The sequence below is a fragment of the Streptomyces sp. NPDC050121 genome (genome assembly GCF_044460385.1).
GTDB lineage: Bacteria > Actinomycetota > Actinomycetes > Streptomycetales > Streptomycetaceae > Streptomyces > Streptomyces soliscabiei.
The window spans coordinates 1-90,737 of record NZ_JBITJV010000041.1 but is presented as its reverse complement, the minus strand read 5'-3'; the positions used below and the strand labels follow the sequence as shown (position 1 = coordinate 90,737).

Annotated in this window: 71 protein-coding genes and 13 pseudogenes; 48 read left to right on the top strand and 36 right to left on the bottom strand. The window is 70.0% G+C overall.

All coding sequences use genetic code 11. The features are described from left to right. A partial coding sequence (locus ACIBTS_RS40565) for a transposase (RefSeq protein ID WP_399325767.1) occupies positions 1-392 on the top strand: 392 nt, incomplete at its 5' end. On the opposite strand, the gene ACIBTS_RS40560 is transcribed toward ACIBTS_RS40565, so the two are convergent. After that, positions 376-1,785 (bottom strand): non-reducing end alpha-L-arabinofuranosidase family hydrolase, encoded by a 1,410-nt coding sequence (locus tag ACIBTS_RS40560; protein WP_399325765.1) that lies wholly within the window; start codon positions 1,783-1,785, stop codon positions 376-378. The two genes, ACIBTS_RS40565 and ACIBTS_RS40560, sit on opposite strands and share 17 nt — an antisense overlap. A 194-nt stretch (positions 1,786-1,979) precedes the next feature. Next, positions 1,980-2,348: pseudogene (locus ACIBTS_RS40555) on the bottom strand (beta-L-arabinofuranosidase domain-containing protein); the annotation flags it as partial. A gap of 617 nt (positions 2,349-2,965) precedes the next feature. Here ACIBTS_RS40555 and ACIBTS_RS40550 point away from each other — a divergent pair. Further along, a pseudogene (locus ACIBTS_RS40550) lies at positions 2,966-3,218 on the top strand (plasmid stabilization protein); the annotation flags it as partial. A 40-nt stretch (positions 3,219-3,258) separates the two neighbouring features. Here ACIBTS_RS40550 and ACIBTS_RS40545 read toward each other — a convergent pair. After that, positions 3,259-3,426 (bottom strand): annotated as a pseudogene (locus ACIBTS_RS40545) (M20/M25/M40 family metallo-hydrolase); the annotation flags it as partial. A 542-nt stretch (positions 3,427-3,968) separates the two neighbouring features. Between ACIBTS_RS40545 and ACIBTS_RS40540 the strand changes: the two are divergent. Further along, positions 3,969-4,430: a hypothetical protein gene (locus ACIBTS_RS40540; RefSeq protein WP_399325763.1), complete on the top strand. Its 462-nt coding sequence runs from the start codon at positions 3,969-3,971 to the stop codon at positions 4,428-4,430. On the opposite strand, the gene ACIBTS_RS40535 is transcribed toward ACIBTS_RS40540, so the two are convergent. After that, on the bottom strand, positions 4,421-4,987 hold the full coding sequence (locus ACIBTS_RS40535) for a VOC family protein (RefSeq protein ID WP_399325761.1): 567 nt from the start codon (positions 4,985-4,987) through the stop codon (positions 4,421-4,423). The genes ACIBTS_RS40540 and ACIBTS_RS40535 overlap by 10 nt on opposite strands. A gap of 314 nt (positions 4,988-5,301) precedes the next feature. On the opposite strand from ACIBTS_RS40535, the gene ACIBTS_RS40530 reads away from it, so the two are divergent. The 4 genes from ACIBTS_RS40530 to ACIBTS_RS40515 all read left to right on the top strand — a co-directional run bounded on the left by ACIBTS_RS40530 (position 5,302) and on the right by ACIBTS_RS40515 (position 8,968). Continuing rightward, positions 5,302-6,021, top strand: a complete 720-nt coding sequence (locus tag ACIBTS_RS40530) for an IclR family transcriptional regulator C-terminal domain-containing protein (protein ID WP_399325760.1) — start codon at positions 5,302-5,304, stop codon at positions 6,019-6,021. A gap of 229 nt (positions 6,022-6,250) precedes the next feature. Beyond that, the gene (locus ACIBTS_RS40525) at positions 6,251-7,462 is read left to right on the top strand and encodes a CaiB/BaiF CoA transferase family protein (RefSeq protein WP_399325758.1); all 1,212 of its coding nucleotides are present in this window, start codon (positions 6,251-6,253) and stop codon (positions 7,460-7,462) included. After that, a complete protein-coding gene (locus ACIBTS_RS40520) occupies positions 7,455-8,270 on the top strand; it encodes a citryl-CoA lyase (RefSeq protein WP_319671009.1) in 816 nt (271 codons plus the stop codon). The genes ACIBTS_RS40525 and ACIBTS_RS40520 overlap by 8 nt, the downstream gene beginning before the upstream one ends. Then, positions 8,267-8,968: an alpha/beta fold hydrolase gene (locus tag ACIBTS_RS40515; protein ID WP_399325755.1), complete on the top strand. Its 702-nt coding sequence runs from the start codon at positions 8,267-8,269 to the stop codon at positions 8,966-8,968. The genes ACIBTS_RS40520 and ACIBTS_RS40515 overlap by 4 nt, the downstream gene beginning before the upstream one ends. 238 nt (positions 8,969-9,206) lie before the next feature. Here ACIBTS_RS40515 and ACIBTS_RS40510 read toward each other — a convergent pair whose 3' ends face one another. The 11 genes from ACIBTS_RS40510 to ACIBTS_RS40460 all read right to left on the bottom strand — a co-directional run bounded on the left by ACIBTS_RS40510 (position 9,207) and on the right by ACIBTS_RS40460 (position 21,306). Beyond that, positions 9,207-10,319: an ABC transporter ATP-binding protein gene (locus ACIBTS_RS40510; protein WP_399325753.1), complete on the bottom strand. Its 1,113-nt coding sequence runs from the start codon at positions 10,317-10,319 to the stop codon at positions 9,207-9,209. After that, the gene (modB, locus tag ACIBTS_RS40505; protein WP_079658994.1) at positions 10,316-11,194 is read right to left on the bottom strand and encodes a molybdate ABC transporter permease subunit; all 879 of its coding nucleotides are present in this window, start codon (positions 11,192-11,194) and stop codon (positions 10,316-10,318) included. Before modB ends, ACIBTS_RS40510 begins: the two co-directional genes overlap by 4 nt. Further along, complete coding sequence (modA, locus tag ACIBTS_RS40500) at positions 11,191-12,018, bottom strand: molybdate ABC transporter substrate-binding protein (RefSeq protein WP_399325751.1); 828 nt, start codon at positions 12,016-12,018, stop codon at positions 11,191-11,193. The genes modB and modA overlap by 4 nt, the downstream gene beginning before the upstream one ends. A gap of 316 nt (positions 12,019-12,334) precedes the next feature. Continuing rightward, positions 12,335-12,508, bottom strand: a complete 174-nt coding sequence (locus ACIBTS_RS40495) for a hypothetical protein (protein WP_399325749.1) — start codon at positions 12,506-12,508, stop codon at positions 12,335-12,337. A gap of 83 nt (positions 12,509-12,591) precedes the next feature. Next, entirely contained in the window at positions 12,592-12,921 is a 330-nt protein-coding gene (locus tag ACIBTS_RS40490; RefSeq protein ID WP_399325748.1) for a hypothetical protein, read from the bottom strand. A 191-nt stretch (positions 12,922-13,112) separates the two neighbouring features. Beyond that, positions 13,113-13,568, bottom strand: coding sequence for a hypothetical protein (locus ACIBTS_RS40485; protein WP_399325746.1), 456 nt, complete (start codon positions 13,566-13,568; stop codon positions 13,113-13,115). A 41-nt stretch (positions 13,569-13,609) separates the two neighbouring features. Beyond that, entirely contained in the window at positions 13,610-14,446 is an 837-nt protein-coding gene (locus ACIBTS_RS40480; RefSeq protein WP_399325744.1) for a class I SAM-dependent methyltransferase, read from the bottom strand. Positions 14,447-14,498: 52 nt separating this feature from the next. Further along, positions 14,499-19,220, bottom strand: a complete 4,722-nt coding sequence (locus ACIBTS_RS40475) for a putative T7SS-secreted protein (RefSeq protein WP_399325742.1) — start codon at positions 19,218-19,220, stop codon at positions 14,499-14,501. A gap of 2 nt (positions 19,221-19,222) precedes the next feature. Then, positions 19,223-19,879: a hypothetical protein gene (locus ACIBTS_RS40470; protein ID WP_399325740.1), complete on the bottom strand. Its 657-nt coding sequence runs from the start codon at positions 19,877-19,879 to the stop codon at positions 19,223-19,225. After that, positions 19,876-20,292, bottom strand: a complete 417-nt coding sequence (locus ACIBTS_RS40465; RefSeq protein WP_334576472.1) for a hypothetical protein — start codon at positions 20,290-20,292, stop codon at positions 19,876-19,878. The genes ACIBTS_RS40470 and ACIBTS_RS40465 overlap by 4 nt, the downstream gene beginning before the upstream one ends. 444 nt (positions 20,293-20,736) lie before the next feature. After that, entirely contained in the window at positions 20,737-21,306 is a 570-nt protein-coding gene (locus tag ACIBTS_RS40460) for a MarR family winged helix-turn-helix transcriptional regulator (RefSeq protein WP_399325738.1), read from the bottom strand. A gap of 114 nt (positions 21,307-21,420) precedes the next feature. On the opposite strand from ACIBTS_RS40460, the gene ACIBTS_RS40455 reads away from it, so the two are divergent. The 10 genes from ACIBTS_RS40455 (at position 21,421) to ACIBTS_RS40410 (ending at position 32,193) form a co-directional block, all read left to right on the top strand. Then, entirely contained in the window at positions 21,421-21,936 is a 516-nt protein-coding gene (locus ACIBTS_RS40455; RefSeq protein ID WP_399325736.1) for a YceI family protein, read from the top strand. Between the two features lie 190 nt (positions 21,937-22,126). Further along, complete coding sequence (locus ACIBTS_RS40450) at positions 22,127-22,252, top strand: hypothetical protein (RefSeq protein WP_399325734.1); 126 nt, start codon at positions 22,127-22,129, stop codon at positions 22,250-22,252. 351 nt (positions 22,253-22,603) lie between these two features. Continuing rightward, a complete protein-coding gene (locus ACIBTS_RS40445; protein WP_079658989.1) occupies positions 22,604-22,999 on the top strand; it encodes a cell division protein SepF in 396 nt (131 codons plus the stop codon). 222 nt (positions 23,000-23,221) lie between these two features. After that, positions 23,222-24,520: an ATP-binding protein gene (locus ACIBTS_RS40440; protein ID WP_399325732.1), complete on the top strand. Its 1,299-nt coding sequence runs from the start codon at positions 23,222-23,224 to the stop codon at positions 24,518-24,520. Further along, positions 24,517-24,846, top strand: a complete 330-nt coding sequence (locus ACIBTS_RS40435; protein WP_334576460.1) for a nucleotide pyrophosphohydrolase — start codon at positions 24,517-24,519, stop codon at positions 24,844-24,846. Before ACIBTS_RS40440 ends, ACIBTS_RS40435 begins: the two co-directional genes overlap by 4 nt. 201 nt (positions 24,847-25,047) lie before the next feature. Beyond that, on the top strand, positions 25,048-25,545 hold the full coding sequence (locus tag ACIBTS_RS40430) for a DUF6099 family protein (protein WP_399325775.1): 498 nt from the start codon (positions 25,048-25,050) through the stop codon (positions 25,543-25,545). A gap of 484 nt (positions 25,546-26,029) precedes the next feature. After that, a complete protein-coding gene (locus ACIBTS_RS40425; protein ID WP_079658985.1) occupies positions 26,030-26,953 on the top strand; it encodes an LLM class F420-dependent oxidoreductase in 924 nt (307 codons plus the stop codon). A 122-nt stretch (positions 26,954-27,075) separates the two neighbouring features. Further along, on the top strand, positions 27,076-28,038 hold the full coding sequence (locus ACIBTS_RS40420; RefSeq protein WP_399325730.1) for a DUF4232 domain-containing protein: 963 nt from the start codon (positions 27,076-27,078) through the stop codon (positions 28,036-28,038). A 109-nt stretch (positions 28,039-28,147) separates the two neighbouring features. Then, complete coding sequence (locus ACIBTS_RS40415) at positions 28,148-29,638, top strand: 3' terminal RNA ribose 2'-O-methyltransferase Hen1 (RefSeq protein WP_399325728.1); 1,491 nt, start codon at positions 28,148-28,150, stop codon at positions 29,636-29,638. Next, on the top strand, positions 29,635-32,193 hold the full coding sequence (locus ACIBTS_RS40410) for a polynucleotide kinase-phosphatase (RefSeq protein WP_399325726.1): 2,559 nt from the start codon (positions 29,635-29,637) through the stop codon (positions 32,191-32,193). Before ACIBTS_RS40415 ends, ACIBTS_RS40410 begins: the two co-directional genes overlap by 4 nt. A gap of 9 nt (positions 32,194-32,202) precedes the next feature. Here the strand turns inward: ACIBTS_RS40410 and ACIBTS_RS40405 are convergent, their stop codons facing one another. Then, a complete protein-coding gene (locus tag ACIBTS_RS40405; RefSeq protein WP_399325724.1) occupies positions 32,203-33,108 on the bottom strand; it encodes a hypothetical protein in 906 nt (301 codons plus the stop codon). Next, positions 33,105-34,274: an SPFH domain-containing protein gene (locus tag ACIBTS_RS40400; protein WP_399325722.1), complete on the bottom strand. Its 1,170-nt coding sequence runs from the start codon at positions 34,272-34,274 to the stop codon at positions 33,105-33,107. The genes ACIBTS_RS40405 and ACIBTS_RS40400 overlap by 4 nt, the downstream gene beginning before the upstream one ends. A gap of 154 nt (positions 34,275-34,428) precedes the next feature. Between ACIBTS_RS40400 and ACIBTS_RS40395 the strand changes: the two genes are divergently transcribed. Both ACIBTS_RS40395 and argF read left to right on the top strand, forming a co-directional pair. Continuing rightward, complete coding sequence (locus ACIBTS_RS40395; protein WP_319343287.1) at positions 34,429-35,652, top strand: arginine deiminase; 1,224 nt, start codon at positions 34,429-34,431, stop codon at positions 35,650-35,652. Positions 35,653-35,730: 78 nt separating this feature from the next. Continuing rightward, complete coding sequence (argF, locus tag ACIBTS_RS40390) at positions 35,731-36,738, top strand: ornithine carbamoyltransferase (protein WP_399325720.1); 1,008 nt, start codon at positions 35,731-35,733, stop codon at positions 36,736-36,738. 30 nt (positions 36,739-36,768) lie between these two features. Here argF and ACIBTS_RS40385 read toward each other — a convergent pair whose 3' ends face one another. Continuing rightward, a complete protein-coding gene (locus ACIBTS_RS40385; RefSeq protein ID WP_399325773.1) occupies positions 36,769-37,230 on the bottom strand; it encodes an ATP-binding protein in 462 nt (153 codons plus the stop codon). A gap of 319 nt (positions 37,231-37,549) precedes the next feature. Between ACIBTS_RS40385 and ACIBTS_RS40380 the strand changes: the two genes are divergently transcribed. Then, complete coding sequence (locus ACIBTS_RS40380) at positions 37,550-38,377, top strand: enoyl-CoA hydratase family protein (protein WP_399325718.1); 828 nt, start codon at positions 37,550-37,552, stop codon at positions 38,375-38,377. Between the two features lie 2 nt (positions 38,378-38,379). Then, positions 38,380-40,770 (top strand): bifunctional salicylyl-CoA 5-hydroxylase/oxidoreductase, encoded by a 2,391-nt coding sequence (locus ACIBTS_RS40375; protein ID WP_399325716.1) that lies wholly within the window; start codon positions 38,380-38,382, stop codon positions 40,768-40,770. Here the strand turns inward: ACIBTS_RS40375 and ACIBTS_RS40370 are convergent. Together ACIBTS_RS40370 and ACIBTS_RS40365 are read right to left on the bottom strand one after the other, a co-directional pair. After that, complete coding sequence (locus ACIBTS_RS40370; protein WP_399325714.1) at positions 40,760-41,620, bottom strand: PaaX family transcriptional regulator C-terminal domain-containing protein; 861 nt, start codon at positions 41,618-41,620, stop codon at positions 40,760-40,762. The two genes, ACIBTS_RS40375 and ACIBTS_RS40370, sit on opposite strands and share 11 nt — an antisense overlap. Positions 41,621-41,635: 15 nt before the next feature. Then, the gene (locus tag ACIBTS_RS40365; protein WP_399325712.1) at positions 41,636-43,252 is read right to left on the bottom strand and encodes an AMP-binding protein; all 1,617 of its coding nucleotides are present in this window, start codon (positions 43,250-43,252) and stop codon (positions 41,636-41,638) included. Positions 43,253-43,453: 201 nt separating this feature from the next. Between ACIBTS_RS40365 and ACIBTS_RS40360 the strand changes: the two genes are divergently transcribed. Further along, positions 43,454-44,608 carry an acyl-CoA dehydrogenase family protein gene (locus ACIBTS_RS40360; RefSeq protein WP_399325710.1) on the top strand — a complete coding sequence of 385 codons (1,155 nt, stop codon included), beginning with the start codon at positions 43,454-43,456 and terminating at the stop codon, positions 44,606-44,608. Next, positions 44,605-45,006 carry a RidA family protein gene (locus ACIBTS_RS40355; RefSeq protein WP_399325708.1) on the top strand — a complete coding sequence of 134 codons (402 nt, stop codon included), beginning with the start codon at positions 44,605-44,607 and terminating at the stop codon, positions 45,004-45,006. Before ACIBTS_RS40360 ends, ACIBTS_RS40355 begins: the two co-directional genes overlap by 4 nt. Before the next feature lie 44 nt (positions 45,007-45,050). Here ACIBTS_RS40355 and ACIBTS_RS40350 read toward each other — a convergent pair whose 3' ends face one another. After that, entirely contained in the window at positions 45,051-45,263 is a 213-nt protein-coding gene (locus ACIBTS_RS40350; RefSeq protein WP_319670973.1) for a DUF5999 family protein, read from the bottom strand. A 230-nt stretch (positions 45,264-45,493) separates the two neighbouring features. Between ACIBTS_RS40350 and ACIBTS_RS40345 the strand changes: the two genes are divergently transcribed. Continuing rightward, entirely contained in the window at positions 45,494-45,946 is a 453-nt protein-coding gene (locus ACIBTS_RS40345; RefSeq protein WP_399325706.1) for a DUF6299 family protein, read from the top strand. Here the strand turns inward: ACIBTS_RS40345 and ACIBTS_RS40340 are convergent. Then, positions 45,927-46,910, bottom strand: coding sequence for an NAD(P)-dependent oxidoreductase (locus tag ACIBTS_RS40340; RefSeq protein WP_399325704.1), 984 nt, complete (start codon positions 46,908-46,910; stop codon positions 45,927-45,929). The genes ACIBTS_RS40345 and ACIBTS_RS40340 overlap by 20 nt on opposite strands. Before the next feature lie 142 nt (positions 46,911-47,052). Here ACIBTS_RS40340 and ACIBTS_RS40335 point away from each other — a divergent pair, with 142 nt between their 5' ends. From ACIBTS_RS40335 to ACIBTS_RS40325, 3 genes and pseudogenes are all read left to right on the top strand, one after another. Then, a complete protein-coding gene (locus ACIBTS_RS40335) occupies positions 47,053-47,649 on the top strand; it encodes a TetR/AcrR family transcriptional regulator (RefSeq protein WP_399325702.1) in 597 nt (198 codons plus the stop codon). A gap of 37 nt (positions 47,650-47,686) precedes the next feature. Beyond that, entirely contained in the window at positions 47,687-48,871 is a 1,185-nt protein-coding gene (locus ACIBTS_RS40330; protein ID WP_399325700.1) for a nuclear transport factor 2 family protein, read from the top strand. Positions 48,872-49,007: 136 nt separating this feature from the next. Beyond that, positions 49,008-49,840 (top strand): annotated as a pseudogene (locus tag ACIBTS_RS40325) (RHS repeat-associated core domain-containing protein); the annotation flags it as partial. A 121-nt stretch (positions 49,841-49,961) separates the two neighbouring features. Here the strand turns inward: ACIBTS_RS40325 and ACIBTS_RS40320 are convergent. The 4 genes and pseudogenes from ACIBTS_RS40320 to ACIBTS_RS40305 all read right to left on the bottom strand — a co-directional run bounded on the left by ACIBTS_RS40320 (position 49,962) and on the right by ACIBTS_RS40305 (position 52,948). Then, positions 49,962-50,382, bottom strand: a pseudogene (locus ACIBTS_RS40320) (PIN domain-containing protein). Beyond that, positions 50,379-50,594 (bottom strand): annotated as a pseudogene (locus ACIBTS_RS40315) (CopG family transcriptional regulator); the annotation flags it as partial. The pseudogenes ACIBTS_RS40315 and ACIBTS_RS40320, both read right to left, overlap by 4 nt. 220 nt (positions 50,595-50,814) lie before the next feature. Then, positions 50,815-51,540 carry a dienelactone hydrolase family protein gene (locus ACIBTS_RS40310; RefSeq protein ID WP_399325698.1) on the bottom strand — a complete coding sequence of 242 codons (726 nt, stop codon included), beginning with the start codon at positions 51,538-51,540 and terminating at the stop codon, positions 50,815-50,817. A gap of 214 nt (positions 51,541-51,754) precedes the next feature. Beyond that, positions 51,755-52,948, bottom strand: a complete 1,194-nt coding sequence (locus tag ACIBTS_RS40305; protein WP_399325771.1) for a cytochrome P450 — start codon at positions 52,946-52,948, stop codon at positions 51,755-51,757. Positions 52,949-53,930: 982 nt separating this feature from the next. Here ACIBTS_RS40305 and ACIBTS_RS40300 point away from each other — a divergent pair. The 7 genes from ACIBTS_RS40300 (at position 53,931) to ACIBTS_RS40270 (ending at position 67,388) form a co-directional block, all read left to right on the top strand. Further along, entirely contained in the window at positions 53,931-54,983 is a 1,053-nt protein-coding gene (locus ACIBTS_RS40300; RefSeq protein ID WP_399325696.1) for a methyltransferase, read from the top strand. 375 nt (positions 54,984-55,358) lie between these two features. After that, positions 55,359-56,105: an SDR family NAD(P)-dependent oxidoreductase gene (locus ACIBTS_RS40295; protein ID WP_399325694.1), complete on the top strand. Its 747-nt coding sequence runs from the start codon at positions 55,359-55,361 to the stop codon at positions 56,103-56,105. 84 nt (positions 56,106-56,189) lie between these two features. Beyond that, positions 56,190-57,290 carry an SIS domain-containing protein gene (locus tag ACIBTS_RS40290; protein WP_399325692.1) on the top strand — a complete coding sequence of 367 codons (1,101 nt, stop codon included), beginning with the start codon at positions 56,190-56,192 and terminating at the stop codon, positions 57,288-57,290. A 100-nt stretch (positions 57,291-57,390) separates the two neighbouring features. Continuing rightward, on the top strand, positions 57,391-64,623 hold the full coding sequence (locus ACIBTS_RS40285) for an amino acid adenylation domain-containing protein (RefSeq protein WP_399325690.1): 7,233 nt from the start codon (positions 57,391-57,393) through the stop codon (positions 64,621-64,623). Next, the gene (locus tag ACIBTS_RS40280) at positions 64,620-65,795 is read left to right on the top strand and encodes an FAD-dependent monooxygenase (protein ID WP_399325688.1); all 1,176 of its coding nucleotides are present in this window, start codon (positions 64,620-64,622) and stop codon (positions 65,793-65,795) included. Before ACIBTS_RS40285 ends, ACIBTS_RS40280 begins: the two co-directional genes overlap by 4 nt. 81 nt (positions 65,796-65,876) lie before the next feature. Then, positions 65,877-66,134: a hypothetical protein gene (locus ACIBTS_RS40275; protein ID WP_399325686.1), complete on the top strand. Its 258-nt coding sequence runs from the start codon at positions 65,877-65,879 to the stop codon at positions 66,132-66,134. 87 nt (positions 66,135-66,221) lie between these two features. Next, on the top strand, positions 66,222-67,388 hold the full coding sequence (locus ACIBTS_RS40270) for an acyl-CoA dehydrogenase family protein (protein ID WP_399325769.1): 1,167 nt from the start codon (positions 66,222-66,224) through the stop codon (positions 67,386-67,388). A gap of 102 nt (positions 67,389-67,490) precedes the next feature. On the opposite strand, the gene ACIBTS_RS40265 is transcribed toward ACIBTS_RS40270, so the two are convergent. The 3 genes and pseudogenes from ACIBTS_RS40265 to ACIBTS_RS40255 all read right to left on the bottom strand — a co-directional run. Continuing rightward, positions 67,491-67,652 carry a hypothetical protein gene (locus ACIBTS_RS40265; RefSeq protein WP_399325779.1) on the bottom strand — a complete coding sequence of 54 codons (162 nt, stop codon included), beginning with the start codon at positions 67,650-67,652 and terminating at the stop codon, positions 67,491-67,493. Positions 67,653-67,714: 62 nt separating this feature from the next. Next, a pseudogene (locus ACIBTS_RS40260) lies at positions 67,715-67,924 on the bottom strand (AMP-binding protein); the annotation flags it as partial. A 62-nt stretch (positions 67,925-67,986) separates the two neighbouring features. Then, a pseudogene (locus ACIBTS_RS40255) lies at positions 67,987-68,232 on the bottom strand (condensation domain-containing protein); the annotation flags it as partial. 209 nt (positions 68,233-68,441) lie between these two features. Between ACIBTS_RS40255 and ACIBTS_RS40250 the strand changes: the two are divergent. The 3 genes and pseudogenes from ACIBTS_RS40250 (at position 68,442) to ACIBTS_RS40240 (ending at position 70,979) form a co-directional block, all read left to right on the top strand. After that, positions 68,442-69,368: pseudogene (locus tag ACIBTS_RS40250) on the top strand (hypothetical protein). Between the two features lie 226 nt (positions 69,369-69,594). After that, positions 69,595-70,200 carry an ATP-dependent Clp protease proteolytic subunit gene (locus ACIBTS_RS40245; protein WP_319670107.1) on the top strand — a complete coding sequence of 202 codons (606 nt, stop codon included), beginning with the start codon at positions 69,595-69,597 and terminating at the stop codon, positions 70,198-70,200. Between the two features lie 104 nt (positions 70,201-70,304). Continuing rightward, a complete protein-coding gene (locus tag ACIBTS_RS40240; protein WP_399325684.1) occupies positions 70,305-70,979 on the top strand; it encodes an ATP-dependent Clp protease proteolytic subunit in 675 nt (224 codons plus the stop codon). 24 nt (positions 70,980-71,003) lie between these two features. Here ACIBTS_RS40240 and ACIBTS_RS40235 read toward each other — a convergent pair whose 3' ends face one another. Both ACIBTS_RS40235 and ACIBTS_RS40230 read right to left on the bottom strand, forming a co-directional pair. Next, the gene (locus ACIBTS_RS40235) at positions 71,004-71,390 is read right to left on the bottom strand and encodes an ATP-binding protein (protein WP_399325682.1); all 387 of its coding nucleotides are present in this window, start codon (positions 71,388-71,390) and stop codon (positions 71,004-71,006) included. Positions 71,391-71,596: 206 nt separating this feature from the next. Next, positions 71,597-73,126 carry a UDP-N-acetylglucosamine 1-carboxyvinyltransferase gene (locus ACIBTS_RS40230; protein WP_319670096.1) on the bottom strand — a complete coding sequence of 510 codons (1,530 nt, stop codon included), beginning with the start codon at positions 73,124-73,126 and terminating at the stop codon, positions 71,597-71,599. A 344-nt stretch (positions 73,127-73,470) separates the two neighbouring features. Between ACIBTS_RS40230 and ACIBTS_RS40225 the strand changes: the two genes are divergently transcribed. After that, complete coding sequence (locus ACIBTS_RS40225; RefSeq protein WP_399325680.1) at positions 73,471-73,947, top strand: hypothetical protein; 477 nt, start codon at positions 73,471-73,473, stop codon at positions 73,945-73,947. Between the two features lie 39 nt (positions 73,948-73,986). Here the strand turns inward: ACIBTS_RS40225 and ACIBTS_RS40220 are convergent, their stop codons facing one another. Continuing rightward, complete coding sequence (locus ACIBTS_RS40220) at positions 73,987-74,832, bottom strand: class I SAM-dependent methyltransferase (RefSeq protein WP_399325678.1); 846 nt, start codon at positions 74,830-74,832, stop codon at positions 73,987-73,989. 279 nt (positions 74,833-75,111) lie between these two features. On the opposite strand from ACIBTS_RS40220, the gene acnA reads away from it, so the two are divergent. Continuing rightward, complete coding sequence (acnA, locus tag ACIBTS_RS40215) at positions 75,112-77,829, top strand: aconitate hydratase AcnA (protein WP_399325676.1); 2,718 nt, start codon at positions 75,112-75,114, stop codon at positions 77,827-77,829. A gap of 201 nt (positions 77,830-78,030) precedes the next feature. Here the strand turns inward: acnA and ACIBTS_RS40210 are convergent, their stop codons facing one another. Beyond that, positions 78,031-78,384 carry a hypothetical protein gene (locus tag ACIBTS_RS40210; protein WP_399325777.1) on the bottom strand — a complete coding sequence of 118 codons (354 nt, stop codon included), beginning with the start codon at positions 78,382-78,384 and terminating at the stop codon, positions 78,031-78,033. On the opposite strand from ACIBTS_RS40210, the pseudogene ACIBTS_RS40205 reads away from it, so the two are divergent. The 6 genes and pseudogenes from ACIBTS_RS40205 to ACIBTS_RS40180 all read left to right on the top strand — a co-directional run bounded on the left by ACIBTS_RS40205 (position 78,343) and on the right by ACIBTS_RS40180 (position 85,471). Then, a pseudogene (locus ACIBTS_RS40205) lies at positions 78,343-79,219 on the top strand (helix-turn-helix domain-containing protein). The gene ACIBTS_RS40210 and the pseudogene ACIBTS_RS40205 overlap by 42 nt on opposite strands. Before the next feature lie 33 nt (positions 79,220-79,252). Then, positions 79,253-79,567 (top strand): annotated as a pseudogene (locus ACIBTS_RS40200) (hypothetical protein); the annotation flags it as partial. 43 nt (positions 79,568-79,610) lie between these two features. Continuing rightward, positions 79,611-80,102, top strand: a pseudogene (locus ACIBTS_RS40195) (helix-turn-helix domain-containing protein); the annotation flags it as partial. A gap of 205 nt (positions 80,103-80,307) precedes the next feature. Further along, entirely contained in the window at positions 80,308-80,859 is a 552-nt protein-coding gene (locus ACIBTS_RS40190; protein WP_399325674.1) for a DUF3320 domain-containing protein, read from the top strand. Positions 80,860-81,269: 410 nt separating this feature from the next. Further along, positions 81,270-83,156 (top strand): DNA/RNA helicase domain-containing protein, encoded by a 1,887-nt coding sequence (locus ACIBTS_RS40185; protein WP_399325673.1) that lies wholly within the window; start codon positions 81,270-81,272, stop codon positions 83,154-83,156. Positions 83,157-83,524: 368 nt separating this feature from the next. Further along, positions 83,525-85,471 (top strand): DUF2075 domain-containing protein, encoded by a 1,947-nt coding sequence (locus ACIBTS_RS40180; RefSeq protein WP_399325671.1) that lies wholly within the window; start codon positions 83,525-83,527, stop codon positions 85,469-85,471. 55 nt (positions 85,472-85,526) lie between these two features. On the opposite strand, the gene ACIBTS_RS40175 is transcribed toward ACIBTS_RS40180, so the two are convergent. Then, complete coding sequence (locus ACIBTS_RS40175) at positions 85,527-85,655, bottom strand: DUF6408 family protein (protein WP_266585070.1); 129 nt, start codon at positions 85,653-85,655, stop codon at positions 85,527-85,529. A 1,431-nt stretch (positions 85,656-87,086) separates the two neighbouring features. On the opposite strand from ACIBTS_RS40175, the gene ACIBTS_RS40170 reads away from it, so the two are divergent. Beyond that, positions 87,087-87,431, top strand: a complete 345-nt coding sequence (locus ACIBTS_RS40170) for a hypothetical protein (RefSeq protein ID WP_399325669.1) — start codon at positions 87,087-87,089, stop codon at positions 87,429-87,431. Positions 87,432-87,908: 477 nt separating this feature from the next. Here the strand turns inward: ACIBTS_RS40170 and ACIBTS_RS40165 are convergent, their stop codons facing one another. Together ACIBTS_RS40165 and ACIBTS_RS40160 are read right to left on the bottom strand one after the other, a co-directional pair. Further along, the gene (locus tag ACIBTS_RS40165; RefSeq protein ID WP_399325667.1) at positions 87,909-88,076 is read right to left on the bottom strand and encodes a DUF4291 family protein; all 168 of its coding nucleotides are present in this window, start codon (positions 88,074-88,076) and stop codon (positions 87,909-87,911) included. A gap of 41 nt (positions 88,077-88,117) precedes the next feature. After that, positions 88,118-88,929, bottom strand: a pseudogene (locus ACIBTS_RS40160) (IS5 family transposase). Between the two features lie 375 nt (positions 88,930-89,304). On the opposite strand from ACIBTS_RS40160, the gene ACIBTS_RS40155 reads away from it, so the two are divergent. Together ACIBTS_RS40155 and ACIBTS_RS40150 are read left to right on the top strand one after the other, a co-directional pair. Next, positions 89,305-89,742: an OsmC family protein gene (locus tag ACIBTS_RS40155; protein WP_399325665.1), complete on the top strand. Its 438-nt coding sequence runs from the start codon at positions 89,305-89,307 to the stop codon at positions 89,740-89,742. Positions 89,743-89,899: 157 nt separating this feature from the next. Beyond that, positions 89,900-90,646 carry an SDR family oxidoreductase gene (locus tag ACIBTS_RS40150; protein WP_399325663.1) on the top strand — a complete coding sequence of 249 codons (747 nt, stop codon included), beginning with the start codon at positions 89,900-89,902 and terminating at the stop codon, positions 90,644-90,646. Positions 90,647-90,737 lie beyond the last annotated feature (91 nt).

The following is a 90,737-nucleotide window of genomic DNA, read 5'->3' as shown; positions in this document are numbered from 1 at the left end:
CGAACCGGAGTGGATCGCACCCGACCTTCAACACCCTTCGCCCCCGCCCAGTTGACAACCGCGGATCCGCTCTAACTCCGTGGTCTTGGAAGTACTCGTTGGAGTTGCGTGAGCGTGCGGTGCGGATGTACCGGACCTCCGACCCCAAGCCGCAGATCAAGAAGCTGGCTGTCGATCTCGGTGTGCATCCCGAGGCCCTGCGAGGCTGGATCCGGCAGGCCGAGGCGGACGCCGGCGAACGCGACGACCGGCTCACCAGGGACGAGCGGGCCGAGCTGGTGGCCCTGCGCAAGGTTCCTTCCTGGCCCGCACAGCGGAAGCCGCTGTGCGGGCCTTGGGTACACGGTCATGAGCGTGTGATCAGATGTGCGCGGGTCAGCGCTTCAGGGTGAGCAGGCCCGGCCGGTACGGCAGGTTCACGTAGTCGGTGCCCGGCGGGATGTTGGGGGACAGGCCCTGGTAGAGGAACTGCAGGTTGCAGGGGTCGATGGTCATGGTCTCGTCGGGGTTGTTGCGGACCAGGTCACCGTGGCTGATGCTGTTGGTCCAGGTGGCGCCGCTGTTGGCCTTGCCCGCGAAGGGGTTGGACTCGGTGGCGGCCTGCGGGGTCCACGGACCGTTCAGGCTGGAGGCCGTGAACGAACGGAAGAAGCGGTCCTCATTCACACCGCGAGCCTCGACGATCATGAGGTACTGGTTCTGGCCCTGGACCTTGTAGACCTCCGGCGCCTCGAACAGGTTCTTCTCCGTGTCGCTCATGACCGTCGTGTACGACGAGCCGAAGCTGCTCGGGAAGTTCCCGATCGGCATGGTCGACTTGAAGATGCCGCCCTTGTCATTGGCGAAGAACAGGTACATGTTCTGGTCGTCGGCGATCATGGTCGGGTCGATCGGGCCGCCTACGGGGAGGCTGCCGGTGAACAGCGGCTGCGCGTCGGACCAGCCGTTGGGGTTGGTGGGATCGCTCGATGTGCGGTAGACGAAGGGCCAGGCGGTACCCCACCCGTTGGAGGCCAGAACCCAGATGTTCTTGCGTGCGAAGTAGAACAGTTTGGGCGCCACCGCCGACTGGCTCATCGCGGTCTGGCCGGCCGAGCCCATGTCCGACCAGTTCGTGAAGGGGCTGAAGCCCATCGAGTGCCAGTTGCCGTCGGAGTACGTCGCGTAGACCAGGTGCTTGCCGTTGTACGTCACGGTGGTGAAGTCCTTCAGCGAGGCCCACCCGTTCGCCGGCTGCGTCAACGCGTTGGTCGACGTCCACTGGTATGTCGACGGCAGAGCGCACGAGTTGGACGCCCCGGACAGGCCGGACCACTTCTGGTTGGCGCCGCCGGTGCAGTTCCACAGCTGCACCGCCGTGCCGTTGGCCGTGGCGCCGCCGCTGACGTCCAGGCACAGCCCGGATTCCACGGCGACGACCGTGCCGTCGGGGTTCACCCGCCACTGCTGGTTCGTACCGCCGTTGCAGGACCAGATCACCGGCCGGGTGCCGGCCGTGGTGGCGTGGCCCGGGACGTCCAGGCACTTGTTTCCGAACACGGTCAGCTGGTTGTTGTCCGTCAGCGTCCACTGCTGGTTGGTCCCGCCGTGGCAGTCCCAGATCTGCAGGTTCGTGCCGTCGGTCTGGTTGGCGCCCGGCACATCGAGACACCGGCCGGAACCGGCGCCGCGCAAGGCGCCGGTGGTGGCCGCCTGAGCCGGGTGGGCAACGATCGTCGCCGCCGAAGCGACGAGGGTCGCGAGTGCCACGGACAGATGCCTGCGGCTGAAACCACGTCTGCGCATGGGGGTCTCATTCCTTGAGTGAGCGGTTCCGGTTGGCCCCGTCGGAGGCTGTCCGGACTGTCGATGCGCTACGACCCGACCTTGGTGTTCGCCATGCCGAACGATGATGTTCGTCATTCCGAACAGTGGTCGAAGTGTCGCGCAAGGGAGTGGGGAGAGTGATCACAATCCGCTTCCGACGGGCGTCAGTTCCGCTGAGCCCACGCCGTGAGGCAGTGACCTTGGGCGTGGGTGCGGAAGGGGAACGTCGGCGCGTCCCAACCACCGTTCGCAGTCGCGCTGTTGGTGGACAGGTGGTGGTTGGCGCGGAAGTCGTACGGCAGCCGGTCGACATCGACGAACCGCAGGTAGTTCCGCGTACGGTCCTGGTTGTCCAGCCGGCGGCTCGCGGTGAGCCGAACCTGGCCGAGCGCCAAGGGATGCGGGGACACCCCGATGTCGGCCCTTGCGGGAGGGGCGGCCGCTCGGGCGGGCGATGCGCCGATGAAGGAACCGGTGGCAGGGGCGGCGGCCGTGGTCCCGGCTACTTGCGGGAGACGCCGTCTGCTGACGGAGGAAGACATCTCGCATCTTTCGGTGGGGGGAAGGCGACTGCTTGGTCTTCGGTGTGTTCGCTCACCGGTCGGGCGGTCGGGCGTGACGCGTCACGTGCTCATCCGTTGCGGGCTCGGTTCGATCAACCCTCTCGAGTGATACATGGGATGAATTAACGGATACGGACGTTGCTCCTGTCTAGTCTCGCGACACGGAAGACTTGGCTACTTGCGGGTTTTCGTCTGGCTCACGTTTCTGACGTCGAGTCAGCTATGGGAGTACCGGGCCGACCAGGGCGCGTAGCACCGGCCACAACTCGGCATGGGCGCAGGGTGTTGTGGGCTGGAGGGCGTGCCTCCATTCTGGGTCGCCCTACGGTTATGCGGCACGCCGAGGATTTCGCGGGGCTGTACAACTCAGTTCAGCTACGCCGGGGCAACTCGCAGAGCACCGGGCCAGATTTCGATCATCGAGACCCGGTGCACCTCGTCGTGAAGTCGTCCACCGAGGACCGGGGCTTCAGCGTGGTGTGCATCCATGGGGGCCGGGTGTCCCACAGCCCGGCCCCCCACGCTTCGGGCGGGACACCCGGGGAACTCGTCGAACCCGACGACCGCGCGGTTCGCGCGAGACAGGGAGAAGCATCATGCCGGCCGGATCGAGCTCCAAGCGCGAGCGCCAGTACGAACACATCAAGAAGAGTTGCCGAGGACCGTGGCGAGTCGTCGAAGCGCTCCAAGGAGATCGCGGCACGGACGGTCAACAAGGAGCGGGCCAGGTCGGGCGAGTCGCGGGCCGCCGGGCCGCCCGGCCCCGGAAGCCGACCCAGTACTGCTCCTGCGCGGTCAGCGGCGCCCGCACCCAGTCGTACACACCGGGGTGGAACATCAGGGCGGCGTCGACGTCGTCGAAGACCCCGGCCCGCACCTGAAGGGTCTTGCCGCCGCCCTCCTCGGCCGGCGTGCCCACCGCCAGCACCGTTCCCTCGGCGTCGTGCCGTACGGCGTCCACGACCAGCGCGGCGCCGAGGCCGGCGGCGGCGATCAGGTTGTGCCCGCAGGCGTGTCCGAGTCCGGGCAGGGCGTCGTACTCCAGGAGGAGCGCCACGGTGGGCCGCCCCTGGCCCGAGGCCGCCGTGAACGCCGTCGGCAGGTCCGCGACGTTCCTGCGGACCTCGAACCCCGCGCGTTCCAGCTCGCCGGTGAGCAGCGCCGCCGCCCGGTGCTCGGTGAAGGCGGTCTCGGGATCCGCGTGCAGCGCGCACGCCACGGCCCACAGGTCTTCCGCGCGCCGGGCGACCTCGGCGCGGACCCGGCAGTACCGCGGCTGTGGACTGGACACCTCGGACCTCCTACCGGGGTCGGCGAGCGGCTGCCATGCCGGACCCGGGTTCCACCCGCACCGATTCCGAACCCGGCGACGCGGATACGCGCGACCGCGGTCCGCCTCCTCAGCCCGGCCGGCGCATCGCGTACGCCTGCCGGGCGGCAAGCGCACGCTCGCCGCGCCGCGGCGGGTCGACGCGTACGGTGACCGCGCCGCGCCGAAGACTCCCTCCGCGATGCGCGCGGCCGACGCAGCGACGGCCACGCTCCCGGTCCAGCGCCTCGTCCCTCGTCTACGCGACACTCGACGGCTGGCACCGGCAGATGGTGGAGCACGGGCATGATCTGCTGGACGCCGCGCTGCACCGTGCGGAACGGATCCGCACGGCTGCCGCCGAGCTGCCCGGCCTGCGTCCGATGGGCCGGGAGGTCGTCGAGGAGGGACTCGCCGCCTCCTTCGACCCCCTGAAGATCGTGATCGACGTCCGTCTGCTCGGCATCAGCGGCATGCAGGCGACCGAGTGGCTCAGGGCCCACCGGCACGTGGACGTCGGCGGCTCCGACACCTGCCGCATCAGCGCTTCGATCACCTGTGCCGACAACGACGAGACCGACAAGATCCTGCTGGACGCCCTGCGTGCCCTCGTCGAAGGCGCCGACTTCACACTCGGACCGTGCTGCAGTCGCGAATCAAGCCGGACCGACATGTCTCGGCGCCTCGCCTGTCTCCACCTGAACACCCAAGATCGGCCGGAACCGCGCAATGTCGAGGCCGGTCAGCGGTAGGTGTTGTTGCTGGTGTGCTCGCCCGCGAGCCAGGAGGCGAGCTCGGCGTGGGCGGTGCGCCGGCGTTCGGCGTCGCTCGCGTCGATGCCGGGCGCGTCCAGGGTGAACTCGAGGAGCAGGCCGTTGGGGTCGCTGGTGTAGAGGGAACGGCAATAGCCGTGCTCCAGCACATACGTCTCGTCGGGCCGCCAGCCGGCCTTCTCCAGCCGTTCGGCGATCGCGTTCTGCACCTCCTCGGTGACCTTGAGCGCGATGTGCTGGAACGGTGAGTGCGGCATCTCGGGGCCGAACTGCTTCTGGTCCTCGGGGTCGGCGAACTGGAAGAAGGCGAGGGCGCTGCCGTCGCCGAGGCCGTAGAAGGTGTGGCAGTACGTGCGGACCGCGCCGAAGAGTTCGTCGGACTCCTTCCAGGTGGCGACGAGGGGCAGGCCGATGAGGTCCTCGTAGAAGGCCCGGGTCGCCTCCTGGTCGCGGGTGACGTAGGCGTTGTGGTGCAGCCGTGACGGCAGGGCCGCAGTGCTGGACGCGACGGAGGGCGCGGGGGAAGCCTGGGTCATCGTCGACTCTCCTTTGAGGTTCCTTGACCAGCCCGACGACAGAGCGACGGACATCTGTCCGTCAGGCGGGCACTGCTCGCTACCTTCATGCGCCCCGCCTTCGGCGTCAAGAGTGCTGGGGGACCGATGTGCCCAAGGCGGCTTCCTCCGCGGGCGGTGGACGGCATGCGGACAGGCGGCAGTAACCTGGAACGTCCAGTCGAGCCACTTGTGAGGGGCCGCAGATGCCGCGTACGGGTACCGGGCCCGATTTCATCGAAGCGTTGGCCCGGGGGCTTGACGTGATCACCGCCTTCGCTCCACATCAGTCGGTGATGTCGCTCTCGGAGATGGCGGCGGCGACCGGTCTGGCCCGGCCGACGGTGCGGCGGATCCTGCTGACCCTCGAAGAACTCGGTTACGTACGCGCCTTGGACAAGGGCTTCACGCTCACCCCGCGCGTCCTCGACCTGGGTGCGGCGTACGTCGGTTCGCTGGGGTTGTGGGACGTCGCCCGTCCGCACATGGAACGGTTGGTGGACCGGACGCGCGAGTCCTGCTCGATCGCGCAGCTCGACGGTAGTGACATCGTGTACGTCGCGAGGGTCGCCGTTCCGAAGATCGTGACGCTCTCCGTCCAGATCGGTACGCGGTTCCCCGCGCTGCAGACCTCCCTGGGCAAGGTGCTGCTGGCGGCGCTGGAGCCGGAACAGCTGGAGAAGACACTGGCGGAGCCGACCCGCTCCGGGCTCACCCCTCTGTGGCGGCCCGTCCGGGAGGAGCGGGACGAGGCCCTGCGCGAGGTGCGGGCCCGTGGCTGGGCCCTGGCCGACGAGGACCTGGCGTTGGGCATCCGCTCGGTCGCGGTGCCCCTGCGTGACGGCCGGGGCCGGGTGATCGCGGCCATCAACGTCAACGCCCACGCCGCCGAGACTTCGGTGCGCAAGCTGCGGGAGGAGCATCTGCCGCTCCTGCTGGAGACGGCGGGTGACATCAGCTGCGACTTCTCCAGGCTCGCCTCCCTCCCGCAGTCGGTGGTCGCTCTCCAACCCTGACCCACTCCCCGACGGCCCGCGCCCACCTCGTACCGCTCGCCGCCGGCCTCGGCATTCGCGTCGGCACTGCGGGCCGGCCCCCTCGGCTCCTTCCGTACCGGCGGTCGGCACGCGACTGCTCTCGCTCCGGCCCGGCGCATTGCTCTCGGCTCCTCGCGGCGCCACGGTCCGGCGTGTCACAATCCGATCGACGGACGAATGTCCGCTGTGCGGTCGGAGGGATGGTTTCATGGAGATGCCCACAGAGTCGGCAGCACCGGGCAGGGGTGGCGGGCCGCTGTCCGGGCTGCTGGTCGCCGACTTCTCCCGGGTGCTGGCGGGCCCGTACGCGACGATGCTGCTGGCGGATCTCGGGGCCGAGGTGGTCAAGGTCGAATCCCCCGGCGGTGACGAGACCCGGACGTGGATGCCGCCCACCCGCGGTGAGACGTCCACGTACTACCTGGGAGTCAACCGCAACAAGCGCTCCATCGCCCTTGACCTGCGCGCTGAGGACGATGCCCTCGCGGCGCGTGAACTGGCGCACCGGGCGGACGTCGTGATCGAGAACTTCAAGCCGGGCGCGCTCGCCAAGTACGGCCTGGACTACCGCAGCGTCGCGGCCGGGAACCCCGGCGTGGTCTATGCCTCGATCAGCGGATTCGGGCCCGGCGCGGGTCGTCACGTACCCGGTTACGACCTGATGGTGCAGGCGATCTCCGGTCTGATGAGCCTCACCGGCGACCCGGAGGGCGAGCCCTACCGGGCCGGCATCTCCGTCTTCGACGTGATGGCGGGCAACCACGCGACCATCGGCATCCTCGCCGCGCTCCGGCATCGCGACGCGACCGGCGAGGGCCAGCACGTCGAGGTGAATCTGCTGTCCTCGGCTCTGTCCGGCCTGGTCAACCACAGCTCCGCCTATGTGGCCGGCGGCACCGTGCCCTACCGGATGGGCAATGCCCACCCGAGCGTCTTCCCCTACGAGCCGTTCTCCACCGCCGACCGCGACCTGATCGTCGCCGCCGCCAACGACGGCCAGTTCCGACGGCTGTGCGAGGTCCTCGGCATACCCGACACGGCCGACGACCCGCGGTTCGCGCGCAACCAGGACCGCACCGCCCGCCGCGCGGAACTCCGGCCGCTGCTGGTGGAGCGGCTGGCCACCCAGGGCGCGGCCGAGTGGTTCGACGCCCTGGTCGCCGCCGGGGTACCGGCCGCCCCCATCAACACCATCGACGGAGGCTTCGCCATGGCCGAGCGCTTCGGACTCGACCCGGTCGTCGAGGTGGGCGAGGGGGAAAGGGCCGTTCCGATGGCACGTCACCCGATCACGTTCTCCGCGACACCGGCCCTCTACGAGCTGCCGCCCCCCGAACTCGACGAGCACGGCCCCGAACTCCGCAAGTGGCTCACGGCCCCGCGAGCCCCGCGCACGACCGAGGAGGACACCCGTGACTGACCGGCCCGCGTCCTACCCGACGGCGCTGGGGGCCTCCTCCCGCACCTCGATCACTCTTCTCGGCGAGGACCTCGCCCGTGACGTGATGGGCCAGGTCGGCTTCGGTGAACTCGCCTACTGGCTTGCCACCCAGCGCCGCCCGACCCCCGGTCAGGTCCGGGTCTTCGAGGCCGTCCTCGCGGCGCTGGCCGACCACGGCTTCACCCCGACCGCGATCGTCACCCGCCTGACCTATCTGTCGGCGCCGGACTCGGTGCAGGGCGCGCTCGCGGCCGGGCTGCTGGGCGGTGGCTCCCGCTTCCTCGGGGTCACCGAGGACACCGGGACCTTTCTGCACGAGATCATCGAACGCCATCCCGGTACGGTGCCGGACGACGACGCGGGATGGGACGTCCTCGCCCTGGAAACCGTACGCGCGCGGCGGGCGGCCGGGCGGTTCGTGCCCGGTCTCGGCCATCACGTCCACAAGGACGGCGACCCGCGCACCCCCCGGCTCATGGAGATCGCCGCCGAGGAGGAGCAGTTCGGTCCCCACCTGTCACTGTTCGCCGCGATCGGCCGGACCCACCCGCAGGTCCTGGGCAAGACCCTGCCGCTGAACGGCGCCGGGGTGTGTGGAGCCGCCCTGGCCGACCTCGGCCTGCCCATCCCGCTGCTGCGCGGCTTCGCGCTGCTGGCCCGTACCGCGGGGCTGATCGGGCAGCTCGCCGAGGAGATGCGGCATCCGGTCGCAAACGACGTCTTCCTCTCCGTCGACCTCAACAACCGGCCCGTCGCCCCTGACCCGTACCCCGGAGACCTGCCATGAGCCGGTCACCGGAGCGCGAGCCCTCCATCCTGCTCGTGCACGGCGCCCACCACGGCTCCTGGTGCTGGGAGGAGGTGACGGAACGGCTGTGCGCGGCCGGCGTCCGCAGCCACGCCGTCGACCTCCCTTTCACCTCCTTCACCGACGACACCGAGGCGGTCCGAGCCGCCCTACGCGGGGCGGCACGACACGGCCCCGTGCTGCTGGTCGCGCACAGCTACGGCGGCCTGCCGATCTCGGCCGGCGGGCACGCGGCGGCACGCCTGGTCTACATCGCCGCACGGATGCCGCTGCCCGGCGAGTCCCCGGCACAGCTGACGCCCACCTGGAACGACCCCGCCTTCCACCGTTGCGTACGGACGGCCCCCGACGGCACGGTGACCCTGCTGCCCACCGCCCGCGAGGCGCTCTACTCCGCCACACCTGCGCGACACGCCGAGCGCGCGGCCGCCCTCTGGCGGCCGATGCGCAGCCGGGTGCCGCGAACGCCCCTCGACGACCCGGCGTGGCTGACGGTCCCCAGCGCCTACGTCGTGTGCGCAGCGGACCGGACCGTACGCCCCGAGGCACAGCACGCCTGTGCCGCACGTGCCGCCACTTACGTCGAACTCGACTGCGATCACTCGCCGTTCTACTCCGCGCCCGACCCAATGGCCCGATTCCTTGCCGAGCAGGCCGCTCTCCTCATGCTCCCGTGACGAGCTTGTTCCTCGGCGGGACAGCCCAGTGGTCTTTCCCGGGGAGATCCATGTGCCGGTGCCCGTGAAGCCGCGGCCCGAGGCCGACTGGCTCAGTGGCCCGCGACGGATCCAGCATGTAGCGGAGGCATCGGCGAGATCGTCGAGCACGGAGAGGCCCCCGCGATGGGCGTGCGATGCCTCGCAGATCCCGGGCGTCCGGTCCGGGGCCCCGTGCTCCGCCCGTCTCCGCAGGCCGTCAAGCAGGGTAGGCGTGTGTCTGGGCCGCCTTGACCGTCGCCCACACCGCGGCACCCGGATACAGGTCGAGCTCCGCCGCCGCCACCGTCGTGAGGTCGGCGGCGAGGGGAAGTTCGCCGGTGAGGGCGGCGCGGATCTGGTCGCCGTGGGTCTCCAGGCCGGCGACCTCGCACCGCCAGAGGTTGCGGGCGCTGGAGCCGGTGGGGCGGTCCCGGTACAGGGTGACCGCGCTGGGCGGGAAGGCGACGAAGACCGGGCCGGTGAGGTCCTCGGTGGTCGTGATCCCGGGCCCGCCGTCGACGTGGACCGTGTGTCCATCGGCCGCGCCCTGGTAGAGGTTGAGGCCGACGAGGTGGGCGATGTAGTCGCTGCGCGGGTGGCGGGCGATGTCGGCCGGGCTGCCCTGCTGGACGATGTGGCCGTCCTCGATGACGACGAGGTGGTCGGCCAGGACCATCGCGTCCAGCGGATCGTGCGTGACGAGCACGGCGACCGCTTCGAACTCGGCCAGGTGGTGCCGGAGTTGGGCGCGCACGTCGAGGCGGGTGCGGGCGTCGAGGGCGGCGAGTGGCTCGTCGAGGAGCAGCAGACGCGGGTGGGTGGCCAGGGCGCGGGCGAGGGCGACGCGCTGCGCCTGGCCGCCGGACAGCTTGCGGGGCTTGCTCCCGCCGTGGTCGGCGAGGCCCATGCGCTCCAGCCACTCGGCGGCCCGGGCACGTGCCTCCGCCCTGGTCGCTCCGTGGCAGCGCGGCCCGAAGGCCACGTTGTCCAGCGCGGTCAGGTGGGGGAAGAGCAGGTAGTCCTGGAAGACGACGCCGACCGGGCGGGACTCCGGCGGCGTGCGGTGCAACTCGGCGCCGTCCAGACGGAGGTGGCCGCCGGTGAGCGGGACGAGGCCGGCGAGGGCGCGCAGGGCGGTCGTCTTGCCGGCGCCGTTGGGACCGAGGAGCGCGACGACGTCACCCGGCGCCGCGGTCAGCGCCACATCGAGGCGGAAGGAGCCACGCTCGACCAGCAGCCGGGCGTCGAGCCCCTCTCCGGCCGCGGCGGGCGCGCCGAGCCGGTCCCGCGTGTTCCGCGCGTTGCGTGCGGTCTTCTCGGCGTTGCTCATGAGGCGGTCATCCAACGCTCACGCAGCCCGGCCAGCACCGCGATCGAGACGGCCAGCAGGACCAGGCTCAGGGCGATCGCAGCCTCCGGGTCGCTCTGCAACGCCAGGTACACGGCGAGCGGCATGGTCTGCGTACGGCCCGGGAAGTTGCCGGCGAAGGTGATCGTCGCGCCGAACTCGCCGAGCGCCCGGGCCCACGCCAGCACGGCGCCGGCCGCGATGCCGGGAGCGATGAGCGGCAGCGTGACCCGGCGGAAGGCGGTGAAGCGGGACGCGCCGAGCGTCGTGGCCGCCTCCTCGTAGCGCGGGTCGGCGGCCCGCAGTGTGCCCTCGACGCTGATGACGAGGAACGGCATCGCCACGAACGCCTCGGCGACCACGACCCCAGCGGTGGTGAACGGCAGGGTGATGCCGAACCAGGAGTCCAGCCACCGGCCCATGACGCCGTTGCGGCCGAGCGCCATCAGCAGGGCGACGCCGCCCACCACCGGCGGCAGCACCAGCGGAAGGGTGACCATCGCCCGGAGAAGGCCGCGCCCCGGGAACTCGACCCGTGCCAGCAGCCAGGCCAGCGGCACCCCGAGCACCAGGCTCACCAACGTGGCCGCCGTCGCACAGACCAGCGACAACTGGAGCGCCTGCCACACCTCGGTGCTGGTCAGCAGCTCGGGCATGCTGCGCCAGGGGGCCCGGATCAGCAGGGCGACGAGGGGGAGGACCAGGAACGCCAGCCCGATCAGCGCGGGCAGGAGAAGGGGCAGCGGGGCGCCCCTGCGGACGCCGGAGCCCCCCGGGGCCCCGCGGACACGGCGCCGCCGCGGGCCACCGGTCAGAGTGTCCGCGGCGCCGGCCTGGTCCAAGGACGGGGAGGTCATGGCTGGAGGAACCCGGCCTCGGTCAGGACCTTCTGGCCGTCGGCGGACTGCACCAGCGCGATGAACGCCTTGGCGGTCTCGGCGTTCTTCGAGTCCTTGAGCAGGGTGATCGGGTACTCGTTGACGGCCTGGGCCGACTCGGGGAAGTCCACGCCCTCCACCTTGTCACCCGCCGCCTTCACATCGGTCTTGTAGACCACCGCGGCGTCGGCCTCCTTCAGGACCACCTTGTTCAGGGCCGACTTGACGTCCTCCTCGTAGGAGACCGGCGTGAGCTTCAGCTTGCTGGCGTCCAGGGCCTTCTGGGCGGCGGCGCCGCACGGCACCGTCTTGTCGCACAGTACGACCTTCAGCGAGGACTTCGTGAGGTCCTTCAGGGACGCGACCTTGTCCGGGTTGCCGGGCAGCGTGGCGATCTCCAGCTGGTTGCGGACGAACGTGGCGGGCGTGCCCTCCGCGTCGCCCTTGTCCGTGACGATCGCCATCGTCCTGGGGCTGGCCGAGGCGAACACGTCGGCGGGGGCGCCGGCGGTGATGCTCGCGGCGAGGGAGTCGCTGCCGCCGAAGCCGAAGGTGACCTTCGTGCCCGGGTGGGCCTTCTCGAACTCCTTGCCCAGCGTCGTGAAGCTCTCCTTCAACGAGGCGGCGGCGAAGACCGTCACCGCGCCGGACAACTCGTCCGGCGCGGAGGCCGGCGCGGAGGAGCCCGACTTCGCGGACGAGTCGGAGTCGGACGACGAGCAGGCGCTCAGGGCCAGCAGGGCGGCGGCGCCTGCGCCGGTCACCTGCAGCATCCGGCGGCTCCGGCGCGCGGAACGGGTCATCACGGGTGAACTCCCTCTGGTCCTGACGGACACATCTACGGTCTCTCGACGACCACGTTGGTCGACTTGATCACGGCAACCGCCGGAACACCGGGCTCCAGCTCCGACTCCTCAGCCGACTCACGGCTGACCATCGCCACAGGCCGCAAGGGCCGGCCCCGGGATGATCCGACGGCCCAAGGCGGCCGCGTCCCCGATCCGGTAGGTGTGCATGCGCCGATCATACTGCCGCAGATGCAAGGCGGAAATCGCCTGTCGCTTTGCATGAGCAGGATTATGGATCTTCTGGCATGGCATGTGCGTTTGTAGGTGGGGCTCAGAGCAGTGCCACCACTCCCGTCACGGCCGTCGCCGCGAGCGCGACGATCACCAGGACGTTGAACACCACGCCCTGACCCTCCGAGCGCTGCTCGGCCGTGCGGTCCAATGTGAACTCGGCCGGGTCGGCGGGCGTGTCGTGCGTGGCCGGTGCGCCCGCGGTGATCGTCATGCGGCCGATTGTGCACGCCATGGATGACGGCCGACAGACCGCGCTCACGCCTGCCAGTGAGGCGTTCCGGGGAGACCCCGGGTCTACTCCAGTTCCGCCGCGCGATTCTTGAGGTCTTCGGCGAAGGCGTCCCAGTCGGGGCCGAAGGACAGCAGGTCCGCGGCTGCTTCGCGCAGGAGCCGGGGGTCGTCGGGGCGTTGCAGACAGGCCAGGCGGTAGGCGAGGTTGCGGGCCCAGGGCGGCAGGGCCATCCAGTCCTCGGCGAGGACGTCCCGGAGCATGGCGAGGATCTCGTCGGCCGTCGCGAAGGTGAGTTTCTCGATGAAGTCACGGGTCGCTTCGTTGACGGCGCGGCTGTCGGCGGCGTCGATCGCCTGGCCGAGGCTCCTGGCGGCGGGGGTCGGGTCGGGCATCTCTCGCTTCTCCTGGGGATGGGGGAATCGGCGGGTCGTGTCTGCCACTCGCGTTCAGCGAGACGACCGCGGCAGGCGCCGGAACGGCCACCCGCTCGACCGCACCCGCGTCGGCCCCGTGCCCGCCCGTCTCTCCCGCATGGTCGAACAGACCGGCAGTGATCGTCACCTGCCGCACCTGACGGTATCCCCTACGACGTGCCGGGCGGTACGTGTCGGCTGAGCGGGACGTACGCCGACGGCTGCCACGGAACTGTCGGCGTGCCGCCCGGGTCCAGGCCGTCCGGCCACAGCCTGTTGAGCATCGCAGGCATCCCGACCAGGCGGGCCAGGGTGTTGTCGGTGCTGCCCTGCTCGCCGGCCTGTCGGGCCAGGGCTTCGGCGCCCTCCCGGTCCGCGGCCCTCTCCCGCATCTCGGCGAGGCGGGCCAGGGCGTAGGTGTCGCCATGGGAGGCGGCCTGTCGGGCCAGGGCTTCGGCGCCCTCCCGGTCCGCGGCCCTCTCCCGCATCTCGGCGAGGCGGGCCAGGGCGTAGGTGTCGCCATGGGAGGCGGCCTGTCGAGCCAGGGTCGCGGCGCCCTCCCGGTCCCCGGCCCTACTCTCGCCGCCGCCGTGACGGTCGCCGTCGTCGCCCTCCTCACCTGACACCGGCCCACGCCCCCCGTCGAGCGCCGGCCACCGGCGCGACCTCAACAGGGAACGCCGGGACGGTCCTTGACGTCGACGGCCCTGCGGCCGCTCACCGCCCACGCTCGGGCCGTGAGTGCGATGGAACCGTCCGGCTTCCTGGGGACAGCCGCGCTGAGCGCCTCACGCACCCGCTCCCGGTCGGCCGGTGCGAGGGCGGCCACGTAGCCCGGTGCGGGGCCCTGCCCCGCCAGGAAGGGGTCCCACAGGTCGGCGAAGTCGGTGAACACAGTGGCCACCTCGATCGAAACGGTCGACACATCGACCAGCCCCGCATCCGCCCACAGCGCACGCAACCGCTCCGGACGGCATACGGGGAACCGGCGGCCCTCGTCCAGCGCGGCCGCGGCCGGATCCACCTCGACGGCGGCGTCCCAGAAGCGACGAAGGAGCCCCATGCCGTCGGCGTAGTCCCACACATATGCCGCGATCAAGCCGCCCGGCCGGACCACCCGGGCCATTTCCGCCACCGCCGCGGTCGGTACGGGAAGGAAGTTCAGGGCGAGGCCGCTGACGGCCACATCGCATACGCCGTCACGCACGGGAAGCGACAGCGCGTCTCCCACGATGAAGCACGTCGACGCCGACACCGCAGCTGTGGTCCGGGCCGAGTTCACGAACCCCTCGGACCGGTCGACTCCCACCGTCGATCGCGGCCGGCACCGGGCCGTCACCGCGGCCGTCAGCACACCGGTACCGCATCCCACGTCCACCCACCGCAGCCCGTCCTCGCAGCTGAGCCACGCCGCGAACTCCTCCGCGACGAGCCGGCTCCACCGACCCATGTACCGCTCGTACGCGGCCCCGACCGCCCATACGTCACACCGCTGTTCCTTCATGGCACCACGATCCCCGCCCCCATGCCTCATCCGCCGCAGCCACGGCCCCAGCTCAGGGATTGAGCCAGTACGTGGAGAGTTGGTAGGCGCCGTCGGGGCGTTGCACGACCCGGTAGCCGATGTCGTGGCCGTCCATCTGGATCGATCGGTCGAGCGGGCCGGCGAAGCCGGGGCTGCCGGCGCGGGGGACGACTCCGCCGTCCTTCATGTAGCCGTACACGTCAGAGACGATCGCCTGTTCGATCTGGTCGGGCTTCAGGTCCGTGGTGCGCAGGTCGTTCGTGGTTCCACCCGGACCGGTGTGGGCCCGGTCGTAGCCGTGGCCGGTGTTGAAGTGCCACTGGTCGTCGCCCACCATGGCGGAGCGTTTGAGGTCCTGCCCCTCGCCCTTGGACGTGTACTCGCCGATGGTCGGGCCCTCGCCGTTCTTGTACGGCGAGAGGCCGAAGGGGTCGCAGAGGGTGTGCGGGTTGGGCACGTAGGCGACCGGGTTCGGCGCCGGCGAGAGCCCCAGCGGGTCCGGGGAGGCGTACCGGCCGGTCCGCGGGTCGTAGTGGCGGAAGAGGTTGTAGTGGAGGCCGGTCTCCGGGTCGTAGTACTGGCCGGGGAAGCGCAGCGGGGTGTAGGCCGTGCTGGAGCGGGACCAGGCGGTGGTGCCCCACAGCGTGCTGCGGGTGCGCCAGGCGATCTCGCCGGACTCGTCGATCAGTTCGGTGGGGGTGCCGATGAGGTCCGTCGCGATGGCGAAGAAGCGGCGGTCGGTCTCCTGCTGACGGGCGTCGGCGGTGAGGATGCGTTCGGTCTGCGCGAGGGGCACGAGACCGCGGTGCTCCCAGGTGAGCGCCACCGGACGGGGCAGGTCGCCGGAGACTGTGGTCTGTTCGCAGAGCGTCAGGCCGTCCCAGGTGAACCGGACCTCCTCCGTCACGGTCTCGCCGTCCGCCGCGAGGCGCTGCTTGGCGGTGCGCCGGCCCAGGGGGTCGTAGCGGTAGCGCCAGCGGGTGCCGTCGGGGGTGACGACGCAGGTGAGGCGGTCCTCGGCGTCCCATGTGTAGCGCCAGGTGTCCGGTTTGCGGGAGAGGCGGGTCCTCTGGCGCAGGGTGACACGGCCGAGGGCGTCGTGCTCGAAGCGGACGTCACCCGCCCGCGTGACGGTGGTGCCGGTGTACGTGCGCGGGCCGGTGGCCTCGTGGCCGGGGTGCGAGTCGGGCCAGTCCGCCGAGGTCTGGTTGCCGCTCGCGTCGTAGGCGTACCGCTCGCTCCAGCCGTGTGCGTGGACGGCGGTGACCCGGCCCGCCGGGTCCAGGTCGAAGGTGCGCGCCCCCGACAGCCGGTCGGCGGTCGCGGTGAGACGGCCGTCGGCGCGGTAGCCGTACGTGCGCTCGTTGAGGGTGCGGGAACCGGCGGTGAGGTGCTGCGCGGACAGCCGGCCGGCCTCGTCCCACGCGCAGGCCTGGGTGACGATGCCGGCGAAGACGCGTTCCACTTCGCGTCCGGCCGCGTCGTGCGCGAAGGCGATGTCGTGGCCGCCCGAGGTCAGCCGGGTGGGACGGCCCGCGGCGTCGTAGGCGTAGCTCGTGACCAGTCCGGTGGGGGTGGTGCGACCGACGCGGCGGCCGGCGGCGTCGTAGGCGTGCTCCAGGGCGCGGCCGTCGACGAGTTCGGTCTTGAGCCGGCCGCACCGGTCGTAGCGGCGCACCAGTTCGCCGTCCGGACCCGACGCCTGGACCAGGCGTCCGGCGCGGTCGTAGGCGTGGACGGTGACCCGGCCCGCGACCTCCTTGCGCAGCACCCGGCCGAGCTCGTCGTAGGTGTAGGCGGCCACCCCGCCGAGGTGATCGGTCCGGGTGGTGAGCTGTCCGGCGGCGTCGAGGCCGTAGGCGACGGAGCGGCCGTCGAAGTCGGTCTCGGAGACCAGCCGGCCCGCGAGGTCGTAGCCGTACGTCCAGACGAGTCCCTGCGGGTCGGTGACCCGGGTGAGGCGCAGGCCGGCGTCGTGCTCGAACTCGTACCGGGCGCCGTCGGGGAGGGTGCGGGCGGCGAGCAGGTCGAAGTGGGTGTACTCGAAGCGGGACACTCCGCCCGCCGCGTCGGTGTGGGTGAGGCAGTTGCCCTCGCCGTCGTAGGTCCATGACTCGGTGGCGCCGTCGGGGCCGGTACGCCGGGCGAGCCGGCCGTCGACGTGCCACTGAAGGCGCGTGACGGCGCCCACCGGGTCGGTGATGCGGACCGGACGGCCGAACGCGTCGCGTTCCAGGAGGGTGGTGCCGCCGACCGGGTCGGTCACGGCCACCGGCCGGCCGGCCCCGTCGCAGCGCACGACGGTCGTGGCCCCGAGGGCGTCCGTGACGGACGTCAGCAGCCCGGACCCGTCGTAGGTGTAGCGGGTGGTGCGGCCGGCCGGGTCGGTGACCGCCGTGCGGTTCCCCCGCTCGTCGAACTCCTGGAGCCACCGCCCGCCGTCCGGGTCGTGGCGCTCCGTGGGCAGGCCCGACGGGCCGCGTACGACACGGAGTTCGGTGCCGTCGGGACGGGTGACCGCGACGAGCCGGCCCTCCTCGTCGTAGGAGAACGCGGTGGTGCGGCCGAGCGGGTCCGTGCGGGTCAGGAGGTTGCCGCGCGGGTCGTAGGCGAACCGCGTGGTGTGGCCGAGGGGATCCGTGGTGGCGAGGACGCGGCAGCCGGGGCCGATGAGATGGCGGGTGGTCCCGCCGTCGGGGGTGGTCAGGACCGTCGTGCGGTGGCCGGTCCCGGCGTCCGGTTCGGTGTAGGCCAGGCTGATCTGGACGTGCCCGGCCTCGCCGCCCTCGGCGACGACGCGGTCGCGGTCGTCGTACACGTAGTCGTAGCGGCGCCCGCCCGAGTCGATCCAGGCGATGACGCGGCGGCGTTCGTCGTAGCGGAACGTGGTGACGGCGCCGGACGGCCTGGTGACCGTGGTGAGGTTGCCGTCCTCGTAGCCGTAGCCCAGCACCGGCAGGTCCGTGCCGTTCTCGCCCGCGCCGGCCAGGGACAGGGCGGTGACCCGGCCGTCGGCGACGGACAGCCGCACCCGGTGGCCCGCCGAGTGGACGAGGGCCAGCGGCAGCCCGTCCTCGGCGCGGTCGACCGTGATCATGTGGCCGTTGCGTTCGGCGACGGCCGACAGCCAGGCCGTACCGTCGCCGCCCGGCTCGCCGCCGGGCGGGGCGGTGAAGCGGCGGGTCAGGCCGGTGTCGGGGTCGGTGACCGTGTAGTCGCCGTCGGCGTGCCGGGCCAGCAGCGCGCGGGAGCGGCCCGGCCGCGGCCGGGTGGGCGCGCCGGGCACGGGGTGCGGGTACGGGACGAGCAGCCCGTCGGCGGTGACGTGGACGACACCGATCGCGTCGATCTGCAGGCGCTCGTCGACGGTGGACGACCAGGCGGCCCCCAGGAAGCGGCCGGTCGCGGTGCCGGACTCGGTGCGGCGGGTGAAGAGCAGCGGCAGGATGCCGGGGATCTCCAGATCGGTCTGGGGCAGGAACATCCGGCCCGAGGCCAGGTCCACCGGGTCGGTGCCGTCGGTGGTGCGCTCGACGTCCGGACGGCGGTGGGTCCCCTCGGGGGCGTCGTCGAGCAGCCGGCGCAGCCGCGCCGCGTCGGCGGCGTCCTCGGCGATGCGCACGCCCTTGACCGCGGCTCCGCCGCCACCGGTGGCCACGGTCAGCGCCACGTCGGGCAGCAGCCGGCCGAAGCCCTCGGCCGGGTCCTTCATGAAGTCGCCGATCATCTGCTTGCCGGTGCCGACCGGGTCGTTGGCGGCGACCACCAGACCGGCGGCCAGACTGTTGAGGGACGTGGCGTACTCGGCGGGGTGCGTGATGTTGTACGGGTCCATCGGGTTGACGCTGCGGACGAAGTTGAGCAGCCCCGCCGTGCCCTTGATGAGACCGCCGCCGACGTGGTCGCCCATCAGCTGCAGTTCCTGGACGCCGTCGCCCAGCTGCTCGGCGTAGGACGGCTTCTCAGGGGCCATGTCGCGGGCGGCGCGGACCGCCGTGCGGGCGGTCTCCGCCGCCGAGTTGCGCTGTGTGCGGGCGTCGGCGAGAAGGTCCTGCGCCTCCTTCATCAGCTTCTTGCCTGGGTCGTCGAACGTCGCCGCGGGCCTGGGCGGGAGCGAGGCCGGGTCGCGTTTGTCGGCGGGCTGGGCGTTGTAGCGGTCGACGGCGCCGTTGTAGTCGTCGACCTTCTTGCGGTGGGCGTCGGCGGCGTCCTCGGAAGCCTTCACGCCCTCCTTCCACTTGTCGATCGCCAGCTGCGCCTGTCCCTGCGCCCAGGTGACGGTGTCGGCGAACGCCTCCAGCGCGTCGACCGCCTTCGTACAGGCGTCGGCGGCCGCGTACCACTTGGGCGGCTGGGTGCTGACCGCGGTGCGCAGCGCGTCGGCCGTCTCACCTTTCAGCCGGGACGAGTCGAGGCCCCTGAGACCGTCGCCCGCGCTGTCGAAGGACGACTGGAAGGCGCGCAGCTTCGCGGCGGTGGAGGTGATCTTGCCGGGGCTGCCGTAGATCAGCTTGGTCTTGTCCTCGGTCTGCCCGAGGTCCATCTCGTCGACCTCGGCGCCGAGCCGGTTGGCGACCGAACGGGACTGCTCGCGCACCCAGTCCGCGCCGGACTCCCAGCCGACGTCGTCCAGCCGGTCGGCGGTCCAGTTGCCCGCGTCCTCGACCCGGTTGCCGACCCATTCGACGCCGTCCTCGACCGCGTCCTCGACCGCGTCGGGCGTGATGTCACTGATGAAGTCGCCGATGCCCACCGTCAGTTCCCCCCGGACCCGCCCTGCTGCCGTTCCTGCTCGGTGCGTTGCTCCGGCGACGGGCCGAAGGTGTCGTCCAGCGCCTGGTTCCACTGGTCGTCGGAGACGCCGAGCGCGTCGTTGAGGATCTGCGACCGCATACCGCCCTCGCCTTCGGTGAGAACGGTGCGGCCGGTGTCCTTCCAGGTCTGCGCCATGTCCTGACCGGCCTTGTCGAACGACTCCCCGCTCCAGTCCGGGTTCAGGTAGTCCGGCGTGAAGACGTCGCCCCAGTCCTGCCGGGCGATCTCCTCCTCACTGGCGTGCGGGTTCCCGCCGAACACGGAGTTGACGCCCACCTTGAGCGCCCCCGCGATGTACTGGTCGTGTTCCCACTGGGTGCCCGCCGCCAGGCCGAGACGGTTCGCGAGCTCGCTCGCGTCGTGCACCAGGGCGCGCACCCCCCACTCCCAGCGCTCGCAGAAGTCCTCGAAGTCGACCGAGAGGCCGTGGTGCCCGGCCTCCATCCCCGTCATCGCCAGCTCCGAGAAGCCCTTCCCCATCACCGAGCCCGTCGGCCCGCCGAGTTCGCCGAGCTGGTCGATGGTCGCGCCCACCCCCTGGGTGAACTTGGCGACGGACGCCTTGTCGAGCTTCAGGTCCGGTCCGTCACCGCTCATGACCGCGGCCCCTCTCCCGGCTCGCCGGCGTCGACGGCGACCGCGTCCGGCACGATGCCGACGACCGGCGGGAAGAACATCGACCCGTCCTCGGTGGCGATGTCGACGGCGAGACCGGCGGGCTCGCCCAGCGTGGGCACGATCTCGTCGACGATGCGCGCGCCCAGCAGCGCCGCGTACTCCAGGGGCTGGTCGGCGGGCCCGTGGCGGAGGGCGAACCGGGCCAGCGCGGCCTCGTCGGTGAACCCGCAGATCCACCGCACCCCGCCCGAACGCACCGACCACAGACCTCCGTCGGCCACCGGCACCAGAAGGACCGAGCGTCTCATCTCGCCGACCAGCGCACGGGGGTCGTCGCCTCCGTTTCTCCGCTCGGCGATCCGCTCGGCGAGTGCCGCCCTCGGCTGCTGCACGGTTCCTCCCCGGTCGTCGGTGACTTCTGGCACCGTAGAGCAGGACGCGCGCGAAGGAACGGGTGGTTCTCTTGAAGACCGGGCTCGGGCCGGACGGCAGCCGCCCCCCTGGGGCACCGGGGCTCGGCGCTCGCGCCCACCGGCCTCGACGTCCGTCGGGCGCCGGGCCGCCCGCGCGGCCGGGCAGCCAGGCCTCGTCGTCGGTTGTGTGGGCCAGCCCGCGCTGCAGGAGCCCGCGCAGGGCCTCGGCCTCCGTGCCGGCTCCCCGTGCCCGTGGTGGCGCAGGACAGCGGCACAAATCCGCACCGGCACCATGAGATTTCCCTTGGGGTCCGCCTAGGGATCATCGTCGCGGCCCCACGGTCTCCGTGTCTGCGGTCGACGGGCCGTCACCTCATCGGTCGATGGGCGACATCCCTCATTACCCGCAGTCCCCGAAAGGGTTCACGGCCGGACTCGGTCGGAGGCCGCGCCGGGCTCCGACTCCGCCGCCGCTGTCTCCGCTGTCTCCGCCGTCTCCTTGGCGGCCGCGCCCGGAATCAGCCCGCTCAACGCGGCGCACTGCTCGGGACCCATGACATGGGCCAGCGCCTCGGTGACCGTCCCGGCGAGCGTGTCGGCCGCCTCGCGCAGCAGCCGGCGGGCCTTGTCGGTGAGGGCGACCTCGATGCCGCGCTTGTCGCCGCAGACCGACTGGCGGGATACCAGGCCGGCGTGCTGGAGGCAGGCGATCTGATACGTCAGCCGGGTCTTGGGGCGCCCCAGCAGTTCCGCGATCCGGGTCATCCGCAGGCCCTGCCGGGGCTGCTCCGCCAGCAGACACAGGACCAGGAACTCGTCGTGCGAGACGTCGAGCCGCTCCTTGACCACCGTCCGCAGGCGCTGTTCCACCGCCCCCGTCGCGGCCAGCAGCATCATCCAGCCGCGCAGCTCGGGTGGCAGCAGCCCGCTCCCGGCGTCCTGCACGGACGGACAGGGGGGCAGGTCGACGGGGTGTTCAGCGGGCTCTGCCATGGTTCCGATTGTATCCGTAGTCCAAATTTGCACGACCTGGTTGTTCAGATTTGGATGACCGGCTACCGTGGTCGCGGCAGCATCATCCAAATTTGGACCACCGAGGAGAACGCCATGACCGTCGCCGTGGAAACCGGACTGTGGCAGCTCGACGCAGGCGCCTCCACCGTCGCCCTGAAGCACAAGACGATGTGGGGCCTGGTCACCGTCAAGGGCGTCTTCGCCGCCGTCACCGGCGGAGGCGAGGTGGGCGCCGACGGCGCCGCCACCGGCACCCTGACCCTGGACGCGGCGTCCCTCGACACGAAGAACGCCAAGCGGGACACGCACCTGCGCGGCGCGGACTTCTTCGACGTCGACAACCACCCCGAGATCATTTTCGCGGTGCGCTCCGCCACCCTCGGCGCCGACAGCTCGGTGCAGGTGTCCGGTCAGCTGACTGCGCGCGGCATCAGCCGGCCGCAGTCGTTCACCGCGCGACTGAGCCGGGCGGACGCCGACGCCGTCACCCTGGACGCCGAATTCACCGTGGACCGCGGCGAGTTCGGGCTCGGCTGGAACCAGATGGGCATGATCCGCGGCCTGACCACCGTCACCGCCACCCTCCGCTTCACCCGCACAGAGAGCTGACGTTCCGTCAATTCGGCGTCGTGTGAAGGGCTTTGGTCGAGTCTCTGCTCGGCAACGTCTGCGGCGCCCCCGTGAAGGCCCGCAGCCGGACCCGTACGCCCGCACGCGGGAAGCGGAACTTCCCTGACGGCGGTTCTCGCCCCGAACTGCCACCAGGGACACGGCAGTCGGCGAGGCCCGCCGTACCGACGTGAGCCGCATGTCCAGCGGCGGACTCCCTGCCGCGCTCGCCGCCACGCTCGCCAGAGCCGGGACGACGACCAGCACGGCTGCGGCGATCCGGGCCGACCGCCGCCGCGCTCCCGACAGCGGGTGAGGGCGCGGCCGCCACGCGTCGGCGAACTCCGAAAGGGGCGCGGTGACCGCGGCCGCCAGCCACAGCGGAGTCATCAGTTGGTAGTAGCCGTTGGGAGCCCGTCGCCAGGAAGCAGGCGAACGAGGGCAGCACGCCCGCCGCCGCCCGCGCGATCCCGGCCCCGCCGAGCCGCCCGCCCCGCCCGATCCGCGGCCGGCGCACCACCACAGGGATCAGCAGCGCCAACGCGGGGGGTGAGAAGCCGCTGTGCGCGGGCCGGGGCGGTGGCGGTCCGTGTCGCTGTTGGGCCGAACGGGTGACTTGGCGTAAGAATTGGCTGGTGCACGCATTGAAGGCGAGTCAGTTCGGGGGGTGCCGGTGAACCGTTACGACGTCACCGATGAACAGTGGGAAGGGCTCGCACAGGTCGTTCCGCTGCGGGGCCGGGACGCGTGGCCCTCGGCGGTGGACCATCGCGCGCTCCCCGACGCGGAGACGGAGACCCGGCGCCGCTTCGTCGTGCTGCGGGTCAACGTCTTCGCGGACGCCCGGGAGGTCGCCGAGACGCTGATGGCGGGCATCCCGGTCCTCCTCGACCTGACGGGCGCGGAGACCGACACCGCCAAGCGCGTCCTGGACTTCTCCACCGGAGTCGTCTTCGGCCTGGCCAGCGGCATGCACCGGGTCGACCGCAACGTCTTCCTCCTGACCCCACCGGGCACCGAGGTCAGCGGCATCATGGAGGGAGCGGGCATGCCCGGCGCCTGACACATCGGCGCCTGACATCCCGGCGCCGGGCCATATGGCCCGGCGCCGGGCGCGCCCGCACAGTCCCGGCGCGCCCGCACAGTCCCGGCGCGCCCGCGCAGGCGCGCGCCCGGCCTGCCCCGGCCGCCCGCCGCTTCGAGCCCGCCCCTCGCGGTCCCCCGATCGTAGGAAGCTTGTCGCGGCGGAACGGTTCGCCTGGTGGCGGAGTCCTACCGTCCGCATATGGCCTCGCCGTTCACCTCCTCCGCGCCCTCACCGCACGCCGCGTCCGACGGGCCGCCCGTCGGGGACGCCTCGCCTACCGTGCCCGCGCAGGGGCCGCCCGCGGGGCCGCCCGCGGGGCCGCCCGCGGGGCCGCCCGCGAAGGAGCCGTCCACGGCCTCCGCGCCGGTGCGCTACGTCCGGCCCTGTGTCACCGAGCTGCGGCTCTCCGCCTTCGCAGGGCATCGCGGGGCCCGGTATCCGCTCGGGGCCGTCACGCTGTTCGTCGGGGCCAGCGGGAGCGGCAAGAGCAGCGCGCTGCGGGCGTACGAGGCGCTGGCGCGGCTCGGCGGCGGGGCCCGGCTGGCCGAGGTGTTCGCCGATCCGGCCGCGTGCGTGCCGCAGGGGGCCCGGCCCGACGCCCAGCATCGCCGGGGGTTCCGTATCGGATGCACGGCCGACGGACCCGGCGGACCGGTCCGGCTCGACATCGCCGTGCAGGCCGAGCCCGAGCTGCGCATCGTGGGGGAGCGGCTGAGTGCGGACGGCACCGTCCTGCTGGAGACGGCCCTGCGCGATCCCGGCCGCCGCACGGTGCAGGCCGCCTGGCACACCGGCGGCCCCGCGCCGGTGACGCGCGCCCCGCTGCCCGACGACCGCCTCGGCACCGCACTGCTGCCACTGCGCGTGGCCGGCAAGACCGACGGACAGCGGCAGGTGCTCGCCGCCGCCGAACAGATGGTCGTCGCCCTGCGGTCCGTCTTCGCCTGCGATCCGCAGCCCGACTGGATGGGCTCCCCCGTCCCTACCGGCTCCGGCCGGCTCCTCGCGGGCTGCGACAACCTCGCCGACGTCCTGTGGCGCACCCGAGAGGAGTGCGGACGGCGGCACGCGCAACTGGTGGCCGCGCTGTCCGCCGGGGCCGGCCGGGTCGCGGGACGAGCGGTCGTGGACCTGCGCGCCGAGCCGCTCGCCGACGGCACGGTCCGCGCGGTGCTCGACCGCGCCGACGGCACCCGCACGGAACTCGCCCGGCTCGGATACGGCGAGCTGCGCTACGTCGCCCTCGCGCTGGTGCTGCTCACCGGGCCGGGCGTCCTCGATGTGGACCCGGCCGGCGAGGTGCCTGCCGCGATGCAGACCCTCACCCTCCTCGCCGACGGCCTCGACCGGGGCCTCGACGTGACGCAGCGCGCCGAACTGCTACGGCTCGCGGTGCGGATGGCCGAACGCGGCCACATCCGCTGCGTCGGCGCGGTCAGCGACGGGTCGTGGGCCGCCCGGACGGACGGAGTGACGGTGGTACACCTGAATCCGTGACAGAACAACACCTCGACGTGGCGAAGCTGCAGCGCAGACTGGCCGAGTTCGCGGCCGCGCGGAACTGGCAGCCCTTCCACACCCCCAAGAACCTCGTCGCCGCACTCAGTGTGGAGGCGTCCGAACTGGTCGAGATCTTCCAGTGGTTGACGCCGGAGGAGTCGGCGCGCGTGATGGACGACCCGGACACCGCGCACCGCGTGACGGACGAGGTCGCCGACGTGCTCGCGTATCTGCTGCAACTGTGCGAGGTGCTCGGGATCGATCCGCTGACCGCCCTGGACGCGAAGATCGACCGCAACGAGCGCAGGTTCCCGGCGCCGTAACGGCCCCTCGCCGCCTCTCGCACGGGAGCCATTCGATCCGTTTTCACTCAATGTAGTCATCTGGCGGACCGAAACCGATTTGTTGTCCACAGATTTCCGCCTTCCTCTGGCTTTTCGCCCCATGGACCCTCACTCTGGGTAGTGGACACGGGTGTTCGGGCGGACGTGCGCAGAGCACGTCGGGGCAGACGGGGGCAGCGCATGGACGCGGTGCGGCTCATCCTGACGAGCAGGCGCGCGCTCGCGGGAAGCAGCGGGGGAGTGGAGATCCTCAGGGAGGTGTGGCAGGCGCAGGCCCTGGCGCAGGCGATCGGCAGCCGCCTCGCCGTCTCGGGCCCGCCCGAACTGCGCGGCGAGGCCCTGGGACTGACCGAACTGGCGGGCCGAGGCTGCGGTGTGCTGGGGGCGCCGGACCTCGACACCGGGGACCTGCTCGCCGCCCGGCTCACCGCGCTGGACGACGCCCGCCGGGCCCTGCTCGACCTGGGCGGCCTGCTCGGCGAGGTCGGCATCGCCCTGGTCGGCCTGGCGAGCTCGGCGGACGACCAGGGCACGTACTGGCAGTGCATGGAGGCCATCGACGCGGCGGACGAGTCCAGGGACCGGGTCCTGGAGATGCTGCGCAAGCTGGCGGCGAGAGAGGAACGAGAGGAACGAGAGGAACGAGAGGAGAGAGAGGGCGCCCTGCCGGAACGGTGACCATGGTGACCGGGCAGGAAGGAGACCCGGCGGGCCGAGCGTGGGACGGGAGACGGGCTCAGCCCGCGACGCCCTCCTCGCTCGCCGCCCGCTGCGCGGCCCGGCCGACTGGAAGTCCGCGTCCATTGCCGAAAGATCCGTGTTCAGCGCCGCCATGAGCTCCTCCATCTGCTGCAACAACCCCTTCGGCCGGGCTGCGGCGGCGCCCCCGCCCTGCTGCGGCACGGTCTCTTCGGACATGACGGCCTCCTCGGCCCTGGCCCCCCCGTGAGGAGGGCCGGTGCGGGTGACGTCCCGGCGCTGACCTGCCGGGCGCGGGTGCCGGGCGGTCCGGCTCCGCCCACGCCAACGATCACTGCTGAGGCAGGTCACCGGGCCGGGCAACTCCCCACGCACGGCAGGGGCGTTCCTCACCCGACAGGGGAGTGGCGGGGCCCGGGGGACCGGTGGGACCGGTGGGAAACCCGGCGTGCAGGATGGAGGCATGGATCTGCGTATCTTCACCGAGCCCCAGCAGGGCGCGACCTACGACACCCTCCTCACCGTGGCGAAGGCCACCGAAGACCTCGGGTTCGATGCCTTTTTCCGGTCTGACCACTATCTGAAGATGGGCGACGTGAGCGGCCTGCCGGGCCCCACGGACGCCTGGATCACCCTTGCCGGCCTCGCCCGCGAGACCAAGCGCATACGCCTCGGCACGCTGATGACCGCCGGCACCTTCCGGCTGCCCGGCGTCCTCGCCATCCAGGTCGCGCAGGTGGACCAGATGTCCGGCGGACGCGTCGAACTGGGCCTGGGCGCAGGCTGGTTCGAGGCGGAGCACACGGCGTACGGCATCCCCTTCCCGAAGGAGAAGATCGACCGCCTGGAGGAACAGCTGGAGATCGTCACGGGCCTGTGGGGCACGGAGCTCGGCAAGACCTTCGAATTCCACGGCACGTACTACGACCTCACCGACTCGCCCGCACTGCCCAAGCCCGCGCAGCCGAAGATCCCGGTGCTGATCGGCGGCACGGGCGCGACCCGCACCCCTCGGCTGGCTGCCCGGTTCGCCGACGAGTTCAACATGCCGTTCGGCACGATCGAGGACAGCGAGCGGCAGTTCGGCCGGGTGCGGGCCGCCGCGGCGGAGATCGGCCGTGACGCCGACGCGATCACCCTCTCCAACGCCCTGGTCGTCTGCGTCGGCAAGGACGAGGCGGAGCTCGCCCGGCGCGCCGCCGCGATCGGCCGCGAGGTCGACGAGCTGAAGACCAACGGGCTGGCCGGCTCCCCGGCCGAGGTCGTCGACAAGATCGGCCGCTACATGGAGGCCGGGTCCCGGCGTATCTACCTCCAGGTCCTCGACCTGCACGACCTGGACCACCTGGAGCTGATCTCCGCCCAGGTGCAGGCCCAGTTGTCGTAGGCGCAGCTCTCACTGGCCCGGCCGGCGCAGACAAAGACCGGGACGTCATCTGTGACACGGCTGTGACCGGAGGTATGGCCTCCGTCACAGTCGGCCGGGCGTGACCCTGATGAGGTGGCCGGATGCGCAGACCCACCCTCCTCCTCCCGGCCGCCCTCGCCGCCACACTGCTGCTCACGGCATGCGGATCGGAACGCGCCGGCGCGCGGAACGGCGGTGTCGGCGCGGACGGTTCGACACCGCGGACCCAGGTCACCCAGCCCGCCGTGGACGGCGTCCGGATCACCTCGGTGACCATCGCGTCCACCTCGGAGTCCCCCGCTCCCTCCGCGACCGCCACCTCACCCGACGGCATCGTCAGGGCCGAACGCCTCCCCACCGGGATCGGCGACTCCGACGGCTCCGGCACCTCGGCCGCCTACGAGGTCACCAACTCCGGTGCCCAGGCGATGACCTACACCGTCCTCTTCGAGTTCACCACGAGCGCCGGCGAGGTCATGAGCAACCAGCACGTGACCGTGGCCTCGGTGGGGGCGGGCCGGACGGTGAAGGGGACCGTCCGGCTGGAGGCCGGGCCGGGAGCGTCCCGGGTGACGACGGTCAAGGTCGGCCAGGTCACCAAGGTCCCCGCGGCCGAGGCACCCGCCGAGCCGGGCGTCTGCCCGCCCTCCGGTATCCGGCTCACGGCCGACGACGGCGACGCCGCCATGGGACTGCGGGTCGTCGGACTCCACCTGGAGAACTGCGGAAACAAGGACTACACCCTCAACGGCTACCCGGAACTGACCCTCCTGGACGAGGACCGTGAGCCGGTCGACGGAATCAGGATCCTGCACGGCGGCGAGAGCATTTCCAGCGCAACCGGTTACGACGAACCGCCCCGCCCCCTCACCCTGAAACCCGGCGAAACCGCTCTCTCCGGCCTGACCTGGCGCAACACCACCCAAGCCGGTACCGCCGTGAACGTCCCGTACGTCCGCGTCCGAGCGAAGCCCGGCGCCGCACCCGTGACGGTGACCCCGCACCTCGACCTCGGGACCACCGGAAAACTGGGGGTCGGCGCATGGAAACGGGCCGAAAGGTAGCGCGAGGAAAATCCCGCGTGCTTCTCACCCGTTTCTCTGTACGTTGGAGGGGCGCGCGAGCGCACTACCAGCGCTTTCGCTCCATCCGAACCCTTCCGAGGCACCCACCGTGTTCCTGACGATCAGCACCACCGGCACCCCCGAACGCCCCGCCACCGATCTGGGCTTCCTGCTGCACAAGCATCCCGACAAATCGCAGGCGTTCTCCACCTCCTACGGCAAGGCCCATGTCCTCTACCCCGAGGCGGACGCCGAGCGCTGCACGGCGGCGCTGCTGCTGGAGGTGGATGCCGTGGCGCTCGTGAGGCGCGGCAAGGGCAAGGGACGCGGCGGCGCTCCCGACGCGACCCTCGCCCAGTACGTCAACGACCGCCCGTACGCGGCCTCCTCGCTGCTCGCGGTCGCGCTGAGCGGCGTGTTCTCCAGCGCGATGCGCGGGGTGTGCGCCGCGAAGCCCGAACTGCCCGCGCAGGCAAGGCCGTTGCGTGTCGAGGTGCCCGCGCTGCCCGCCCGTGGCGGCCCCGATCTCGTCTGTAACCTCTTCGGGCCGCTCGGCTGGACGGTGGGAGTCGAACCGGTGGCCCTCGACCCGGAGTTCCCGGACTGGGGCGACTCGCGGTACGTGAGCCTCGTCCTGGAAGCGGAGACGCTCACGCTCGCCGAGGCCCTGCGCCACCTGTACGTCCTGCTGCCCGTCCTCGACGACGCCAAGCACTACTGGGTCGCCCCCGACGAGGTCGACAAGCTGCTGCGCGCCGGTGAGGGCTGGCTGGCCGACCACCCCCAGCAGAAACTGATTACAAGCCGTTACCTGTCCCGCCGCTGGTCGCTGACCCGGCAGGCGATGGAGCGGCTGGAGCTGGTCAGGCTCGCCGAGGCCGACGACAGCGAGGTCGAGGAGATCGACAACGCCGTCGAGGCGGAGGCCGAGACTCAGGAGCGCCCGACGCCGCTGGCCGTGCTGCGCCGCGAGGCGATCATCACGGCGCTGACGGCGTCCGGGGCGGCCCGGGTCCTCGACCTCGGCTGCGGTCAGGGTCAGTTGGTGCAGGCGCTGCTGAAGGACCCGCGGTTCACCGAGATCGTCGGCGTCGACGTGTCGATGCGCGCGCTCACCATCGCCTCCCGCCGTCTGAAGCTGGAGCGGATGGGGGAGCGGCAGGCCTCGCGCGTCCGGCTCTTCCAGGGCTCGCTCGCCTACACCGACGCCCGTCTCAAGGGCTACGACGCGGCCGTGCTCAGCGAGGTGATCGAACACCTCGACCTGCCGAGGCTGCCCGCCCTGGAGTACGCGGTGTTCGGCTCGGCCCGCCCCAGGACCGTCCTCGTGACGACCCCGAACGTCGAGTACAACGTCCGCTGGGAGACCCTCCCGGCCGGCCATGTCCGGCACGGCGACCACCGCTTCGAGTGGACCCGCGAGGAGTTCCGCACCTGGGCGGCCACGGTCGCCGAACGGCACGGCTACGACGTGGAGTTCGTGCCCGTGGGCCCGGACGACCCGGAGCTCGGCCCGCCCACCCAGATGGCCGTCTTCGAACTGAGCACAGCAGGCACCAAGAACGCGAACGTGAACGTGAAGGAGGCGAAGGCAGCATGACCGAGACGCAGGTTTCCACGAAGCGGCGCCGAGTGCTGCCCGTCACCGACCTCTCCCTGGTCGTGCTGATCGGCGCGTCCGGGTCCGGCAAGTCCACCTTCGCCCGCCGCCACTTCAGGCCCACCGAGATCATCTCCTCCGACTTCTGCCGCGGCCTGGTCTCCGACGACGAGAACGACCAGAGCGCGACCCGCGACGCCTTCGACGTCCTGCACTACATCGCGGGCAAGCGGCTGGCGGCCGGCCGCCGCACGGTGGTCGACGCGACCAGCGTGCAGCAGGACGCCCGCCGCCAACTGATCGACCTGGCCAAGCAGTACGACGTGCTGCCCATCGCCATCGTGCTGGACGTCCCGGAGGAGGTGTGCGCCGAACGCAACGCGGCCCGCGTCGACCGCGCGGACATGCCCCGCCGGGTCATCCAGCGTCACACCCGCGAACTCCGCCGTTCCCTGCGTCACCTGGAGCGCGAGGGCTTCCGCAAGGTGCACGTCCTGCGGGGCGTCGAGGACGTCGAGAACGCCTCGGTCGTCACCGAGAAGCGTTTCAACGACCTGACCCACCTCACCGGGCCCTTCGACATCATCGGCGACATCCACGGCTGCGCCGCCGAACTGGAGTCGCTGCTGGGCAAGTTGGGCTACATCGACGGTGTCCACCCGGACGGACGGCAGGCCGTCTTCGTCGGCGACCTGGTCGACCGAGGCCCGGACAGCCCGGCGGTGCTGCGCCGCGTCATGTCGATGGTCACCTCGGGCAACGCCCTGTGTGTGCCCGGCAACCACGAGAACAAGTACGGCCGTTACCTGAAGGGCCGCAAGGTCCAGCACACTCACGGACTCGCCGAGACCATCGAGCAGATGGAGACGGAGAGCGAGGAGTTCCGCGCCGAGGTACGGGAGTTCATCGACGGGCTGGTCAGCCACTATGTCCTCGACGGCGGCCGGCTGGTGGTCTGCCACGCCGGTCTGCCGGAGAAGTACCACGGCCGTACCTCCGGCCGTGTCCGCTCGCACGCCCTGTACGGCGACACCACCGGTGAGACCGACGAGTTCGGCCTGCCGGTGCGCTACCCGTGGGCGGAGGACTACCGCGGCCGGGCGGCCGTCGTCTACGGCCACACGCCCGTCCCGGAGGCCACCTGGCTGAACAACACCATCTGCCTGGACACCGGCGCGGTCTTCGGCGGCAAGCTCACCGCGCTGCGGTGGCCGGAGCGCGAGCTGGTCGACGTAGCGGCGCAGCAGGTCTGGTACGAGCCGACGAAGCCGCTGCGGTCGGAGGCGCCTGGCGGACACGACGGCCGGCCCCTGGACCTGGCCGACGTCAACGGCCGGCGTATCGTCGAAACCCGTTACGACGGGCACGGCCGAGTCTCGATCCGTGAGGAGAACGCGGCCGCGGCCCTGGAGGTCATGAGCCGTTTCGCCGTCGACCCGCGCCTGCTGCCCTACCTCCCGCCGACGATGGCGCCCACGGCGACGTCGCACAGCGAGGGCTATCTGGAGCACCCGGCGGAGGCGTTCGCGCAGTACGCGCGGGGCGGCGTCGCCCGGGTCGTGTGCGAGGAGAAGCACATGGGTTCCAGGGCGGTGGCCCTGGTGTGCCGCGACGCGGAGACAGCACGTAAGCGTTTCGGGGTGGACGGTCCCACCGGATCCCTCTACACCCGCACGGGCCGCCCGTTCTTCGACGACGGTGCGGTCACGGAGGAGATCCTCGGCCGTGTGCGCACCGCCGTGGACGAGGCGGGCCTGTGGTCGGAGCTGGACACTGACTGGCTCCTGCTGGACGCCGAGCTGATGCCGTGGTCGCTGAAGGCCGCCGGCCTCCTGCGCTCGCAGTACGCGGCCGTGGGCGCCGCGTCGGGCGCCGTCTTCCCGGGTGCGCTGGCCGCCCTGGAAGGCGCGGCGGCACGAGGTGTCGACGTCACGGACCTGCTGTCCCGGCAGCGGGGACGCGCCTCGGACGCGGCCGCGTTCACGCAGGCGTACCGCCGCTACTGCTGGCCGACGGACGGCCTGGACGGCGTCCGCCTCGCCCCGTTCCAGATCCTCGCGGTCCAGGGCCGCAGCCTCGCGGCGCTGCCCCACGACGAACAACTGTCGCTCCTCGACCGCCTGGTGGAACACGACACCACGGGTCTGCTCCGGACCACCCGCCGCCTGTACGTGGACCCGGCCGACCCCGAGTCGGTCCGGGCCGGCGTCGACTGGTGGCTGGAGATGACGGGCCGGGGCGGCGAGGGCATGGTCGTCAAGCCGCTCGCCGCGCTCGCCCGCGACGAGGAGGGCCGGCTGGTCCAGCCCGGCATCAAGTGCCGGGGCCGCGAGTACCTCCGGGTCATCTACGGCCCGGAGTACACCCGCCCCGACAACCTCGCCCGGCTGCGCGGCCGGTTCCTCAACCACAAGCGGTCGCTGGCGATCCGTGAGTACGTCCTCGGCCTGGAGTCCCTGGACCGCCTGGCCGAGGGCGAACCCCTGTGGCGGGTTCACGAGGCGGTGTTCGGGGTGCTGGCCCTGGAGTCGGAGCCGGTGGACCCCCGGTTGTGAGCGGGGCCCTCACCCCACCAACCGCAGCCGTTCCCCGCACACCCCGACCCGCACCCGTTGCCCCCACGTCAGCTCCACCGCGTCGCTCTCGATGCCGTCACCGAAGGCGATGAGGCGTTCCGACTCGACGGTGAGGGTCAGCCGGTCGCCGGCCGCGAGTTCGCCGGCGACCAGGGAGGTGCCGGTCGCGGGGGACGGCCACGCCTCCCGTACGAACCACACCAGGCGGTCCTCCGTGGGGCCCGGCAGCCGTAGGCGACCGCCGCCGTCCCGTTCCTGCCACACCGACCGGATCCAGCCGGTCGCCCCCGTTCCCGTGCCCACCAGCACTCCGGAGGAGGCCTGGGCCTCGACGGCACCCCCGTCGTCGTCGAGGCCCAGGCGGTAGCGGGCGGTCTGGTGGCCAGCGGCGCCCAGGTAGATCTCGTTGAGGGCCAGCAGCCGTTGCGTGTCGTCGGCGACCGCCTCGACCATGGTCAGCTCGGCCGTGCCGGTGCCGGGCGCGAGCACGCAAGGCAGGAGCGTCCGGGAGTCCTCCGGGCGGTGACGGACCAGGACGCCCGGATTGCGGCCGGGGTCCGTGTCGATGCCCACCACCGGCTGCCCGGCAAGGTACTTGGCCACGTTCGCCACCAGACCGTCCTGTCCGACCACGACCACCACGTCCTCGGGGGCGAACAGGAACCGGTCCAAGTCGGCGCGCTCAACCTGAGTTTGACGCCACGTCAGAGGGATCGCGGCCGTTACCTCCGCCAGCGCCCGCCGGGTGCGGCGGTGGCGTTCGGCGACCTCCTCGATCTCCCGGCCCCGCGAGGAGAGGAAGAAGGCGGCCTGGCCGTGCGTGCCATGGCGGGCCACCAACTCCTCGTACTCCGTGGTGCGGTGGACCAGCACGGCCCGCGGGGCGAGACTCATTCCCGTTCTCCCGCGCCGAGCCTGGACAGCAGCCCGGTCAGTACGTCCGGCGAGATCGTCACGCTGTCGATGTGCGGCAGGTTCTCCGCCAGCCGCGTCCCGGTGAGCGCGTGCAGGGTCGCCACATCGACGTCGCCGTGCACCCGCAGCCAGGCCGCCTGGGCCTGGGCCCGCGCCTCGCCGACCTCGCGCGCCGCCTCGGCCTCGGCACGGGCCAACTGCACCGACCGCGCGGCCTCCGCCTCCGCGAGCCGCACCGTGCGCGTCGCCTCCGCCTGGGTCAGCCGCTCCGTGCGCTGCGCCTCGGCGTCCGCCAACCGCACCTGCTTCGCAGCCTCCGCCTCCGCCAGCTTCACCGACCGCGCGGCCTCCGCCTCCGCGAGCCGCACCGTGCGCGTCGCCTCCGCCTCCGCCCGTACCTTGTCCGCGGCCGCGTTCTCCTCCGCCTCCCGGCGGGTGTTCGTACCGCGCTGTTCGACCAACTGCTCCTCACGGCGGGCGAGTTCGATCCTGCTGGCCAGTTCGTTCTCGGCGATCGTCCGCTCTCGCTCGACGGCCACCGCCCGCCGCTCGTACGTCGCCCGGTCGGCCTCCTGCTGGATCAGCTCGCGCGCCGGGGTCCGCAGCGCCCGCTCCACCTCCGGCTCCGGACGCAGTGCGACGACCCGGACGGCCACGATCTCGATGCCCGTGGCCGGCAGCCGCGGCTCCGCCGCCAACCCCGCCGCGACCCGCTCCCGCACCGCCGTCACACCGTCCACCAGCGCCGACGACAGCGACGTACGCGCGAGGACGTCCAGCGCGTGCTGTTGCGCCGTCTCCGTCAGAAGCGTGCCGAGCTGCTCCAGGGGCGCACCGCGCCACGCGCCGGTGTCCGGGTCGATGGAGAAGTCGAGACGGGCGGCGGCCACGGCCGGATCGCTGACCCGGTAGGTCACCGTCGCCTGCACCGCCACATCCTGGAAGTCGACCGTGCGGGCGTGGAAGGTCATGGCCAACTCCCGGTCGTCGACCGGCACTTCGGAGAGCGCGGCGGTCAGCGAGCGGAACCAGAAGCTGAGCCCCGGCCCGTCGTGCACCAGCTTGCCCGAGCGGTGGTGGCGGACGTGTGCCGTGGGCCCGCCCCGCAGATGACGCCAGCCCAGCCGCCGGGTGATGTCGGCCATGGGTGATCCCCCTCGCTCCCGCAATTTTCGTCACTGCGACGATAATCCGACGATAGTCGCGAGGAAGAGTTGTCGTCAAGAGGACGAAAACAAAGCGGATACGGAAACGGTCGGGCAGCGGGTGAAGTCGGTCCCCGATGGTCAGGATGGAGACATGGGATTCCATGTCGACTCCGAGGCCGGGCGGCTGCGCCGCGTCATCCTGCACCGGCCGGATCTCGAGCTCAAAAGGCTCACCCCCAGCAACAAGGACACCCTGCTCTTCGACGACGTGCTCTGGGTGCGCCGGGCGCGCGCCGAGCACGACGGCTTCGCCGATGTGCTGCGCGACCGCGGCGTCGCCGTGCACCTCTTCGGCGACCTGCTCACCGAGGCCCTGGGGATCCCGGCGGCCAGAGCGCTCGTCCTGGACCGCGTCTTCGACGAGAAGGAGTACGGGGTGCTCGCCACCGATCACCTGCGCGCTGCCTTCGACACCCTGCCCGCCCCGGAACTGGCGGAGGCCCTCGTCGGCGGCATGACCAAGCGGGAGTTCCTGGAAGCGCATTCCGAACCGACGTCCGTGCGCTTCCACGTGATGGACCTCGACGACTTCCTCCTCGACCCCCTCCCCAACCACCTCTTCACCCGCGACACCTCCGCCTGGATCTACGACGGCGTCGCCATCAACGCCATGCGCTGGCCGGCCCGGCAACGCGAGACCGTCCACTTCGAGGCGATCTACCGGCACCATCCCCTCTTCCGTGGCGAAACGTTCCGCGTCTGGTCCGAGGGGCAGTCCGACTACCCGTCCACCATCGAGGGCGGCGACGTCCTCGTCATCGGCAACGGCGCCGTGCTGATCGGCATGAGCGAACGCACCACCCCGCAGGCCGTCGAGATGCTCGCCCACAAGCTGTTCGCCGCGGGCTCGGCCGAGACCATCGTGGCCCTCGACATGCCGAAGCGGCGCGCTTTCATGCACCTCGACACGGTGATGACGATGGTCGACGGCGACATCTTCACCCAGTACGCGGGCCTCGGCATGCTCCGCTCGTACACCATCGAACCGGGCGTCGGCGAGAAGGAGTTGAAGGTCACCGACCACCCTCCGGAGCACATGCACCGCGCGATCGCCGCCGCCCTCGGCCTCAGCGAGATCCGGGTGCTCACCGCCACCCAGGACGTCCACGCGGCCGAACGTGAGCAGTGGGACGACGGCTGCAACGTCCTCGCCGTGGAACCGGGCGTTGTCATCGCTTACGAGCGCAACGTCACCACCAACACCCATCTGCGGAAACAGGGCATCGAAGTGATAGAGATCCCGGGTAGTGAGCTGGGCCGGGGGAGGGGTGGGCCGCGCTGTATGAGCTGTCCGGTCGAACGGGCGGCCGTATAGGACCGAGGAGGCTGTATAGAAATGCTAATAATCGTATAGACTTCCACGGTCCTGTTCTCGTACCTCTGGAGCGCCCCCATGGCGACTGTCCCGACCGCCCTCGCCGGCCGCCACTTCCTCAAGGAGCTGGACTTCACGGCGCAGGAGTTCCGCGGCCTGATCGAGCTGGCCGCCGAGCTGAAGGCCGCCAAGAAGGCCGGGACCGAGCCGCAGCACCTGCGCGGGAAGAACATCGCGCTGATCTTCGAGAAGACGTCGACGCGGACCCGTTGCGCGTTCGAGGTCGCCGCCGCCGACCAGGGCGCGTCGACCACGTACCTCGACCCCGCCGGCTCGCAGATCGGCCACAAGGAGTCGGTGAAGGACACGGCGCGCGTCCTGGGCCGGATGTACGACGGCATCGAGTACCGCGGCGACAGTCAGCACAAGGTCGAGGAGCTCGCCGCCCACGCGGGCGTCCCCGTTTACAACGGCCTCACCGACGACTGGCACCCCACTCAGATGCTCGCCGACGTGCTCACCATGACCGAGCACAGCAGCAAGCCGCTGAACCAGATCGCCTTCGCCTACCTCGGCGACGCCCGCTTCAACATGGGCAACTCCTACCTGGTCACCGGGGCGCTGCTCGGCATGGACGTCCGTATCGTCGCGCCCAAGGCGTACTGGCCCGGTGACGAGGTCGTCGGCCGGGCCCGCGAGCTCGCCGAGGCCTCGGGCGCCACGATCCTGCTCACCGAGGACCTCGCCGAGGGCGTGGCGGGCGCCGACTTCGTCGCCACCGACGTATGGGTCTCCATGGGTGAGCCCAAGGAGGTCTGGGACGAGCGGATCACCGCCCTCGCCCCGTACGCCGTGACCATGGACGTCCTGCGGGCCACCGGCAACCCGGACGTCAGGTTCCTGCACTGCCTGCCCGCCTTCCACGACCTGGGCACCAGGGTCGGCCAGGACATATACGACAGTCACGGCCTCGACTCGCTGGAAGTCACCGACGAGGTCTTCGAGTCGGAGTACTCGGTCGTCTTCGACGAGGCGGAGAACCGGCTGCACACCATCAAGGCCGTACTCGTGGCAACCCTGGCCTGACCTGGCCCTACGCCGTCCGGGGCGGCGGCGTCACGCCGGACGCGGACGCCACTGCTGCGGGACCGCGGCCAGCCTGAACCACACGGCCTTGCCCTGGTCCGTGGGCCGGTGTCCGCAGGACGAGCTGAGGGCGCGGATCAGCAGCAGCCCCCGCCCGTGCTCCTGCCAGGGGTCGGGCTCCTCGCCGGACGGCCGGGTGAGATCGCCGGGCGGAACCGGGTCGGGGTCATGCACCTCGACCTGGCAGCCGGTCGGCCGCAGCTCCACCACCAGCTCTATCGGGGCGTCCCCGGCGGTGTGCTCCACGGCGTTCGCCACCAGCTCGGCGGTGAGCAGCTCGGCGGTGTCGCTGTCCGCCCCGTGCTTCAGCTCGGCCAGCGCCGTACGGACCAGTGCGCGGGCCACCGGCACGGCCGCGGCGGAGTGCGGCAGTGCGATTCGCCAGGAGGCGGCGGAGTCGGCGGGGCGTTCGTGCAAGGCGAGTCCGTTCATGGCGCAGGTTCCCGTGATCGACATCAGGCGGTCCTGCTTTCAACTTTATGAATGGTAACGGCGGCCTCCGACAGAGGCGCTCGGCGGGTGCCGTACGGGACCCGCGGCCCCGCTATCGGCGGCTTACCCGGGTCAACGGTCCCCCTCGCACGGCTGATCCCGTTGTTACCGCGTTATCGACGACCGGTGACGTGTGTGACGGGAACATGGCGTGCGGTGACACGGCGATTCGATTCTGCCCGTACGGTCTATCGCGTACTCATGACGACAGTCACGAGAGGGTGATAACTTCGAAGCTGACTGTCGAGGAGGCCGCCTCATGAGTCCCTTCACCGGCTCCGCCGCCCGCACCTCCGACTGGCGTCACCTGCGCGTCGAGCTCACCGACGGCATCGCCACCGTCACCCTGGCCCGTCCCGAGAAACTCAACGCCCTCACCTTCGGCGCCTACGCCGACCTGCGCGACCTGCTCGCCGAACTGTCCCGGGAGCGGTCGGTCCGCGCCCTGGTCCTGTCCGGAGAGGGACGCGGTTTCTGCTCCGGCGGGGACGTCGACGAGATCATCGGCGCCACCCTCGGCATGGACGCCGCCCAGCTGCTCGACTTCAACCGGATGACCGGCCAGGTCGTGCGGGCCGTACGGGAGTGCCCGTTCCCGGTGATCGCGGCCATGCACGGAGTGGCGGCGGGCGCCGGCGCGGTCCTCGCCCTGGCCGCGGACTTCCGGGTCGCCGACCCCAGCGCCCGCTTCGCGTTCCTCTTCACCCGGGTCGGCCTCTCCGGCGGCGACATGGGCGCCGCCTACCTCCTGCCCCGCGTCGTCGGCCTCGGCCACGCCACCCGCCTGCTCATGCTCGGCGAACCGGTCCGCGTCCCCGAGGCCGAACGGATCGGCCTGATCAGCGAACTGACGGAGGAGGGCCGGGCCGACGAGGCCGCCCAGACCCTGGCCCGCCGCCTGGCCGACGGCCCGGCCCTGGCGTACGCGCAGACGAAGGCCCTGCTGACGGCCGAGCTGGACATGCCGCTGGCGACGGCGGTGGAACTCGACGCGGCCACCCAGGCCCTCTTGATGAACGGCGAGGACTACACGGAGTTCCACGCCGCGTTCAAGGAAAGGCGCCCTCCGAAGTGGAAGGGCCGGTAGACATGGCAGCCGACGCGCGGGCAACGCCCCCGGCGACGCCGGACCGCGATGGATCCGCGGCCGCCGCCGCGGGGCCGCGACCGGCCACGAACGGCAGGCAGTCGCCGACGACCACCCGCCGCCCGCGACGCATCGCGATCGTCGGCGGAGGCCCCGGCGGTCTCTACGCCGCAGCGCTGCTGAAACGCCTGGATCCCACCCGGGAAGTAACCCTCTGGGAACGCAACGCCCCCGACGACACCTTCGGCTTCGGAGTGGTCCTCTCCGACGAAACCCTGGGCGGCATCGAACACGCCGACCCGCAGGTCTACACGGCCCTCCAGCGGGAGTTCATCCGCTGGGACGACATCGACATCGTCCACCGAGGCATCCGCCACACCTGCCAAGGACACGGTTTCGCCGCCCTCGGCAGAAGACGCCTTCTGCAGATCCTGCACGAGCGCTGCCGTTTCCTCGGCGTGGACCTGCGTTTCCGTACGCAGGCGCCGCAGCTTGCCCGGCTGACGGAGGAGTACGACCTCGTCATCGCCGCCGACGGCGTGCACAGCACCACCCGCGAGGCGTACGCCCATGTCTTCCGGCCACAGGTGGAAGGCCATCGCTGCCGCTACATCTGGCTCGCCGCCGACTTCGCCTTCGACGCCTTCCGCTTCGAGATCGCCGAGACCGAGCACGGCGTGATGCAGTTGCACGGTTACCCGTATGCGGCCGACGCCTCGACCGTGATCGTCGAGATGCGCGAGGAAGTCTGGCGAGCAACCGGTTTCGACCAACTCGACGAGCGGGAATCGGTCGAGCACTGCGCCAAGATCTTCGCGGACGCGCTCGGCGGACGCCCCCTGAAGTCCAACAACTCCACCTGGACCACGTTCCGTACGGTGGTCAACGAGCGCTGGGCGCACGGCAACCTCGTCCTGCTGGGCGACGCCGCCCACACCGCCCACTTCTCCATCGGCTCCGGCACCAAGCTCGCCGTCGAGGACGCCCTGGCGCTGGCCGCCTGTCTGCACGAACACCCCGATCCGCCCTCGGCGTTGACCGCGTACGAGGAGGAGCGCAGGCCCGTCGTCGCCTCCACCCAGCGGGCCGCGCGCGCCAGCCTGGAGTGGTTCGAGAACCTCGGCCTCTACCTCGACCAGCCGCCCCGCAGGTTCGCCTTCAACCTCCTCACCCGCAGCCGTCGCGTCACCCACGACAACCTGCGGCTGCGCGACCCTCATTTCACCCAGGCTGTGGAGCGGGAGTTCGGCTGCCCGCCCGGAACGCCCCCGATGTTCACCCCGTTCCGGCTGCGCGGCCTGACCCTGCGCAACCGGGTCGTCGTCTCGCCCATGGACATGTACTCCGCCACCGACGGCGTCCCCGGTGACTTCCACCTCGTCCACCTCGGCGCCCGCGCCCTCGGCGGGGCCGCTCTGGTGATGACCGAGATGGTGTGCGTGTCCCCGCAGGGGCGCATCACCCCTGGCTGCACCGGCCTCTACACCGGCCGGCAGGCCGACGCCTGGCGGCGGATCACCGACTTCGTGCACACACACGCGCTGGGCGCCGCGATCGGGGTCCAGCTCGGCCACAGCGGACGCAAGGGCTCGACGAAGCTGATGTGGGAGGGCATGGACGAACCCCTGCCCGACGGCAACTGGCCGCTGGTGGCCGCCTCCCCGCTGCCCTACAAGCCGGACAGCCAAACGCCCCGCGCGCTCGGCCGGGCCCAACTCGCCGATCTGCGCGAACAGTTCACCGCCGCCGCCGGACGGGCCGCCCGCTCCGGCTTCGACCTGCTCGAACTGCACTGCGCCCACGGCTACTTGCTGTCCGGCTTCCTCTCGCCGCTGACCAACCGTCGCACGGACGCCTATGGAGGCTCGCTCGCCGCGCGGCTGCGCTTCCCGCTGGAGGTCTTCGACGCGGTCCGCGAGGTCTGGCCGGCGGACCGTCCGATGACCGTGCGCATCTCCGCCACCGACTGGGCCGCGGGCGGCACTTCGGCCGACGACGCCGTCGAGATCGCCCGCGCCTTCGCCGCGCACGGGGTCGACGCGATCGACGTGTCGACCGGACAGGTGGTGGCCGAGGAACGGCCCGAGTTCGGACGCTCGTACCAGACACCGTTCGCCGACCGGATCCGGCACGAGACGGGCGTCCCGGTCATCGCGGTCGGCGCCATCTCCTCCTGGGACGACGTCAACTCCCTGATCCTGGCGGGCCGTACGGACCTCTGCGCCCTCGCCCGGCCCCACCTCTACGACCCCGACTGGACCCTGCACGCGGCCGCCGAGCAGGGCTACGCCGGCCCCGGCGCGGACTGGCCCGCCCCCTACCGCGCGGGCAGCCGGCCCCCGCGCACCGGACGTACGGACGCGCCCAAACCCCGCCTGACACTCACGAGTTGAGGTCGCCGGGTGCCTTGGGGGCCGCACGGCCGGCGCCGGGGACCCCGGCGAACTCCGCCCCTGCGTCCCGCAGCCGCTCGTGCAGCGCCTGGAACACCGCCGCCGAGCGGGTGCCCGGCCAGCCCTGCGGCAGCAGGCGCGCGGGCAGGCCGGGATCCGTGTAGGGCAGGTGGCGCCAGGAGTCCAGGGCCAGGAGGTAGTCGCGGTAGGCCTCCTGCGGCGGGGTGTCCGGCCGCTGCTGCCAGGCCTCCAGCACGCGCGCGTGGCGGTCGAGGAACGTCTCGTGCTCCTTGGCGATGGCCGCCAGGTCCCACCAGCGGGCCACGGCGTCGACGGTCGGCGCGAAGCCGAGGTGCTCGCCGCGGAAGAGGTCGACATACGGGTCCAGGCGCAGCCGCCGCAGGGTGTGCCGGGTCTCGTCGTGCAGCCGCGCCGGGGCGATCCACACCCCAGGAGCCGCCGTGCCGAAGCCCAGACCCGCGAGCCGCGACCGCAGCACATGACGCTTCTGCCGCTCCGACTCCGGCACCGAGAACACCGCCAGCACCCACCCCTCGTCCACGGGGGGCGCCGTGGCGTAGATGCGGCGGTCGCCGTCGGCGAGCAACTGCCGTGCCTCGTCGGAGAGTTCGTAACCGGCCGCGCCCTGTGCGGTACGGGCCGGCAGCAGCAGCCCGCGCCGTTTCAGCCGGGACACCGAGGAGCGTACGGAGGGCGCGTCGACGCCGACCGCGGCGAGCAGCCGGATCAGCTCGGCGACGGGCACCGGGCCCGGGGCGAAGCGGCCGTACGCGCCGTAGAGCGTGACGATGAGAGACCGGGGGGCTGGCTGGTCGGACACGTTGATCATCTTAGGTCTTCGGCATCACTGCTGGTCACCATCGGTGTCGTCACCGCCTCGGTCTTCGGCGCGCAGTCTGAATCTCTGCAGTTTCCCGGTCGCGGTGCGCGGCAGCGCGTCCAGGAACACGAACTCGCGCGGGCACTTGTACGGAGCCAGTTCCTGTTCCACAAAGGCGCGCAGCGCCTCCGTGTCGCGCCGGGCGCCTTCCCGCAGGACGACGAACGCGACGACCACCTGCCCCCGGCGCTCGTCGGGCCGCCCCACGACCGCCGTCTCGACCACGTCCGGATGGCGCAGCAGCGCCTCCTCGACCTCGGGTCCCGCGATGTTGTACCCGGCCGAGATGATCATGTCGTCGGCGCGGGCGACGTACCGGAAGTAGCCGTCGGCCTCGCGGACATAGGTGTCGCCGGTGACGTTCCAGCCGTCGCGCACGTACTGCTGTTGCCGCGGGTCGGCGAGATAGCGGCAGCCGACCGGGCCGCGCACGGCGAGCAGGCCGGGCTCGCCGTCGGGCACGGGCGTCCCGTCCGCGTCCTGCACGCGCGCGTGCCAGCCCGGCACGGGGACGCCGGTCGTGCCGGGCCTGATGCGCTCGTCGGCCGCCGAGATGAAGATGTGCAGCAGCTCGGTGGCGCCGATGCCGTTGATCAGCCGCAGCCCCGTCCGCTCGTGCCAGGTCCGCCAGGTGGCGGCGGGCAGGTTCTCGCCGGCGGACACACAGCGCCGCAGCGACGAGACGTCGTGCCCGTCGAGGTCGTCGAGCATCGCGCGGTAGGCGGTGGGCGCCGTGAACAGCACGGTCACCCGGTGCTCGGCGATCGCCGGCAACAGGTGCCGTGGGCTTGCCTGTTCCAGCAGCAGCGCACTGGCGCCGATCCGCAACGGGAAGACGACCAGCCCGCCGAGTCCGAAGGTGAAGCCGAGTGGGGGACTGCCGGCGAAGACATCGTCGGGAAGTGGTTTCAGCACATGTCGCGAGAAGGTGTCGGCGATCGCCAGCACATCCCGGTGGAAGTGCAGACAGCCCTTCGGGCGGCCGGTGGTGCCGGAGGTGAACGCGATCAGCGCGACATCGTCGGAGGCGGTTTCGGCGGCCCGGTACGGCTCGGTCGGCGCAGGCCGGTTCAACAGGTCGTCGGGGGCGTCACCGCCGTAGGCCGTGATCCGCAGCCCGGGTATCTCCGCCTTGGCGAGGTCGTCGACGGCCCTGATGTCGCACAGCGCGTGCCTCACCCGGGCGATGTCGCACATGGTGCGCAACTCGTGCGGCCGCTGCTGGGCCAGGACGGTGACCGCGATCGCGCCCGCCTTGAGCACCGCCAGCCAGCAGGCGGCGAGCCACGGCGTGGTGGGACCGCGCAGCAGTACGCGGTTTCCGGGAACGACTCCGAGGTCGCCGGTGAGCAGATGCGCGATCCGGTCGACCCGGGCGCGCAGCTCGCCGTACGTCCAGGACGGCCCGGTCGGGGTGTGGAAGACGGGCCGCTCCGGGGCGGCGTGGTCGAGCAGTTCGGCGGCGCAGTTCACCCGGTCGGGGTAGCGCAGCTCGGGCAGCTCGAAGCGGAGCTCGGGCCAGTGGCCGGGCGGCGGGAGATGGTCGCGGGCGAAGGTGTCGACATGGGCCGAGACGTTCATGGGCGTGCGCCCCCCTTGCCTGGATGGACGGTCTGTCCGGCTGGGCCGCCCGGGCGGGCGTCGTCCTGGGCTCGCACATCGAGCGTATCGCCTTGGTGACGACAGTCAACGGTCCGCGATACCGTCGGATACTGTCGGAGGAGACGCACGCGGCCGGGGCCGACGGATCGGACAGCACTCGTACGGCAGAGGGGACTGGAGATGTCCGCATGCTCGCTCGAACCGACGCAAGCCGCCTGGTGTGCCGAGCTGCGTACGCTGGCGGCCGACCGACTGCGCCCCCTTGCCGAGAAGGGCGAGCCGGGCCGCGTCAACCGTCCGCTCGTCGCCGAACTCGGCCGACTCGGGCTGCTCTCCCCTCTGTTCACCTCCGGCGCCGTCGACCTCTGCCTGATGCGCGAGTCCCTCGCCTACGCCTGCACCGAGGCGGAGACCGCGCTCGCGCTGCAAGGACTCGGCGCGCACCCGGTCCACGCCCACGGCACCCCCGCCCAACGGGAACGCTGGCTACCCCGGGTCGCCGACGGCAGCGCGGTGGCCGCGTTCGCCCTGAGCGAGCCGGGCGCGGGCTCGGACGCGGCGGCACTCGCACTGGCCGCCGGGCGGGACGGCGCGGGCGGCTGGCGGCTCACCGGTGAGAAGTGCTGGATCTCCAACGCTCCCGAGGCCGACTTCTACACCGTCTTCGCCCGCACGACTCCCGGCGCCGGCGCCCGTGGCGTAACCGCCTTCCTCGTCCCCGCCGACCGTCCCGGGCTCACCGGCTCCGCCCTCGACATGCTCTCCCCGCACCCCATCGGCGCCCTCCGCTTCGACGCCGTCCCGGTCACGGCGGACGACGTGCTCGGCGAGCCCGACCGCGGGTTCCGGGTCGCCATGGGCACCCTCAACCTGTTCCGCCCCAGCGTCGGCGCCTTCGCCGTCGGCATGGCCCAGGCCGCCCTCGACGCCACCCTTTCCCACACGTCCCAACGAGACGCGTTCGGCGGCAAGTTGATGGACCTTCAGACGGTCGCCCACCAGGTCGCCGAGATGGCGCTGCGCACGGAGGCCGCCCGCCTGATGGTCCACGCGGCGGCGACGGCGTACGACGACGCGGCCCCGGACGTCCCCAAGCGGGCCGCGATGGCCAAGCTGCTCGCCACCGAGACCGCGCAGTACGTCGTCGACACGGCCGTCCAACTCCACGGCGCGCGGGCGCTGCGCCGCGGCCATCTGCTCGAGCACCTCTACCGGGAGGTGCGCGCACCGCGGATCTACGAGGGTGCCAGCGAGGTCCAACGCGGCATCATCGCCCGGGAGTTGTACACAGAGCAGGCCGAACGGGCCGGACGCGCGAACCTGGAGGCCCGGTGACCGTCGAGCGCGTCAATCCGCCCGGACTCTCCCCGCCCACCGGCTTCTCCCACGCCGTCGTCGCCGTCGGCGGTCGGATCGTGTTCCTGGCCGGCCAGACCGCGCTCGACGCCGACGGGAAGGTCATGGGGGAGTCGCTGCCGGAACAGTTCGCGCGAGCGCTGGCGAACCTGCTGGCCGCGTTGGCGGCGGCGGGCGGCACGGCGTCGGACCTGGCACGGGTCACGGTCTACGTCACGGACGTCGCCGCGTATCGCGAGTGCGCGCCTGAACTGGGTCGTATCTGGCGGGAGTTCGCGGGCAGCGACTATCCGGCGATGGCGGTCGTCGGAATCGTACGACTCTGGGACGAGCAGGCGCTCGTCGAACTGGACGGGTTCGCCGTACTGGACCGGTGACCGGCGCCCGCGGACCGCGATCGACGGGCGGGCGCTGATCAGGGTCAGGCGGCGACGGCCAGCCGCTCCGCGGCCGGCGGCACGGTCACGGTCATCCGGTGCGGGTCCACGACCCGGCCGTCGGGCAGCAGCTCGCCCAAGTCGTCGAAGACGATCGTGCCGTCGCAGAGCAGGTTCCAGCCCTGCTCGGGGTGGGCGGCGACGACGTGCACGGGGTGGGTGTCGGCAGAAGCGCTGGGAAACTGGTGGGAACACATGGCGCACCTCCACGTCGGTGGGGTCGGCCGTCCGGTCGGCCCGCATGGACAGACCATGCGCCCGGTGCGAAGCCATCGCCAGAGGGTGCCCGAAAGCGTGACAGCACCAGGACAACTCCACGACCGTTCGACGACGACCGGCGCGGACTCGCCACCGAAGGAGTGACGATCACCGCCGCGGGCGCGCCCGCCCGGTACCAGTGGAGGCTCCCACAACAGGAGGTTCTTCCATGTCGCTGCGCCCCGCCCTGTCCGCGGCCACCGGTGCCGCCCTGCTTCTGCTGGCCGTTCCGGCTCTCGCCGCGACCGCGACCGCGACCGCCACCGCCGCTGCCGCTCCGTCGGAGTCCGTCACCGTCGCCCCGGTCGGGCGTATCGCCGCCGACGGCACCGTCACCCTCTCGGGCACCTACCGCTGCGTCGGCAACACGGGACCCGTCTTCGTCAGCTCCTCCGTCGGCCGGAAATCCGCCGACGCCCGGTATGGCATCGGCGGCAGCCGTGCCGTGTGCGACGGTGCCGAGCACACGTGGAAGAACACCGGCAAGGCCACCCGGAAGGACCTCGAACCCGGCGCGGCCCATGTAGAGGCCACGCTGATGGAACTCCGCCCCGCGGGGGGCCTGCCCCTGCCCCGCTTCCACGCGACTCGGGAAGAGGACATCACCCTGACGAAGGGCTGAGCGACGAGGCCGCGCTGTCGGTCCGGGTCTCCAGCGCGTGCAGCACGGCTGCCATGTCCTCGCCGCCGTGGCCTTGATCGATGGTCTCGCCGTAGAGGGTGTGGCAGACGTCGAGGAGCGGGGAGGCCAGGTCGGCCTTGCGGGCGGCCTCCGCGATCAGACGGTTGTTCTTCAGGACGTCCGCGGCGGCCGCCTGGACGGTGAAGTCGCGGGCCAGCAGCTTGGTCGCCTTCACACGGGAGACGGCGCTGGCCATCGGGCCCGCGTCCAGGACGTCCCGGAGCAGGCGCCGGTCGAGCCCGTGCCGGTCGGCGAAGTGGAACGCCTCGGTCAGCCCGGTGACCAGCGTGATCAGGAACAGGTTCACCGAGAACTTCATCAGCAGCGCGCCCGGCACCGGACCACAGCCGAACGTCTCCCGGCAGACGGGGGCGAGCAGAGGCCGTACGGCCGCCACGGCATCGTCGTCGCCTGCCAGCATGCCCACCAACTCGCCCTGCTCGGCCGGCCCGCGGGACCCGGAGACCGGAGCCTCCACGTATCTCCCGCCCGCCGCCCGGATGTCGTCCTGGAGGCCGGCCGAGTACCCGGCCGAGGTCGTGCCCATGTGGACGACGGTGTGTCCGGCGACGCGCGCCGCGAAGTCGGGGGTGCCGCGCCCCAGCACCGCGTCGATCGCGTTCTCGTCGGCCAGCATGAGGAGCACCGTCCCGGCCCGGTCGAAGACCTCGTCCGGGCTCGCCGCGATCCCGGCTCCGGCCGCGCGCAGGGGCTCGCACCGGCTGGGGGTGCGGTTCCACACGACGAGGGGCGTCCCGGCGCGGGCGAGGTTGAGGGCCATGGGCTGCCCCATGACCCCGAGCCCGACGAAGCCGAGCGAACGGAGGGAACGGAGGGAACCGAGGGAACCACCGGTAGCACCGGAATCGACGTGCACGATGCACCACCGCCTTGTCCGGCTCATGCCCGAGGCCGGGCCGTCGCCCCCGTCGCACTCGTCGCATTCACCACCGACCGACTATGACAGCGGTCATAGTAGTCCTTCTTATGACGGCGGTCATAGGGTGAGAGCCGGAGCACTCGTGACGCGGTGGCGGAGGTCGACAATGGCGGTGACCGAACGAGGGCCGCGGGAGCGGATGGTCTTCAGCGCGGCGCAGCTCATCCGGCGCGACGGAGTCGCCTCCACCGGCATGCGCGAGGTGGCCGTGCACGCCGGGGCGCCGCGCGGTTCGCTCCAGCACTACTTTCCCGGCGGCAAGGAACAGCTGGTCAACGAGGCGGTGGGCTGGGCGGGCCGGTACGCGGGGAACCGAGTGGCGCGCTTTCTCGCCGCGCTGCCCGAGCCGACGCCCGGCGCACTGTTCGCCGAGATGGTGCGGCAGTGGACCGACGAGTACGAGGCCGCCGGGTTCGCGGGCGGCTGCCCGGTGGCCGCCGCGACGGTGGACTGCGCCGAGTCCACCGTCTCCACCCGGGAGGCCGCAGCGGCCGCGTTCGCCACCTGGACCGGGCCGGTGGCCCAGGCCCTGGCCGGCATGGGCGTGCCCGAGGAGCGGGCCGGTGCGCTCGCCACCCTCATGATCAGCGCCCTGGAGGGGGCCATCCTGATGGCCCGCGCCGAACGCGACGTCCGAGCCCTGACGACCGTGGCCCGGGAACTCGCCCCCCTCCTCGACGCGGCGGCACGCCCGGCCGACTGACCGGCCGCCCAGGCGTTCCACGAGGAGCAGCCTGCCGATGAGGATCGTCAGGGTGCAGGCACAACGCCTCTTCGCCTCACATTCCGACGGGCTGCGTCGTCGTACCGGTGAGGACGACGACAAGACGGAAAGAGGACCTTCGATGAACGACTTCCAGGCCATCGCGGACCGCGTCGAGATCGAGGCACTGCGCGGCGAGTTCACCGACGCGGCGATGATGCGCGACCGACCCCGCCTGGCCGCGCTGTTCACGCCGGACGGCGTCCTGCGCATGCCCAACATCCCGGTCGAACTGGTCGGCCGCGAGGAGATCCGTGCCGGGGGAGAGCGGCTGCAGAGCCAGTGGGACTTCTTCGTGCAGAACACACACCCCGGCGCCGTCCTGCTCGACGGCGACACCGCGACCGGCCGCGCCTACATCCAGGAACTCGCGCGCACCCTCGACGGACGCCAGGGTCTGAACTACGCCGTCTACCACGACCGTTACCAGCGCACCGAGGAAGGCTGGAAGTTCGCCGAGCGAGTGTACGAGGTCCGGTACCTCGACACCTCCCCGCTGGCGGGCACGGCACCCCACGCGGCACAGGACCCCGGAACCAACCAGGCTGCGGCCGTGTCCTTCGCCGACCCGGCATCGGCCGAACGACTGGAGCGGGCAGCCGCCGCGCTGCGTGCGGGCGGCTTCGCCGTCGAGATCCTCGACGACGCGGCGGCCGCGCGCGTCCGCATCAAGGAGCTGATTCCCGAGGGCGCCGGCGTGCTCACCGGAGCCAGCGAGACCCTCCGGCTGTCCGGCATCGACGAGGACATCAACGCCGGCGGCCGGTACGACGCCGTCAGGCCGCGCGTCCTGGCCATCGACCGTGTCACCGGCGCCGACGAGATCCGAAGGCTGGTTGCCGGCCCCGACTTCGTCGTCAACAGCGTCGCCGCGGTCACCGAGAACGGCTCGCTCGTCCTTGCCTCGGGCAGCGGCAGCCAACTCCCCGCCAACGCGGGCGGCGCCGCCCACGCGGTCTGGGTCGTCGGCGCACAGAAAGTGGTGCCCGACCTGAACACGGCGCTGCGCCGCGTCGAGGAGCACGCCCTCCCGCTGGAGAACGCCCGCGCCCAGGCGGTCTACGGGATGCCCAGCGCCGTCAACCGCCTGCTCGTGCTCAACGCGGAACCCCGGCCGGGGCGAGGCACCGTGCTGCTTCTCCGAGAGGCCATCGGCTACTGAGTTGGCCCAGGGTCGTGCCAACAGACAGGCGCAAGCGGAGGCAACGGCTTCATTTGGAACGTTTGTTGCACCTGAGTCAAGAGTTGGCGAAATGCTGTAGTGACTAGTGCGGCAACTTTCACCCCCCAAATAGATAGTGCGCGTGAACTACCGGGACCTGGCCGGCGCGATCGGCGGCGGCTGGGCGCAGCGACTGCACCTGGTCCAACTGCCCGGCTGCGCAACCACCACCTCCGCCGAGGCCGCGTGCCGCAAGCAGACCCCGCTGCCCTCCCGCAACAGCACCCGCGAGCAGACGGTCACCGCCCCGCTCGCCCTCCCCGCGAGCCGCACCCCCGACGCGGCCGCAACCGGCGCCACCACGGCGACCGTCCTCGCCCTCACCGCCCCGCCACCGCAACGGGCACGGGCCAGGCCCCCAACGGCCATGGCAACTACTCGGCCACCGCCCTGTCACCGTCGGCGTCCTGGGAGGCGGGCGGCAGCTCCGGCTCCTTCACCTGGAAGTACGACTTCAGCGTGCCGCCCGCGGCCGCCGGACCGGCCCCGCAGCTCTCCCTCGCGTACAGCTCAGGGAGCGTCGACGGCCAGAACGCGACCACCAACAACCAGGGGTCCTCGGTCGGTGAGGGCCTCGCGCTGAGCGAGTCCTACATCGAGCGCACCTACGGCAGCTGCGACCAGGACGGCCACGACGGCGTCCACGACGAGTGCTGGAAGTACGACAACGCCCGGCTGGTCCTCAATGGCGCATCGTCCCGGCTGGTCAAGGACGGCACGACCGGCAAGTGGCGGCTGGAGAACGACGACGCCTCCACGGTGACCCGCTCCGCCGGCGCCGACAACGGGGACGACAACGGCGAGTACTGGACCGTCACCACCGGCGACGGCACCAAGTACGTCTTCGGACGCCCGTGGGCCATGACGGGCGCGGGCCGGCGCACCGCCCACCGCGTCACAACCGTCCCGCGCCACTGCCCCGTCCGCCCAGGCTGTGGCCACCCGCTACGCCCACTACACGTACGGGAGCCGACGAGCGGCTGCGAGCGCGACTGGATGCGTCAGCAGCGACAGGCAGTCCATGGACGCATCAGATCTTGATGACGGTGGCGCGTCCGCCGCATAGCGCGGTGAGGTCCTCCGGGTCGGAGGTGAGGATGGTTACGGGGCCGGGGTCGGGGGCGGCAAGGGCGGTGGCGCTGAGCATGGCGTCGATGGCGTACTTGTGGCCGTGCAGGCCGGCGTCGGCGAGGAGGGCGGCGGCGTGGCGGGCGATGAGCTCGGTGACCGGTTCGACCACGAGGCGCGAAAGGGTCCACTCCAGGGCCGGGCGGTTGATCAGCGGGTGGACGACTTCCACCAAGGTGGCCGCGGAAGGTGATCACCCGTAGATCGTCGGCGCGGGCCAGGGCGAGCCAAGCGGTGACGGTGCGGTCGCGAAGGACGGCCTTGGCCAGTCCCTCGCCGTCCAGCACGAGGGTGCCGCCGGGGACGGCGGGGGAGCGGCTCACGCGGCGTTCGCTCCGCCCGCCGCCTGGTTGTCGCGGGCCTGGTGGAGCTGGTCACGCAGGTCCTGGATCTCCTCGCCGGTGACGGGGCCGTGCTCGGCCTCGGCGACGGCGATGAGCTCGTTGAGGTTGTCGCGCTCGATCTGACGGGCGACCGCCGCGGCGACGTAGGCGGACAGACCGGAGGGGCCACTTCGAGCCTTGGCGGCTTCGGCGAACCGGGCGTGGCGTCGGTCAGGGTCACCAGGCGTTCGAGTTCCCGGGCCGCGAAGACCGTGGTCGGCCCGCCGCAGACGCTCCAGCTCGTCGCTCCCACCGGCCGGTGCGGTCCCTGCCCGACGGGCACGGGAGACCCGGCTCGCCAGGGTGGTCTCGTTGATCCCCAGGCGCACACGCTCGCGACCGGCGCGCCCGCACGGCTCCGTTGCGCAGGTCTCACTCCGCCACGGGCAGGCACTCGGCGAGCAGGCCCACGACGTCGCGCCAGGCGCGCTGGGCGTGCCGAGGGTGGTAGGCGACTCCGGGGACCACCGCCTGGTCGACGGGAGGGTGGTGGAAGGCGTGCACCGCGCCCCCGTACAGCACGAGACGCCAGTCGACACCCGCGCCCTGTATCTCGGCGATGAACGCCTCGCGCTGCGCCGGCGGCATGATCGGGTCCTCCGACCCGACCCCGGCCCACACCGGGCACCGGATGCGCGCCGCCTCGCCCGGTCGGCCGGTGGTGAGTGCGTTGACCGTGCCGATTGCACGCAGGTCGACGCCATCACGGCCGAGTTCCAGCGCGATCGCACCTCCGGTGCCGTATCCGACGGCGGCGATCCGGTCGGGGTCGGTGCGCGGTTCGGCGCGCAGCACGTCGAGTGCCGCGTGGCCGATGTCCCGCATACGCTGGGGGTCGCGGAGCAGCGGGGTGGTGCGCGCCAGCATCTCTTCGGGGTCGGTGAACCAGCGCCCTCCATTGATGTCGAAGGCCAGGGCGACGTAGCCGAGTTCGGCCAGTGCGTCGGCCCGGCGCCGTTGGAAGTCGTTCAGCCCTGGTCCCTCAGGCCCGATGAGAACCGTAGGCAGACGACCGCTACCAGCCGGGACCGCAAGGTGACCGACCATGGTCAGGCCGTCGGCCGGATAGGTGACCGTGCGTGTCGTTACCGTCGTCATGCAGACGGACTGTAATGACTGCACAACTGCCCCCGGCGTCCACACGCCGACGCCCACGGAATCTTGGTGTGCGCCTGAAGTGCAGTCTTCGCTCGCAGACCATCGCCTGTGGGCCGGTGGGGTGGCCGTATCCGGGTCGACAGTCCCCGCTGACCTGCGCGAACGGCGTGCCGCGACCGCTTATCCGCCCGTCAGCCCGCCCGCGGCGGACGTATCACCACCGCACCGGCAGCTCCCGCCTCCCCCGGATCAGCATGCCGGGGAGCCACTCCCCCGGCTCCCCGTCCGCCGTCAGATCCGGGCAGCGCTCCACCAGTGCGCGCAGCGCCACCTCGCCCTCGAGACGGGCGAGGGGGGCGCCCAGGCAGAAGTGGATCCCGTGTCCGAAGGAGAGATGGCCCCGGGCCTCGCGCCGTCGTACGTCGAAGCGTTCCGGATCGGGGAAGCGCGCCGGGTCGCGGTCCGCGCCGGCCATGGCGATCAGCACGATGGCACCGCGCGGCACCCGTACGCCGCCGATCTCGGTCTCCTCCAGGGCGATGCGCGGCGTGGTGGTCTCCACCGGACCGTCGTAGCGCAGCGTCTCCTCCACCACCCCCGCCGCCAGCCCCGCCGGATCGGCCCGTACGGCCGCCAGCTGCTCGGGGTGCGCGAAGAGCGCGCGCACCGCGTTGCCGATCGTGTTGACCGTCGTCTCGTGCCCGGCGACGAGCAGCAGGAAGGCCAACGAGACCAGCTCGTCCTCGGTGAGCCGGTCGCCGCCCTCGTCGACCGTGTGGACGAGGGCGCTGAGCAGGTCCTCCCCGGGGCTCTCGCGCTTGGCGGCGATGAGTCCCGTGAGATACGGCATGACCTGCTCGTACGCCTTCTTCTCCGCCTCGGGGCTGGTGGGCGCGAGGGTCTCGTTGGACCAGGCATGGAAGGCGGCGCGGTCCAGGCCGGGGACGCCGAGCAGTTCGGAGATGACGATCATGGGGAGCGGGGAGGCGAACGCGTCGATGAGGTCGGCGCGGCGCGCTCCGTCCGCCGTCATGCGGTCCAGCAGCTCGTCGGTGATCTCCTCGATGCGGCCCCGCATCCCCTCGACCCGCCGGGCCGTGAACTCTTGCGCCACCAGCTTCCGCAGCCGGGTGTGGTGAGGCGGGTCGCTCATCAGCATGTTGGAGTTGCCGAGCATGTTCAGGGCGTACGGCGGGCTCCAGCCGGTCTGCCGCCACTCGCGCTGCCAGTCCCGGCTGAGCTGCGGGGAGGTGAAGGCCTCGCGCGCGGCCTCGTACCCGACCACGAGCCACACCCGGCCCCTGTCGGGTGTGACGACCTGGTGCACCGGACCGCGCTCGCGCAGCCGCGCGTAGGCCACGTACGGGTCGGCGGTGAAGTCGGGGCTGAGCGAGGCGAGCACCTCGATCCCGCCGGGGCTGTCGGGCCGGTCGGTTCTGTCGGCTATCGCGGGATCGGCGGCGGCTTTCTCGGTCTCGGTCACGACGGAATTCCCTTCCCTCAGGCCCGGGGTATCGGCCCCCGCCGACCACTCCGAGCACGGCCGTTCACTCTAATCTCGCACCCCCACCCGCACAACACCGCTCCCCTTGCCAACCTCGGGCTTTCATGACACGAGAAATGCTCTGACCTGCAACGATGGGACCTGTCCAGGGCCTTTTTTGGTTGCACGGAAAGAAGTACCTCTGACGCGAAAATAAAGGTGAGCACTCCGGGGGGTTGTGGGAGGGCGATCAGTAAGATCATGTCGCTACACCGTTCTGCAGGACACGGCATCGGACCTTCGGGCGCGAGATAATTTCAGACAGAATCGAATCGGAATTCGGCCCGTTCCGGACAGTCGGACCTCGCTGAACAGGGGGTACGTGGTCGCTCATCGCGCGATTCGCGCCACCGACGGAGGCGGGAGTCCTGCGTTCTCTTGTGTGATTGCTGCGTTTGAAGTTGAGTCTGTGGTTGGGAGCGTCAACTACGTGAGCGGTCGTCGCGAAACCTTCCATTCATGTCGATGTCGTTCCACGGGGTGGGCCCCGTCTGTGTAGCGCCGAGCTGGGGCGAACGGCTGCAGCATCGCGTGACCTGTGTTCCGACTTCGGGTCCTCGAAGTTATGCGGTGCACGCTGCCGGTCGACCGGCGAAAGCCGCCGTCGCGGCACTGCTGCGGGCCCCGCAGGGCCGGGGCCGGAAGCAGTCAGGACGACCAGCCGTCGCCCTGACGTGACCACGCCCTGCCGCGCAACTTCGAAGACCCGACGTCGGGTGCTGGGAGTGTCGAGGTATGTCTATTCCGCATTGAGCATCAACCGGAGAAATCTGGACGTTGTGGAACTTGACTACTCCATGGCCGAAAGCGATTGCTCGCGACCTGTAAGAAATGTGGAGGGCAAACTATGAAGGAATCTTCGGAGACGGCCTTGGACGAGCTGTGGAAGCTGGTGTACACCAGCTTCAGGTTCCCGTTCATGCACGCCGCTCTGCGTCTTGAACTCTTCACTCTGCTCAAGACCCGGCCGGGCAGCAGCCTTGACGAGATCACCGCCGAGCTCGGGTTGCAGGAACGTGCCGGACACGTGCTGCTCCTCGGGTGCTGTGCGTTCGACCTCGTACGCAAGGAGGGCAACGGCTATCACAACACCGCGGCCACCGACCTGCTGGCCGGCGATCAGGACGCGTTCATGCCGGTGATCGTCCGCTACACCCACGAGATGCTGTACCAGCCGATGGGCTGGCTCCACGAGTCGCTGGTGAACAACGAGAACGAGGGGCTGCATCGCGAACTCCTCGCCGACTCCCCGGCGACCACGCTCTACGAGCTCCTCGGCGAGGACAAGAACCTGGAGCAGGTCTTCACGGCCATGATGGAACACCAGAGTCGCTCGGTGGTCGAGGACCTCGTCAACGCCGTGGACTTCTCGTCGTACAAGAAGGTGCTCGACGTCGGCGGAGGCACCGGGACCAACTCCATCGGTTTCGCGCAGCGCTGGCCGCATCTTCAGGCAACCATCCTCGAACTGCCCAACGTGGCGGAGATGGCCGCCGCCCGCATCGCCGAGGCGGGCCTCTCCGAGCGCATCAAGGCGGTCGGGACCGACATCTGGAAGGATGAGTTCCCCTCGTCCCACGACTGCGTCGTCTACTCCCGGTTCCTTGAAATCTGGTCGCCCGATCAGGTCCGCGACCTCTTCGCGAAGACGTACCGCGCGCTGGAGCCGGGCGGACACATGGTGATCGTCGCGTGTGCCCAGGACGACGACGAGACCGGGCCCGCCCACGCCGCGTTCATGGCGGGGTACGTCCAGACGATCGCGTCACCCGAGGGCCGTATCTACACGGCGCAGGAATTCGAGCAGTGGTACACCGAAGCGGGCTTCGAGCCGATGGACCGCCAGTACCCGGGCCGCTTCGACGTCATCCTGCGTGCCCGCAAGCCCATCGCCCGGTGAGTCCGGTCCGTTCCATGCCGCCCTGCCGATTCGTCAGGCGGGCAACTCCGACCGTCTGACGGATCGGCCCGCCCGTCAGGGCGCGGCCGGATCACTTCGACGGGGCCCTGCGCCCCTGTGACGCACCCTTCGGGTCCTCATGTCCGTGCACCCATGCCGCACGCGTGTGTGCGAGTTGCCCGCATCCGTGCGGCTCCGCGCGCGGCCGCGCAACGGCCCTGAGCGCGGCCCGCCCCGCGCTGCCGACACCTGATCCGGACCGCATCACCGTCACCCCTGTCGTCACCCCACCCGCCTTCCCGCCTCCTCGGTGTCGGGGCAAGGTGGCGTGCCCTGTTCGTGTCCTCGGCGCCGCATCCGAGAAAGGGAGCTTGAGTGAATTCGCCTGACGGGCTTGCCATCGTTACCGGCGGAACCAAGGGAATTGGTCTCGCTTTCAGTCACCGTCTGACCCGGATGGGATTCCGGGTGATCGCCACGTATCGCAGTGACGAAGAGTCGGCGAATCTTGCTCTGGAAGAGGTCGAGAAGGGGCTGTCTGTCGTACGGTCGAATGTGTCCGACCCGGACGAAGTCGCCGAACTCGCTGAACTCGTACGGACCGAGCACGGAGTCCCGCAGGTCCTGGTGAACAATGCTGGTCTCAATATCGACGGTCCGGTGCTTGAGATTTCCGACTCCGACTGGCGCCGGGTCCTGGATACCAATCTGTCCGGCCCGTTCTATATGACGCGGGCCTTCGCCCCGGTCATGCTGGAGGCCGGCGGCGGTTCCATCGTCAACATCGGTGCGACCACAGCGATTCGGCCTCGGATGAACGGCGCCAACTACTGTTCGAGCAAAGCCGGGATGCTTCATCTCACCAAGTGCCTGGCCATGGAACTCGCTCCGAGTATCCGCGTGAACTGCCTTATTCCGGGAATGATCGACACGGAAGAAATGCGTACGCGCTACCGCTTGGCCGAGCCGGAGTACATGGATGCGTTGCTGAATGAGATACCGCAGCGCCGGATAGGTGCCACCGACGAGATGGCGGACGCGCTGGAATTCCTGGTGGGCGAGGGGGCCACGTACATCACGGGGCAGAAACTGATTGTGGACGGCGGCCAGTTCATGTGGTGAAGCACTCGGTGCACAACCGGGGCGCACGCTCGCTCCTGCTGGAATCGTCGGCACTCCATTGACTTCCTAGGAAGAGGAATACTCATGCGATCACGCCTTGAGCGCTACCAGGAGTTCCTGGAGCAGGAGTATCGCGCAGGGTTCACCAAGTTCGACGAGTATGACATATCAGGCATCTGTTCCGACCTTCTGAAGAGGCTGAAGGACGGTCACTTCACGCGCATCGTCTTCAGCGGAATGGGCTGCTCGGCCATCGTGTCGGACGTAATAAAGGTGTTCTTCAAGTCGATCCGCAGCGACCTCGAAGTGTATGTCTTCAACGACTACGACTTCGAGTACCTTGTTCCGCGTGCGGTGATCGAGGACGAGCGCACGCTCATCATCCTGAGTTCGTACAGCGGCCACTCCAACGAGCCGGTCCGTGCCTTCCACGCGCTGCGCCCCATGCACGACCGGGTGCTGCTGCTCACCTCGGGCGGCCGGCTCGGCGAGCTGGGCGAGGAGCACGGCGTGTCCATCGCGCGCTGGACGCTGAGCAAGCCCGACCGCGAGTACCCGCTGTTCCACGTGGGCCAGTACTTCTCGATCCTGGTCGACATGTTCCTGCAGCTCGGTCTGCTGGACAAGGACTACGGGCCCGAGGTCCGTTCCCTGGCCGAGGACCTGCGGACCGACTTCACCCCAGAGTTGCGTGCCCTGGCCGCGGACGCCGCCGCGCGCAGCGAGAACGCCAACGTCATCATGCTCGGTTCGCCCAAGTGGCACGAGAGCCTGCTGAAGTTGGCCAAGATGCACTTCAACGAAATCGCCATGGTGCCGGCGACGCGCAACTATTTCCACGAGTTCTGCCACAGCGAGGTGGCCACGCTCACCGACCCTGAGCGCAGGCACAGCATCCTCGTCTTCACTGACCCGGAAGAGGACGAATACACCCGGGCCAAGCGGAAGAATCTGGTGTCGTTGCTGACTGCACCGATCCCGCAGAACGCAAAGGTCACCGTCACCGAGATCGAACTCGACCAGTCGACTTTCATCCGGCAGTACTTCACCGCTCTGGAGTTCGTCCAGTACCTCACTCTCGATCTGGGCAAGGCGCGGGAGACGAAGTCGCGCAACCTCATATCCGAGGCTGCAGGAAACCCCTGGTACCACGGCAGCACCATCGCCGCGGAGAACGGCGGCTGATACGGGTGTAAGACGTCGGCCACGGTGAGCGTAGGGCATCGGAGAAGAAAGCCGAACAGCTCAGGAAATGCAGGCAAGAGCCGAGGAAAATGGAGCGATCGTGAATCGACGGGAGCGTAACTCCCTCACGGCCTACCAGCAGGATATTTGGGCTGCGAACTCTATCTTTCCAGATCTCCCGCAGTTCAACTGCTTCATCACCGACCGGTTCACCGGTGACGTGGACGTCGACCTCCTCAAGGCGTGCCTGCGCCGTGCGGTCGACCGCAACGATGCGTTCCGGATCCGGATCGACCCGGAGGAGGGAACTCCACGCCAGTGGGCCGAGGAGGAAGCTTACGACATCCCGACGATCGACCTTTCCGACGCCCCATCGCCGCGGGATTCCTGCGAGGCGTGGATCAAAGACGCGTTCGACGTGCCTTTCGAGGTGGAACGCAGCCGGCTGTTCACGCTCGCGGTCCTCAAGGAGGGCGAGGGAGTCTTTCATTCCTACGTCAAGGTGCACCACATCGTCGCGGACGCCTGGGGCCTGAACCTCTTCATGTCCCAAGTCCGCGCCGAATACGACCAGATACGAAGGACCGGGCGGTTCGAAGAGCCGTCCGTGCCGTCGTACCTGGAATTCACAGAGGACGAGAGCCGCTACCGCGCCTCGGACGACTACGCGGATGACCGGGCCTATTTCCAGAAGAAGTTGCGGGGTGTCTCCCCGACCCTCTTCCGCCGCTCGGCCCGGGCCGGCTCCCGCAGCAGTGCCCGCCACAGCTTCCTGATCGAACGCGCTGTCATCGAGAGCATCCGTGAACGCGGCCATTCGGTCTTCGCGTTCGTCGCGGGCGCCTTCGCCGTCTACCTGTCGCGGGTGCACGGCAGCGACGAAGTCGTCCTGGGCGTACCGCTGCTGAACCGGCCCACCGCTGCGCAGAAGCAGACCGTAGGCCACTTCGCGAACACCCTGCCGCTGCGGGTGACAGCCGGCGAGGACCGTACGATGAGCGAGCTCGTCGCCGAGGTGCAGGCATCGACCCGGGAGCTCAAGCCCCACGAGCGCTTCTCCCTGGGCGACCTGCTGCGCTGCGTACCGCTCCAGGAGAGCGGCCCCAAGCGGCTGTTCGACACCACCATCGCCTATCTGCGCTGGCCCACTCCACTCGCGGTCCAGGGCGTGGAGTACGAGACCGTCGTGCAGGCGCGTGCCCACGACGACGACGTGCTGGCAGTGGTCGTCAACGAACTGGACGACGTCGGTGACGTCCTGGTCGACATGGACTACGCCGTCGACGTGTTCGACGCCGACTTCCCCGTGGAGTCGGTGGCCGGCCACATCGACGCGATCCTCAAGGGCTCTCTCGCGGGGGCGGCCCTGACGCTGTCGCAGATCCCCATGGTCGGCGAAGCCGAACGTGCCGCCCTGATCGCGACGGGCACCGGCCCGGTGAACGCGTTCAGCCAGGACGCGACCGTCCACGCGCTCTTCGAGCGGCAGGCGGCGAGGACTCCCGACCGGGTGGCCGTCGTCATCGACGACCCCGCCCAGTCGCTGACCTTCGCCCGCCTCGACGGGTGGGCCAACCACATCGCCCACCAGCTGCGCGAGGACGGCGTACGCACGGGCGACCGGGTCGCCGTGCTGGCCGAGCGCGGCCCGCAGCTCGTCGCCGCGGTCCTGGGCGTCCTCAAGGCAGGCGCCGCGTACGTCCCGGTCGACCCGGACCATCCCGAGGAGCGCGTCCGGTTCGTGCTGGCCGACAGCGGGGTCGCCGCGGTGCTGCTGGGCAGCAGCGTGGCCGCCGCCCCGGTGGGCGACGCCGTGCCCGTACTGCGCCTCGAGGCGACTGCGTCCGCCGCACCCGCCTTACCCGTCGCTCTGGGCGGGCCGCACGACCTCGCGTACGTCATCTACACGTCCGGGTCCACAGGACGGCCCAAGGGCGTGCAGGTCGAGCACCGCTCCGTGGTGAACCGGCTGGAGTGGATGCAGCGCTGCTACCCGGTCGGCGAGGAGGACGTCCTGCTGCAGAAGACGCCGACCACCTTCGACGTGTCGGTGTGGGAGCTGTTCTGGTGGGCGATCACCGGGGCCGGCCTGGCGCTGCTGCCGCCCCGGGGGGAACGCGACCCCGAAGCCATCCTCGGTACGGTGCGGGCGCACCGCGTGACCGTGGCCCACTTCGTGCCGTCGATGCTCGGCCCGTTCCTCGACCGGATCGAGGAGAACCCGGCCCGGGTGGCGGACGCGGCCTCCCTGCGCCAGGTGTTCTGCAGCGGAGAAGCGTTGACGCCCGCTCATGTGGCGCGGTTCAACCAGGTGTTCGCCGACGCCGGCGCCGCGGCTCCCCGGCTGGTCAACCTCTACGGCCCGACCGAGGCCACGGTCGACGTCACCTACTACGAATGCCCCGACGGCACGGACGGCGAAGTGGGCCGGGTGCCGATCGGGCGGCCGATCGACAACATCCGGCTGTACGTGGTCGGCGCGCACGGGCACCTCCAGCCCGCAGGTGTGGCCGGCGAGCTGTGCATCGCGGGCGTCGGCGTGGCGCGCGGCTACCTGGACCGGCCCGAGCTGGACGCCGCCGTGTTCGTGGCGGACCCGTTCACGCCGGGCGGTCGCATGTACCGGACCGGGGACCGGGCCCGCTGGCTGTCGGACGGCACCTTGGAGTACCTGGGGCGCCTTGACGACCAGGTCAAGATCCGCGGCAACCGGGTCGAACCGGGCGAGGTGCGCAATCGCCTGGCGAACTGTCCGGGCGTCCGGGACGCCCTCGTCGTGGACCGGACCGAGCCGGGCCGCGGCGTGCACCTGGTGGGCTACTACGTGGCCGACGAAGAAGTGGGGGCGGCCCGGTTGCGCGCCCAACTCCTCGAAACTCTGCCGCAGTTCATGATCCCTGCGTACTTCGTGCGGATCGACCGGATACCGCTCACGGCGAACGGCAAGGCTGACCGGCGGCAGCTGCCCGCCCCCGCGGTGGAGACGGGCGCCGGGTTGCGGGCGCCGTCCACCGAGATCGAGGTCAAGGTGGCGGCGGCCTGGGCGGCGGTCCTGGGGACCGACCCGATCGGGGCCGACCAGGACTACTACTCCCTGGGCGGGGACTCGATCCAGATGCTCCGCATCCAGGCGGAGGCACGGCGTGCGGGCGTCCACTTCACCCTGGCCGACATGGTCCGCAACCCCACGGTCGCCGCGCTCGCCGCGGTCGCGACGACCGTGTCGCAGGACGGGACGGACACACCGCTGGAACCGTTCGCCCTGGTCCCGGGAGTCGACCGGGCACGGCTGACCGGCCTCGAGGACGCCTACCCGGCCACCCGGCTGCACCTGGGCCTGCTGTACCACAGCGGGGAGCACGAGAGGTCGGCCGTCTACCACGACGTCTTCCGCTACTCGCTGAAGTCGCCGTGGGACGAGCAGGCGCTGCGTCGCGCCTTCGACGGGCTGGTCCGGCGGCACCCGGTGCTGCGCTCCGCCTTCGACCTCGGCGGCTACTCCGAGCCGCTCCAGCTCGTGTACCGGGAGGCCGACGGCGGGCTGCAGATCGCGGACCTGCGCGGTCTGGGCGAGCAGGAGGCGCAGGACGAGCTGGACCGGCACGTCCAGGAACGGCGGTACCACGAGTACCGTCTGGACCGGCCGCCGCTGTACCTGTTCCGCATGCACGTCCTGCGCGACTCCCTGGAGCTGGTGTTCAGCTTCCACCACGCGATCCTGGACGGCTGGAGCGTGGCCACGCTGGTGCGCGAACTGCTCCAGGACTTCCTCCACCACGCCGGGCAGCCCGTCGCCGCCGTCCCGGCGCAGGCACTGCCCTCGCCGGCCCTGTACGTGCGCGAGGAGCGCAGGGCCCTGGCCTCCGAGGAGAGCAAGCGGTACTGGCAGCGGCTGCTCGATGGTGCCGAACTGGCTCAGATCGACGGTCTCAGGCCGTACGAGCCCGTGGGCGACACGGAGCTCATCGTGCACCGGCTGGAGCTTCCGGACGGCCTGGCCGACCGGGTGGGCCGTCTGGCACGCACCCACCACCTGCCGGTCAAGTCCCTGCTGCTCGCGGCGCACTGCCTGACGCTGCGGCTGTTCTCCGACACGCACGACATCACGACCGGGCTTGTCACCGGCGGACGGCCGGAGCAGGCCGACGCCGAACGGATCACCGGACTGTTCCTGGAGACGTTGCCGCTGCGGCTGAACGTTCAGCCGCGGTCCTGGCTGGACTCAGCGCGCGAGGTGTACGAACAGGAGCGGGCCGGCCATCCCCACCGCCGCTATCCGCTGAGCGCGATCCAGGAGGACCGCGGCGGGAACGCCGTCTTCGACACCGCCTTCAACTACGTCCATCCGCACGTGCTCACCTCGCTGTTCGAGGGCACCGGCATGAAGCTGACCGACTTCAGGACCTGGGAGGAGACGAACTTCAAGCTCCTGGTCAACGCCGTGGTCGACCCGGTGGACGAACGCCTGTGGCTGCGGATCGACTGCGACGGACGCACGTTCTCGCGCTCCCAGGTGGAGAGCATCGGACAGACGTACGTGGCCGTCCTCCAGCGGATCATCGAGCACCCCGAAGCGGACGTGGACTTCGCCTTCCTGAGCGACGGGCTTGCGCAGGCCGCGCCGCGGACCGTCCCCGGCGCGGGCAGCGGGGCCGACGCGCCCGCGCACGTCATCCGTCTGATCGGCGAGCACGTCGCCCGCACGCCCGAGGCGGTGGCCGTCAGCTGCGGCGCGCGCCGCTGGACGTACGCCCAGCTCGACGCCGCCGCGAACCGGATAGCCCACGCCCTGATCGAAGCGGGAGTGCGCACCGGCACCGCCATCGGCATCGCCATGGACCGTTCGCCCGAGACACTGGCCACCGTACTGGGGGTCGGGAAGGCCGGAGCCACCTGCGTCCCCCTCGACGCCGGCTACCCGCCTGCCAGGCTTGCGGCGATGATCGCCCAGGCCGACCCGCTGTGGATCGTCACCAACGAGACGCACGTACCGCTCTTCGACGACCCCTTGCGACTGCTGTACGTGGATGAGCTGCTGGAGACGGAACCCGACCCGGCAGGTGTCGCGGAACTGCCGGAGATCACCGGCGAGACCGTCGCCTACCTGCTGTTCACCTCCGGGTCCAGCGGCGAGCCCAAGGGCGTCGAACTCCCGCACCGGGTGCTCGCCAACTACATGCGGTGGCAGGTGCCCTCGGCCAGCGGCGCGGCGGGCGGCAAGACCCTTCAGTTCGCACCCCTGAGCTTCGACGTGGCGTTCCAGGAGATCTTCTCCACGCTGTGCGGCGGCGGCACCCTGCAACTGCTCGCCGAGGACGAGCGGCGGGACATGCCGGCCCTGCTGCGGCTCCTGGACCGCGAGGAGGTGGAGCGCGTCTTCATGCCCTACGTGGCGCTCCAGCAGCTCGCGGAGACGTCCCAGGCGCTGGGCATCCGCCCGGGTGCCCTGCGGGTGGTCATCTCCTCCGGTGAGCAGCTGAGGATCACCGACGAGATCCGCCAGTTCTGTGCCGCGCGGCCGGACACCGTACTGGAGAACCAGTACGGGCCCACCGAGACCCACCTGCTGACCCACCACACCATGACCGGTGACCCGGCCCGCTTCCCCGACCTGCCGCCCGTCGGCGTCCCCGTGGACGGCATCGAGCTGCACCTGCTCGACGGCCTCATGCGGCCGGTCCCGGCGGGCGCCAAGGGAGAGATCTACGTCGGCGGGGTGTGCCTGGCCCACGGCTACCGCAACCGGCCCGACCTGACCGAGCAGCGGTTCGTACCGCACCCGTTCGGAGAGCCGGGCGCCCGCCTCTACCGCACGGGCGACCTCGCCAGGGTCATGCCCGACGGCAACCTCGCATGGCTGGGCCGCGCCGACTCCCAGGTGAAGGTGCGTGGCTTCCGCGTCGAGCCGGCCGAGGTCGAACTGGCCATCGCCAAGCTCGCCGAGGAGCAGTCCGCGTCCGGTATCCGCGAGGCGGCGGTGGTGTCGCGGCGCCGGGAGGGCGGCGACGCGTTCCTCGCGGCGTTCCTCGTCGGCGACCCCGAGGCCGTGGACCTGGACGAGGTGCGCAGCCGGTTGCGGGCGGTGCTGCCGGACTACATGATGCCCTCGCACCTGGAATGGCTGGCGAGCCTGCCCCTGACGCCCAGCGGCAAGCGGGACGACGCGCTGCTGCGCCGCATGCCGCTGGCCGCGCCGTCGTCGGACGCGACCGAACCCGCCGACGAGCACGAGAGGGCGCTGGTGGGCATCCTGGCGGAACTGCTCGAACTGCCCGCGGTGGGCGTGCGGGACAACTTCTTCGACATCGGGGGCACCTCACTGACCGCGATGCGGCTGGTGATGACGATCGAGAAGCGCTACGGCGTCGGCGTTCCGCTCTCGGCGTTCGTCGCCGCCCCGACCGTCGCCGGGCTGGCCCAACGCCTGCGGGGCGGCGACGCGGCCGCCCGGTTCGACCCGGTCGTGCCGATCCGCACCGAGGGGGACAAGCCGCCGCTGATCCTGGTCCATCCGCTGGGCGGCCACGTGCTGTGCTACGTACGCCTCGCCCGTCACCTACCGCAGGACCAGCCGGTCTACGCGCTTCAGGCGTGGGGGACCGTGCCGGGCACGGAGCCGCTCAGTTCGATCCCGGAGATGGCAGCGGGCTACCTGGAGGCCGTGCGGCGCGCGTGTCCCGAAGGGCCGTACGTGATCGGAGGATGGTCCTTCGGCGGCTTCATCGCCTTCGAGATGGCGGGCCAGCTGCGCCGCAGTGACCCGGGCGCCCTGCACGGCACCGTGCTGATCGACCCGATCGCTGTCAAGCAGGGGGAGCGGCCCGACATCGCCGACCACTCGCTGCTGGAGTGGTTCTTCTGGGAGCTGCTGTGGATGGAGCGCGGTGGCACCGCACCGGTGGTCTCGCTGCCGGACGGTCTGGAGGAGGAGGCGAAGTTCGACTTCATCGTCGAACACGCCACGCAGGCGGGCGTCCTGCCCGCAGGCAGCTCGCGCACCACCGTGCGGCGCCTGTTCCAGATGTTCAAGGCGCACTGGCGGGCGATCCTCACCTACCAGCCCGAACCGGGCGACGAGGACGTGGTGCTGCTGCGCGCGACCTCGGAGCTGCCGGAGATCCTCCAGCCGATGCACGGAGCAGCACAGAGCCTGCATGCGGACCCCACCAACGGCTGGGGCGACCTGACCACGGGCCGGCTCCAGGTGGTCGACGTCCCCGGTGACCACCTGGTGCTCCTGGAGGAACCGCACGTGAACGTCGTTGCCGAGAAGGTGGCACAGGCGGTGGCCGGCCGACCGGGCCGACGACTGTCGGAGAGGAGTGGGAAATGACGCAGTCCCCCCCGCGCAAGGCCCTCATCATCGGAGCGGGCGTCGGCGGCCTCGCCGCCGCCGCGGCGCTGCGCCGTGTGGGCGTCGAGGTACAGGTCTTCGAGCGGGCTCCCGAGCTGCGGCCGGGTACCACGGCGGTGTCGCTGATGTGCAACGCGGTCCTGGCGCTGCGCAGCCTCGACATCGACATCGCCCCGGGCCTGGAGAAGCGTGGTGCGGTGTTCGACGAGCTCAAGTTCCTCACCCGGCGGGGCCGTCCGATCCGGGCGCTTCCGTTCCGGGAAGTCTCGGACCGGCTGGGGGCGTCGAACTACGCCGTCCACCGGGCCGATCTCCAGCAGACGCTGCTGGACGCCCTCGGGGACGGGAGCGTCATCGAACTCGGTGCCGCGGCAGCGGAGTTCGTCAGCGGCGAGGACGGGGTCGAGGTCACCTTCGAGGACGGCAGGACCGCCTCGGGCGACATCGTGATTGGGGCGGACGGCTTCAACTCGGCGATCCGCAGGCAGGTGGCGGGCGCCGACGAACCGCGGCCCGGCAACTACGCGTGCTGGCTGGCCACGGTGCCTTTCACCCACCCGCGGATGAGCAAGGGCTACGCGGCGCACTACTGGGGGAGGGGCCAGCGCTTCGGCCTTGCCGACATCGGGCACGGCCGCGCCTACTGGTGGGCGACGAAGAACGTGCCCCCGGGTGCCTCCGGACACCTGCGGCGCGGCAAGGAGGGGCTCGCGGGCCTCTTCGCGGGCTGGGCCGACGAGGTGCGGGAGGCGATCCGTACCACCCCCGAGGAATCGATCGTCCGCATCACCGCCCAGGACCGCCCGTTCCTCCAGCGGTGGGGCACCGGACGCACGACCCTGCTCGGCGACGCGGCCCACCCGATGCTCGTGAGCCTGGGCCAGGGGGCGGCGCTGGCCATCGAGGACGCCGTCGTCCTCGCCCAGCACCTGCGCGCGACAGCGGACCCGGTCGCGGCGCTGCGCGGCTACGAGGACGAGCGCAGGCCGCGGACGGAGGGACTGGTCGCCGCGGCCCGTGCGCTGAGCGAGACCGAGCAACTGGAGGGCTTCTGGCCCGCCCTGGCGCGCGACCTCTACTTTCGGTTCACGCCGCTGTCCAAGCTCACCAGCCAGAACGAAGCGGTTCTCACCTGGCCCCCACTGGGCTGACCACACCCCATGACCGCTGATGGCCGACCCGCGGGTGGGCATACGCGTGCCCGCCCGCGGCCGCGGCACGCCTGCGCGGCGATGTCCATCCCCATCGGCACGCACGCCCTGCACGGCGTCGGCGCGGCCATGGCGGCGCCCCGGCTCGGCGAGGACTCCCTGACCGTCGCCTTCATCGGGAATCGCGCGACGAGTGAGGGTGTGACGGCCATTGCGTGTTCCGCGTTCCGGTACAGCGCGCGGAACGCGGACACGGACAGGCTCGTGCGCTTCTCCTTTTGCAAGCCGGCGGACGTGATGCGCGAGGCCACATCGCGACTGACCGGACATCGCGACTGACCGGAAAGTGACGGGCCTGACCCCTCGGACGGGCCGGCGCCACCCCATCGTCCCCGCGTACGAAACCCTCTCGCCTAAGGATCAATGATCACCATGGACCACCGCCTCACCCTCGAGCACGAGGAACTGCGTCGCACTGTGGAGGAGTTCGCGCACGACGTTGTGGCCCCCAAGATCGGCGACTTGTACGAGCGTCACGAGTTCCCGTACGAGATCGTGCGCGAGATGGGGCGGATGGGCCTGTTCGGGCTGCCCTTCCCCGAGGAGTACGGCGGCATGGGCGGCGACTACCTCGCGTTCGGGATCGTCCTGGAGGAGTTGGCTCGGGTGGACTCCTCGGTGGCCATCACCCTGGAGGCGGGCGTCTCGCTGGGCGCCATGCCGGTGTACCGGTTCGGCACCGAGGAACAGAAGCGGCAGTGGCTGCCCCAGCTGTGCGCGGGCGAGCTGCTCGGCGCGTTCGGCCTGACCGAGCCGGAGGCCGGTTCGGACGCGGGCGGCACCCGGACGACGGCGGTGCGCGACGAGGCGACCGGCGAGTGGGTGATCAACGGCTCCAAGTGCTTCATCACCAACTCCGGTACGGACATCACGGGCCTGGTGTCGGTGACCGCGGTGACCGGCCGCAAGCCGGACGGGCGCCCGCTGATCTCCTCGATCATCGTGCCGTCGGGGACGCCCGGCTTCACCGTAGAAGCCCCGTACTCCAAGGTCGGCTGGAACGCCTCGGACACCCGCGAGCTGGCCTTCTCCGACGTGCGGGTACCGGGCGAGAACCTGTTGGGCGAGGAGGGCCGCGGCTACGCGCAGTTTCTGCGCATCCTGGACGAGGGCCGGGTGGCGATCGCCGCGCTGGCCACCGGTCTGGCGCAGGGCTGTGTGGACGAGTCGGTGAAGTACGCCAGGGAGCGGCGCGCCTTCGGCCGCCCGATCGGTGACCGCCAGGCGATCCAGTTCAAGATCGCGGACATGGAGACGCGGGCGCACATGGCCCGGATCGGTTGGCGCGATGCGGCGTCGCGGCTGGTGCTGGGGAAGCCATTCAAGAAGGAGGCGGCGATGGCAAAGCTGTACTCCTCCACGGTGGCCGTGGACAACGCGCGTGAGGCGACGCAGATCCACGGTGGGTACGGCTTCATGAACGAGTATCCGGTGGCGCGGATGTGGCGGGATTCCAAGATTCTGGAGATCGGGGAGGGGACGAGCGAGGTGCAGCGGATGCTGATCGCCCGAGAGCTGGGACTGCCTGCCTGAGCTTGTGATGTGTCGTCGCCGACGGTCCTCGTGCTTGCCCACGCGGCACTCGCCGCCGAACTTGCCGAGCGTGTTGTCCAGCCGGGTCACGAAGCGGGCGTACTACTCGTGCCAGGCGATCACCGACCCGGCATCGGCGTTCGCGTCGATCCGGGCGAAGGCGAAGGCCGTGATCTCGTGGAAGAGACTGTCGCGCTTCGTCCAGCACGGCGGGATGACCTGCTGGGGAGTCCAGGCGTAGGCCTCGTTGAGCCAGCGGGCCACGCGGTCGAGCCAGGCCGGCAGCGGTCCGTCAGCACCGTGCGGGCTCCGCTGTCCTGAAGCACGTAGGCGATCCGTGCGACCGGACAGCCGACCTCGACGGGCACATGGGCGGCGCCCGCCTTCAACACGGCCAGGACGGAGACCACGGTGTGCCGCGACCGTTCGAGGAGCACGGCGACTCGGTCACCCGGGGCCGCTCCGTCGGCGCGCAGCGCCGCCGCGAGCCGCTCGGCGCGCCGGGGTACGTGCCGCCTGGGCGGCGAACAGAGCATGCCACGTCCGGTCGTCCGGGAAGGGAGCTGGTCTCGGGATCCGCGTCGCCGGAGAAGTTCAGCACCTCGACGTCGGGCGGTGACCCGTCGGTCCGTTGGTACGGAATGCCGTCCTGCTCCGCAAACCGCAGCCGAAAAGCGTCGTTGGCTCGCACGGTATGCCGCACCGCGGTGAGCAAGAGCTCGTGGTCAATTTCCCCGAGAAATCGCTGACTCAGGTGGATCGCGAACTGCGGACTGCTGGGAAACAGCTCGTGCGCCACCCAGATATCTCGCTGATAGGCTGTCAAAGGAATGGACGCTGTCACGGATTGCCCTCAGCTCCCGGAGTCGGCGGCCGTTCGGCGGTGACGAAATCTGCCCGGTATGTTGGGCGCCATCCAGAAATTCGGCATAGAATCCACCGACTTTTTCCGAGCGGCCGTAGCGGAATGCGCGCACGGTCGGGGAAGAACCTGCAAGCGGACCGGTCGACCGGTTCCTGCCCATGGGGAACGCCCTGCCCGCAGGAGCCTCCATGAACGAGTTATCGGCCGCCGTCACCGAGGCAGCGGATCCGGATGACTTCGCCGCACTGCCAGTTCCCCAGTCGTGCCGTGCCATCGCCCTGTACAAGGATGAGACCGAACTCTTCGCGGGTCTGGACAGTCGCGCGAGCCGGTGCCCACGTTCGCCTTCCTCAAGCGTTACGGCCGGACTTCGCCGCTGGCGCGCGTCGCCACCATCTGCCGTACCACGTCATCGGGTCCGACCTGGCGGGATTCGTGCTGCGCACTGGACCGGGCGTGCGCGCCTGGCGGCCCGGCGACAAGGCCGTCGCGCACTGCCTGTCCGTGGAACCGGAGTCCGCGGACGGCCACGACGACGACACCCTGCTCGACCCGACTCGCCCTGGCCGGCGGCGCCCGACCGGTCTGCGTGGTGTCCGACCGGGTGAAGGCGGACCTGTGCCGCACGATGGGCGCGGACGCGGTGATCGACCGCAGCGCCGAGAGCTACCGGTTCGGAACGTGGACGGGACGCAAAGCCCGCGCGGGTGGCGACATTTCGGCAGCCGTGGAGCCTCCGTCTACGTGACCCCGGCGGGGCGGCACCGTGGTGACCTGCGCGTCCACCACCGGTTACACGCACGAGTACGACAACCGCTACCTGTGGATGTCGCTGCAGCGGATCATCGGGTCCCATTTCGCCAACTACCGCGAGGCGTGGGAGGCGAACCGCCTCATCTGCAAGGCGCGGGCCCACCCCACACTGTCCCGGGTCTGTCCGCCGGCGGACAGCGCCAAGCCGCGTTCGACGTGCATCGCAACCGGCACCACGGAAAGAAAGGTGTCCTCTGTGTCTGGCCACCAGGGAGGGTCTCGGGGTGAACGAACCAGAGCTTCGAGAACAATACATTTCAGCCATCACTCGATTCCGGGACACCGTCGAGTCCGCCGCCTGACGGTCCTCTGCTGTCAGCGAAGTAGCCGTCGAATCGAGGACACGTCCCGGCTGCCGTGTTAGCGTCGGGAGGGTATCCGCAGTTAGCCAAAAGGCCGTCGTATTCGGCATGTTGCGACAGCGGATGCAAAGGAAGGGAAAGACGCCGGGCGGCTGCCACGAGCGCCGCCTCCATTATCTCTGGGGGTTCAGTGACCTTAGCGCGCGAATATTCGTCTGCCTCCCGCATGCCGCGGGGCGAGAGCGGCATGAGCGGCATGGCAATGGGTGACCAGGTATTCAGTCGACTCCTGGGCGACCGCATCGTCTTCCTCGGCAAGGAAGTCGATGACGACATCGCGAACAAGCTCACGGCACAGTTGCTGATGCTCGCCGCGGAATCCAGTGAAGACATCTACCTCTACATCAACTCTCCTGGTGGTTCGGTCACTGCGGGAATGGCCGTGTACGACACCATGCACTACATCAAGAACGACGTGGTGACGATCGCCATGGGCTTCTGCGCATCCATGGGTCAGTTCCTGCTGACCGCCGGCGCAAAGGGCAAGCGATACGCCCTGCCCAACACCAAGATCCTCATGCACCAGCCGTCGGCCGGACTCGGCGGCTCGGCCAGTGACATCAAGATCTACGCCGAACAACTGCTGCGCACCAAGCAGGAGATGGCGGCGCTGATCGCCCAGCATTCCGGACAGGACGTCGACACGATCACCAGGGACTCGGACCGCGACAAGTGGTTCACAGCCCAGGAAGCCGCGGAGTACGGGCTCATCGACTCGGTGATGAAGTCTGCTTCTGGTGTCTCGGGGGCCGGTGGCACGCTCGTGTCCTGAACGGACAACGGCCCGGCAAGGACCCCCTCACCCATCAGGGGCCGAGCCGGGCCGACCGCGTCCGGCCACCGCAGTCACACCCGACCCCAGAAGGAACCGAGACCATGGCCCTGCACGATCGTCCGGCCTCTGCATTCGGCGGTACGCCACCGCAGGCCCGGTACATAGTGCCCCGCTTCGTCGAACGCACGGCACAGGGAACGCGTGAGTACGACCCGTACTCCAAGCTCTTCGAGGAGCGCATCGTGTTCCTTGGAGTGGAGATCGACGACGCATCCGCCAACGACGTCATGGCGCAGCTCCTCTGTCTCGAATCCATGGACCCGGATCGGGACATCGCCTTCTACATAAACTCGCCGGGCGGCTCCCACACCGCCATGACAGCGATCTACGACACGATGCAGTTCGTGAAGCCCGACATCCAGACAGTCTGCATCGGCCAGGCCGCCTCCGCCGCTGCCGTCCTCCTGGCCGCCGGCACTCCCGGAAAACGCGCCGCACTGCCAGGGGCACGCGTACTGCTGCACCAACCCCACAGCGGGGGAGCACGCGGACAGATCTCCGATCTGGAGATCCAGGCCCGCGAGATCCAGCGTGTGCGCACGCTGGTGGAGACCGTCCTGGCCCGTCACTCCGGCCGGCCGGTGGAGCAGATAGAGCAGGACATCGAGCGGGACAAGATCCTCACGGCCGAGCAGGCGGCTGAATACGGCGTGATCGACCATGTACTGACCAGCCGCAAGAACGTACTGAACGATCGGGACAACGGAACGTCATGACAGACCGCAAGGATCGGATCCCTGTCAACGGTCATTGACGAGGTGGGCGTGGTGCATGAGGCGGTCGGTGAAGTGACATTTCCCTGTGCCGCTCGGCCCGGCGATCACCAGGTTCTCCGCACGGCCTATCCACTCCAGGGTGATCAGGGAGTTCTGGGTGGGCTCCGGGATGGTGGAGTCCTCGGCCCGCCAGGAGCCCAGGGTCTTGCCGGCGGGGAAGTTCGCCGAGTGGCGTCGCAGCCGCCGGGTGACCGCGTCGCGGCCGGTGTCCTCCTCGGCGATCAGCAGCCGTAGGGCCTCGGCGGGGTCCCAGCGTTGCGTGCGGGCGGCGGCCGGCACGTCGGGTGCTGCTGTGCGCATACAGGGCAGGCGCATCCGGCGCATCAGCCGGTCCAGCTCCTCGGGCTGCATAGAAGACCGATGGTCGAAGAAGCGCCCCAACCCGAAGACCGGCAAACGTGACCGTACTTCCATGTACGGCAAGTGCACCCGTTACCGCGTCAAGGGCATTCCCGGCGTCAAGGACCGTTCCTTCGACGCTAGTCCCAAAGATGCCGCCGCACCCCGACCTGGCCCGCTGAATAGCAGGTCAGACAGGGTGCTGCGGCATTCGCGTATCAGATGTCGCGGAAGATCTCGATCTGCGCCCCGACGGAGTTCAGCCGCTCGGCCAGGTCCTCGTAGCCGCGGTTGATGACGTACACGTTGCGCAGCACCGATGTGCCCTCCGCCGCCATCATCGCCAGCAGGACGACCACCGCCGGACGCAGGGCCGGCGGGCACATCATCTCCGCGGCACGCCAGCGCGTCGGGCCCTCGACCAACACCCGGTGCGGATCGAGGAGTTGGAGCCGTCCACCGAGCCGGTTCAGGTCCGTCAGGTAGATCGCGCGGTTGTCGTAGACCCAGTCGTGGATGAGGGTCTTGCCCTGCGCGACGGCCGCGATGGCCGCGAAGAACGGGACGTTGTCGATGTTCAGGCCGGGGAACGGCATCGGGTGGATCTTGTCGATCGGCGCCTCCAGCTTGGAGGGCCGGACGGTGAGGTCCACCAGCCGGGTGCGGCCGTTGTCGGCCGGGTATTCCGGCGTACGGTCGTGGTCGAGCCCCATCTCCTCCAGGACCGCCAGCTCGATCTCCAGGAACTCGATGGGCACCCGGCGCACCGTGAGCTCCGACTCCGTGACGACGGCGGCGGCCAGCAGGCTCATCGCCTCGACCGGGTCCTCGGACGGCGAGTAGTCCACGTCGACGTCGATGTCCGGCACGCCGTGCACGGTGAGCGTGGTGGTGCCGATGCCCTCGACCCTCACGCCGAGCGCCTCCAGGAAGAAACACAGATCCTGGACCATGTAGTTGGAAGACGCGTTGCGGATGACGGTCACCCCGTCGTACCGGGCGGCCGCGAGCAGCGCGTTCTCGGTCACCGTGTCTCCGCGCTCGGTCAGCACGATCGGCCGGTCCGGGCGGACCGCACGGTCGACGACGGCGTGGTACTGCCCCTCCGTCGCCGCCACCTCCAGCCCGAACCGGCGCAGCGCGATCATGTGCGGCTCGATGGTCCGCGTCCCGAGGTCGCAGCCGCCGGCGTACGGCAGCTTGAAGTGGTCCATGCGGTGCAGCAGCGGGCCGAGGAACATGATGATGGAACGGGTGCGTACGGCGGCCTCGGCGTCGATCGCCGCCATGTCCAGCCCGGCCGGCGGCACGATCTCCAGGTCCACGCCGTCGTTGATCCAACGCGTCCGCACCCCGATGGAGTTGAGGACCTCGAGCAGACGGTAGACCTCTTCGATCCGGGCGACCCGGCGCAGCACCGTGCGCCCCTGGTTGAGCAGCGAGGCGCACAGCAACGCCACACAAGCGTTCTTGCTGGTTTTGACGTCGATCGCGCCGGACAGCCGACGGCCGCCCACGACGCGCAGGTGCATCGGTCCCGCGTAGCCCAGAGAGACGATTTCGCTGTCCAGTGCTTCACCGATTCGAGCGATCATCTCAAGGCTGATGTTTTGGTTGCCTCGCTCGATGCGGTTGACCGCACTCTGGCTGGTTCCGAGCGCCTCGGCCAGCTGCGCCTGTGTCCAGCCCCGGTGCTGCCGGGCGTCACGGATGAGCTTGCCGATGCGTACGAGGTAGTCGTCTGCCATGAGGCTGAGGTTATCTCAGATATGAGATGGCGCCTCTTGGGGGGTCCATTCGGGTGACGTCCCGTCAACGGCGCTTGGCGGTCCGCGTGCGACGCCACCCGAAAGGTCCGGGCACGCGCCGCCCGCCGCCCGTGGTCTTGCGGAAGGCGAGGGCCATCGGACCTCCTCCGTAGGGAAGTGCCTGTCCGCTCCCGTCTACCCCGGCTCGGCGCACCCATGACGCCCGTTCAGCCGCCGCGGGATGGCGTCGACGCCCTCGCCCTGCCGCCGCGGTCCCGTACTGCGAAGCTGGGCGGGTGAAAGAGGGGAAGTACGCGAGGGTCGAGCGGGAGAGACGGTTTCTGATGGCGGGGCCACCGGCGCCTTCGACGGTCACCGTCACCCGGCTGATCCGGGACCGGTACCTGGAGGGAACGCGCCTGCGGCTCCGGCGGACCGATTACCCGGACCTCGGCTCTCGTGAGTTCAAGCTCACCCAGAAGGTGCCCGCGGACCGGCCGGGCGCCGTGCAGGGGCTGATCACCAACACCTGTCTGTCCCGGGCCGAGTACGACCTCCTGGCCTCGCTGCTGGCGGCGGCGCTGTCCAAGACACGGTCGAGTGTGCCCCCGCTGGGCGTCGACGTCTTCGAAGGGCGCCTGGAGGGGCTGGTCCTGGCGGAGGCGGAGTTCGACGACGACGCGGAGGCGCTGGCCTTCGTGCCGCCCGCGGAGTGCCTGGCCGAGGTCACGGACGACGTGCGCTTCACCGGCGGGCGGCTCGTCCGTGCGTCCCGCCGGGAACTGTCGGAGTGGCTGACCGAGTACGGACTCCGCCTTTGACGCCGAGTACGGACTCGCCTTGGACGGGGCGGGCCGCCGTCATCCCGCGCGACGCGGTTTCCGCCAGGTCATGATCTCGGTCGGCGGAAGACGCTCCGCGAAGCGGTCGTCGGGCGCTGCCTGCCGGAGCAGGGCACGCAGGTCCCGGTCGAACCGCGCCAGCCCGTCGCCGAACAGATGAGGGGCGGAGTCGGACCGGGAGAACGCCCACGCCACGATGTCGTCGGCGGTGCGGACCACCACGTCCCCGGCCGGCACGACGAGTCGTTCGAAGTCCTTGAACCCGGCCCCCGCCAGGACGAGGTCCTCCCGGTTCGGCGTGCCGTGGGCGAGCATTCCCTGCCCGGCGCGGCGGACCGGGCCCAGATAGCGCCGCACCAGGTCGCCGATCTGCGCGTAGGGCGGAGCGGGCAGCGGCAGCGGGGTCGACGGGGCGGGCGGGTCCTTGTGGTCGCTGATATGGACGAACGCGCCTCCCGGCTCCAGCATCTCCAGCACGGTGGCGGCGACCCGGTCGCGATCCGTCCAGTGGAAGGACTGGGCGAACGCCACGACCCGGAACTCGCCCAGACCCGTCGGCAGGTCCTCGGCGCGGGCGGCGACCCATCGCGCGTTGGTCACCTGATGACGCTCGGCTCGACGCTCCGCCTCGGCCAGCATGTCCTCGTCCGGGTCGACTCCGATCGCCTCGGCGAAGAACCCGGCCAGGGGGAGCGTCACGATGCCGGGCCCGCAGCCGACGTCGAGGAGACGGCCGCGGCCGTCCAGACCGAGAGCCGTCGCCAGCGCTTCGGCGAAGCCCGGCGCATACGGCAGCCGGCCCTGCTCGTAGTGGGCCGCGCTTCCCTGGAACAGGGTCCTGTCCCACTGCCATCCCTCAGGCATCCCGGCTCCCTCCCGTCCCCCCGGTGCCCATTCCGCGCCCCTCCCGTGAGGGGCGGCTGAGGGAGGGCCGAGGGAGAAGCGTAGGGGGTGTGGCGAGCCCGGGCATGACCATTCAGGCCCCATGTACTAGAGTTATCTCGACATCGAGATATCTGCCGAGGCGCACCGCAGTCGCCACCCTGGTAAGGGTTACCTAACTTAGCCTGACCTTAGCGGATGGGCCAAGCCCGTGTGACGGCAGGATGCGGTGGTACGCGCACATCAATGAAGGAGACTGTCGTGTCGGCGAACAGCTTCGACGCCCGCAGCACGCTGCAGGTGGGCGACGAGTCGTACGAGATCTTCCGGCTGGACAAGGTGGAAGGCTCGGCTCGCCTTCCGTACAGCCTGAAGGTGCTGCTGGAGAACCTGCTCCGTACCGAGGACGGCGCGAACATCACCGCCGACCACATCCGGGCCCTCGGCAACTGGGACTCGCAGGCCCAGCCCAGCCAGGAGATCCAGTTCACGCCGGCCCGCGTGATCATGCAGGACTTCACCGGCGTGCCCTGTGTCGTCGACCTCGCCACCATGCGTGAGGCCGTCAAGGAGCTCGGCGGCGACCCGGCGAAGGTCAACCCGCTCTCCCCGGCCGAGCTGGTCATCGACCACTCCGTCATCGCCGACAAGTTCGGCACCAACGAGGCGTTCGCGCAGAACGTCGAGCTGGAGTACGGCCGTAACAAGGAGCGCTACCAGTTCCTGCGCTGGGGCCAGACCGCGTTCGACGACTTCAAGGTCGTCCCGCCGGGCACCGGCATCGTCCACCAGGTGAACATCGAGCACCTCGCGCGCACGGTCATGGTCCGTAACGGCCAGGCCTACCCCGACACCCTCGTCGGCACCGACTCGCACACCACCATGGTCAACGGCCTCGGCGTCCTCGGCTGGGGCGTCGGCGGCATCGAGGCCGAGGCCGCGATGCTCGGCCAGCCGGTCTCCATGCTGATCCCGCGCGTCGTCGGCTTCAAGCTCACCGGCGAGCTGCCCGCCGGCACCACCGCCACCGACCTCGTCCTCACGATCACCGAGATGCTGCGCAAGCACGGCGTCGTCGGCAAGTTCGTCGAGTTCTACGGTGAGGGCGTCGCCGCCACCTCCCTCGCGAACCGCGCCACCATCGGCAACATGTCGCCGGAGTTCGGCTCCACCGCCGCGATCTTCCCGATCGACGACGAGACCCTGAAGTACCTCAAGCTCACCGGCCGCTCCGAGCAGCAGGTCGCGCTCGTCGAGGCGTACGCCAAGGAGCAGGGCCTCTGGCTGGACCCGAAGGCCGAGCCGGACTTCTCCGAGAAGCTCGAGCTGGACCTGTCCACCGTCGTCCCGTCGATCGCCGGCCCGAAGCGCCCGCAGGACCGCATCGTCCTCGCGAACGCCGCCGAGCAGTTCAAGCAGGACGTCCGCAACTACGTCGACACCGTGGACGAGGCGGGCCAGGAGTCCTTCCCGGCCTCCGACGCCCCGGCGATCCACCCCAACGGCGCCCCGTCGAACCCGGTCACCGTGACCGCCCCCGACGGCTCGACGTACGAGATCGACCACGGTGCGGTGACGGTCGCGGCCATCACCTCCTGCACCAATACCTCCAACCCGTACGTCATGGTCGCCGCCGCGCTCGTCGCGAAGAAGGCCGTGGAGAAGGGCCTGACCCGCAAGCCGTGGGTCAAGACCACCCTCGCCCCGGGTTCGAAGGTCGTCACCGACTACTTCGACAAGGCGGGCCTCACCCCGTACCTCGACAAGGTCGGCTTCAACCTCGTCGGCTACGGCTGCACCACCTGCATCGGCAACTCCGGTCCGCTGCCGGAGGAGGTCTCCAAGGCCGTCAACGACCACGACCTCGCGGTCACCTCGGTCCTCTCCGGCAACCGGAACTTCGAGGGCCGGATCAACCCCGACGTCAAGATGAACTACCTGGCCTCCCCGCCGCTGGTCGTCGCGTACGCCATCGCGGGCTCCATGAAGGTGGACATCACGCGCGACGCCCTGGGCATCGACCAGGACGGCAACCCGGTCTTCCTCAAGGACATCTGGCCCTCCGAGGCCGAGGTCAACGACGTCGTGGCGAACGCCATCGGCGAGGACATGTTCAACAAGTCCTACGCCGACGTCTTCGCGGGCGACGCCCAGTGGCAGGCGCTCCCCATCCCGACCGGCAACACCTTCGAGTGGGACGCCGAGTCGACCTACGTCCGCAAGCCCCCGTACTTCGAGGGCATGACGATGGAGACCACCCCGGTCTCCGACATCACGGGCGCCCGCGTGCTCGCCAAGCTGGGCGACTCGGTGACGACGGACCACATCTCGCCCGCCGGCGCCATCAAGGCCGACACCCCGGCCGGCAAGTACCTCACCGAGCACGGTGTGGAGCGTCGTGACTTCAACTCCTACGGCTCCCGCCGAGGCAACCACGAGGTCATGATCCGCGGCACGTTCGCCAACATCCGCCTGCGCAACCAGATCGCGCCGGGCACCGAGGGCGGCTACACCCGCGACTTCACCCAGGCCGACGCCCCGGTGTCGTTCATCTACGACGCCTCCCGCAACTACATCGAGCAGGGCGTCCCGCTGGCCATCCTGGCCGGCAAGGAGTACGGCTCCGGCTCGTCCCGCGACTGGGCCGCCAAGGGCACCGCGCTCCTCGGCGTCAAGGCCGTCATCGCCGAGTCGTACGAGCGCATCCACCGCTCGAACCTCATCGGCATGGGCGTCCTGCCGCTGCAGTTCCCGGAGGGCGCGAACGCCGAGTCCCTCGGCCTGACCGGCGAGGAGACCTTCTCCTTCACCGGCGTCGAGGAGCTCAACAACGGCACCACTCCGCGCACGGTCAAGGTCACCACCGACACGGGCGTCGAGTTCGACGCGGTCGTGCGCATCGACACCCCCGGTGAGGCCGACTACTACCGCAACGGCGGCATCATGCAGTACGTGCTTCGCCAACTTGTCGGTTCTTGAGCTGATCGGCTCGGATGCCAGAGGATCTGGTCGCTGACTCGCTGCTACCGGCGGTCACACTAGAGTCTCGCACAAGCGCCCCGTCAGGCTTCGGCCTGGCGGGGCGCTTGCTGTTTCATGCTGATCGAGTAGTGGCCGGTAGGTGTCCCGCCGATGCTGATCCCCCCTTTGCCCTGAGCTTGCCCTTGCCGAATACCTCATTCACGCAGGGATCGGGTTTGGGCGTTGGCCGAGGCCGATCGAGTCGCCGGTATCGCGCGGCGCCCGGTTGGCGCGGCATGATGATCGGTCGTGCTGCTGAGACTGGCGTACCTGGGTGTGACGAACGCGTTCGCGATGCTGCGACTGCTGCCGATGAGCGACCGGGAGAAAGATGTCGAGATCCTCGCTCTGCGCCACCAGATCGGCGTTCTGGAACGGCAGCTGAACAGGCAGCAGGTCCGGTTCCACGCGAGCGACCGGGCGTTTTTGGCGTCGCTCCTCCATGGCCTGCCACGGGAAGTGCTGCGCCGGATGCGGCTGCTGGTGCGGCCGGACACGGTACTGCGCTGGCACCGCAACGTCATCGCCCGCCGACACGCTTCCCAGTCCCGGCCGAAGCGCGGAGGCCGGCCCCGCACCGTGCACTCGATCCGGGCGCTGGTGCTGCGCCTGGCCAGGGAAAATCCAAGTTGGGGCTATCGGCGCCTGCACGGTGAGCTGCTCGTACTCGGGGTGAAGGTGGCAGCATCCACGGTCTGGGAAATCTTGAAGGAGGCCGACGTCGACCCGGCGCCCGAGCGGGCCTCCAGCACTTGGGCGGACTTCCTGCGCTCCCGGGCCGACGCGCTCCTGGCGTGCGATTTCTTCGAGGCCGTCACTCTGTCCGGGGCCCGCTTGTACGTGTTCGCCGCGATTCGTGCACGCGAGCCGCCGGATCCGGATCCTGGGCGCGACCGCGCACCCGACCGCGTCCTGGGTGGTCCAGGCTGTGAAGAATCTCGTCATGGACCTCGAGGACGCCGGCTGCCGGGCTCGCTATCTGATCAGGGATCGGGACGGGAAGTTCCCACGGCCGTTCGACGAGGTGCTCAAGGACGCGGGTATCGAGGTGGTGCTCAGCGGCGTCCGGATGCCGCGCATGAACTCGATCACGGAGCGGTGGGTGCAGACCTGCAGGCGAGAGCTGCCAGACCGTACGTTGATCTGGAACCAGCGCCATCTCCTGCGCGCACTGCGCGAGTTCGAGACGTTCTATAACGAGCACCGGCCGCACCAGGGTCCTGCGAATGCCCGCCCTCTCCACTCGCTGCCCGCTCCGATCGAGGACCCGGACCGGATCGCCCATCTGGACATACGACGGCGAGCGCGACTCGGCGGCACCCTTTACGAGTATCAACATGCCGCCTGACCAGCATGGAGGAGGTATTCGGCAAGCGCAGCCCCGGTGGGCACAGGTGTCGACCGGCTCGTGCGCGTTGCCGGGCGCCGGTGGGCGATCGAGGAGTGCTTTCAGGCCGCGAAGAACGAGTGCGGCCTGGATCAGTACGAGGTCCGCCGTTACGTCGGCTGGACGCGGCACATCACCCTGGCCATGCTCGCCCACGCCTTTCTCGCGGCCACGGCGGCGCAGGCGGCGGCAAAGGGGGATGCAGAAACGGTTCCACCCTGGTTCCGCTCACCGTGGCGGAAGTCCGCCGGCTGCTGGCAGTTGGCCTCGCGCACCGACCCCGCCCACTGCTTCGCATCCACGCAATGAGCTGGTCACGGTGGCGGCGCAGGCGCCAGGCCGTCGCCAGACACTGCCACTACCGGCGGACGAGCGGGCGGTGTTGGAGCGGTGGACGCGGCGGGCGTCGTCGGCCCAGGCGCTGGCCCTGCGCGCGCGGATCGTGCTGGCGTGCGCGGGCCCGGAGATCCCGCCGATCGTCGCGGTCGCCCGAGAGTTGCGGGTGGCCGCCGACACCGTCCGCAAGTGGCGGCGCCGGTTTCTGGCTGAGCGGCTGGACGGCCTGGTCGACGAGCCCCGGCCGGGCCGGCCGCCCACCATCAGCGTTGATCAGGTGGAAGCGGTCGTGGTCACGACGCTTGAGGAGATCCCGAAGAACGCCACCCACTGGTCGCGCAAGTCAATGGCGGAGCACAGCGGCCTGTCCAAGTCCACCGTCGGCCGTATCTGGCGGAAGTTCCAGCTCAAGCCGCACCTGACGGACACCTTCAAACTGTCGACGGACCCGCTGTTCGTGGAGAAGGTCTACGACGTCGTCGGGCTGTACTTCAACGTGGCGCCGCCCGTGGGGGTGGACGGCAGCGGCGGCGACCTTGGCAACGGTGACAGTACGGCGGAGGCCGTGGACGGTGCCCGGAGCGCGGAGCGCGGGGGGCGGAGAAGCTGGAGAAGTGGCCGGTGGTCCGGCAGGCCCGCGAGTGGAGTTCGTGACCGTCGACGCCGGCCCTGCACCCTGGAGCCGTCCCTACCAGGAGGTCGACCCCGACCTGTTGGCAGAGGTACGTGACAGGTCGAGCAGCCAGCGGGGCATGTGGGGCGCGGCGTTGCAGGACCCCGAGGCCCTCGACGTGGTGGCGGACGTGGCGCTGTGTGTGGTCGAGGTGGAAGGGCCCGTCGAGAAGGAAGTGATCTACACCCGGGTCCGTCTCGCGTGGGGCCTCGGACGAGCCGGCCAGGTGGTCCGTGACCGTATCGACCGAGCTCTTCGCCGTCTGCTCAAGCAGGGCAAGATCGTTCACGTCGGTACGGCGTACGGCAGGCCCGGCCACGAGACGGAGTTCGCCCGCACGCCCACTGAGCGGTGCGCCCGACGAGTGGCGGAGGTTCCTGCGACGGAGCGGCAGCTCGTACTCAGAAACGTGGTCGACGAAGGACCGGGCGTGCATCGCGAGGACCTGCTGCGGGAGGCCGCTCGCTTCTTCGGGTGGGCGCGGCTCGGAGCCGATATCCGGGACGCGCTGACTGGCGACATCGACGCGTTGATCGCCGCCGGGGACTTGATCGAGTCGGAGGGCTGCCTGATGCCCGCGGAGGGTTCTTGATCCGCTGCGGTGGGCTCTCCTCGTATCGCCTGGAGGTCCCGCTGAGCTGCCAGGATGGGCAAGCACCATGCGATGGTTCGTTGACAGGCGAACGATCGAAGGTGGGACGCTCTCGTGGACAAAACCGTTGCTGAAGGCTTTGTGCTGTCCCCGGACTCAGACCACCGCGCTCTGGAGCGGTCCTCGTCGTCGACCACGCAGAGCAGCGGTCCGATGTCGGACGTCGGTAGGGGAGACCGGGCACGGCGTCCGCTGCCGACACTGCGACCACCGGTACGACTGTCAGTACCGCCAGGTACCCTCAAACACATCGTCAACGCGGCCCGACGGGCTTCCGCTCCACCCCGGTGGAGTCTCGAAGGACATGCCCCCACCCGCACGAGTCTTTTCGTGCTGCCTGGGGGAAGTCCTTGCTGTTCCGCGCGTCCGCGAAAACGGTCGCCGTCATGGCACTCGACGGTTCGCTGTTCCTGCACCTCACCGACAATTTCGTTCACATGCACGGCTATCGGCCCGGCGCCTCGGAGGTGCGTTCCTGGGAGCGCAGCATCCCCGTCCTGGCCGCCGCACTCAACGACGCCGGACTGGGCGACGTAGAGGTCATGCTGGAGTACTCGCTCCCGCTGAACAGCAAGCGTGCAGACGTCGTGCTCGCCGGAGTGCACCCGGTCACGGGCGAACCGTCATACGTCGTGGTGGAGCTGAAGCAGTGGAGTCAGGCACTTCCCCACGAGGACGACCCCACCCTCTGCCATGTCGATGCCTATGCCCATCCGGTCCTCAACCCCATCGAGCAGGTGCGCCGCTACTGCGAATACCTCGTCAATTTCAACGGGGCGGTAGCTGAACACGGGCACCGGGTGGCCGGAGTGGCCTATCTGCACAACGCCACGGAGTTCGGCGTGACGGGCTTGCGGGAGATCGAACGCGACGGCCACGGCCTGCTCTTCACCGCGGAACGCCGCGGCGCCCTCCTCGACCACCTGCGTACGAGGCTGAGCGACAAGCACTCGGGGGCCCGGGCGGCGGATGAACTCCACGCAGGCGCCACGGTGCCGTCGAAGCAGCTCATGTCCGTGGCCGCTGAGGAGGTGCGCGAACGCACACAGTTCGTCCTCCTCGACGAGCAGCAGGTCGCGTACCGGATGGTGCTCAACGCGGTGGAGAAGGCGAAGCACGCCGATCGCAAGGAGGTCGTCATCGTCACGGGCGGCCCTGGCACCGGCAAGAGCGTCATCGCCCTCCAACTGCTCGGTGAGCTCTACAGGCGTGGGGTTCCGGCATTGCACGCCACCGGCTCGCAGTCGTTCACGAAGACGATGAGGAAGGTCGCCGGAGCGCGCAAGCGGGAAGTCCAGGACCTGTTCAAGTACTTCAACAGCTTCATGACGGCCGAGAAGAACAGCCTGGGTGCCCTGATCTGCGACGAGGCACACCGCATCCGGGAGACTTCGGCCAACCGCTACACGCGCGCCGAGAACCGTACCGGCAGGGCCCAGATCGATGAACTCATCGATGTCGCCTACGTGCCCGTCTTCTTCCTCGACGAGCACCAGGTGGTACGCCCCGGCGAGATGGGCACCGTGTCCGACATCAAGGCGGCAGCTGCCACGCGTGGCATCTCTTGCCACGTCGTACCGCTGGACAGCCAGTTTCGCTGCGGGGGCAGCGACGCCTACCTGCGCTGGGTGGTACGGCTCCTCGGGCTCGAGGCCGGCGGTCCGGTGGTCTGGGAACCCGACGACCGCATGCAGCTGCTGGTCGCCGACAGCCCGCAGGAGATGGAGGCCTTCCTTGAAGCCCGCCGTGCCCGGGGCTACGGCGCACGCATGTCCGCCGGTTACTGCTGGCGCTGGTCTCCGGAACCCAAGCCCGGCCACCCGCTGCCTCCCGACGTCGTCATCGGTGACTGGGCCCGCCCTTGGAACCTGCGCGGCGACCGCGCTGTCTCCGGCGCGCCACCGGCAGCCCTGTGGGCCACCGACCCGGCCGGCTTCGGTCAGGTCGGGTGCGTCTACACCGCTCAGGGCTTCGAGTACGACTGGTCCGGCGTCATCATCGGCCCCGACCTGGTCTGGCGAGGCGACCGTTGGGTCACGGACCGCACGGCGTCCAAGGACCCAGTCTTCAAGAAGTCCACCCCGGACGCCGACGTGGACCGCCTGATCCGCAACACCTACAAGGTGCTTCTGACCCGGGGGATGGTCGGCACGATCGTGTACTCGACGGACCCGGAGACAAGGGAGAAGCTGCGGGAACTCGGGGGACAGCCGACGCGGAATCTGGCCGCGACGTGACCGGTACCCACGGCCGGACAACCGAGCTTGCCGTGAATCGGCCAAGCCACTCGGTCGAACAGGCCGAAAGAGGATCGGCGTTCCCTGGGTGAGCCGCTTTCTGTCTAAGATCACCGAACCGGTCGCGGCCCGACGGGCTTCCTATGTGGACACGCCCCCACCCGCACGAGTCACTCGTGCCCTGGGGGAACCTCCTCGTGTCCATGCTCCTGCTGCGGTTGGCGGCGCGGGACCTGCTGGCCCTGCACGCACGGCGTCGCCTGGTGCCGCATCTGGCCGCCCGCTGGGTGTACTTCGGGCGAGGTGAGTCCTCTGACGGAGAGCGCTCCGCCTGGGCCAGAAGCCTTGTTTCCCTCGCTGAGGACCTGGTGGCCGCCGAGCGGGGCAACGTCGAGATGATCGTCGAATGCTCGCCGACCGTTGAGGAATCCGAAGGCCCTGGTATGGACGGGCAGATCGACGTGGTTCTCGTGGGCAGGCACCCCGCGGAAGGCACCCTTTCCGTCCAGCTCGTCGAGTTGAAACAGTGGTCGGCGGTGACGAGGGTGGAGGCTGCGACAGCCGATCTCGTGCACGTCGACGGGATCGACGACCCCGCCAAACACCCCGTCCTCCAGCTCAGTGAATACCACGCGCTGTTCACCGGCCCCACAGGTCCGCTGAACGGGCTGCAGTTCGAGTGCGGTGGTTTCGCCTATCTGCACAACGCCACGAATGAATCCGTCCGGCCACTGCTCGGCGTCGACGCGCCTACAGGCCCCTACGCGCACACGTACACGAGTGATACCCGGCCCAGGCTTCTCAGCGACTTGCAGCGCCATTTCACAGCCGAGGACGACTACTCCGCGGCCGAGTACATACTGCACCGGATGAATCTCCGGAACACGCCGTTGCTCGACGCCATGGTCAACTCGTGCGGGGAGGACACGGTCTTCACCTTGCGGGGACGTCAGAGGAAGGTCGCCGATGACGTACTCGAGGCTGCGGAGCTGATTCTGGACAGCCCGGACCGAGCGGCGATCGTGCCCCGTCCGCAGCATGCCGTCTTCCTGATCAGCGGAGGGCCGGGCACCGGGAAAAGCGCCGTCGGGCTGCAACTACGAGCCGATCTGGAAGCCGCAGGTCGAACGGTGAAGTACGCGAGTGGTTCGCGGGCCTTCAACGCCGCGATCAAGGAGAACGTCGGATACACCGCGGCCGAGTTCCGGGAGCGCTTCGCGTACTTCAGCAGTTTCGTGAAAGCGCCGAGTCCGCCGCTGGACGTGTTGATCTGCGACGAGGCGCACCGCCTGAGGGACAAGACCACCAACTATCGCCTCCCTGCGGAGAAGCAGGGCACGAAGCCGCAGGTGGACGAACTGCTCGATGCGTCACGTCTGACGGTCTTCTTTCTCGACGCCGGCCAGACCGTGCGCCCGCACGACGTCGGCACCGTGGAACACATCGAGGACGCCGCGCGACACCGCGATGCGGTTGTTCGTCGCTACCATCTGACGGAGCAGTACCGATGCGGGGGCAGTGACGCCTACCTCCGCTGGGTTCGGGCATTGCTCGGCGTTTCGACGCAGGAGCCGCACGATTGGGTCCCGGACGGACTCATGCACATCGAAGTCGTCGACACACCCGACGAGATGGAGCACATCGTCCGCACCGAGTTCGAGGCTGGAGCGACCGCCCGGATGGTGGCCGGCTACTGCTGGCCCTGGAGCAAGCCGGACGAGAACAAGAACCTTGAGAAGGACGTACGCATCGGTGGCTGGCACCGTCCGTGGAACGCGTCCAGTGAATCCTTCTGCGCCAACGGCGAGCCACCGTCGAGAATCTGGCCGGTACACGACGCCGGAATCGGGCAGATCGGCTGTGTCTACACCGCGCAAGGTCTCGAGTGGGACTGGTGCGGGGTGATCATGGGCGAGGACATGGTCTGGCGCACCGACCGCTGGGTCTTTCGGCGAGGAAAGCAGCGAAAGGACCCGAAGGCCGGTGTCATGAGGGTCGCGAAGCCGGGCTCGCTCGATCCGAAGGTTCGGACCAGCACCCTCGACGACGACGAATTCGCGCGCTGCGTCCGCCATGCCTACCACGTCCTGCTGACCAGAGCGAGCCGGGCGACCGTCCTCTACTCCACCGACGAGGAGACCCGGACACATCTCAGGAAACTGGTCGGGGAGACCGACGTGCAGGGGCTCCGGCCGACTCAGTCGGCCATCCCGCCCGAGCTGAGGATCGCGCGGCGCAGCACGGCGGCACGGAGCCGCCGGGCCCGACGGGCACAGAGCAAGGCCAAGCTGAAGAACGAAATGATGTTGTTCTGAGCCCTGCGTTCGAAGTGGAGTGGCGGGCCACCCGGGTGCCCGCCACTCTCCTGCTTCAGAAAAGCAGGTGCGCTGCCGACATCATCGCCGCCACCAACACGTTGGCGACGACACTGATGGCGACGTCCACCAGGACCTTACGGAACCAGGCGAAACGTGCAGGCTTGTACTCGGCAGGGTTCACAGATGACCACTCCTTGGCGGTGAGCAGGAATGGTGGGGGGACGGCCCACCGGGCATCCGCTCACACACCGCGCGAGTCCGCGCGGAGATTCACCACCACTGCTCACATGCCGCAGACCGGCACATGAACTCCGCGCTCGTACCCCTCCGGGAGGATGCGCAGCACAAGTAACCCTACTGCAACTGGAGTTGTGCGGGCGTGTGAGCGAGGCGCCGTGCCCGGGCCTGTCGGGGCGGGCGGCCTCTCCGTCGTCGGTGAGCGCCGTGCGCCGATCACCCCGGGCGGCATCTCCGGCCGCCGGCCGGACGTCATGATGACGGCGGCAGCCAGCGCGCCGCCTCTTCCCGGCCCCTGGCGGCCACCCTCCAGTCGGTCACCGTCGCGCCGCAGCTGAGCCAGCTCGTCCTTCTCCTCGGTGGTGAGCTGTGATGGCGGACGCGGGGCTCTCGGCCGGGAAGGCCGAACTGCGCTGCTACCTGCGCGACCCCGACGGATACCTGAGGGTTGACGTGGAGACGATGACGCAGTCGCGGGCCTCGGCGAACGCCTGTTCGGAACGGGCGCGTTGCGCCGAACGAGTGCTGTGCAGACTGCGGAACCTGCCCCGAGCAGTTGCTGGGCCACCAGGTGGCGCGGCCCCGGCGGGGGTTCCGTGACAAGCAAGCTCGCAGGCCGGTAGCTCGGCTGAGGATGTCCGGTCGCCGTTCTGGGGAGCTTTTGCCCAGGTCATAGCGCTGCGGTGACTCTCCCCGGCGTACAGGCTGAGGTAGCCGAGCCGTTTCTGGATGCGGCGGCCCGCGTGCACGCCGTCCTCAGGCGTGAGGGCGTCCACGTCGGCCGCAAGCGTGTCGAACGGCTCACGGTTTGATCAGGGGTCTCCATGCGAAACCCTCTCCGGACCCAAGGTAAAGCCACCGCTGCAGCCCGAACGCTAACTGCCCCACAGAAACTGTAGGTCAGGGAAAGCATCCATGCCCGGTAGGCCAGCAGCTCATCAATGTGGTGGGGGGATCGAAACAAACACCTGGGAATGGGGATGGGGAGGGGACCAGTGGCTGTTCCAACCGCGGTCGCTCGAGCCCGAGTCAACCACCTGCCCCAGTGGGTCATCGATGTGTGTCACAGAATCACAGACTTCCCGGTCAAATAGGTGAGGGAGCGAGACGATGCAGCGTGGCGGTCCGTCGTAGATAGTTGTTCTAAAACGACAGATGCATGCCATCTATTTTTTGAGAGGAGTGGCTTTTCAAACGGCCATAATACGTTTTCCGTGCGAGCCATGATCAGTGCTGTCGCCCTCTCAAGACAAGACAAGCAAGAGGCAATCTGACAGCGCATGCTCAACAGCAATTTGTTGAACTCCACCGGCCCGGATCGCCTCCGGTGGCTGCTGCGGCAGGGTTGTCCAACTTCCCCTTCTTGGAGTACACCATGGATGCACGTGAGGACATCACACGCGGTCTGCAGGACATCGAGAAATATCTGTATCGTGAGGCACATCTGCGCGCGGCATACCGACGCGTGAGAGATTTCACCGCACGGATGCCGGGACTGACCCGGGAACAGAAGCGTCATATTGAATCGTGGTATCTGAATGATCAGAAGAACGTGGCAAGTTCGGTCACGGATCATATCGCCGAAAGTGTCAGCGCGACGGAGGAGCGCCACCGTACCCGCATCGGGGGGTGGCTGCGCGGAACGCTGATTGCCATGTCCTTGATCACGACGGTACTGGTAGGGAGTTGCCTGGTCGTGATCTTGACGGTGACGAACTAAGGTCCGCCTTCATAGATCATGTTGTGGTGGACCATGGCGGGGTGATTAAGTCGCGCGTGTCGGACCGGCAGGTCATCAACGGGATGGGCTATAAGATCCGCACCGGCACCTCCGGGCGTGACCTGCCGGAACGCAACGGTCCATGGCAGCTCGTTCCCTCGCTTCCGCCGCTACGCCCTGGACGGCGTGTTCCCTCGCGCCCGGCAACAGATCCAAGCCCCCGAGGAGGCCTGACCAGCAAAATCCGATGGCCTGGTGATCGCTTCGGACCTGGCCCAAAAACCACTGACGTCCTCGTCTGGGACGGTCGCGGGCGGCCTCTCGCGGTCCTGATGACGCCGGGCCAGCCCGACGACAGCACTTGCGCACGCCCGACCTGGAACGCATTCCGGTCCCGCGCATGGGTCCAGGCCGGCCACGCTGCAGGCCCGACAACGTCATCGTGGACACGGCCTACAGCTCCCGAGGCTTCCGCGCCTACCTGCGCTGATGCGGCATCGCGCATGTCATCCGGTCCCGCTGCCAGGCTGCCAGGAAGCGACCGTCCCGGGCCGCGGGAAGGCCGATCTCCGGCTCGTAGGCCTGGTAGACGGTGACCGTGGAAGCGGTGTAAAGGGCGCGGATCTGGTGCTGGGGTTCTGCCACGGTGACCAGCGTGGGGGCACCGTTCGATGCTCGCCATCGAATTAGCGGCACACATGGCTGTCGAGCCTGCGGTAGCAGATGAGGGTGCAGGCGATGCTGGTGAAGGCGAGGAAGTGGTCTGCCTTGCGTTCGTAGCGCCCGTGCAGGCGGCGACAGCCGGCGAGCCAGGCCATGGTGCGTTCGATCGTCCAGCGATGCAGGCCCAATCGCTGGGAGGTCTCGATGCCCTTGCGGGCGATGCGGTGGGTGATGCCGCGCCCGCGTAACCAACGCCGCAGGTGGGAGTAGTCGTGTGCCCTTGTCGGCGTGGAGCTTGTTCGGCCTGCGTCGCCGTCGGCCGCGGCGGGAGCGGATCGGCGGTATGCCCTTCACCAGAGGGATCAGAGCCTGGCTGTCGGCAGGTTCGCTCCCGAGATCCCGACGGACAGGGGCAGACCGGTCCGCTCGGTGATCAAATGGATCTTCGAGCCGTACTTGCCCCGGTCTACAGGATTCGGACCCGTCAGGTCCCCCTCTTCAGGGCCCGCATGTTCACCGAGTCGATGGCGCACCGGGACCAGTCCAACTCACCGCGGGCGCCGAGTTCATCGAGGACCAGGCGGTGCAGCTTGGCCCACACCCTTTCCTTGGTCCACTCGGCGAAACGCCGATGGGCCGTCGCCCCCGACGGTCCGAAAGACGCTGACGGCAACTGCTGCCACGTGCAGCCCGACGTGGCCACGAACACGATCGCCGCCAGTACTTCACGGTCACCATGCCGGCGACGGCCACCGCCCTGAGGCCGCGTCGGCGCCTCCGGCACCACCCGCTGGAACAGCTCCCACAACTCATCCGGCACCAGCCGCTCAACGATCCCCACCACGACCGAAAGCCTACCGACATTGCCAAATGAGATGACCTCTTAGACGACTTCAGGCGAGGGCGGGGAAGCATCGACCTTCTGCTGCCACAGCTGCTCCTGCGCGGAAGCGAGCTGCGCCTCGGCACGCTGGAGAGTGGGCAGGCCTCGCCCGGCGAACGCGGGCGCGGGTGTCGACCGTACCCCCACGTCCTGCCGACTCCGTCTTTCACCGACAGGGCGCGGAAACTTGCGAGGGAGATCCCCGCTGCCGGGACCTGTGTCACACCCGCACGGTGAGCGTTGTCTTACTAGTAGCGCCGAGGTTCGTGCCCGTGCCCAGGGGCGCGGAGGTTGCAAATTGTTTGTCCTCCCCAGAGAGGTTGACTGATGTCCACGCGTACCGTTTCTGTCAGCGAGGGCAGACGCCTTGCCCGCACCGTCGTGATCGGCACCCACCTTCTGAGATCCGATGAACCGGAGCCCATCAGTTCCGACACCGGTCCCACTCCGGGAGAGTTGCTCCTGGCGGCGCTTGGGTCTTGTACCTCAATGGCGGTACGTGCCTATGCCGACCGGCACAGCTGGCCGTTGCATCGGGTCGACGTAGACCTCACGTTCGGTTCGGACGCAGAGATCATCAAAGAGATCCACCTCTCCGGCGAACTTGAACCTTCCCAGTCAGAACGGCTACTGGCAGTGGCTGGCCGCTGCCCGGTGCACCGACTGCTGACAAATAATGTCTCGGTGGTGTCCCTTTCCACCGTGTGGCAGGGGTCAACCGGTCAGCCCGGACTGCCGAGTAGACAAGCTGTGCCGGAAGAGTGATTCGAAACAGAGTTGGATATATGAGTCCGGCATGGGCGTTTTCGGTGAGCCTTGTCCGCGCAGCTGGCCTCACCCTGACCGGGCCCACCATGCGGCTGACGGTGCCGTCGCCGCTTGTAGAGAGCAATTCGGTGTGTCGTCTTCGGAAGGAATGCAGATGAAGGTTGTAGTAGTCGGCGGAACCGGGCTCATCGGTTCACAGGTAGTCCGCAAGCTGAACGAGCACGGCCATGAGGCGGTCCCGGCCGCACCTAACACTGGGGTCAACACACTCACGGGTGAAGGCCTCGCCGAGGTTCTGCAGGGGGCTTCAGTCGTTGTCGACGTCTCGAACTCTCCCTCGTTCGAGGACGACGCCGTTATGGAGTTTTTCCGCGTCTCAACGGCCAATCTACTGCGAGCAGAGGCGGACGCCGGCGTGACTCACCACGTGGCACTGTCCGTGGTGGGGACCGAACGCCTCCAGGCAAGCGGCTACTTCCGTGCCAAGCAGGCTCAGGAGGACATGATCAAGGACTCCGGCATTCCCTACTCCATCGTCCACGCCACGCAGTTCTTCGAGTTCGCGAAGAGCCTTGCGGACTCGGCGACAGAGGGTGACACGGTGCGCGTCGCCCCCATCAAGATTCAGCCCATCTACTCCGGTGACGTGGCCGCCGCCGTGGGCCGCACGGCCGTCGGTACTCCGATCAACGGCACGGTGGAGGTCGCTGGACCGGACACGTTCCAGCTGGAGGACTTCCTCCGGAAGGGACTCGCCGTGAGGAAGGACCCCCGTACGGTCATAACAGCCCCAGACGGCCTCTACTGGGGCGCCAAGCTCCAGGAGTCAGACCTGCTTCCCAGCTCTGACGCACATGTCACGGAGACCCACTTCGACGACTGGAGTGCACAACAGCACTAGGTGTTCTGTCCCGGGAGGTTGTGGATGCGTGAGGCAGGTCTCGGCTGAGGGATCTTGAACAGGTGAGGGCCTTCCGGTTCGGTGTGGATTG

Coding starts and splice junctions, on each gene's coding strand:
- ACIBTS_RS40560 (WP_399325765.1), bottom strand. CDS start 1,785: ATGCGCAGACGTGGTTTCAGCCGCAGGCATCTGTCCGTGGCACTCGCG.
- ACIBTS_RS40540 (WP_399325763.1), top strand. CDS start 3,969: ATGGTGGAGCACGGGCATGATCTGCTGGACGCCGCGCTGCACCGTGCG.
- ACIBTS_RS40535 (WP_399325761.1), bottom strand. CDS start 4,987: ATGACCCAGGCTTCCCCCGCGCCCTCCGTCGCGTCCAGCACTGCGGCC.
- ACIBTS_RS40530 (WP_399325760.1), top strand. CDS start 5,302: ATGTCGCTCTCGGAGATGGCGGCGGCGACCGGTCTGGCCCGGCCGACG.
- ACIBTS_RS40525 (WP_399325758.1), top strand. CDS start 6,251: ATGGAGATGCCCACAGAGTCGGCAGCACCGGGCAGGGGTGGCGGGCCG.
- ACIBTS_RS40515 (WP_399325755.1), top strand. CDS start 8,267: ATGAGCCGGTCACCGGAGCGCGAGCCCTCCATCCTGCTCGTGCACGGC.
- ACIBTS_RS40510 (WP_399325753.1), bottom strand. CDS start 10,319: ATGAGCAACGCCGAGAAGACCGCACGCAACGCGCGGAACACGCGGGAC.
- modB (WP_079658994.1), bottom strand. CDS start 11,194: ATGACCTCCCCGTCCTTGGACCAGGCCGGCGCCGCGGACACTCTGACC.
- modA (WP_399325751.1), bottom strand. CDS start 12,018: ATGACCCGTTCCGCGCGCCGGAGCCGCCGGATGCTGCAGGTGACCGGC.
- ACIBTS_RS40495 (WP_399325749.1), bottom strand. CDS start 12,508: ATGACGATCACCGCGGGCGCACCGGCCACGCACGACACGCCCGCCGAC.
- ACIBTS_RS40490 (WP_399325748.1), bottom strand. CDS start 12,921: ATGCCCGACCCGACCCCCGCCGCCAGGAGCCTCGGCCAGGCGATCGAC.
- ACIBTS_RS40480 (WP_399325744.1), bottom strand. CDS start 14,446: ATGAAGGAACAGCGGTGTGACGTATGGGCGGTCGGGGCCGCGTACGAG.
- ACIBTS_RS40470 (WP_399325740.1), bottom strand. CDS start 19,879: ATGAGCGGTGACGGACCGGACCTGAAGCTCGACAAGGCGTCCGTCGCC.
- ACIBTS_RS40460 (WP_399325738.1), bottom strand. CDS start 21,306: ATGGCAGAGCCCGCTGAACACCCCGTCGACCTGCCCCCCTGTCCGTCC.
- ACIBTS_RS40455 (WP_399325736.1), top strand. CDS start 21,421: ATGACCGTCGCCGTGGAAACCGGACTGTGGCAGCTCGACGCAGGCGCC.
- ACIBTS_RS40440 (WP_399325732.1), top strand. CDS start 23,222: ATGGCCTCGCCGTTCACCTCCTCCGCGCCCTCACCGCACGCCGCGTCC.
- ACIBTS_RS40430 (WP_399325775.1), top strand. CDS start 25,048: ATGGACGCGGTGCGGCTCATCCTGACGAGCAGGCGCGCGCTCGCGGGA.
- ACIBTS_RS40425 (WP_079658985.1), top strand. CDS start 26,030: ATGGATCTGCGTATCTTCACCGAGCCCCAGCAGGGCGCGACCTACGAC.
- ACIBTS_RS40420 (WP_399325730.1), top strand. CDS start 27,076: ATGCGCAGACCCACCCTCCTCCTCCCGGCCGCCCTCGCCGCCACACTG.
- ACIBTS_RS40410 (WP_399325726.1), top strand. CDS start 29,635: ATGACCGAGACGCAGGTTTCCACGAAGCGGCGCCGAGTGCTGCCCGTC.
- ACIBTS_RS40405 (WP_399325724.1), bottom strand. CDS start 33,108: ATGAGTCTCGCCCCGCGGGCCGTGCTGGTCCACCGCACCACGGAGTAC.
- ACIBTS_RS40400 (WP_399325722.1), bottom strand. CDS start 34,274: ATGGCCGACATCACCCGGCGGCTGGGCTGGCGTCATCTGCGGGGCGGG.
- ACIBTS_RS40395 (WP_319343287.1), top strand. CDS start 34,429: ATGGGATTCCATGTCGACTCCGAGGCCGGGCGGCTGCGCCGCGTCATC.
- argF (WP_399325720.1), top strand. CDS start 35,731: ATGGCGACTGTCCCGACCGCCCTCGCCGGCCGCCACTTCCTCAAGGAG.
- ACIBTS_RS40385 (WP_399325773.1), bottom strand. CDS start 37,230: ATGAACGGACTCGCCTTGCACGAACGCCCCGCCGACTCCGCCGCCTCC.
- ACIBTS_RS40380 (WP_399325718.1), top strand. CDS start 37,550: ATGAGTCCCTTCACCGGCTCCGCCGCCCGCACCTCCGACTGGCGTCAC.
- ACIBTS_RS40375 (WP_399325716.1), top strand. CDS start 38,380: ATGGCAGCCGACGCGCGGGCAACGCCCCCGGCGACGCCGGACCGCGAT.
- ACIBTS_RS40370 (WP_399325714.1), bottom strand. CDS start 41,620: ATGATCAACGTGTCCGACCAGCCAGCCCCCCGGTCTCTCATCGTCACG.
- ACIBTS_RS40365 (WP_399325712.1), bottom strand. CDS start 43,252: ATGAACGTCTCGGCCCATGTCGACACCTTCGCCCGCGACCATCTCCCG.
- ACIBTS_RS40360 (WP_399325710.1), top strand. CDS start 43,454: ATGTCCGCATGCTCGCTCGAACCGACGCAAGCCGCCTGGTGTGCCGAG.
- ACIBTS_RS40350 (WP_319670973.1), bottom strand. CDS start 45,263: ATGTGTTCCCACCAGTTTCCCAGCGCTTCTGCCGACACCCACCCCGTG.
- ACIBTS_RS40345 (WP_399325706.1), top strand. CDS start 45,494: ATGTCGCTGCGCCCCGCCCTGTCCGCGGCCACCGGTGCCGCCCTGCTT.
- ACIBTS_RS40340 (WP_399325704.1), bottom strand. CDS start 46,910: ATGAGCCGGACAAGGCGGTGGTGCATCGTGCACGTCGATTCCGGTGCT.
- ACIBTS_RS40335 (WP_399325702.1), top strand. CDS start 47,053: ATGGCGGTGACCGAACGAGGGCCGCGGGAGCGGATGGTCTTCAGCGCG.
- ACIBTS_RS40330 (WP_399325700.1), top strand. CDS start 47,687: ATGAGGATCGTCAGGGTGCAGGCACAACGCCTCTTCGCCTCACATTCC.
- ACIBTS_RS40310 (WP_399325698.1), bottom strand. CDS start 51,540: ATGACGACGGTAACGACACGCACGGTCACCTATCCGGCCGACGGCCTG.
- ACIBTS_RS40300 (WP_399325696.1), top strand. CDS start 53,931: ATGAAGGAATCTTCGGAGACGGCCTTGGACGAGCTGTGGAAGCTGGTG.
- ACIBTS_RS40290 (WP_399325692.1), top strand. CDS start 56,190: ATGCGATCACGCCTTGAGCGCTACCAGGAGTTCCTGGAGCAGGAGTAT.
- ACIBTS_RS40280 (WP_399325688.1), top strand. CDS start 64,620: ATGACGCAGTCCCCCCCGCGCAAGGCCCTCATCATCGGAGCGGGCGTC.
- ACIBTS_RS40275 (WP_399325686.1), top strand. CDS start 65,877: ATGTCCATCCCCATCGGCACGCACGCCCTGCACGGCGTCGGCGCGGCC.
- ACIBTS_RS40245 (WP_319670107.1), top strand. CDS start 69,595: ATGCCGCGGGGCGAGAGCGGCATGAGCGGCATGGCAATGGGTGACCAG.
- ACIBTS_RS40240 (WP_399325684.1), top strand. CDS start 70,305: ATGGCCCTGCACGATCGTCCGGCCTCTGCATTCGGCGGTACGCCACCG.
- ACIBTS_RS40235 (WP_399325682.1), bottom strand. CDS start 71,390: ATGCAGCCCGAGGAGCTGGACCGGCTGATGCGCCGGATGCGCCTGCCC.
- ACIBTS_RS40230 (WP_319670096.1), bottom strand. CDS start 73,126: ATGGCAGACGACTACCTCGTACGCATCGGCAAGCTCATCCGTGACGCC.
- ACIBTS_RS40225 (WP_399325680.1), top strand. CDS start 73,471: ATGGCGGGGCCACCGGCGCCTTCGACGGTCACCGTCACCCGGCTGATC.
- ACIBTS_RS40220 (WP_399325678.1), bottom strand. CDS start 74,832: ATGCCTGAGGGATGGCAGTGGGACAGGACCCTGTTCCAGGGAAGCGCG.
- ACIBTS_RS40170 (WP_399325669.1), top strand. CDS start 87,087: ATGGATGCACGTGAGGACATCACACGCGGTCTGCAGGACATCGAGAAA.
- ACIBTS_RS40155 (WP_399325665.1), top strand. CDS start 89,305: ATGTCCACGCGTACCGTTTCTGTCAGCGAGGGCAGACGCCTTGCCCGC.
- ACIBTS_RS40150 (WP_399325663.1), top strand. CDS start 89,900: ATGAAGGTTGTAGTAGTCGGCGGAACCGGGCTCATCGGTTCACAGGTA.